At 42.2% G+C, this 106,525-nt stretch carries 104 protein-coding genes, 1 other RNA gene, 1 pseudogene, 1 riboswitch and 5 other annotated features; of the genes and pseudogenes, 90 read left to right on the top strand and 16 right to left on the bottom strand.

The genetic code is table 11. The features are described 5' to 3' along the window. The 7 genes and pseudogenes from V7L95_RS00875 to V7L95_RS00845 all read left to right on the top strand — a co-directional run. Nucleotides 1-464, top strand: a pseudogene (locus V7L95_RS00875) (DUF1668 domain-containing protein); the annotation flags it as partial. 252 nt (nt 465-716) lie between these two features. Further along, nucleotides 717-866, top strand: a complete 150-nt coding sequence (locus V7L95_RS00870) for a teichoic acid D-Ala incorporation-associated protein DltX (RefSeq protein ID WP_024427820.1) — start codon at nt 717-719, stop codon at nt 864-866. Nucleotides 867-880: 14 nt separating this feature from the next. Next, entirely contained in the window at nt 881-2,386 is a 1,506-nt protein-coding gene (gene dltA / locus V7L95_RS00865; protein WP_205184321.1) for a D-alanine--poly(phosphoribitol) ligase subunit DltA, read from the top strand. Further along, on the top strand, nt 2,383-3,567 hold the full coding sequence (gene dltB, locus V7L95_RS00860) for a D-alanyl-lipoteichoic acid biosynthesis protein DltB (RefSeq protein WP_095409222.1): 1,185 nt from the start codon (nt 2,383-2,385) through the stop codon (nt 3,565-3,567). Before dltA ends, dltB begins: the two co-directional genes overlap by 4 nt. A gap of 21 nt (nt 3,568-3,588) precedes the next feature. Beyond that, nucleotides 3,589-3,825: a D-alanine--poly(phosphoribitol) ligase subunit 2 gene (gene dltC, locus V7L95_RS00855; protein ID WP_003216498.1), complete on the top strand. Its 237-nt coding sequence runs from the start codon at nt 3,589-3,591 to the stop codon at nt 3,823-3,825. Next, nucleotides 3,825-4,991 carry a D-alanyl-lipoteichoic acid biosynthesis protein DltD gene (gene dltD / locus V7L95_RS00850; RefSeq protein ID WP_052320423.1) on the top strand — a complete coding sequence of 389 codons (1,167 nt, stop codon included), beginning with the start codon at nt 3,825-3,827 and terminating at the stop codon, nt 4,989-4,991. Before dltC ends, dltD begins: the two co-directional genes overlap by 1 nt. Nucleotides 4,992-5,086: 95 nt before the next feature. After that, the gene (locus V7L95_RS00845) at nt 5,087-5,506 is read left to right on the top strand and encodes a YkvA family protein (RefSeq protein WP_008342863.1); all 420 of its coding nucleotides are present in this window, start codon (nt 5,087-5,089) and stop codon (nt 5,504-5,506) included. A 195-nt stretch (nt 5,507-5,701) separates the two neighbouring features. Here V7L95_RS00845 and V7L95_RS00840 read toward each other — a convergent pair whose 3' ends face one another. Further along, nucleotides 5,702-6,745, bottom strand: coding sequence for a lactonase family protein (locus tag V7L95_RS00840; protein WP_046527132.1), 1,044 nt, complete (start codon nt 6,743-6,745; stop codon nt 5,702-5,704). 432 nt (nt 6,746-7,177) lie between these two features. On the opposite strand from V7L95_RS00840, the gene ilvE reads away from it, so the two are divergent. The 14 genes from ilvE (at nt 7,178) to yihA (ending at nt 25,528) form a co-directional block, all read left to right on the top strand. After that, nucleotides 7,178-8,092 (top strand): branched-chain-amino-acid transaminase, encoded by a 915-nt coding sequence (ilvE, locus tag V7L95_RS00835; RefSeq protein WP_008342856.1) that lies wholly within the window; start codon nt 7,178-7,180, stop codon nt 8,090-8,092. A gap of 8 nt (nt 8,093-8,100) precedes the next feature. Further along, nucleotides 8,101-8,348 (top strand) — a binding site (T-box leader). 122 nt (nt 8,349-8,470) lie between these two features. Continuing rightward, entirely contained in the window at nt 8,471-10,195 is a 1,725-nt protein-coding gene (ilvB, locus tag V7L95_RS00830; protein WP_008342854.1) for an acetolactate synthase large subunit, read from the top strand. Continuing rightward, nucleotides 10,192-10,710 (top strand): acetolactate synthase small subunit, encoded by a 519-nt coding sequence (ilvN, locus tag V7L95_RS00825; RefSeq protein ID WP_007501584.1) that lies wholly within the window; start codon nt 10,192-10,194, stop codon nt 10,708-10,710. Before ilvB ends, ilvN begins: the two co-directional genes overlap by 4 nt. Nucleotides 10,711-10,728: 18 nt before the next feature. Further along, complete coding sequence (gene ilvC, locus V7L95_RS00820) at nt 10,729-11,757, top strand: ketol-acid reductoisomerase (protein ID WP_007501581.1); 1,029 nt, start codon at nt 10,729-10,731, stop codon at nt 11,755-11,757. Further along, nucleotides 11,744-13,297: a 2-isopropylmalate synthase gene (locus V7L95_RS00815; RefSeq protein ID WP_008342850.1), complete on the top strand. Its 1,554-nt coding sequence runs from the start codon at nt 11,744-11,746 to the stop codon at nt 13,295-13,297. Before ilvC ends, V7L95_RS00815 begins: the two co-directional genes overlap by 14 nt. A gap of 18 nt (nt 13,298-13,315) precedes the next feature. Beyond that, the gene (leuB, locus tag V7L95_RS00810) at nt 13,316-14,413 is read left to right on the top strand and encodes a 3-isopropylmalate dehydrogenase (protein WP_171465636.1); all 1,098 of its coding nucleotides are present in this window, start codon (nt 13,316-13,318) and stop codon (nt 14,411-14,413) included. A 41-nt stretch (nt 14,414-14,454) separates the two neighbouring features. Next, on the top strand, nt 14,455-15,870 hold the full coding sequence (gene leuC, locus V7L95_RS00805; protein ID WP_007501575.1) for a 3-isopropylmalate dehydratase large subunit: 1,416 nt from the start codon (nt 14,455-14,457) through the stop codon (nt 15,868-15,870). Nucleotides 15,871-15,885: 15 nt separating this feature from the next. Next, complete coding sequence (gene leuD / locus V7L95_RS00800) at nt 15,886-16,485, top strand: 3-isopropylmalate dehydratase small subunit (RefSeq protein ID WP_060781249.1); 600 nt, start codon at nt 15,886-15,888, stop codon at nt 16,483-16,485. Nucleotides 16,486-16,608: 123 nt separating this feature from the next. After that, nucleotides 16,609-17,616, top strand: a complete 1,008-nt coding sequence (ddcA, locus tag V7L95_RS00795; RefSeq protein WP_008342841.1) for a DNA damage checkpoint antagonist DdcA — start codon at nt 16,609-16,611, stop codon at nt 17,614-17,616. 240 nt (nt 17,617-17,856) lie between these two features. Beyond that, a complete protein-coding gene (tig, locus tag V7L95_RS00790) occupies nt 17,857-19,131 on the top strand; it encodes a trigger factor (protein WP_017358146.1) in 1,275 nt (424 codons plus the stop codon). A gap of 251 nt (nt 19,132-19,382) precedes the next feature. Continuing rightward, nucleotides 19,383-20,648, top strand: a complete 1,266-nt coding sequence (gene clpX, locus V7L95_RS00785; RefSeq protein ID WP_017358145.1) for an ATP-dependent protease ATP-binding subunit ClpX — start codon at nt 19,383-19,385, stop codon at nt 20,646-20,648. Nucleotides 20,649-20,786: 138 nt separating this feature from the next. Further along, a complete protein-coding gene (gene lonB / locus V7L95_RS00780) occupies nt 20,787-22,448 on the top strand; it encodes an ATP-dependent protease LonB (protein WP_007501566.1) in 1,662 nt (553 codons plus the stop codon). Nucleotides 22,449-22,619: 171 nt separating this feature from the next. Then, a complete protein-coding gene (gene lon, locus V7L95_RS00775) occupies nt 22,620-24,944 on the top strand; it encodes an endopeptidase La (RefSeq protein WP_007501564.1) in 2,325 nt (774 codons plus the stop codon). Then, entirely contained in the window at nt 24,941-25,528 is a 588-nt protein-coding gene (gene yihA, locus V7L95_RS00770) for a ribosome biogenesis GTP-binding protein YihA/YsxC (RefSeq protein WP_007501562.1), read from the top strand. Before lon ends, yihA begins: the two co-directional genes overlap by 4 nt. Before the next feature lie 43 nt (nt 25,529-25,571). On the opposite strand, the gene V7L95_RS00765 is transcribed toward yihA, so the two are convergent. Next, entirely contained in the window at nt 25,572-26,057 is a 486-nt protein-coding gene (locus tag V7L95_RS00765; RefSeq protein WP_007501561.1) for a hypothetical protein, read from the bottom strand. A 240-nt stretch (nt 26,058-26,297) separates the two neighbouring features. Here V7L95_RS00765 and hemA point away from each other — a divergent pair, with 240 nt between their 5' ends. The 8 genes from hemA (at nt 26,298) to ysxE (ending at nt 34,974) form a co-directional block, all read left to right on the top strand. Continuing rightward, nucleotides 26,298-27,665 (top strand): glutamyl-tRNA reductase, encoded by a 1,368-nt coding sequence (hemA, locus tag V7L95_RS00760; protein ID WP_008342832.1) that lies wholly within the window; start codon nt 26,298-26,300, stop codon nt 27,663-27,665. Nucleotides 27,666-27,672: 7 nt separating this feature from the next. Then, nucleotides 27,673-28,503 (top strand): cytochrome c biogenesis protein, encoded by an 831-nt coding sequence (locus tag V7L95_RS00755; protein WP_008342830.1) that lies wholly within the window; start codon nt 27,673-27,675, stop codon nt 28,501-28,503. Between the two features lie 37 nt (nt 28,504-28,540). Then, a complete protein-coding gene (gene hemC, locus V7L95_RS00750) occupies nt 28,541-29,476 on the top strand; it encodes a hydroxymethylbilane synthase (protein ID WP_340967810.1) in 936 nt (311 codons plus the stop codon). Then, on the top strand, nt 29,473-30,264 hold the full coding sequence (locus V7L95_RS00745; RefSeq protein ID WP_108611474.1) for a uroporphyrinogen-III synthase: 792 nt from the start codon (nt 29,473-29,475) through the stop codon (nt 30,262-30,264). Before hemC ends, V7L95_RS00745 begins: the two co-directional genes overlap by 4 nt. Next, entirely contained in the window at nt 30,261-31,232 is a 972-nt protein-coding gene (gene hemB, locus V7L95_RS00740; protein WP_025207726.1) for a porphobilinogen synthase, read from the top strand. Before V7L95_RS00745 ends, hemB begins: the two co-directional genes overlap by 4 nt. Nucleotides 31,233-31,259: 27 nt before the next feature. Beyond that, nucleotides 31,260-32,552: a glutamate-1-semialdehyde 2,1-aminomutase gene (hemL, locus tag V7L95_RS00735; protein ID WP_072367473.1), complete on the top strand. Its 1,293-nt coding sequence runs from the start codon at nt 31,260-31,262 to the stop codon at nt 32,550-32,552. 132 nt (nt 32,553-32,684) lie between these two features. Next, nucleotides 32,685-33,905, top strand: a complete 1,221-nt coding sequence (locus V7L95_RS00730; RefSeq protein ID WP_057079245.1) for a LysM peptidoglycan-binding domain-containing protein — start codon at nt 32,685-32,687, stop codon at nt 33,903-33,905. Between the two features lie 37 nt (nt 33,906-33,942). Beyond that, entirely contained in the window at nt 33,943-34,974 is a 1,032-nt protein-coding gene (ysxE, locus tag V7L95_RS00725) for a spore coat protein YsxE (RefSeq protein ID WP_148943546.1), read from the top strand. A gap of 82 nt (nt 34,975-35,056) precedes the next feature. Here ysxE and V7L95_RS00720 read toward each other — a convergent pair whose 3' ends face one another. Further along, complete coding sequence (locus V7L95_RS00720; protein WP_024718406.1) at nt 35,057-35,248, bottom strand: hypothetical protein; 192 nt, start codon at nt 35,246-35,248, stop codon at nt 35,057-35,059. Nucleotides 35,249-35,414: 166 nt separating this feature from the next. Next, nucleotides 35,415-35,644: a binding site (T-box leader), on the top strand. Nucleotides 35,645-35,703: 59 nt separating this feature from the next. On the opposite strand from V7L95_RS00720, the gene V7L95_RS00715 reads away from it, so the two are divergent. The 20 genes from V7L95_RS00715 to pheA all read left to right on the top strand — a co-directional run bounded on the left by V7L95_RS00715 (nt 35,704) and on the right by pheA (nt 53,786). Further along, nucleotides 35,704-38,346, top strand: a complete 2,643-nt coding sequence (locus V7L95_RS00715; protein WP_072367476.1) for a valine--tRNA ligase — start codon at nt 35,704-35,706, stop codon at nt 38,344-38,346. A 65-nt stretch (nt 38,347-38,411) separates the two neighbouring features. Beyond that, entirely contained in the window at nt 38,412-39,716 is a 1,305-nt protein-coding gene (locus tag V7L95_RS00710; protein ID WP_340967808.1) for a folylpolyglutamate synthase/dihydrofolate synthase family protein, read from the top strand. A gap of 149 nt (nt 39,717-39,865) precedes the next feature. Then, on the top strand, nt 39,866-40,597 hold the full coding sequence (locus V7L95_RS00705) for an A24 family peptidase (protein WP_076822355.1): 732 nt from the start codon (nt 39,866-39,868) through the stop codon (nt 40,595-40,597). A gap of 157 nt (nt 40,598-40,754) precedes the next feature. After that, nucleotides 40,755-41,771 carry an SPOR domain-containing protein gene (locus V7L95_RS00700; RefSeq protein WP_076822503.1) on the top strand — a complete coding sequence of 339 codons (1,017 nt, stop codon included), beginning with the start codon at nt 40,755-40,757 and terminating at the stop codon, nt 41,769-41,771. A 177-nt stretch (nt 41,772-41,948) separates the two neighbouring features. After that, a complete protein-coding gene (locus tag V7L95_RS00695) occupies nt 41,949-42,518 on the top strand; it encodes a Maf family protein (RefSeq protein ID WP_017358136.1) in 570 nt (189 codons plus the stop codon). A 48-nt stretch (nt 42,519-42,566) separates the two neighbouring features. Then, nucleotides 42,567-43,241, top strand: a complete 675-nt coding sequence (gene radC, locus V7L95_RS00690; protein ID WP_026050121.1) for a DNA repair protein RadC — start codon at nt 42,567-42,569, stop codon at nt 43,239-43,241. 90 nt (nt 43,242-43,331) lie between these two features. Beyond that, nucleotides 43,332-44,351, top strand: coding sequence for a rod shape-determining protein (locus V7L95_RS00685; RefSeq protein ID WP_007501538.1), 1,020 nt, complete (start codon nt 43,332-43,334; stop codon nt 44,349-44,351). Between the two features lie 27 nt (nt 44,352-44,378). Beyond that, nucleotides 44,379-45,278, top strand: a complete 900-nt coding sequence (gene mreC, locus V7L95_RS00680) for a rod shape-determining protein MreC (RefSeq protein WP_007501536.1) — start codon at nt 44,379-44,381, stop codon at nt 45,276-45,278. Further along, entirely contained in the window at nt 45,275-45,793 is a 519-nt protein-coding gene (mreD, locus tag V7L95_RS00675) for a rod shape-determining protein MreD (RefSeq protein WP_017358135.1), read from the top strand. The genes mreC and mreD overlap by 4 nt, the downstream gene beginning before the upstream one ends. Before the next feature lie 54 nt (nt 45,794-45,847). Beyond that, nucleotides 45,848-46,531 carry a septum site-determining protein MinC gene (gene minC, locus V7L95_RS00670; RefSeq protein WP_007501533.1) on the top strand — a complete coding sequence of 228 codons (684 nt, stop codon included), beginning with the start codon at nt 45,848-45,850 and terminating at the stop codon, nt 46,529-46,531. 2 nt (nt 46,532-46,533) lie between these two features. After that, entirely contained in the window at nt 46,534-47,337 is an 804-nt protein-coding gene (gene minD, locus V7L95_RS00665; protein ID WP_017358134.1) for a septum site-determining protein MinD, read from the top strand. Between the two features lie 109 nt (nt 47,338-47,446). Further along, a complete protein-coding gene (locus tag V7L95_RS00660) occupies nt 47,447-48,238 on the top strand; it encodes a M23 family metallopeptidase (protein WP_050827517.1) in 792 nt (263 codons plus the stop codon). Then, a complete protein-coding gene (locus V7L95_RS00655; RefSeq protein WP_058213885.1) occupies nt 48,231-49,100 on the top strand; it encodes a M50 family metallopeptidase in 870 nt (289 codons plus the stop codon). Before V7L95_RS00660 ends, V7L95_RS00655 begins: the two co-directional genes overlap by 8 nt. Nucleotides 49,101-49,166: 66 nt before the next feature. Continuing rightward, nucleotides 49,167-49,240, top strand: a sequence feature (ribosomal protein L21 leader region). Nucleotides 49,241-49,252: 12 nt separating this feature from the next. Further along, the gene (gene rplU, locus V7L95_RS00650; RefSeq protein WP_003216781.1) at nt 49,253-49,561 is read left to right on the top strand and encodes a 50S ribosomal protein L21; all 309 of its coding nucleotides are present in this window, start codon (nt 49,253-49,255) and stop codon (nt 49,559-49,561) included. 14 nt (nt 49,562-49,575) lie between these two features. Next, entirely contained in the window at nt 49,576-49,914 is a 339-nt protein-coding gene (locus tag V7L95_RS00645; RefSeq protein WP_007501524.1) for a ribosomal-processing cysteine protease Prp, read from the top strand. Between the two features lie 12 nt (nt 49,915-49,926). Further along, complete coding sequence (rpmA, locus tag V7L95_RS00640; RefSeq protein ID WP_003216586.1) at nt 49,927-50,211, top strand: 50S ribosomal protein L27; 285 nt, start codon at nt 49,927-49,929, stop codon at nt 50,209-50,211. A 277-nt stretch (nt 50,212-50,488) separates the two neighbouring features. Continuing rightward, nucleotides 50,489-51,082, top strand: coding sequence for a sporulation initiation phosphotransferase B (locus V7L95_RS00635; RefSeq protein WP_007501522.1), 594 nt, complete (start codon nt 50,489-50,491; stop codon nt 51,080-51,082). Between the two features lie 21 nt (nt 51,083-51,103). Then, nucleotides 51,104-52,390 (top strand): GTPase ObgE, encoded by a 1,287-nt coding sequence (gene obgE, locus V7L95_RS00630; RefSeq protein ID WP_007501521.1) that lies wholly within the window; start codon nt 51,104-51,106, stop codon nt 52,388-52,390. Between the two features lie 55 nt (nt 52,391-52,445). Further along, nucleotides 52,446-52,889, top strand: a complete 444-nt coding sequence (locus V7L95_RS00625; RefSeq protein WP_008342790.1) for an ACT domain-containing protein — start codon at nt 52,446-52,448, stop codon at nt 52,887-52,889. An 18-nt stretch (nt 52,890-52,907) separates the two neighbouring features. Then, nucleotides 52,908-53,786, top strand: a complete 879-nt coding sequence (pheA, locus tag V7L95_RS00620; protein WP_099496649.1) for a prephenate dehydratase — start codon at nt 52,908-52,910, stop codon at nt 53,784-53,786. Between the two features lie 24 nt (nt 53,787-53,810). Here pheA and V7L95_RS00615 read toward each other — a convergent pair whose 3' ends face one another. Next, nucleotides 53,811-54,350: a transcription repressor NadR gene (locus V7L95_RS00615; RefSeq protein ID WP_017358132.1), complete on the bottom strand. Its 540-nt coding sequence runs from the start codon at nt 54,348-54,350 to the stop codon at nt 53,811-53,813. A gap of 3 nt (nt 54,351-54,353) precedes the next feature. Further along, complete coding sequence (locus tag V7L95_RS00610; protein WP_340967804.1) at nt 54,354-55,502, bottom strand: IscS subfamily cysteine desulfurase; 1,149 nt, start codon at nt 55,500-55,502, stop codon at nt 54,354-54,356. A gap of 92 nt (nt 55,503-55,594) precedes the next feature. Here V7L95_RS00610 and nadB point away from each other — a divergent pair, with 92 nt between their 5' ends. The 5 genes from nadB to V7L95_RS00585 all read left to right on the top strand — a co-directional run bounded on the left by nadB (nt 55,595) and on the right by V7L95_RS00585 (nt 61,189). Continuing rightward, nucleotides 55,595-57,166, top strand: a complete 1,572-nt coding sequence (gene nadB / locus V7L95_RS00605; protein WP_138826178.1) for an L-aspartate oxidase — start codon at nt 55,595-55,597, stop codon at nt 57,164-57,166. Beyond that, complete coding sequence (gene nadC, locus V7L95_RS00600) at nt 57,148-58,011, top strand: carboxylating nicotinate-nucleotide diphosphorylase (protein WP_024718392.1); 864 nt, start codon at nt 57,148-57,150, stop codon at nt 58,009-58,011. Before nadB ends, nadC begins: the two co-directional genes overlap by 19 nt. Then, nucleotides 57,998-59,107, top strand: coding sequence for a quinolinate synthase NadA (nadA, locus tag V7L95_RS00595; protein WP_138826176.1), 1,110 nt, complete (start codon nt 57,998-58,000; stop codon nt 59,105-59,107). Before nadC ends, nadA begins: the two co-directional genes overlap by 14 nt. A gap of 131 nt (nt 59,108-59,238) precedes the next feature. Further along, a complete protein-coding gene (gene safA, locus V7L95_RS00590) occupies nt 59,239-60,435 on the top strand; it encodes a SafA/ExsA family spore coat assembly protein (protein WP_340967803.1) in 1,197 nt (398 codons plus the stop codon). A 133-nt stretch (nt 60,436-60,568) separates the two neighbouring features. Beyond that, nucleotides 60,569-61,189 (top strand): YhcN/YlaJ family sporulation lipoprotein, encoded by a 621-nt coding sequence (locus V7L95_RS00585; protein ID WP_017367717.1) that lies wholly within the window; start codon nt 60,569-60,571, stop codon nt 61,187-61,189. Nucleotides 61,190-61,235: 46 nt separating this feature from the next. Here the strand turns inward: V7L95_RS00585 and V7L95_RS00580 are convergent, their stop codons facing one another. Next, nucleotides 61,236-61,868 carry a LysE family transporter gene (locus V7L95_RS00580; RefSeq protein ID WP_254000695.1) on the bottom strand — a complete coding sequence of 211 codons (633 nt, stop codon included), beginning with the start codon at nt 61,866-61,868 and terminating at the stop codon, nt 61,236-61,238. 238 nt (nt 61,869-62,106) lie between these two features. Further along, a riboswitch (TPP riboswitch) is annotated at nt 62,107-62,216 on the top strand. Between the two features lie 126 nt (nt 62,217-62,342). Between V7L95_RS00580 and thiC the strand changes: the two genes are divergently transcribed. Then, nucleotides 62,343-64,103 carry a phosphomethylpyrimidine synthase ThiC gene (gene thiC / locus V7L95_RS00575; protein ID WP_144667308.1) on the top strand — a complete coding sequence of 587 codons (1,761 nt, stop codon included), beginning with the start codon at nt 62,343-62,345 and terminating at the stop codon, nt 64,101-64,103. Nucleotides 64,104-64,134: 31 nt separating this feature from the next. Here the strand turns inward: thiC and V7L95_RS00570 are convergent, their stop codons facing one another. Then, nucleotides 64,135-64,284 carry a hypothetical protein gene (locus V7L95_RS00570; RefSeq protein ID WP_164071366.1) on the bottom strand — a complete coding sequence of 50 codons (150 nt, stop codon included), beginning with the start codon at nt 64,282-64,284 and terminating at the stop codon, nt 64,135-64,137. A 192-nt stretch (nt 64,285-64,476) separates the two neighbouring features. On the opposite strand from V7L95_RS00570, the gene V7L95_RS00565 reads away from it, so the two are divergent. Further along, nucleotides 64,477-64,659, top strand: a complete 183-nt coding sequence (locus tag V7L95_RS00565; protein WP_008342761.1) for a hypothetical protein — start codon at nt 64,477-64,479, stop codon at nt 64,657-64,659. Between the two features lie 32 nt (nt 64,660-64,691). Here V7L95_RS00565 and V7L95_RS00560 read toward each other — a convergent pair whose 3' ends face one another. Further along, the gene (locus V7L95_RS00560; protein ID WP_048001811.1) at nt 64,692-65,336 is read right to left on the bottom strand and encodes a serine/threonine protein kinase; all 645 of its coding nucleotides are present in this window, start codon (nt 65,334-65,336) and stop codon (nt 64,692-64,694) included. Between the two features lie 238 nt (nt 65,337-65,574). Here V7L95_RS00560 and V7L95_RS00555 point away from each other — a divergent pair, with 238 nt between their 5' ends. The 7 genes from V7L95_RS00555 to yajC all read left to right on the top strand — a co-directional run bounded on the left by V7L95_RS00555 (nt 65,575) and on the right by yajC (nt 70,591). Continuing rightward, nucleotides 65,575-66,075: an intercompartmental signaling factor BofC gene (locus tag V7L95_RS00555; protein ID WP_269430751.1), complete on the top strand. Its 501-nt coding sequence runs from the start codon at nt 65,575-65,577 to the stop codon at nt 66,073-66,075. A 147-nt stretch (nt 66,076-66,222) separates the two neighbouring features. After that, nucleotides 66,223-66,828 (top strand): Holliday junction branch migration protein RuvA, encoded by a 606-nt coding sequence (ruvA, locus tag V7L95_RS00550; protein ID WP_017358123.1) that lies wholly within the window; start codon nt 66,223-66,225, stop codon nt 66,826-66,828. 11 nt (nt 66,829-66,839) lie between these two features. After that, nucleotides 66,840-67,844, top strand: a complete 1,005-nt coding sequence (ruvB, locus tag V7L95_RS00545; protein ID WP_007501501.1) for a Holliday junction branch migration DNA helicase RuvB — start codon at nt 66,840-66,842, stop codon at nt 67,842-67,844. Next, entirely contained in the window at nt 67,837-68,037 is a 201-nt protein-coding gene (locus V7L95_RS00540) for a DUF2905 domain-containing protein (protein WP_008342752.1), read from the top strand. Before ruvB ends, V7L95_RS00540 begins: the two co-directional genes overlap by 8 nt. A 34-nt stretch (nt 68,038-68,071) precedes the next feature. Beyond that, a complete protein-coding gene (gene queA, locus V7L95_RS00535) occupies nt 68,072-69,100 on the top strand; it encodes a tRNA preQ1(34) S-adenosylmethionine ribosyltransferase-isomerase QueA (RefSeq protein WP_007501498.1) in 1,029 nt (342 codons plus the stop codon). Between the two features lie 31 nt (nt 69,101-69,131). Further along, the gene (gene tgt, locus V7L95_RS00530; RefSeq protein ID WP_017358121.1) at nt 69,132-70,277 is read left to right on the top strand and encodes a tRNA guanosine(34) transglycosylase Tgt; all 1,146 of its coding nucleotides are present in this window, start codon (nt 69,132-69,134) and stop codon (nt 70,275-70,277) included. Nucleotides 70,278-70,324: 47 nt separating this feature from the next. After that, complete coding sequence (yajC, locus tag V7L95_RS00525) at nt 70,325-70,591, top strand: preprotein translocase subunit YajC (protein ID WP_003216659.1); 267 nt, start codon at nt 70,325-70,327, stop codon at nt 70,589-70,591. Nucleotides 70,592-70,640: 49 nt separating this feature from the next. Here yajC and V7L95_RS00520 read toward each other — a convergent pair whose 3' ends face one another. After that, nucleotides 70,641-71,018, bottom strand: coding sequence for a TIGR04086 family membrane protein (locus tag V7L95_RS00520; RefSeq protein WP_007501492.1), 378 nt, complete (start codon nt 71,016-71,018; stop codon nt 70,641-70,643). Between the two features lie 165 nt (nt 71,019-71,183). On the opposite strand from V7L95_RS00520, the gene V7L95_RS00515 reads away from it, so the two are divergent. After that, on the top strand, nt 71,184-71,846 hold the full coding sequence (locus tag V7L95_RS00515) for a DUF421 domain-containing protein (RefSeq protein WP_056705838.1): 663 nt from the start codon (nt 71,184-71,186) through the stop codon (nt 71,844-71,846). A 1-nt stretch (nt 71,847) separates the two neighbouring features. Here the strand turns inward: V7L95_RS00515 and spoVB are convergent, their stop codons facing one another. Then, nucleotides 71,848-73,398 (bottom strand): stage V sporulation protein B, encoded by a 1,551-nt coding sequence (gene spoVB / locus V7L95_RS00510; protein WP_056705836.1) that lies wholly within the window; start codon nt 73,396-73,398, stop codon nt 71,848-71,850. A gap of 116 nt (nt 73,399-73,514) precedes the next feature. Between spoVB and V7L95_RS00505 the strand changes: the two genes are divergently transcribed. The 8 genes from V7L95_RS00505 to dtd all read left to right on the top strand — a co-directional run bounded on the left by V7L95_RS00505 (nt 73,515) and on the right by dtd (nt 82,992). Beyond that, on the top strand, nt 73,515-73,811 hold the full coding sequence (locus V7L95_RS00505) for a post-transcriptional regulator (RefSeq protein ID WP_003216788.1): 297 nt from the start codon (nt 73,515-73,517) through the stop codon (nt 73,809-73,811). A gap of 41 nt (nt 73,812-73,852) precedes the next feature. After that, entirely contained in the window at nt 73,853-76,081 is a 2,229-nt protein-coding gene (secDF, locus tag V7L95_RS00500) for a protein translocase subunit SecDF (RefSeq protein WP_017358118.1), read from the top strand. Nucleotides 76,082-76,281: 200 nt separating this feature from the next. Continuing rightward, nucleotides 76,282-76,770 carry a cation:proton antiporter regulatory subunit gene (locus V7L95_RS00495; protein WP_008342734.1) on the top strand — a complete coding sequence of 163 codons (489 nt, stop codon included), beginning with the start codon at nt 76,282-76,284 and terminating at the stop codon, nt 76,768-76,770. A 99-nt stretch (nt 76,771-76,869) separates the two neighbouring features. Further along, the gene (locus tag V7L95_RS00490; protein ID WP_017367707.1) at nt 76,870-77,226 is read left to right on the top strand and encodes a lipopolysaccharide assembly LapA domain-containing protein; all 357 of its coding nucleotides are present in this window, start codon (nt 76,870-76,872) and stop codon (nt 77,224-77,226) included. Nucleotides 77,227-77,307: 81 nt separating this feature from the next. Then, nucleotides 77,308-79,641, top strand: coding sequence for a single-stranded-DNA-specific exonuclease RecJ (recJ, locus tag V7L95_RS00485; RefSeq protein WP_206113999.1), 2,334 nt, complete (start codon nt 77,308-77,310; stop codon nt 79,639-79,641). A gap of 23 nt (nt 79,642-79,664) precedes the next feature. After that, a complete protein-coding gene (locus V7L95_RS00480; RefSeq protein ID WP_008342729.1) occupies nt 79,665-80,177 on the top strand; it encodes an adenine phosphoribosyltransferase in 513 nt (170 codons plus the stop codon). Nucleotides 80,178-80,319: 142 nt separating this feature from the next. Beyond that, complete coding sequence (locus V7L95_RS00475) at nt 80,320-82,530, top strand: bifunctional (p)ppGpp synthetase/guanosine-3',5'-bis(diphosphate) 3'-pyrophosphohydrolase (RefSeq protein ID WP_008342726.1); 2,211 nt, start codon at nt 80,320-80,322, stop codon at nt 82,528-82,530. A gap of 18 nt (nt 82,531-82,548) precedes the next feature. Next, nucleotides 82,549-82,992: a D-aminoacyl-tRNA deacylase gene (dtd, locus tag V7L95_RS00470; RefSeq protein WP_007501479.1), complete on the top strand. Its 444-nt coding sequence runs from the start codon at nt 82,549-82,551 to the stop codon at nt 82,990-82,992. A 97-nt stretch (nt 82,993-83,089) separates the two neighbouring features. On the opposite strand, the gene V7L95_RS00465 is transcribed toward dtd, so the two are convergent. After that, nucleotides 83,090-84,670 carry an SH3 domain-containing protein gene (locus V7L95_RS00465; RefSeq protein ID WP_048003400.1) on the bottom strand — a complete coding sequence of 527 codons (1,581 nt, stop codon included), beginning with the start codon at nt 84,668-84,670 and terminating at the stop codon, nt 83,090-83,092. A 137-nt stretch (nt 84,671-84,807) separates the two neighbouring features. Between V7L95_RS00465 and V7L95_RS00460 the strand changes: the two genes are divergently transcribed. From V7L95_RS00460 to V7L95_RS00440, 5 genes are all read left to right on the top strand, one after another. Next, nucleotides 84,808-84,978 (top strand): YrzK family protein, encoded by a 171-nt coding sequence (locus V7L95_RS00460; protein ID WP_003216250.1) that lies wholly within the window; start codon nt 84,808-84,810, stop codon nt 84,976-84,978. Nucleotides 84,979-85,036: 58 nt separating this feature from the next. Further along, nucleotides 85,037-85,276, top strand: a binding site (T-box leader). A gap of 73 nt (nt 85,277-85,349) precedes the next feature. Further along, nucleotides 85,350-86,624 carry a histidine--tRNA ligase gene (gene hisS / locus V7L95_RS00455; protein ID WP_008342721.1) on the top strand — a complete coding sequence of 425 codons (1,275 nt, stop codon included), beginning with the start codon at nt 85,350-85,352 and terminating at the stop codon, nt 86,622-86,624. Nucleotides 86,625-86,642: 18 nt separating this feature from the next. Then, nucleotides 86,643-88,421 (top strand): aspartate--tRNA ligase, encoded by a 1,779-nt coding sequence (aspS, locus tag V7L95_RS00450; protein ID WP_026050119.1) that lies wholly within the window; start codon nt 86,643-86,645, stop codon nt 88,419-88,421. A gap of 77 nt (nt 88,422-88,498) precedes the next feature. Then, nucleotides 88,499-88,679: non-coding RNA, 6S RNA (gene ssrS, locus V7L95_RS00445), on the top strand. 92 nt (nt 88,680-88,771) lie between these two features. Further along, nucleotides 88,772-89,536: a tRNA threonylcarbamoyladenosine dehydratase gene (locus V7L95_RS00440; RefSeq protein WP_008342718.1), complete on the top strand. Its 765-nt coding sequence runs from the start codon at nt 88,772-88,774 to the stop codon at nt 89,534-89,536. Between the two features lie 32 nt (nt 89,537-89,568). Here the strand turns inward: V7L95_RS00440 and V7L95_RS00435 are convergent, their stop codons facing one another. Further along, nucleotides 89,569-90,834 (bottom strand): replication-associated recombination protein A, encoded by a 1,266-nt coding sequence (locus V7L95_RS00435; protein ID WP_046527116.1) that lies wholly within the window; start codon nt 90,832-90,834, stop codon nt 89,569-89,571. A gap of 207 nt (nt 90,835-91,041) precedes the next feature. On the opposite strand from V7L95_RS00435, the gene V7L95_RS00430 reads away from it, so the two are divergent. From V7L95_RS00430 to V7L95_RS00395, 8 genes are all read left to right on the top strand, one after another. Continuing rightward, the gene (locus V7L95_RS00430) at nt 91,042-91,461 is read left to right on the top strand and encodes an Rrf2 family transcriptional regulator (protein WP_008342713.1); all 420 of its coding nucleotides are present in this window, start codon (nt 91,042-91,044) and stop codon (nt 91,459-91,461) included. Nucleotides 91,462-91,479: 18 nt separating this feature from the next. Continuing rightward, nucleotides 91,480-92,622, top strand: coding sequence for a cysteine desulfurase family protein (locus tag V7L95_RS00425; protein WP_035701708.1), 1,143 nt, complete (start codon nt 91,480-91,482; stop codon nt 92,620-92,622). 94 nt (nt 92,623-92,716) lie between these two features. Continuing rightward, nucleotides 92,717-93,835 (top strand): tRNA 2-thiouridine(34) synthase MnmA, encoded by a 1,119-nt coding sequence (mnmA, locus tag V7L95_RS00420; RefSeq protein WP_046527114.1) that lies wholly within the window; start codon nt 92,717-92,719, stop codon nt 93,833-93,835. 61 nt (nt 93,836-93,896) lie between these two features. Then, a complete protein-coding gene (locus V7L95_RS00415) occupies nt 93,897-94,550 on the top strand; it encodes a tetratricopeptide repeat protein (protein WP_081114281.1) in 654 nt (217 codons plus the stop codon). Nucleotides 94,551-94,569: 19 nt separating this feature from the next. Next, entirely contained in the window at nt 94,570-96,954 is a 2,385-nt protein-coding gene (locus V7L95_RS00410) for an ATP-dependent RecD-like DNA helicase (protein ID WP_017358107.1), read from the top strand. 285 nt (nt 96,955-97,239) lie between these two features. Further along, nucleotides 97,240-97,698: a PRC-barrel domain-containing protein gene (locus V7L95_RS00405; protein WP_129547742.1), complete on the top strand. Its 459-nt coding sequence runs from the start codon at nt 97,240-97,242 to the stop codon at nt 97,696-97,698. A 13-nt stretch (nt 97,699-97,711) separates the two neighbouring features. Then, nucleotides 97,712-97,903, top strand: coding sequence for a hypothetical protein (locus tag V7L95_RS00400; RefSeq protein WP_003216308.1), 192 nt, complete (start codon nt 97,712-97,714; stop codon nt 97,901-97,903). Nucleotides 97,904-97,923: 20 nt separating this feature from the next. After that, complete coding sequence (locus tag V7L95_RS00395) at nt 97,924-98,055, top strand: YrzQ family protein (protein ID WP_008342695.1); 132 nt, start codon at nt 97,924-97,926, stop codon at nt 98,053-98,055. Between the two features lie 38 nt (nt 98,056-98,093). Here V7L95_RS00395 and V7L95_RS00390 read toward each other — a convergent pair whose 3' ends face one another. The 4 genes from V7L95_RS00390 to V7L95_RS00375 all read right to left on the bottom strand — a co-directional run bounded on the left by V7L95_RS00390 (nt 98,094) and on the right by V7L95_RS00375 (nt 101,046). After that, nucleotides 98,094-98,744: an amino acid ABC transporter permease gene (locus V7L95_RS00390; RefSeq protein ID WP_008342693.1), complete on the bottom strand. Its 651-nt coding sequence runs from the start codon at nt 98,742-98,744 to the stop codon at nt 98,094-98,096. Nucleotides 98,745-98,759: 15 nt separating this feature from the next. Continuing rightward, nucleotides 98,760-99,413: an amino acid ABC transporter permease gene (locus V7L95_RS00385; protein WP_008342691.1), complete on the bottom strand. Its 654-nt coding sequence runs from the start codon at nt 99,411-99,413 to the stop codon at nt 98,760-98,762. A gap of 80 nt (nt 99,414-99,493) precedes the next feature. Beyond that, nucleotides 99,494-100,303, bottom strand: a complete 810-nt coding sequence (locus V7L95_RS00380; protein ID WP_008342689.1) for a transporter substrate-binding domain-containing protein — start codon at nt 100,301-100,303, stop codon at nt 99,494-99,496. Between the two features lie 14 nt (nt 100,304-100,317). Then, nucleotides 100,318-101,046 (bottom strand): amino acid ABC transporter ATP-binding protein, encoded by a 729-nt coding sequence (locus tag V7L95_RS00375; protein ID WP_050827499.1) that lies wholly within the window; start codon nt 101,044-101,046, stop codon nt 100,318-100,320. 225 nt (nt 101,047-101,271) lie between these two features. On the opposite strand from V7L95_RS00375, the gene V7L95_RS00370 reads away from it, so the two are divergent. The 5 genes from V7L95_RS00370 (at nt 101,272) to V7L95_RS00350 (ending at nt 106,377) form a co-directional block, all read left to right on the top strand. After that, nucleotides 101,272-102,336 carry an AI-2E family transporter gene (locus V7L95_RS00370; protein ID WP_017358104.1) on the top strand — a complete coding sequence of 355 codons (1,065 nt, stop codon included), beginning with the start codon at nt 101,272-101,274 and terminating at the stop codon, nt 102,334-102,336. A 43-nt stretch (nt 102,337-102,379) separates the two neighbouring features. After that, nucleotides 102,380-102,587: a binding site (T-box leader), on the top strand. A gap of 78 nt (nt 102,588-102,665) precedes the next feature. Next, the gene (alaS, locus tag V7L95_RS00365; protein ID WP_017358103.1) at nt 102,666-105,302 is read left to right on the top strand and encodes an alanine--tRNA ligase; all 2,637 of its coding nucleotides are present in this window, start codon (nt 102,666-102,668) and stop codon (nt 105,300-105,302) included. Between the two features lie 88 nt (nt 105,303-105,390). Next, nucleotides 105,391-105,657 carry an IreB family regulatory phosphoprotein gene (locus V7L95_RS00360; RefSeq protein ID WP_024718370.1) on the top strand — a complete coding sequence of 89 codons (267 nt, stop codon included), beginning with the start codon at nt 105,391-105,393 and terminating at the stop codon, nt 105,655-105,657. A gap of 3 nt (nt 105,658-105,660) precedes the next feature. Then, nucleotides 105,661-106,077 (top strand): Holliday junction resolvase RuvX, encoded by a 417-nt coding sequence (ruvX, locus tag V7L95_RS00355; protein WP_003216519.1) that lies wholly within the window; start codon nt 105,661-105,663, stop codon nt 106,075-106,077. A gap of 15 nt (nt 106,078-106,092) precedes the next feature. Next, the gene (locus tag V7L95_RS00350; RefSeq protein ID WP_017358102.1) at nt 106,093-106,377 is read left to right on the top strand and encodes a DUF1292 domain-containing protein; all 285 of its coding nucleotides are present in this window, start codon (nt 106,093-106,095) and stop codon (nt 106,375-106,377) included. Nucleotides 106,378-106,525: the final 148 nt, after the last annotated feature.

Raw genomic sequence — 106,525 nt, 5'->3', positions numbered from 1 at the left:
ATGTAATTGGAGGTATTCCACAGAGTAATGATGCTCCTAACTACGCTAGGGACGATTTCAAATCTAATTTATCTATTTCACTAAAAAGTCTTAAAAACAGTGACACTACAGCTCCTCCAGGAGACAAAGATCCAGATACAGCAACACCACCAAAAGATGGTTCGACAAATCCAGGAGACAAAGACCAAGAACCAACCACACCGCCTAAAGACGATACAACAAATGAAGACGGCGATGCCCTTCTCATCATCACAATGGTCAATGGCTTACAGAAAGAGTATGACCTTTCAATGAAAGAAGTCAACGCATTCCTCTCTTGGTACAAAAAGCGTGATGCAGGTGAAGGCCCAGGGTTTTATGAAATTGACGAACATGACAACAATAAAGGTCCTTTTGAAAGTAAAAAGGACTATGTGGTATTCAACAACATTCTCATGTTCGAAGTCAATAAATATAAGAAGTAATTGAAATCAAAGCCATCTAGTCCAACTAGGTGGCTTTTGCGTTAGTTCGACAGCTTTCAGCAATTTTAAGGCAAATTTAAGCTCGGATTTTATTTCAAATGTATTAAATCTTTGTTACAATAAGACAGCTTTGCTCAAAAGAGACGTTCCAAGGTTCGACATTTTTTTAGCATCTTTTAAAAAATTTATGGTTTGATATGAAACTCTTTTGATGATCCATGCGTCTCTATAAGTGTCAAAAGAAAAGAGGTTATCAATATGCTATTCAAAAAGCTATCAGAAAATAAGTCTGTAAAATGGATAGGATATACAAGCTTTTACTTACTTATTTTGCTATTATTGTTCTTTATTTACGGATTCCACACAGCAAATACGGGATCATTCATTTACAACGATTTTTAATTGGAGATTAGATTATGAAACTATTACAAACGATTCATGAATACCAGCAAACGAAACCAACACAGCCAGCATTTGTTTCTCAACATGCGTCGATCACATATGATGAGCTTTGGCTTTTATCAGACCAAATGGCTGGTGCGATCGATGCAATCGCAACTGGCAGTGAACCTGTCATTGTATACGGTCATATGGAGCCAGAGATGCTGATTTCTTTCTTAGGAAGTGTGAAATCAGGCAGACCGTATATTCCGGTCGATATCTCAATACCTGTCGAGCGCATCATCTCAATTATTGAAAGCTCAAAAGCCAGTCTATTGATTTGTGCAAATGAGCATAATGTATTAGATGTAGAAGAGCACATTGAAGTGAAGAGTGCGGCATCGCTTTTAGCACTTGAAAAAGAAGCACCGCCATCCACGCAGTGGGTTCAACAAGATGATGTTTTTTACATTATTTATACGTCTGGCAGTACCGGAAAACCGAAAGGCGTTCAGGTAACAGCCAATAATTTAGAAAGCTTTACAGAGTGGATGTGCCGTGACTTCCCAATTGGTGAGGGACGTACATTCTTAAATCAAGCACCATTTTCTTTTGACTTATCAGTGATGGATCTCTATCCAGCGCTTCAATCAGGCGGCACGCTTTACTGTTTAGTAAAAGATCTCGTCAATAAGCCAAAGGATATGTTTGCAGCACTTGGTCAATCTGACGTTGAAGTGTGGACATCAACACCTTCTTTTGTGCAAATGTGCTTAATGGACCCTTCCTTTACAGGGGAGCTTTTACCAGAGCTGAAAGTTTTCTTGTTCTGCGGTGAGGCGCTTCCTGTAGCTGTAGCAAGTGCACTTCTGGAGCGTTTTCCAAAGGCGCAGGTCTTTAATACGTATGGTCCAACTGAAGCAACTGTCGCGATCACATCAATTGAAGTGACGCAGGAGATTCTTGATCAGCACGATTCTTTACCAGTCGGCTATGCCAAACCTGATACAGACATCGTCATTTTAGATGAAGAAGGCAAGACACTTCCTGATGGTGAAAAAGGGGAAATTGTCATCGTGGGGCCAAGCGTCACGAGAGGCTACTTAGGTGAACAAGCCTTGACAGATAAAGTGTTCTTTGAATACGAAGGACGTCCTGCTTACCGTACAGGTGACGCAGGTGTGGCGCATGATGGATTAATTACGTGCCATGGCCGTCTCGACTATCAAATTAAGCTTCATGGATACCGGATGGAGCTTGAAGAAATTGAATATCATGTAAGCGAGACAACCTATGTCAATGCTTGTGTGATTGTACCATTCCAGCCAAACGGTCATGTCGAGTACTTGATTGCAGCGATTGTCCCAGCAGCTCATTCATTTGAAAAAGAATATCAGCTGACAAGTGCGATTAAGAAAGAAATGGCGGATTCACTGCCAGCGTACATGATTCCAAGAAAGTTTGTCTATCTTGAGCAGCTGTACATGACGCCAAACGGGAAGGTTGACCGTAAGAGAATCGCGAAAGAGGTTCTTCTATGATTCCGTTTAGTTCATTCTTTTTCTTCATTCTAATTGGTATTCTTCTTTTGCCGACGATCATTCTTGGTCTGCGCGGCAAAAGAATGCAGGGCTACAACATGTTTGCAACGGTTGTGGCGCTGGCGCTTATTTTCTCAAAGGATGCGCATGGCGCGCTGCTGCTCTTCTTGTTCACGGTATGGCAAGTCCTAATCATCCGCCTGTACCTTGCATACCGGTTAAAGGCGAATCAGGCATCCGTTTTCTATACAGCAGTGGTGGCATCTATTTTACCGCTTGTGCTGTCAAAGATTTTACCGTTCTTTTTAACTCATCAGCCGCATCAACCGCCGCCAATGAACTGGCTGAGCTTTTTGGGGATCTCGTACTTAACATTTAAAGGTGTTCAGTTAATTATTGAGACAAGAGACGGCTTGATTAAAAAGAAAATTCCGATTCACCGTTTGGTCTATTTCATTGTCTTTTTCCCGACGATTTCATCAGGTCCGATTGATCGTTACCGCCGATTTGAAAAGGATATGGATACACCGCCTGAAAAGGAAGCATACAGTGATCTTCTATATGCCGGTATTCATAAAATTTTTATTGGCTTCTTATATAAGTTCATTATAGGCTATCTGATTCACACATATATTCTGATGAATATTCATCACATTAGCAGCAGTCACTTTGTTCAGCAGTTAACGTATATGTATGCTTACAGCATGTACTTGTTCTTTGACTTTGCTGGATATACAGCATTTGCTGTAGGTGTGAGTTATATTATGGGCATTAAATCACCAGAGAACTTTAATAAACCATTTATCAGCCGAAACATTAAAGACTTCTGGAATCGCTGGCACATGTCCCTGTCCTTTTGGTTCAGAGACTACGTGTTTATGAGATTTGTGTTCTTTATGACCAAAAAGAAGTGGATCAAGAACCGTATGGCTGTTTCAAATATTGGGTACTTTATCCTCTTTCTATTGATGGGTGCTTGGCATGGTCTTGCCCTTCAATATATTATTTACGGACTATATCATGCAGTTGTCATGTCCGGTTACAATTTATTTGAGAAATGGAATAAAAAGCACAAGTGGTGGCCGGATAATAAGGTCACAATGGTTGTGTCGATCATTATTACATTCCATGTGATTTGTTTCGGATTTTATATTTTTTCAGGAAAACCATTTCATCATTAATGATTAAGGGAGTAGAAAATTATGGAATTTAAAAATCAAGTATACGGTATTATTGCAGAGGTTTGTCAGGATGACGTTGTGAAAGAAAATCCAGAGATTGCAATTTTTGACGAAGGTCTTCTAGATTCATTTGGTACAGTAGAACTACTTATGGCAATTGAAAGTCAACTTGGAATTACTGTTCCGATTACAGAGTTTGATCGTGATGTGTGGGATACACCGAATCACATTGCTGAGCAGCTGGCAGAGATGAAGTAATGAAAAAGCGTTTTTTTGGGCCGCTTATTTTAGCGGCTGTTCTATTCATTGGTGTTCTTCTTGTACCAAATGCATGGCTCTCACATCTGATCCCAAAAGACAAATTACAAAAGTCAGCCACAGAATTAGATCCGGGGATGTTTCAAGGGCTTTATTTACAAGATGAAATGCTAAAAGATCCAACTTATTTGCCGATCTATGGATCTTCTGAACTATCACGTTTTGATCCATATCACCCTACGAATTTCTTTCATGAAAATCCTCAAGGGTTTACACCTTATCTTGTGGGAAAAGGTGGATCGCAATCATTAATTCATGCCATGAACTTTGCAGCGCATATGGATGAGTTAAAAGGGAAAAAGCTTGTGTTTATCGTGTCCCCGCAGTGGTTTGTCAAAGGGGGATCAGACGAGAATCACTTTGCTCCTAACTATTCAGCGCTTCAGGCGCTTGATCTCGCTTATAATAAAGAAATTGATCCAGCTGTGAAAAAAGAGCTTATCAAAAGAATCATGAAGTTTAAGGCAGTAAAGAACGACATGGTCATCACAGAGCTTTTTAAAGCAGAGCTTTCTGGGAACAAATTCGCTTATGGCGCGATTTCTCCTATTGCAAAAATGTATTATGGCATGCTTCAAAAGAAAGACATGTACTATACGATCGGGTCTGGGCATGAGCGCAAGCATCGTCCGTCTCCTTCAGTGAAAGGGAAAACATGGACTGAGCTTGAAAAAGAAGCAAGCGTCTTAGGATCTGAAAAAGCAGGGGACAACCCGTTTTATATTGATCAGAGATTGTTTGATCGAAAGCTGAAGCCGATCATGAAAAAGATGAAGGATTCTCGTCGTGACAATTCTTATGCAGCATCACCTGAATATAAAGATTTCCAGATCATGCTGGATATTTTAAAACAGGCAGGGGCGAAGCCTTTATTCGTGACGATTCCCGTCAACGGAAAATGGTATGATTACACTGGTTTTCCGAAAGAGGGACGTACAGATTATTATCAAAAAATCAATCGTCAAATTCGAGATAATGGGTATGAAGTCGCAGATTTGACTTCTCATGAGTATGACCCATATTTCTTTAAGGATACGATTCATGTGTCGTATAAAGGATGGGTATATATCGATAAGGCGATCGAAAAATTTTACAAAGAGCAGTAGAACGCAGCAGCTTTCTGCTGCTTTTTGTTTGTCGAATGAGTGGATTTCTTGTATAAATAAGGTGGAAGGGCTATGCTGAATATGGAGGCGATACGATGAATCGTTCTGAGAAAAAAGAACTATTAAAGCGTTCAAAGAAGCATTTTAATGATCATGCCTTTTGGGAAAAGTTAAAAAAGACGGCACAAAAAGCTGGAGTTTCTCTTGTCTATGCTGTGTTATTACTTTATTATACATTGCAAAAACCCGAAGTACCGGTTAAAGCGAAAACCCTCATCATTGGGGCGCTAGGGTACTTTATCCTTCCGATTGATCTGATCCCTGATACATTGGTGGGGATCGGCTACACAGATGATCTAGGCGCCATCACATTTGCTCTGCTTCAAGTGGCAATGTACATTGATGACGATGTCAAAGGAAAAGCGAAAGACAGGCTGGGAAAATGGTTCGGTGAAAAAAGCGATACGTCTTTCATTGATCAAAAGCTTGAAGATGGCGGTATGCCGTCTGCTTAAAGAAAAGCCTCTTAAACGGAGGCTTCAGCGTGTAGACAAACCCTCGCATTCTTTGTCAGTCCTGCGCTCCGGTGCTCGTTCTTCCTAGACTTCAAGGGTTTTCAACTACGCTGAAAAAAAGACAAAGGGCTAAAATAAAGTTCATTTTAGCCCTTTGTCAACAATCTATTGCCTCCTAAACGGAGGCTTTTTTCATTATCCTAAAAATTTCACACAAACCGGATGCGGAACGGTGATGTCTGATTGTAAGACAGTGAGTCGACCGGTTTCTTTGTCACGTTTGTATAACACAAGGTTGCTAGATTCTTGGTTTGAGCCGACGAGAAATTCTTCTGTTGGATCAAGGACAAAGTCTCTAGGCCAATTTCCTTCAGATGAAGCAATGTCAACGAGGCTTAGTTTGCCGTCATCATCTGCTTTGAAAATGGCAATGCTGTCATGTCCACGATTTCCTGCATACACAAATTGACCGTCAGAAGACACATGAATGGCGCTGCCTTGATTATTCTCTGTGAAGTCATTAGGAATGGTTGCGATCGTTTGGATCTCTTCGAAATGACCATCTTCAAAGTAACGAAGTACAATGACCTCTGAGCTGAGCTCTGTCATGACATAGGCCACAGGTTTCGTTGGGTGGAATGTGATATGACGAGGGCCGCTGCCTGGTTTTGTTTCAAATGTATGGGCAAGCTCAAGTTTGCCGTTTTCTTTCTTATACGTATAAATTCCGTCTGTGCCAAGGTCAACAGCTACTGCAAATTGTTCATCAGGTGTCAAACCCATAAAGTGAGTGTGCGGTTTTTCTTGACGGTCTTCGTTTGGTCCAGTGCCTTCATGTTGCGCCTGTGACAGCGTGCGGATCACTGAGCCGTTTTCAGCATCAATTTCGTACATCTCTGCTGTTCCTTTATGATAGTTTGCCGTAAACGCCGTTTTCGTTTGGCTATCCACGCTGACGTGACAAGGAGAAGCCCCATCGGCAAGCTCTTGGTTGATGAAACGAAGTGCGCCGGTGTCGGCATCAATTTGATACGCAGCAAGACCGCCCTGTGCTCCTTCTTTCACAACAGCATACACAAACTTTTGAGAATCTGAGACAGTTAAATATGTAGGATTTTCAAGTTCTGCAGCCACTTCTACTTGTTCAATCTGCTGCTTGTCCGTATTTAAAGTAAAAGAATAGATTCCTTTGCTGTCTCCCTTTGTATACGTTCCGATATAACCTCTGATGTTAGCCATGTATTGCCCTCCTTCTATTAGATGCTCTCATTCTATCACAAATTCATAGGAAAACGCTTTAGAAAGGCATGCTGAAGGAAAAAACAAACGCAATGAAATCTCACAATATTCTTCAAAAACCGTGTGAAAAAATATTACAAAAGCTTGTTCAAAAGAAAACCGTTCATGTAGAGTAAATAAATTGAAGAAAAAATACAAAAAATTTTAAGTTTTTTCATTCCTTGTCTAGCAAAGGTGTAAGCGTATACATTTTATTTTGATTAGTCTAAATTGTCTAATAATTTTAAAAATGCTGTTGACACTGTATGGAAAGCGGCGTAAGATGGGTTCAACAAAAGCAAACAGACACGCAGAGTAAGCGTGAGACACTTCAATATAAAGTGTCTGAAAATTCAACTACTTTTTGTTTGAAAGAGAGGGTGCTCACTGAAGATGGAAGACCAAAAGGAACAGTGGATCTTTTTAAACGATGAACTCGTGAAAAAAGAGGATGCGAAAATTTCAGTTTATGATCATGGCTTCTTATATGGTGACGGTGTGTTCGAAGGAATACGTGTATATAACGGAAATATCTTTCGAATGAAAGAACACTTAGATCGCCTGTATGATTCCGCTAGATCCATTATGCTGAACATTCCATATTCACTTGAGGAGCTCACTGAAAAAATGATTCATACAGTTGAAAGGAACGGCCTAAAAGATGCCTATATCCGCCTTGTTGTCTCAAGAGGAGCCGGTGATCTTGGCTTAGATCCAAACAACTGCGGGAGAGCCAACACAGTGATCATTGTAGAGCCGCTGGCCATCTTTCCAAAGCACCTATATGAAACAGGTATTGATATTGTGACAGTACCGACAAGGCGAAATCGTCCTGACGTACTAAGTCCAAAAGTGAAATCATTAAACTATTTGAATAACATTCTTGTCCGAATCGAAGCCCATATGGCCGGTGTGAGTGAAGCGCTGATGCTGAACGATCAAGGGTACGTGGCAGAAGGTTCTGCAGACAATGTGTTTATTTATAAAAAAGGTAAGCTCTATACACCGCCAGGTTATATCGGCGCTCTTGAAGGCATCACAAGAAATGCCATCATGGAGATTGCAGAAGACTTAGGCTACGAAGTGAAAGAAGAACCTTTCACAAGACATGATGTGTATACAGCTGAAGAAGTCTTCCTGACAGGAACCGCTGCCGAAGTCATCGCTGTTGTAAAAGTTGACGGCCGTATCATTGGCGAAGGAAAGCCAGGGTTCCACACAAACAAACTTCTTGAACAATTCCGCAAGCGAGTCGTTGAAGAAGGAGAAAAAGTAGTCTTTACCGATGAGAACATTCACGCAAGCTAAATAGATATCGATAAACGTTGAAGAGGACTAGTAGCTTTAGAGTCAGTATCTACAGAGAGCCGGTGCTAGCTGGAAACCGGTGTTACTTTCTAAAGTGAACTCACCTCTGAGTGTCTGCTTGAAATGATAGTAGGGCAGACCGAGTGACATTGCATCACTCGTTACCAAAATGGATGAAAGATGTCCATGAGACGGCAGCATGATTTGCCGTGAACAAGGGTGGTACCGCGAAAAACAAAGCTTTTTCGCCCCTTTGACCTAGTGAAAAGTAGTGTCATTGTGGGGTGAGAAGGCTTTTTTATATGGTCTCATATCTCTATCTTGAATGGAAAAGGGTGAAAGGACTTGACTGAAGCAAGACAAAGAGGAGGAAATCAAATGGGGACAAATGTACAAATGGAGACGGAAAAATCAAATGCACCACAAACGATGAACGGTGCACTCATGTTAATTGAAGCACTCAAAAGAGAAAAAGTAGAAGTCATTTTTGGTTATCCTGGCGGAGCCGTTTTACCAATCTACGATAAAATTTACGATTCTGGTTTATTTCATGTTCTGCCAAGACATGAGCAAGGAGCGATTCACGCAGCGGAGGGATACGCAAGAGTATCTGGTAAACCAGGCGTTGTTATTGCCACATCAGGACCGGGGGCAACAAACCTAGTCACAGGAATTGCAGATGCGATGATTGATTCACTACCTATGGTTATCTTCACTGGACAGGTGGCAACCTCAGTCATTGGATCAGATGCATTCCAAGAAGCAGATGTACTTGGTATCACAATGCCAATCACAAAACACAGCTATCAAGTGAGACGTCCAGAAGAGTTACCGGGTGTCATTAAAGAGGCATTTCACATCGCAACAACCGGCAGACCTGGTCCAGTCTTGATTGATATTCCAAAAGATGTCGCTGGTATTGAAGGGACATTTGAATACGATCAGCCAATCGATTTGCCTGGTTATCAGCCGAAAATTGAGCCGAATTATTTGCAAATTCGCAAGTTAGTAGAAGCTGTAAGCAGAGCAAAGAAACCAGTTATTCTAGCAGGAGCTGGCGTTCTTCATGGCAAAGCGTCGGAAGAATTAAGGCAATATGTAGAGCAGCAGCAAATCCCTGTCGCCCATACATTGCTTGGGCTTGGTGGATTCCCGGCAAAGCATCCTCTATTCCTAGGAATGGCGGGTATGCACGGCACATATGCAGCGAACATGGCACTACATCAATGTGACTTACTCATTTCAATCGGAGCGAGATTTGATGACAGGGTAACCGGCAACCTCAATCATTTTGCAAAGCATGCGAAGGTGGCTCATATTGATATCGACCCAGCGGAAATTGGTAAAAACATTCACACCCATATCCCAGTTGTTGGTGACAGTAAGCTAGTGCTTCAAGAACTGATCAAGCAGGACGGGAAACAAGGTGAATCAGACGAGTGGAAGAGCCAGCTAAATCAGTGGAAGGAAGAATATCCACTCTGGTACGTTGAAAACGAAGCTGAAGGTTTTAAACCTCAAAAGCTGATCGAATACATTCATCAATTTACAAAAGGTGAAGCCATTGTGGCAACTGATGTCGGACAGCACCAAATGTGGGCTGCACAGTTCTATCCATTTGAAAATGCCGATAAGTGGGTGACATCTGGTGGGCTTGGCACAATGGGATTTGGTTTACCGGCAGCGATTGGCGCGCAGCTAGCTGATCAAGAGGCAACGGTTGTGGCGATTTTAGGAGACGGAGGTTTTCAAATGACCCTGCAAGAACTTGCCGTTATCCGTGAGCTGAACCTTCCAGTGAAAGTGATTGTTCTGAATAATCACAGTCTTGGAATGGTAAGACAATGGCAAGAAATTTTTTACGAAGAACGCTACTCACATTCTAAATTTTCAGAGCAGCCAGACTTCGTGAAATTATCTGAAGCTTATGGCATTAAAGGGATCAGAATCTCATCAGACGAAGAGGCGCAAGAAAAACTCGAAGAAGCCTTAACCTCTAGAGAGCCTGTTTTCATCGATGTCAATGTAGCGAGAGATGAGAAAGTATTCCCGATGGTAGCACCGGGGAAAGGACTTCATGAGATGGTGGGGGTGAAACCTTGAAAAGAATTATTGTGTTGACTGTATTAAATCGATCAGGCGTACTGAACAGAATCACAGGCCTTTTTACGAAAAGACACTACAATATTGAAAGCATTACGGTCGGCCATTCTGAGATTCAAGATGTATCACGCATCACGTTCGTCGTCCATGTAGACCAGGAGAAAGACATCGAACAGCTGACAAAACAGCTGAACAAACAAATCGATGTCCTCAAAGTAACGGATATTACAAACCAATCAATCGTTCAGCGAGAGCTGGCTTTGATAAAAGTCGTATCTGCACCAGCATCTAGAATGGAAATCACAGGGGTCATTGAACCTTTTAGAGCTTCTATTGTAGATGTGAGCAGAGAGAGTGTCGTCATTCAGGTGACAGGTGAGTCTTCAAAAATTGAAGCACTCATTGAATTACTTAAGCCATACGGCATTAAAGAAGTCGCCAGAACTGGCACCACGGCCTTTGCGAGAGATAATCAGCAAAAGCCGCAAACAAATAAAACAATTTCAATTGTCTAAACAAAAGGAGAGAGTCAAATGGTAAAAGTATATTATAACGGTGATATTCAAGAAAACGTATTAAATGGTCAAAAGGTAGCTATCATTGGTTACGGATCACAAGGTCATGCACATGCATTGAACTTAAAAGAGAGCGGCGTAGATGTGATTGTCGGTGTGAGAAAAGGCGGATCTTATACAAAAGCACAAGAAGACGGCCATCAAGTATTCACAGTAAAAGAAGCAGCAGCACAAGCAGATGTCGTCATGGTATTACTTCCAGATGAGCAGCAAAAGAAAGTATATGATGAAGAAATCAAAGATCAATTAGAAGCAGGTAATTCACTTGTATTCGCACACGGATTCAACGTTCACTTCCATCAAATTGTTCCTCCAAGTGACGTAGATGTGTATCTTGTGGCTCCAAAAGGTCCAGGACATCTTGTAAGAAGAACATATGAGCAAGGCGCTGGTGTACCTGCACTATTTGCTATCTATCAAGATGTATCAGGTCAAGCGAAAGACAAAGCACTTGCTTATGCAAAAGCAATCGGCGGAGCAAGAGCGGGCGTTCTTGAAACAACATTTAAAGAAGAAACAGAAACGGATCTATTCGGTGAGCAGGCAGTTCTTTGTGGAGGTCTTACTTCATTAGTAAAAGCAGGTTTTGAAACATTAACAGAAGCTGGTTATCAGCCAGAGCTTGCATACTTCGAGTGTCTGCATGAACTGAAATTGATCGTTGACCTTATGTATGAAGAAGGATTAGAAGGTATGAGATATTCAATCTCTGATACAGCGCAATGGGGTGACTTCGTATCAGGACCACGCGTTGTGGATGCAAAAGTAAAAGAATCAATGAAAGCAGTCTTGACTGACATCCAAAACGGAACATTCGCAAAAGAATGGATTGTTGAAAACCAAGTGAATCGTCCACGTTTCAATGCGATCAATGCAAATGAAAATGAGCACCAAATTGAAATCGTCGGAAGAAAGCTTCGTGAAATGATGCCTTTCGTTAAACAAGGAAAGAAAAAGGAAGCGGTGAGCGTCGGTGCGAAAAATTAATTTTTTTGACACAACACTTCGAGATGGAGAGCAATCACCAGGAGTGAACTTAAATGCACAAGAAAAGCTAATCATTGCTAAGCAGCTTGAGCGCCTTGGGGTTAATATCATTGAAGCGGGTTTTCCCGCTTCATCCCGAGGGGATTTCTTAGGCGTACAAGAAATTGCAAGAACGATTAAGAACTGTTCAGTTGCAGGACTTGCACGATGTGTGAAAGGTGACATCGATGCTGCATGGGACGCATTAAAAGATGGAGCTCAACCAAGAATACACGTCTTTATTGCGACTTCTGACATTCACCTCAAGCATAAACTAAAGAAAACACGTGAAGAAGTGGTTGAACAAGCTGTTTCAATGGTGAAATATGCGAAAGAGCGCTTCCCAGTTGTTCAGTGGTCAGCAGAAGATGCATGCCGGACAGATCTTTCTTTCCTAGCAGAAATTGTAGAAAAAGTGATCGACGCAGGCGCAAGTGTCATTAACTTGCCTGACACTGTTGGATACCTAGCACCAAAAGAGTACGGAAATATCTTTAAATATATGAAGGAACACGTTCCAAATATCGATCAAGTCATCTTGTCAGCACACTGTCATGATGATTTAGGAATGGCTGTAGCGAACTCACTTGCTGCCATTGAAAATGGAGCAGATCAAATTGAAACGGCTGTCAACGGTATTGGAGAGCGCGCAGGGAATGCTGCTTTAGAAGAAATTGCAGTTGCCCTTCATATTCGCAAAGACTTTTACCAAGTCGAATCAACCATTCAGTTGAATGAAATTAAGCGTACAAGTGATGTAGTGAGCAAATACTCAGGTATGATTGTACCGCGTAATAAAGCAGTCGTTGGAAACAATGCATTTGCTCATGAATCAGGTATTCACCAAGATGGATTCCTCAAAGAAAAAACAACCTATGAAATTATCTCTCCAGAGCTTGTAGGCGTCACAACAGATGTGCTTGTCCTTGGTAAACACTCCGGAAGACACGCGTTTAAAGACCGCTTAAAAACACTCGGCTTTAAATTGACTGAAGAAGAAATCAATAAGTTCTTCGAAACGTTTAAGAACTTAACAGAGAAGAAGAAAGAAATCACAGATGATGATTTGATCTCTATTATATTAGAAGAAAAAGTAGCAGACCGTAAAATCGGCTATGAATTTGAAAGTCTTCAAGTTCACTATGGGACAGAGCAAATGCCGACAGCAACAGTCTCTCTTAAAAATCAAGAAACGCAGGAAGTCATTCAAGAAGCAGCTACAGGTGCAGGCAGTGTAGAAGCTGTGTACAACACGCTTGAGCGCTGTATGGAGGAAAGAATTCATTTGCTAGATTATCGTATTCAATCCAATGGAAAAGGCAGAGACGCACTAGCAGAAGTATATGTCACTGTTTCAATAGAAGGAAAAGAAACAGCAGGACGCGGTGTAGCGCAAGATGTGCTGGAAGCATCGGCTAAAGCTTACGTCAATGCAGTGAATAGACATTTAATCTTTAAATCAAACCTAATAGAAATTGAGAAACATCACGCCATCTCATAAGAAAGGAGGAAGGGACTCATGAAAAAGAAAATTGCACTTTTGCCCGGCGATGGAATCGGACCGGAAGTCGTCACATCAGCCGTCGCTGTTCTGAAAGAGACAGCGGATCAATTTCAACACGAATTTGAATTCGAAACAGCTCTCATTGGCGGTATAGCGATAGATGAAAAAAATAATCCGCTCCCTAAAGAAACAGTAGAAGTGTGCAAAAGCGCAGATGCGATTTTATTAGGAGCCGTTGGCGGACCAAAGTGGGATCAAAACCCACCAGAGCTTCGCCCAGAAAAAGGATTGCTCTCCATTCGCAAGCAGCTGGACTTATTTGCGAACATCCGCCCTGTCAAAGTATTTGATAGTTTGAGTGAGGCTTCACCGTTAAAACAAGATCACATTAGCGGAGTAGATTTTGTCATCGTTCGTGAATTAACTGGAGGCCTCTACTTTGGCGAACCAAGTGAGCGCTACACGGATGATGAAGGAAAAGAAGCTGCGGTTGATACACTTCTTTATACAAAGGAAGAAATTGTTCGTGTATTAAAAGAAGCGTTCGACATGGCGTTAACGAGACGGAAAAAAGTAACGTCTGTGGATAAAGCGAATGTTCTCGCTTCAAGTAAATTATGGCGGGATGCGGTAGAAGAAGTTGCATCCCAATATCCAGATGTCGCATATGAGCACATGCTCGTCGATAATGCCGCGATGCAACTTATTTATAAGCCCGCTCAATTTGATGTCATCGTGACAGAGAATATGTTTGGTGACATTTTAAGTGACGAAGCATCTATGATTACTGGCTCACTCGGCATGCTGCCATCTGCTAGTTTATCAAGCACCGGCCTTCATTTATATGAGCCGATTCATGGTTCAGCACCCGATATTGCGGGGCAAAATGTCGCAAACCCTCTGGCTACTATATTGTCAGCAGCCAGCTTGCTTAGAACATCCTTTGCTCTAGAAGAAGAAGCGGCTGCAATTGAAGCAGCTGTGGAAGCCGTTCTTGCCTCTGGCAAACGAACAAAGGACCTAGCATCAAAAGAGGGAACGTATGAAACGACTGATGATATCACGAAAGCCGTTGTAGATGCACTCAAACAACGTACGAAAACCATTGTATAAATAGAAATCTTGTTGAATTAGGTAGAGGGAGGAAAAGGGTTATGCCTCGAACAATCATCGAAAAAATATGGGATCAGCATGTTGTCAAAAATGGCGAGGGAAAACCAGACCTTTTATATATTGATCTGCACTTGGTGCATGAGGTGACGTCACCTCAAGCATTTGAAGGATTAAGACAAAAAGGGCGCAAGGTGCGAAGACCACAAAACACATTTGCGACGATGGATCACAACATTCCGACTGTGAATCGATTTGTGATCAAAGATGAGATTGCGAAGAAGCAAGTCAGTGCTCTAGAGCGCAACTGTGCTGAATTCGGGGTCCGTCTAGCTGACCTTCACAGTGTAGACCAAGGAATCGTTCATGTCGTTGGACCAGAGCTTGGTTTAACACTTCCGGGGAAAACAATCGTGTGTGGAGATAGTCATACATCTACTCATGGCGCATTTGGTGCACTTGCCTTTGGGATTGGCACAAGTGAGGTTGAGCATGTACTTTCCACACAAACACTTTGGCAGCAGCGTCCGAAGACACTAGAAATTAGAGTAGACGGAACGCTTCAAAAAGGGGTAACAGCCAAAGATGTCATTTTGGCAGTCATTGGCGCACACGGCGTGAAGTTCGGTTCAGGTTATGTCATTGAATACACTGGGGAAGTATTCAGAAACATGTCAATGGATGAGCGGATGACCGTTTGTAATATGTCAATTGAAGCAGGCGCAAGAGCAGGATTGATCGCACCTGATGAAGTGACCTTTGAATATTGCCGCGGACGCAAATACGCACCGCAGGGTGAAGATTTTGAAGCAGCGATCAAAGAATGGAAAGAACTAAGAACAGATCCGGGTGCGACCTATGATAAAACCATTGTTTTAGATGGAAATCATATTTCACCAATGGTCACGTGGGGAATTAACCCAGGAATGGTGCTCCCTGTGGATGCAGCCATTCCAGGACCTGAAGACTTTGCACAAGAAGATGACCAAAAAGAAGCAAAGCGTGCTTATGAATACATGGGGGTTCACCCGCATCAGCGTATTGAAGATATTACGATTGAGCATGTGTTTATTGGCTCATGTACGAACTCAAGAATGACTGATTTACGCCAAGCCGCTTCTATGATTGAAGGCCAAAAAGTAGCCGATCATGTCAGAGCGATTGTGGTTCCTGGCTCACAAAGTGTCAAACTGCAAGCAGAAGAAGAAGGTCTTCATGAAATTTTCCTAGAAGCAGGATTTGAATGGAGAGAATCTGGCTGTAGTATGTGCCTCAGCATGAATAACGATGTGGTGCCAGAAGGTGAACGTTGTGCATCTACATCAAACCGTAACTTTGAGGGACGTCAAGGGAAGGGTGCAAGGACGCATCTTGTCAGCCCGGCAATGGCTGCAATGGCTGCCATACATGGCCGATTTGTCGATGTCAGGAAGTTTAATCAAGAGAAAACAGTCGTGTAAGGAGTTGTGTCATAGATGGAGCCTTTAGTCACTCATAAAGGAAAAGCCGCTGTGCTTAACCGTATAAATGTAGATACAGATCAAATCATTCCGAAACAGTTTTTGAAAAGAATCGAACGAACAGGATATGGCCGATTTGCCTTCTTCGACTGGCGATATTTAGCAGATGGCAGTCCGAATCCAGATTTTGAACTCAATCAGCCGATTTATGAAGGAGCCTCTATTTTGATCGCAGGCGAAAACTTTGGCTGCGGATCATCAAGGGAACATGCGCCTTGGGCACTTGATGATTATGGCTTCAAAATTGTCATTGCCCCATCTTTCGCCGATATTTTCCATCAAAACTGTTTTAAAAACGGGATGCTTCCGATCCGCCTTGATTATGATGTGTGGAAAACGTTTGCTGCATCATATGAAAACAAAGGATATGAAATGACAGTTGATCTGGAAAAACAACAGATTCAAGACCATGAAGGGAATGTTACTCCTTTCGATGTAGATCCACACTGGAGAGAAATGCTCCTGAATGGCTATGATGAGATTTCATTAACATTGTTACTAGAAGATGAGATTCAGGCATTTGAAGAGAAACGTAGCAACTGGCTGCGTGCATAAACAACGAGAAGCCGTCCCCGTGGTGTGACGGCTTCTTTTTTGCATGAAAACCTCTCGTTACTTGTGTTTACTAACCTTCGTTGGTAAACTGATAAAAAATATGCGCCCGAAAGGAACGTAAGCATGAAACATGACAAGAAGAAAGATAATGTCATTTTGTTTCCTGGTCTGAAAGAAAGACTGATTGAAAAAGGAATGGCAGCATTAAAAGATAAACAGTATCAAGAGGCGCTTCACTTATTTTCAGAAGCGAAATCGTATGATGACGATGAAGAATCCGATATTCATCTCGGTATGGCGATTTGTTTTCTAGAGCTTGGTGAGCTGCAGGATGCAAAGCGAGTATGTGAAAAGATGCTACATGAAGGATATGGACACTATTTCACTGTGCTTCAAGTGTATATGACCATCTTAATTCAGCTGAAAGAGTACGAGGAAGTCAAACAAACAATTGAGGCTGTCCTTGAAGAAAATCACCTTCCAGCAGAAAGCGCGGAGCATTTTTATAAACTGCTTGAATTTAGCAGAAAGATGATTGAATCACCAGAAGAGATTTTAGACGAAGACGAGGAAGGCAGCGGAGAAATCAATATAGATGAAATGCTCGAGCGGCCAGAAGAGCAGGTGCAGTTCATCCATTCGCTGAAAGACCGAAACATCACGCCACATATGGGTCTATTAAATACGATCCTACAAAAGCCTGATGGAAACCCTTTGGTCAAATCATTGATCCTGCAACTTCTGTCAGATCATGATGTGGCAAAGCCGGTTCATGTGACGAAGTTCGGTGATTCTTTAACGCTTGTTCCTTCTGAGGCTGTCAAGCCAGAGCAAATGCCACTGCTTCAGCAAGTCCTTCGAAAGCTCGATGACACACTCGGCAATGAGAACCCAACCCTTTACCAAGGAGTTGAAGAGTTATGGCGCCGGCACTTATTTGTGCTATATCCATTTCTTCCTAAATATACGGATCCGAATCTTTGGGCTGCGGCACTTCATAAAGTCGGCTATGAAATGCATGGAATCGAGATTGACCTAGAAGAATTGCATTTATTGTATGATTTTAACGAACGAGAGCTGAGAGAAGCTTGTACAATGCTGAAAGATATTGAAGAAATTTCTTATTTGTAATTTGTCGATTTAGTTGAAAGACGGACTTGTTATGTTATAATATAATGGTTGTATTTGTGCATATATCGTGCGGTTGTAAGATTCCAACGGTTGAAAGACGTTATGTATAATCAAGTCAAATGTTGTATACATAAGACCGCTTCTTTAGCGGAGTGCGTGGTTTTTGATTGGACGAAGTCTTTATGATGCTTTAGAATGTAACAACGCACAATCTGAATAGATTTTTGGAGGGAAACACACATGTCAGTAAAATGGGAAAAACAAGAAGGTAACGAAGGTGTCTTAACAGTAGAAGTTGACGCTGAAACATTTAACAAAGCACTTGATGATGCATTTAAGAAAGTAGTTAAGCAAGTATCAATCCCTGGATTCCGTAAAGGGAAAGTACCACGTGGTCTTTTCGAGCAGCGTTTTGGAGTAGAATCTCTTTATCAAGATGCACTAGATATTCTTCTTCCAGTTGAATATCCGAAAGCAATCGACGAAGCTGGTATCGAGCCGGTTGACCGCCCTGAAATCGATGTTGAGAAAATCGAAAAAGGCGAAAGCTTAATCTTCACTGCAAAAGTAACAGTGAAGCCAGAAGTAAAACTTGGTGACTACAAAGGTCTTAACGTAGAAAAAGACGACACATCTGTATCTGATGAAGATGTCCAAGAAGAGTTAAAAGCTATGCAAAACCGTCAAGCTGAGCTTGTTGTCAAAGAAGAAGGCGCAATCGAAAACGGCGATACAGTTGTTCTAGATTTCGAAGGATTCGTTGATGGAGAAGCATTCGAAGGCGGAAAAGCTGAGAACTACTCTCTTGAAGTAGGTTCTGGTTCATTCATCCCTGGTTTCGAAGAGCAATTGGTTGGTCTTGAAGCAGGTGCAGAAAAAGATGTTGAAGTGACATTCCCAGAAGAATATCATGCTGAAGACCTTGCAGGTAAACCAGCTGTATTCAAAGTGAAAATTCATGAAATCAAAGCAAAAGAACTTCCAGCACTTGACGATGAGTTCGCTAAAGATGTTGATGAAGAAGTTGAAACGATTGCTGAATTAACTGAAAAAACGAAGAAACGTCTTGAAGAAGCAAAAGAAAACGAAGCAGAAGGCAAACTTCGTGAAGAGCTAGTAGCAAAAGCTTCTGAAAATGCGGAAGTTGACGTTCCTCAAGCGATGGTTGACACTGAGTTAGACCGCATGATGAAAGAATTCGAACAACGTCTTCAAATGCAAGGGATGAACCTTGAGCTTTACTTCCAGTTCTCTGGACAAGATGAAGATGCGCTAAAAGAGCAAATGAAAGAAGATGCTGCTAAACGCGTAAAATCTAATCTTACTCTTGAAGCAATTGCTGCTGCAGAAGACCTACAAGTGTCTGATGAAGAAGTGGAAGAAGAACTTTCAAAAATGGCTGAAGCATACAACATGCCAGTTGAAAATATCAAACAAGCGATCGGTTCTACTGAAGCAATGAAAGAAGATTTAAAAGTTCGTAAAGCAATTGATTTTCTTGTAGAAAACCGTTAATATGGTGCATAATAATAAAACAGGGCGCGAGTGACTCGTGCCTTGTTTTGTACAATTTTTGACTTATCATCGCTTCTTTTGGAAACGATAGTGTAAGTCGCATCTTTCTGTCATACATATCTCAATGTGCAGTGTTACAAACACATCATTACCGTCTTTTAGGAAAGTATGGTAAAATGCATACATACTGGACCCAGAAGGGTAGCTGACTGTTAGCTACAGGCAAGTGAAGAAGAATAAGGGGTGAAAGAATGTTTAAATTCAACGAGGAAAAAGGTCAATTAAAATGCTCGTTTTGCGGAAAAACGCAAGATCAAGTGCGTAAACTGGTCGCAGGACCTGGCGTATATATATGTGATGAATGTATCGAGCTTTGCACGGAAATAGTTGAAGAAGAGCTCGGTACTGAGGAAGAAGTTGAATTCAAGGATGTTCCGAAACCTCATGAAATCCGGGAAATTCTTGATGAATATGTCATCGGACAAGAGAATGCGAAGAAATCCTTAGCTGTAGCGGTTTATAACCATTACAAGCGGATTAATTCCAACAGTAAGATTGATGATGTTGAGCTTTCGAAAAGTAACATTTCTATGATTGGACCTACAGGAAGCGGTAAAACATTACTTGCTCAAACGCTTGCACGTATTTTAAATGTTCCATTTGCGATTGCAGATGCGACGTCTTTAACAGAAGCAGGTTACGTTGGGGAAGACGTAGAGAATATTTTACTAAAGCTGATCCAAGCAGCAGATTATGATGTAGAAAAAGCTGAAAAAGGCATTATCTACATCGATGAGATCGATAAAGTAGCAAGAAAATCAGAAAACCCTTCTATCACTCGTGATGTATCTGGGGAAGGTGTACAGCAAGCCCTTTTGAAAATTCTTGAAGGAACAGTCGCTAGTGTACCGCCTCAAGGTGGACGTAAGCATCCTCATCAAGAATTCATTCAAATTGATACAACAAATATCCTCTTCATTTGTGGTGGAGCCTTTGACGGCATTGAGCAAATCATCAAACGCCGCCTAGGTCAAAAAGTCATTGGATTCGGTGCGGAAAATAAAATTGAAGATCTTGAAAAAGAAGTCCTTCTATCAAAAGTTCTGCCAGAAGACTTACTTCGCTTCGGTTTAATCCCAGAATTCATCGGTCGTCTTCCGGTTATTGCAAGCCTAGAGCCGTTAGATGAAAAAGCACTTGTAGAAATCTTGACGAAGCCTAAAAATGCGCTCGTTAAGCAATATACAAAAATGCTTGAGCTTGATGATGTTGAGCTTGAGTTTGAAGAAGATGCTCTTAGCGAAATTGCGAAAAAAGCAATTGAGCGTAAAACAGGAGCTCGTGGTCTTCGCTCCATCATTGAAGGCATCATGCTTGATGTGATGTTTGATCTTCCATCTCGTGATGATATTGAGAAATGTGTCATTACTGGTGAAACGGTTGCTGATGGTGAGCCGCCTCGTCTTGTCTTAAAAGACGGTACAGTCGTGAATAAAGATACAAAAACATCGGCATAAGCCCGTTTGATGACTCCTGAATCGTTTGATTCAGGAGTTTTTTATTTATCGTGGAAGTTGTGTTTATTCCGTCCAGCTCTAGGAAATACTAGCAGACAGAAACCAATACATAACGATAGATGAAGGAGGGAGCACCGATTGAGCTGGACAGGAATCGTATTATTCATACAACTGTTCTTTGGTATCGTCATCGGGTTGTACTTTTGGAACTTACTGAAAAATCAGCGCACACAAAAGGTGACGATCGATAAAGAATCAAAAAAAGAAATGGAAGCACTCAGAAAGATGCGATCCATTAAACTGAGTGAACCTTTATCAGAGAGAGTCCGGCCAAAGGGGTTTCAAGATATTGTAGGGCAGGAAGACGGTATACGTGCACTTAAAGCAGCCCTGTGTGGACCGAACCCGCAACATGTCATCGTCTACGGGCCGCCTGGTGTTGGAAAAACAGCTGCTGCCCGTCTAGTGATGGAAGAGGCGAAGCGTCACGCTGATTCACCATTTAAAAAAGATGCAGTATTTGTTGAGCTTGATGCCACAACGGCAAGATTTGATGAACGAGGCATCGCAGACCCCTTGATTGGTTCTGTACATGATCCCATTTATCAAGGAGCAGGGGCCATGGGACAGGCCGGCATTCCGCAGCCGAAACAAGGAGCCGTCACACATGCTCATGGCGGCGTTCTCTTTATCGATGAAATTGGAGAACTGCATCCGATTCAAATGAACAAAATGCTCAAAGTGCTAGAAGATCGAAAAGTGTTTTTAGACAGTGCTTATTACAGTGAAGAAAATACGCAAATCCCGAATCACATCCATGATATTTTTCAAAATGGGTTACCCGCTGATTTTCGACTGATTGGCGCCACGACAAGAACACCAGACGAAATTCCGCCGGCTATTCGATCAAGATGTTTGGAGATTTTCTTCAAGGATTTGGATCAGCATGAGCTGAAAATTGTTGCAGCTAAAGCAGTCGAGAAAATACAGAAGGAATTAAGTGACGAAGGACTGAACCTGCTAACATCCTATGTGAAAAATGGACGTGAAGCGGTCAACATGGTACAGATTGCCGCAGGTATGGCTGTCACTGAAAACCGAAAGGATATTACGATCGCCGATGTAGAATGGGTCATTCATTCAAGCCAGCTGACACCAAGATATGAACAAAAAGTACCGGAAAAGCCAAAGGTAGGAGTAGTAAATGGTCTTGCCGTGTATGGACCGAACAGCGGGGCTCTGCTTGAAATTGAAGTGAACATTTGTAAAGCGCTTGAAAAAGGCAGTATCAATATTACTGGTATTGCGGAAGAAGAAAGCATCGGCAATCAGTCGAAATCGATCAGACGGAAAAGTATGGCGAAGGGCTCAGTTGAAAATGTCTTAACCGTGCTTCGAAACTTAGGCATACGAACAAATGAATATGATATCCACATTAATTTTCCGGCTGGTGCCCCGATTGATGGGCCGTCTGCTGGAATTGCGATGGCCACAGCCATTTTCTCAGCCATTCATCAAATCCCGATTGATCATTTAACGGCGATGACCGGTGAGATTGGATTACAAGGTCAGGTGAAGCCGATTGGCGGTGTCATACCAAAAATCAAGGCAGCCAAACAAGCGGGTGTCAAAACAGTGATCATCCCTTATGACAATCAGCAGTCGATCTTAAAAGAGATTGAAGGGGTGACAATTGTGCCTGTGAAGCACTTCCAAGAAGTGCTGGATCAGTGTTTGGTCAATCCGCCAGATGAGAAGAAAGATGGACTAGAAGAAGAAATGAAAAGGAAATCTGTTTAATCCCCATCTCATATGGGGATTTTTTAGTGAAATAGATCTTTTTTTCTTTTTCAAGATAAAAAGAAAGGGTATACTACGGTAAGATCATCATTTCTCAAGTCTTTTACATTGTACAAGACTGAAACAGGTATATTATAATGATTCATACTAGTGACGGAGGTGTCTATCAACATGGCAGATGAAATCAAAAAGAATGTTCCGCTCCTTCCACTGCGAGGCTTGCTTGTTTATCCAACAATGGTCTTGCATTTGGACGTTGGGCGCGAAAAGTCTGTTCAAGCATTAGAACAGGCCATGATGAACGATCATATGATTTTTCTAGCAACACAGCGGGAAATTTCAATAGATGAACCAGGTGAAGAGGAAATTTTCAAAGTCGGCACCTACACAAAAATTAAACAAATGCTGAAGCTGCCAAATGGAACGATCCGTGTGCTCGTCGAAGGCTTAAATCGAGCGCAGATCGAATCCTACATGGAGCTAGAAGACTATACGTCAGTCGATATTAAAGAGTTGACAGAAGAAGAATTAAAGGACGCAGAAGCAGAAGCACTCATGCGCACTTTGTTAGATCACTTTGATCAGTACATAAAAATTTCAAAAAAAATCTCAGCTGAAACATATGCAACGGTGACGGATATTGAAGAACCTGGAAGAATGGCGGATATCGTCGCTTCCCACCTTCCTTTGAAATTAAAAGACAAGCAAGAAGTGCTGGAAACAGTCGATGTCAAAAAACGGTTGAATCGGGTCATCAGTCTCATTCACAATGAAAAAGAAGTGCTAGAGATTGAAAAGAAAATTGGCCAGCGTGTCAAACGTTCAATGGAGCGAACGCAAAAAGAATATTATTTGCGCGAACAAATGAAAGCTATTCAAAAAGAGCTTGGAGACAAAGAGGGGAAAACAGGCGAAGTCAGTACGCTTATGGCTAAAATTGAAGAGTCCGGCATGCCAGATTCCGTTCGTGAAACGGCTTTAAAAGAACTGAACCGTTATGAAAAAATCCCTTCAAGCTCTGCTGAGAGTTCTGTCATTCGCAATTATATTGATTGGCTGATCAATCTGCCGTGGGGCACTTATACAGAAGATCGTCTAGATTTAAAGCTTGCAAGCGAAATTTTAGATGACGAGCACCACGGGCTTGAAAAAGTAAAAGAGCGGGTACTCGAATATCTTGCTGTTCAAAAACTAACAAATTCATTAAAGGGACCGATTCTTTGCTTGGCAGGACCTCCTGGGGTAGGGAAGACGTCACTTGCAAAATCCATTGCTAAATCACTTGATCGAAAGTTTATCCGTATCTCTCTTGGCGGTGTACGTGATGAATCTGAGATCCGTGGTCATCGAAGAACCTATGTAGGTGCGATGCCGGGCCGTATCATTCGCGGGATGAGCAAGGCGGGCACAATGAATCCGGTCTTTCTTTTAGATGAAATTGATAAAATGTCTTCTGACTTTAGAGGAGATCCGTCTTCTGCGATGCTTGAAGTGTTAGATCCAGAGCAAAATCATAACTTTAGCGATCATTATATTGAAGAGACATTTGATTTGTCTCAAGTGTTATTTATCGCAACTGCCAACAATTTAGCAACCATTCCGGGTCCACTTCGTGATAGAATGGAGATTATCACGATTGCAGGGTATACGGAAGTTGAAAAAGCAGAAATTGTGAAAGATCACCTTCTGCCGAAGCAGCTAAAGGAGCACGGATTAAAGAAAGGGAACTTGCAGCTTCGTGAAGCAGCGATTTACGATATGATTCGCTATTACACGAGAGAAGCAGGAGTCCGCGGGTTAGAGCGTCAGCTAGCGGCGATTTGCCGAAAAGCGGCAAGAGCAATTGTGGCTGAAGACCGCAAACGCATCACAGTGACGGAAAAGAACTTATCTGAATTCCTCGGAAAAAGACTTTACCGTTATGGTCAGGCGGAAACGACCGATCAGGTCGGCGTTGTCACAGGCCTTGCATATACCACAGTTGGCGGAGACACCTTGTCCATCGAGGTCTCACTCTCGCCTGGTAAAGGCAAGCTTTTGCTAACAGGTAAGCTCGGTGATGTCATGAGAGAATCTGCGCAGGCGGCATTCAGTTATATCCGTTCAAAAGCAGATGAACTGAACATTGATCCTCAATTTAATGAAAAGCACGATATTCATATCCATGTTCCAGAGGGTGCGGTTCCAAAGGACGGGCCATCAGCTGGTATTACCATTGCGACGGCTCTTGTATCAGCACTCACAGGACGTCCTGTTTCAAAAGAGGTTGGCATGACAGGAGAAATTACGTTAAGAGGAAGAGTGCTTCCGATTGGCGGATTAAAAGAAAAAGCATTAGGCGCACATCGTGCAGGACTGAAAACGATTATTCTTCCAAAGGACAATGAGAAGGATATTGATGATATTCCTGAAAGTGTGAGAGAAGGATTAACTTTTATTCCGGTTTCACATTTAGATGAGGTGCTTGAGAAAGCGTTAGTAGGAGAGGGAAGATGAAAGTAACAAAATCAGATATCGTCATTAGTGCGGTGAAACCAGAGCAGTACCCGAGCGGGGGACTGCCTGAGATCGCACTTGCTGGACGATCAAATGTTGGAAAGTCCTCGTTCATTAACTCATTGATTAATCGGAAAAATTTAGCGCGTACGTCTTCTAAACCAGGAAAGACCCAGACGCTTAATTTTTACATTATTAATGATATGCTCCATTTTGTGGACGTCCCCGGTTATGGCTTTGCGAAAGTATCAAAAACAGAGCGCGAAGCATGGGGGAGAATGATCGAAACGTATATTACAATGCGTGAAGAGTTAAAAGCAGTCGTCCAAATTGTGGATCTGCGTCATAAGCCATCCGCAGATGATGTGAACATGTATGAATTCCTTAAATATTATGGAGTTCCTGTGATTATTATTGCGACAAAGGCCGATAAAATTCCAAAAGGCAAATGGGAAAAGCATGCGAAAGTCGTCAAACAGACACTCGACATCGACCCATCAGATGAATTAATCCTTTTCTCTTCTGAAACAAAAAAGGGAAAAGATGAAGCCTGGAATGCGATCCTTGCGAAGATTAACAGCTAAAAAAAGGCATCTGCTATATGCAGATGCCTTTTTATTGTATAAGTTATTTCCTTTTTAAAAATAATAAGAGGAGACTGACGGCAATCAATACATATGGCCAGTACAATTCAAAACCGGAAGTAGGGATCGAAAGTGTGCTAAGTTGCTTCGTAATTTGTTGAAAGAAATAAAGGAATAGACCGAGTGCAATGAGAACAATACTTTCTATTCGATATTCCTTTTTCTGTGATGACTTCATCAAAAGTGCGAGGCCGACGATGAACACAATCATCGTAAATGTATCTGGCCAGTGTTCTAATTTCGGCTGAAGGATAAAGTGTAGCGCAAGGCCTGTCATGAGCATACCGATAAACACATGAGAGGTTTCCTGTTCCTTCTTTCCTTGATATAAGAAAGCAAGGCCAAAAAGCAGTACAAGTGTATACCATTTCTCCTGATCTTTCCAAATGTCAAATTGATCTCCTGAGAGAATGGCATATAGTGCTACAGCCAGCAAAGTGAGCGGCAGCAAAATAGATTTCTTCTTCAAAGATGTCACCTTCTTATAAGCAGATCATTTGTCCGCACGCGCCAAATCTGGTAAATTGCTTGAAGTGATGATATGGCATTCGATGTCGAACATTTTTCTACTATATCACAACATTTTTGAAATCTGTTCACAATTTTTATCCAGTTAAAAATGAATATATGTTATAATCATTATAAATAATAAATTCTATATTGTAATTATTATAAATTAGACAGGGCGTTGGGGGTGCAAGCTGAAGTTATGCATATTCTTGTTGTGGGTTTAGATTATAAAACAGCCCCTGTTGAGATACGGGAACAGCTGAGCTTTGAACCGAGCGAGCTCGGAACAGCGATGTCCAAGCTTAAAGAAGAAAAAAGCATTCTAGAGAATATCGTCATCTCAACATGTAATCGAACAGAGATCTACGCAGTTGTAGATCAGCTTCATACTGGTCGGTTTTATATAAAAAGATTTTTAGCAGATTGGTTCGGTTTAGAAAAAGAAGATGTCTCTCCATATTTGAAGTTTTATGAAAATGATGGAGCAGTTGAGCATTTATTCCGGGTTGCCTGTGGACTTGATTCTATGGTCATTGGTGAAACACAAATACTCGGTCAAGTGCGCTCAAGCTTTAAAGTCGCTCAAGAGGAGAAGACCATTGGTACCGTTTTCAATTATTTATTTAAGCAGGCGGTAACAGTTGCGAAGCGCTCTCATGCGGAAACAGATATTGCGTCTAATGCTGTATCTGTCAGCTATGCGGCAGTGGAACTTGCCAAAAAAATCTTTGGACGTCTTTCTGATAAGCATGTCCTTATTCTTGGTGCGGGTAAAATGGGCGAGCTGGCGGCTCAAAACCTTCAAGGTCAAGGGATTGGCCAGGTAACAGTCATCAATCGAACGTTTGAAAAGGCCAAAGAACTTGCCGGTCGTTTTTCAGGAGAGCCTAAGAGCTTGAATCAATTAGAAAAAACTTTATCTGAAGCGGATATTTTAATTAGCTCTACTGGGGCTAAACAATTTGTGATCACAAAGGAAATGGTCGAAAAAGCGAACAAACAGAGAAAAGGCAGACCTCTATTCATGGTGGATATTGCAGTACCACGTGATTTAGATCCAGCTATTTCTGAAGTAGAAGGTGCTTTTTTGTATGACATTGATGACCTTGAGGGCATTGTGGCAGCTAACCTGAAAGAGCGCCGTGCAGTAGCTGAAGAGGTGGAGCTTCTCATCGAAGCTGAAATTGTGGAATTTAAGCAATGGCTTAATACGCTCGGAGTGGTTCCTGTGATTTCTGCTTTAAGAGAAAAAGCACTCTCGATTCAAGCGGATACGATGCAAAGCATCGAACGAAAGCTTCCAAACCTCACAAATCGTGAAATGAAGCTGTTAAATAAACATACGAAAAGCATCATCAATCAAATGCTGAAAGATCCTATCTTAAAGGCTAAAGAAATTGCCGGGGAGCCGAATGCAGAGGAAAAACTTTTACTCTTTAAAGAAATCTTTGATTTACAGGTTGAAGATGAAGAGCAAAAGGCAGAGCCGATGCAGGTGGAGCAAGGGGCATTTCAACTGTTCAAATCAAATATGGCACAAGGCCTTGCTACAGTTGCCAGTGAGTGATTAGGCGATGATGGAATCCATTGTAGCGAGACTAGGCGAAGCGACGATCTTGATCTATGCACTCAGTGTCTTGTTCTATTTCATAGATTTTCTTCAACACAACCGGAAGGCTGGAAAAATGGCTTTCTGGTTGCTTTCTATTGTCTGGCTGCTGCAAACAGTCTACATGTTTTATATTATGATGGAAACAGACCGATTCCCTGTGTTGAATGTAGCAGAGGGGTTATATTTTTATACGTGGGTGCTTGTGACATTGTCACTCGTTTTGACAAAAGTATTACGCGTTGAATTTATTGTCTTTTTTACAAATGTAATTGGTTTTTCCATGATGGCGATTCACACCTTTACACCATCCGATCTTCATTCTGCCGAACTGACGGGAAAGCTGACGAGTGAGCTGCTCGTCATTCATATTACGATGGCCATTTTATCATATGGCGCTTTTTCACTTTCATTTGCTTTTTCACTACTCTATCTATTTCAATATCGTTTGCTGAAAAAGAAAAAATGGGGAAAATGGCTTTTGAGAATTGAAGACTTATCAAAGCTTGATCATATGGCGTATGTCTTAAATATTATTGGCGTGCCGATGCTCTTGCTTAGTTTAATTCTTGGCATTATATGGGCATATATTTCGTATGATACGTTGTACTGGACAGATGCAAAGGTGCTCGGTTCGTTTATTATGCTGTTTTTATATGGCTTTTACTTATACATTAGACTGGTGAGAAATATGCAAGGCAAAATCGTGGCGCGTTGGAATGTCGCTTCATTTCTTGTGCTGATGATCAATTATTTTCTGCTTGGTAGCTTATCAACCTTTCATTGGTTTCAATAATGATGAGTCTTAAGGGCATTGTCGGGAGGAAGACGTAATGCGAACAATTAAAGTAGGTTCTAGACGAAGCAAACTTGCGATTACACAAACAAAATGGGTCATTCAAAAGTTGTCTGAACTAAACCCTTCTTATTCTTTTGAAATTAAAGAGATTGTGACAAAGGGTGATCAAATTTTAGATGTGACCTTATCAAAGGTTGGCGGAAAAGGTCTGTTTGTTAAAGAGATTGAACAGGCAATGCTGAACCATGACATCGATATGGCAGTACACAGCATGAAAGATATGCCGGCTTCTCTTCCAGAAGGTTTAGTCATCGGCTGTATTCCTGAGCGTGAAGATGTGCGGGATGCATTGATTTCAAAGGATCATCTCCGTCTTCATGAACTACCAAAGGGAGCGATTGTGGGAACGAGCAGCTTACGGCGCAGTGCTCAGCTTCTTCAGGAGAGACCAGATCTTGAGATTAAATGGATCCGTGGAAACATTGATACGAGACTCGAAAAACTGAAAAATGAAGAATATGATGCGATTATTCTAGCGGCTGCCGGATTGTCTAGAATGGGTTGGAGTCAAGAAGTCGTGTCGGAATTTTTATCTCCTGATACTTGCCTTCCTGCTGTGGGGCAGGGCGCATTGTCGATAGAATGCCGCGGAGATGACGAAGAGCTCTTGCAGCTGTTAGCTCAATTCACAAATGAGTATACAAAGAAAACGGTCCTTGCTGAAAGAGCCTTCCTTAAGCAAATGGATGGAAGCTGTCAAGTGCCGATCGCTGGTTACGCAACGATGAATGAGCGTGATGAAATTGAATTGACAGGTCTTGTGGCATCTGCGGATGGGCATACGATTATTCGAGAAACCGTAACAGGTACTGACCCTGATGCAATCGGAACAGCATGTGCGAAGCAGATGGCTGATAAGGGAGCAAAGGATTTGATCGACAAGGTGAAAAAGGATCTGTCTTCCCAATGACGATAGCCAAATCGCTTTACGGACAGACGGTGCTTGTCACTCGAAATGAACGTCAAGCGGGTGCGTTTCAGCAGAAAATTGAAGCGCTGAACGGCCATGCTGTTTTAACCTCTCTTATCAGGTTTGAACCAACGCTTACAAAAGTAAAAGCGAAGGCATTTTTAGAAGACTTAGAAGCAAGCCATTGGCTTGTGTTTACAAGTGTAAATGGTGCGTCTTTTTTTCTCAGTTATATAGAGAAGCATCAATTACATCAAAGCCTATCCCACTTGAAAGTGGCGGCTGTAGGTGAAAAAACATCTGCCTATCTAATGCAGCACGGCTTAAAAGTGGATGTGGTTCCAGAGCGATTTATAGCAGAAGAACTGGCAGATGCTTTAATTGAACATGTACACCCAGAAGAATGTGTCTTTGTAGCAAAAGGCCACCTGTCACGAGATGTGGTGAAGAATACCCTCGTTCCGCTTGGCATTGACGTAAAAGAGTGGATTATATATGAAACAGTGAAGGATGAGGACGGAATTATCGCACTCAAGTCGGCAATGATGGAGCAATCATTTGATTTTATTACATTTACAAGCTCCTCCACTGTTCATTCTTTTATGCACGCCATGGAGGCTGATATCGATAGATTAGCTGCATCAGACACATGTTTTGTGAGCATCGGTCCTCTTACACAAGAGGCACTGCTTCAATACGGGATTTCTTCTGAAACCCCAGATACTTATACGATAGACGGGATGCTTGATTTAATGTGCCGTTTATCTGAAAGGAAGTTGAACCAATGATGAAATTTAACAGACACCGCAGATTGCGTACAAGCGCAGGAATGAGAGAATTGGTGAGAGAAACATTTTTAAGACCCTCTGATTTCATTTATCCCATCTTTTTTGTAGAGGGAGAGAATGTCCGGAAAGAAGTCCCTTCAATGCCGGGTGTCTATCACATTTCAGTTGATCTTGTGAAAGAAGAAGTCCAAGAGCTTGTTGACCTTGGGATTAAATCTATCATTGTTTTTGGGGTACCAGACCATAAAGACCATGTAGGCAGTGAAGCTTATCACGATCATGGGATCGTTCAAAAAGCAACGCTTGAAATCAAAAAGCATTTCCCAGAGCTTGTGGTCATTGCTGATACTTGCTTATGCCAATATACAGATCACGGACATTGCGGAATCGTTGAAGATGGAGAAATTTTAAATGATGAATCTCTTCAGCTCTTAGCGAAAACCGCTGTCAGTCAGGCTCGTGCAGGTGCAGATATCATTGCTCCATCAAATATGATGGATGGCTTTGTGCTTGCAATTCGTGAGGCGCTTGATGAGGCCGGCTTTGTTCATGTGCCTGTCATGTCATATGCTGTGAAATATGCAAGTGCTTTTTACGGTCCGTTTCGTGATGCGGCGCATAGCACACCGCAGTTTGGAGATCGTAAAACGTATCAAATGGACCCTGCAAACCGCTTAGAAGCACTGAGAGAAGCGCAGTCTGATGTAGAAGAAGGCGCTGACTTCCTGATTGTGAAGCCGTCACTTTCATACTTAGATATCATGCGTGATGTGAAAAATGAATTTACACTTCCTGTTGTTGCTTACAATGTGAGCGGAGAGTATGCAATGGTCAAAGCAGCAGCTCAAAATGGGTGGATTTCTGAAAAAGAGCTTGTTCTTGAAATGCTGACTAGCATGAAACGTGCAGGCGCAGAATTAATCATTACGTATCATGCAAAAGATGCAGCAAAATGGCTCTCAGAATAAAGAACGGATAGACAGGAGGACGTTGAAATGGGACGTAGCTATGAAAAGTCAAAGCAAGCATTTAAAGAAGCGCAGCAGTTAATGCCGGGTGGTGTGAACAGCCCTGTACGCGCATTTAAATCAGTCAATACAGACCCGATTTTTATGGAACGAGGCAAAGGCGCAAAAATATACGATATTGACGGAAATGAATATATTGATTACGTCTTATCATGGGGACCGCTTATTTTAGGGCATACAAATGACCGTGTGGTTGAAAGTATTCAGCGAGTAGCTGAACATGGTACAAGCTTCGGTGCTTCTACTTTAGTTGAAAATGAATTAGCTAAGCTTGTATCAGAACGAGTTCCTTCTATTGAGGTCATTCGTATGGTCAGCTCTGGAACAGAGGCGACGATGAGTGCGCTTCGTCTAGCACGTGGTTTTACAGGCAGAAACAAAATTGTGAAATTTGAAGGCTGTTATCATGGCCACGGTGATTCTTTGCTTATTAAAGCTGGTTCGGGTGTGGCAACGCTTGGACTTCCGGATAGCCCTGGTGTCCCTGAAGGTACAGCAAGCAATACGATCACCGTTCCATACAATGATTTAGAAAGCATCAAAGTCGCTTTTGAAGAATTTGGAGACGACATTGCAGGTGTCATTGTAGAACCAGTTGCAGGAAATATGGGTGTTGTCCCTCCGCAGGAAGGTTTCTTGCAAGGATTGAGAGACATCACTGAGCAATATGGCTCTTTACTCATTTTTGATGAGGTCATGACAGGCTTCCGTGTGGATTATCATTGTGCACAAGGCTATTTTGGCATTACGCCTGATCTGACATGTCTTGGTAAAGTCATCGGAGGCGGTCTGCCAGTTGGTGCCTATGGCGGTAGAGCGGACATTATGAGACAAATTGCGCCAAGCGGCCCGATTTATCAAGCAGGAACGTTATCCGGTAACCCGCTTGCGATGACAGCAGGTCTTGAAACATTAAAACAGCTGACACCTGAGTCTTATGAAGAGTTTAGACGCAAAGGAGATCGTTTGGAAGAAGGTATTTCAAGAGCGGCGAAAGCACATGGGATTCCATTAACATTTAACCGTGCAGGTTCCATGATTGGATTCTTCTTTACAAACGAACAAGTCGTCAATTACGATACAGCGAAAACAGCTGACCTCGCTTTATTCGCTGAATTCTACAAGGAAATGGCTGATCACGGTATCTTCCTTCCACCTTCACAATTCGAAGGGCTGTTCCTATCAACTGCTCATACGGATGAAGACATCGAGTATACGATTGAGACAGTTGAAAAGGTATTTCAAAAATTAGCTCAGTAACCAAAAGCCGATATGGAGACATATCGGCTTTTTGCTTTGCATAAAACCAATCATATTTTCACCGCCTCTTTCATACACCTGTATTGACATCTAATTTTATTTTGAAGGATTAGATGAAAGGAGGACACCGACTTGTCTCAAAACAATCGATTACAGTTTTCGGTAGAAGAGTCCATTTATTTCAAAAACGGACAGGAAGTCAGTGAGCTGCTGTCAATTTCTCTCGATCCTGACATTCTCGTTCAAGAAGTGAATGATTATGTTTCCATTAGAGGTTCACTCGAGCTAACAGGAGAATACAACATAAATCAAGAGGAGCTAATGGGTGAATCCAGTTCCTATGCATCATACAGGCAGGCTGATGAGGTGAAGGTAAGAGAGGACGGAACGGCTGAGCTGCTGCATCAATTTCCGGTGGATATCACGATCCCCAAGAACAAAATTAGTCATTTAAATGATGTATTTGTGTTTATTGATGCATTTGATTACCAGCTGACAGAAAGTCGTTTGCTCACGATTCAGGCTGATTTGGCCATTGAAGGTCTGTTAGATGAAGGAACGCCTGAACCGCTTGTAGGAGAGCCATATGAATTTGTCCATCGTGCTGAAGAGGAATATGGCGATGTCACTTATGAATATCAGGCGCAGTCTGAATATGAAGAGCATGAAGAAAATGCAGAACAGCAGGCCGCTTTGCAACATGAAGCGCGAACTGAACAAGAAGAGGATGAAATAGACATCGAGACGGTGATGGTGGAAGAAACAGAAGAAGAGGAGGAAAATGAGGAAGAAGAAGCCGTGGCGCTTGGGTATCGTTCCTTCCCAGAAGCTCAAGTTCAAGAGCCGCCATTCTTTGACCCGCCTAAGCTGTTAGAAGAAGAGGAGCGGGATGATACGTTCTTTGAGGTGGAAGTGAGGAAAGACCCTGAAGCAGAGAGCAAGGAAGAAGAAGAGCCGCCAGCTTATCCAGCCTTTGAATCACCTGCTTATCAGATGGAACAGACACAGGAAGAGCGGGATGACAGCTATCAGTTCGAACGATTATATGAACGTGAAGCACCAAAGGTGTATGAATCAGCTCAAGAAGCTGAGGAGTTTGAACATGACCAGAGAGAAGCGTCTGGCAGTGAGAATTCTCTTTATTTAACGAAGCTGTTCGCTAAGCAGGAGGAGGAAGATTTTTCTCGCATGAAAATATGTATAGTTCAGCAAGAAGATACGGTCGATCGTATTTGTGAGCGATATCAGTTGAATGTGCAGCAGCTCCTTCGAACGAATTCATTGTCGGTGGATGCAGAGCTTGAAGAAGGGCAGATTCTTTATATTCCTGAATATCAAAAAAGCAATGCATAGTATGAGATGATGGACCGAGAAAATGTGGTGAGAGAACGTGGATGAAATCCAATCTGTCCTATACGAATATGGGCTTGAGGCTGAATATATCGAACCTGTCAGTCCAGCTGTCGTTAGAGTGTATACAAAGCAGGGCGTATTTGCACTAAAGCGAGTAAAACCCCATCGACACATGCAGTTTACAGAGCAAATGCTTGAACTAGAATCAAAAGGCTATCGCTCCTTTGTGCCGATTTATCGCACGAAGAGCGGTTCCTTTTTCTCAAATCAACGAGAAAGCCAGTACACGTATTACCTTATGCCATGGCTGACGAATGAAAAGAGAGAAGAGCAGGACGATAAACATGAATATTTATTTCAAGAGATTGCAAGACTTCATAAACGAACAGAAGTCATGATGGACATTACTGAGCAGGAAATAGAAGCTCACTACACCCAAATGAAAAGCAAATGGGAAACAGAGAAAGACATGTATGAACGATTTATCGAGCGGGCAGAACAAACATGGTATATGTCGCCATTTGAGCTGGCTGCTGCTATGTATTTTTCAGAAGCGATGTCTGCAAGTGAATTTGCACTTGAACGTTTAGAGGATTGGCATGAGGAAATGAAAGACCAAGAGACGACACGTATTGTGTTAAACCATGGGCAATTGTCGATCCATCACTTTTTGTACAATGATGTAGGTACAGGACATTTCACCAATTTTGAGCGGTCCAAAAAGGCTGCCCCCATTTATGACCTTTTGACCTTTTACTATCGTACATTCAAAACCTACCCTACTCCTTGTCCTGAATGCACATCCTTGTTTTATACGTATCAAAAGGGAAATAAACTTCGTGAGGAAGAGATTCATTTGTTCTTGAGCTACCTCGCTTATCCGCAGGGTTTGTTTGATACGGTGAAAGCCTATGAAGCAGGCGGACAGGATGAGATGGAAAGTTGTCAGGAGCTGTTAAGGGCGTATTGGCAAATGAAAAATTCTGAGCCGACCGTCATGAAAATACACGAAATTGAGCAGGCTAGACGCCTTGAAGAAGAGCAAAATGCCTCGTCATCAGAAGAGTGACGAGGTTGTTTGCTGTTGCGCTATGAAATGTCTAACGAGGGATGACCTATACATAAGAGTGAGCCTGCAACATTCAGCTCTCTTAAAACCAATCAAGATGAAAGGCACAGGCGAGAAATATGAGAATTCCTAAGATGAGGACGTCAAATGTTGTGGGAAAAATGATCGTACGAAAGCCTTGAAATATGGCAATCGGGAGAACGACTTGGGAGGCAACTGCCCGAATTTGTCTAAGCCATGGGGGGAGTGTGTAAGGATTGATCTTTTTCAAAATAAAACGCCCTCCTTCTTTATTTTGTTATTATCATATGGGCAAAGAGGCAAAGGGTGCCTGCCCAATTTGTATAAAGAAGAAGAAAAGCGGAAAAGATGATTGACGAAAACAAAAGGCATTTAGTAATATTAATAAAAGATGAGTATAAGCTGATGAACGTGATATATCGTAAGCGTGGATCAGGAAGAGTACGAGCAAGACCCTAAAGAGAGGGAAACCAATAGCTGAAAGGTTTTCTAGGATGCACTTGTTTGGAAGGTCGCCTGTGAGCTTAATTTCTTGAAACATGTAGTAGAGAAATTCGGGAGATCCCCGTTATCCTTTAGAGAGTACGGAACACGTCTAAGTGTCTCGTGAAAAAAGGTGGTACCGCGAAAAAGCTTTTTCGTCCTTTTATAAGGATGAGAAGGCTTTTTTTATGTTTCATCAGCCGAAAAAATGTGGAGGTAACACAAATGGAAACAAATAATCAAGAAATGCCAACAAAGTACGATCCAAATGCGATTGAAAAAGACCGCTATACGTACTGGCTTGAAGGGAAATTCTTCGAAGCACAAAATGACAAAACGAAAGATCCATATACAGTCGTCATTCCTCCACCAAACGTGACAGGAAAATTACACTTAGGGCATGCTTGGGATTCAACCCTTCAAGACATCGTGACTCGTATGAAACGGATGCAGGGCTATGATGTTTTATGGCTGCCAGGAATGGACCATGCGGGTATTGCAACACAAGCCAAGGTAGAGGCGAAGCTTCGCGAAGAAGGTGTGAGCCGCTATGATCTCGGACGTGAAAAATTTGTAGAAGAAACGTGGAAGTGGAAAGAAGAGTATGCCGATTTTATTCGCAGCCAGTGGGCGAAAATGGGTCTAGGTCTAGACTATTCGCGTGAGCGTTTCACATTAGATGAAGGCTTGAATAAAGCAGTCCGCCAAGTGTTTGTTCAATTGTATGAAAAAGGATTGATCTATCGCGGAGAATACATCATTAACTGGGACCCAGCAACAAAAACGGCCCTTTCTGATATTGAAGTCATCTACAAGGATGTACAAGGTGCGTTTTATCACTTGAGATATCCGCTTGCAGATGGATCAGGTTCGATTGAAATTGCGACAACAAGACCTGAAACGATGCTGGGAGATACGGCAGTCGCTGTACATCCTGAAGATGAACGCTATCAGCATTTGATTGGGAAAACAGTTGTTTTACCAATTACAGGCCGAGAGATTCCAATCGTCGGGGATGACTATGTCGATATGGAATTTGGATCAGGAGCTGTAAAAATTACGCCGGCTCATGACCCGAATGACTTCGAGCTTGGAAACCGTCATAACCTAGAGCGCATTCTTGTGATGAATGAAGATGGCACAATGAATGGAAACGCACTTCAATACAAAGGAATGGACCGCTTCGAATGTCGTAAACAGCTTGTGAAAGATCTTCAAGAAGAAGGCATTTTGTTCAAAATTGAGGACCACATGCATTCAGTTGGTCACAGTGAGCGCAGTGGCGCTGTAGTGGAGCCATATTTATCAACACAATGGTTTGTGAAAATGCAGCCGCTTGCAGATGAAGCCATCAATCTGCAAAAAGGTGATGAGCAAGTTCAATTTGTTCCAGACCGATTTGAAAAGACGTATTTACACTGGATGGAAAATATCCGTGACTGGTGTATTTCTCGTCAGCTATGGTGGGGACACCGCATTCCAGCTTGGTACCATAAAGAAACGAAAGAGGTATACGTTGGACTAGAAGCGCCAGAAGATATAGAGAACTGGGAACAGGATAACGATGTGCTTGATACATGGTTTAGTTCAGCGCTTTGGCCTTTCTCTACAATGGGCTGGCCGGATGCAGATAGTGAAGACTTCAAGCGCTACTATCCAACAAACCTGCTTGTTACAGGCTATGACATCATCTTCTTCTGGGTATCCCGTATGATCTTCCAAGGTCTTGAATTCACAGGAGAAAAACCATTTAAAGATGTCCTCATTCACGGTCTTATTCGCGATGAACAAGGGCGTAAAATGAGTAAGTCACTTGGCAACGGAATTGATCCAATGGAGGTCATCGACAAGTACGGAGCGGATTCATTGAGATATTTCTTAGCGACTGGAAGCTCTCCGGGTCAAGATTTACGTTTTAGCTTTGAAAAGGTTGAATCCACTTGGAACTTTGCGAACAAAATTTGGAACGCATCCCGTTTTGCTCTCATGAATATGGATGGTTTAACGTACGATGAGCTTGATTTAACAGGAGAAAAATCAGTTGCTGATCAATGGATTTTAACACGCTTAAATGAAACAATTGAAAGTGTCACACAGCTTGCTGATAAGTATGAATTTGGTGAAGTGGGCAGACATTTATACAACTTCATTTGGGATGATTTCTGTGATTGGTACATTGAAATGGCGAAACTTCCGCTTTATGGAGAAGATGAAGCGGCGAAGAAAACGACTCGTTCGATCCTTGCGTATGTATTAGATCAAACGATGAGACTTCTACATCCGTTTATGCCGTTCTTAACAGAAGAAATCTGGCAGCATCTGCCTCACGAAGGTGAGTCTATTACGGTTGCGAAATGGCCTGAAGTGAAGCCTGAGCTTTCAAACGAACAGGCTTCTGCTGACATGAAGCTGCTTGTTGAACTGATTCGTTCTGTTCGTAACATTCGCAGTGAAGTCAACACACCAATGAGCAAACAAGTCGAGCTATATATCAAAGCATCCACATCTGATGTACAGGAACGTTTAGAGAAGAACCGTTCATATATTGAGCGCTTCACGAATCCAAGTGTGCTTGAAATTGGCACGGATGTTCCTGCTAGTGATAAAGCGATGACAGCAGTTATTTCTGGAGCAGAGCTCATTCTTCCGCTTGAAGGTTTAATCAATTTAGACGAAGAAATTGCCCGTCTGCAAAAAGAGCTTGATAAGCTGACAAAAGAAGTTGAACGCGTACAGAAAAAACTTGGCAATGAAGGCTTTATGAAAAAAGCGCCTGAAAGTGTCGTAGAAGAAGAGCGTGCGAAAGAACGTGATTATGTCGCAAAACGCGAAGCTGTTCAAAAGCGTATTGAAGAGCTGAAAGCATAAGAGTGAAAAGACGGCTCCTAATGAATTGGAGTCGTCTTTTTTGAAAATTTCGTATGAAATGAGAGATGACATTGTTTACAACCTATCATGAAGCCATTGAATGGATTCATAGCAGACTCGCTTTCGGTGTCAAACCGGGACTTGAACGAATGAAATGGCTGATGGACAGACTAGACCATCCTGAACAAAAAATAAAAGCGGTGCATGTAGCTGGAACAAATGGAAAAGGATCAACGATTGCATTTACTCGATCCATTTTACAGTCAGCGGGCTATTCAGTTGGAACCTTCACCTCACCATTTATTTTAACGTTCAATGAACGAATTAGTGTTAATGGGGAGCCGATTTTGGACGAAGAGTGGCTGAGTTTGGTGAACGACATCAAGCCTTTAGTTGATGAATTAGATGATACAGAGCTTGGTGCAGCAACAGAGTTTGAGATCATTACAGCATGTGCGTTTGCTTATTTTGCCCATGTGCACCAAGTAGACTTTGTCCTCTTGGAAACAGGGCTTGGCGGAAGACTTGATTCTACAAATGTGGCAGCGCCCATCTTAACAGCAATTACGTCGATTGGTCACGATCATATGGCCATTTTAGGCGACACACTTGATCAGATTGCAGCAGAAAAAGCTGGCATTATTAAAACTGGGATTCCGATGATCACGGCCGTTCATCAAGCGGAAGCTCTTACTGTGATTCAACACAAAGCCGAGGAAAAGAATGCGCCGTTTATCTCGTTACATGATACTTGTACCTTTAAGGACCAGCAGCCGACAGAAACAGGTGAACGTTTCACATTCACTACCCCAAAAAGGGAGTACTCGCAGCTAGAGACAGGGTTAATCGGAACGCATCAAAGGCAGAACGCCTCCCTTGCCGTTCTAATGATCGAATGGCTGGAGCAAGAAGGATATATCCATGTGCTAGATGAGCAAGTGTATGAAGGAATTCGGCAAGCGGTGTGGGCTGGAAGATTTGAAAAGATCCAAGATGAGCCTCTTGTTTATTTAGATGGTGCTCATAACGAAGAAGGAATGGACCGTTTAATCGAAACTGTACAAGCTCATTTTTCTAGTAAACAGGTTCATGTATGTTTTAGTGCGTTAAAAGATAAACCTTACAAACAAATGATCGAGAAGCTTGAAAGGATTAGTTCATCGATTCATTTTGTTTCCTTTGACTTTCCAAGAGCTGAGTCAGCGGAAAAGCTTTATGATTGCAGTCATTTAGAAGCAAAATCGTTTGATGAAGACCCTCGTGCAGTGCTTGACTTCATTCAGAAGAAAAGAGATGACCCTTCAGCAATGATTCTGGTGACAGGTTCCCTTTATTTTATCTCAGATGTACGAAGTCGTATTTTACAGTAAGGAAAAGACGCACATTGCTTCTATGCAGTGTGCGTCTTTTTTCTTTTGATATGTAGGAGAGGGGGAAAATCACTTTTTCGCAAGGTGATCAAAGGTGAATCGCTATGGTACAATCCGGTCTATTCTATTTACGGAAGGAGTCACCTAATTTGATTGATTTTTTTATGTTTTTCACAGGCATGGTCATGGGGTCATTTTTTCATCTAGTTGGTGAGAGGCTTCCAATGAAGCGGTCTATTCTTTTTCCTCGTTCACACTGCGGAGCTTGTAAAGAGCCGCTTTCTTTTCACGACATGCTCCCGCTTGTTTCTTATATTGTATTGAAAGGGTCATGTAAGCATTGTGGAACCCGGCTCTCTTTGCTTTATCCACTGGTTGAGCTGTTGACAGGCGGCCTTTTTTTCCTCGTTTATAGACATGCTGGTTTCTCTTTTGAGGGCCTTTTTCTTGTGAGTCTATGTAGTTTATTCGTGATTGCTGTCGTGAGCGATCTTTTTTATATGAGAGTACCCAACGAGCTCTTTCTCTTCTTTTTTCCTCTTTTCGCCATATACCGCACGCTAGAACCGCTTTTTATTTGGTGGGAAGGAGCGGCATCTCTTCTTATTTGTCTTCTTTTGTTTTATAGTTTTGAACATTTCAAGCCAAATAGTATGGGGGGAGCGGATGTCAAACTATTTGGTGTGCTTGCATTTTGCTTCGGATTTAAGCCGTTTCTGACCATTCTTTTTCTTTCGTCTGTCACTGGAATGGTTTACGCAAAGGTGTTTTCTTACAAGGCAAATGAACCCTTTCCTTTTGTTCCTGCCATCGCTTGTTCTTTCTGGCTTTATCTTTTTTGTGGTGATCTGTTAAACCCAATTCGCGATTTTTTTGGATGAGAAAATTGGCGAACACTTTTTGAACCTGCCGACAAAAGTCTTGTTCTTTTTTTTATTGGCTATGTTAAAGTGTGAAACAGAAAGAAGGACGGGTTACATTCGCGCTATTTCATTGGACAGAAAGGTCTTTCTTACAAACAATGTCAGAAAGCGGGGAATGACAGTGAAAAAAAGGCAGGCAAAAAAACAAGGGTTAAAGGTCAATATTAATGGCAAGGAAGAAATGCTGCATGGAGAAGAGCATCAACCTCAAAAACAGCAAGAGGATCAAGTGACGTTTTCGAACTGGGAGGAAAAGAGGCAGTCGGAACAGGAGACAGCCGCTTCCGAGGAGGAACCGTCCAAACCGAAAGAAGAAGATTTTCAATGGGACGATGCAGCTGATCACATTTACCATTCGGATCCAAAGGTCGTCACACCTTATCAAAAGAAAAAAGGTTCTTTTGACCAGAAGTTCAGTAAAAATCGCGGTCCCTTCAAACGAGTGATGACTACGATTGTGTTTGCAGTCGTTCTAGGGACAGGCCTCGGTGTATTTGCATTAAGTTTAAGTAAAGATGGGTCTGCCAATCCATCAGGAGGCGATCATATCAGCGTCTCAGCATCTGGAAGCGGACCTTCGGCGAAAGCTGGGGGAGATGCGCCACCGGCTGATCTTGCAGATACGTCAAAGGACAATGAAGGTGAAAAAAGTGCATCAGGTCATTTTTCAACCTTTGTGGTGCAGGCTGGAAAGTTTTCTTCTGAAAAAGGAGCAGATGACTTAGTGGACAGTTTAAAAGAGGCAGGATATGCAGGTAAAAAGGTATCAATGGATGATGGATATTATGTGATTGCCGGACTTGCCACAGAACAAGGGATGACAAGTGCCGTTGGGAAAAAATTGATCGATCAGCACTTTGAAGCATGGGGAGGAAAAGAGCTCTCGTTTCAAGTGCCGGATGAGCTGACAGGTTTAATAGAGAAGGCATCTGTCTTATCCTCTAAGATGATTGCAGGAGATGATGTGGATCAAAAAGAAGTCACTCAGCTGATTTCTGAACTCGAAAATGCCAAAACAACCGATGCACCAGCTAAAAGCAGTTTGCTGAAAGCTGTACAGCTTTTAAATGACCCATCTGCTGAAAATGGCTGGAAATCTCAGCAAGCGCTATTAGATCAACTAAATACGTAAAATCATGTTTTTAACAGCCAAACTAGTCAAAAAATGACTAGTTTTTTTCTTTTGCTTCCAACATAATGATGTAGGAACATGAAAATGGCATTTTCGTCAATTGTCGGTAAGATGTTCATTTGATAGGATGAATGGGTATCTTACTTCTTAGGCTAAACCCTGAAAGGATGAACAAACATGAACCAGTTAATACTCGCATCTCAATCACCTAGAAGAAAAGAATTGCTTGATTTAGCAGGGTTTTCTTATGACATTCAGGCAAGTGATTTAAAAGAAGAAATAAATCGAAACCTTTCTCCTGCTGAGAACGTCCAATGGTTGGCAGAACAAAAAGCAAATGATATTCAAAAAATACATCCCAAAGCTGTGATCATTGGTGCAGATACAATTGTTGCAATTGATGGCAAATGTCTTGGAAAGCCAAAAGACAAGAAAGATGCAGCCTCAATGCTTCAATTATTGTCAGGTAAGACACATCAAGTCTTGACTGGTGTCACGATTCAATCAGAGAATAGAAAAGAAACATTTTATGAACAGACAGACGTGACATTTTGGCCGCTTACACAAGATGAAATAGACCGCTATATTGAAACCAGTGAGCCTCTTGATAAAGCTGGAAGCTATGGCATTCAAGGAAAAGGTGCCCTGTTTGTACAAAAAATAGACGGTGATTATTTTTCCGTTGTAGGACTCCCTATTGCTAAAACAGTCAGAGTGCTTGAAACATTTGGTATCACCCCTTTTTGATGACGGGAAGGAATCAAAAAAGGAGTGTAGATCTTGAATCATTTCCCTATGCTGCTAAAGCATTTTCCTCATGATGAAAAGCCGCGCGAACGATTTGTCAAATATGGCCCAAGCAGCTTATCAAACCATGAACTTGTCGCGATTCTTTTGAGAACAGGTACAAAAAAGGAATCAGTTCTTCAAGTGTCCGCAAGACTTTTACAAACATTTGGTGGTCTTCGTTCTGTGAAGGAAGCTTCGATTGAAGAATTGTCAAAGATTCGAGGAGTTGGAAAAGCGAAGGCGATCTCTCTTTTAGCTGCTTTAGAACTCGGCACTAGATTACACCATCAAACGACGGACAATCGTTATGTGATCCGCACGCCGGAGGATGGTGCGAATTTTGTGATGGAAGATATGAGATTTTTGACGCAGGAGAATTTCGTTTGTCTTTATCTCAATACCAAAAATCAAGTTCTTCATAAACATACTGTGTTTATCGGAAGTCTAAATTCGTCGATTGTTCACCCGCGCGAAATTTTTAAAGAGGCCTTTAAACGTTCGGCCGCTTCATTTATATGTGTGCACAACCATCCATCTGGAGATCCGACGCCCAGCAGGGAAGATATTGAAGTCACACAGCGACTTTTTGAATGTGGGAAGCTGATTGGAATACAGCTGCTTGATCATCTAGTGATCGGTGATCAAAAATTTGTGAGTTTGAAGGAAAAAGGGTATTTGTAACACTTTTTTTTTCAATGTTTTACGATATAATAGAGTTTATGAGTTTTTCCCTAAAGGGAATTTTGGTTTAAGAAAGGAAGATACATACATATGTTTGGAATTGGTACAAAAGACCTTGGAATAGATCTTGGAACAGCGAATACGCTTGTTTTTATTAAAGGAAAAGGCATTGTTGTGAGAGAACCTTCGGTCGTAGCTTTGGAAACTGATACGAAGTCTATAGTGGCGGTTGGAAATGACGCTAGAAACATGATCGGTCGTACACCTGGTAATGTTGTGGCACTGCGCCCAATGAAAGACGGAGTCATTGCAGACTACGAGACGACAGCAACAATGATGAAATATTACATTAATCAAGCATTAAAAGGTAAAGGGCTTTTTGCTCGTAAACCTTACGTGATGGTGTGTGTACCATCTGGTATTACAGCAGTAGAAGAGCGTGCAGTCATTGATGCAACAAGACAAGCTGGTGCTCGTGACGCATACCCTATTGAAGAGCCATTTGCTGCGGCAATCGGTGCTAACCTTCCTGTATGGGAGCCAACTGGAAGCATGGTTGTAGATATTGGCGGCGGTACAACAGAAGTAGCCATTATTTCACTTGGCGGTATTGTGACATCTCAATCGATCCGTGTTGCAGGAGACGAAATGGATGATGCGATCAGCAGCTACATTCGTAAAACGTATAATCTTATGATTGGTGATCGCACGTCAGAAGCGATTAAAATGGAAATCGGTTCTGCGCAGCCTGACGTACATGATGAGATGGACATTCGCGGCCGTGACCTTTTAACAGGTCTGCCAAAAACGATCTCTATTACGGCAGAAGAAATTGCAAAAGCGCTTCGCGATACGGTGGAAACAATTGTCGATGCGGTCAAAATGACACTTGAAAAAACGCCACCTGAGCTAGCAGCAGATATTATGGACCGTGGAATTGTGTTAACAGGCGGCGGTGCATTGCTACGTAATCTTGACAAAGTCATTAGTGATGAAACAAAAATGCCGGTCATTATTGCTGAAGATCCGCTTGACTGTGTGGCGATCGGAACAGGGAAAGCACTAGAACATATTCACTTGTTCAAAGGAAAATCTAAAGATAATCGATAATTGGGCGTAAATAAAGAGGTGTAAGACATGCCGCAGTTTTTTATGAATAAAAGATTAATGTTGCTCCTTGTCTGTGTCATCGTACTGGTGGCCATGATTGGTTTTTCAGTGAAAAGCGGCAGAGGTGCTTCATGGCCGGAAAAATTAGTGGGGGATACGACAGGCTTTTTTCAAGGTGTCTTTCATAAACCATCACAATTTATTGCCGGTATTTATGGGAACGTACAAGATTTAAAGAACACATATGATGAAAACGAGCGACTTCGAAAAAAACTTGATGGACAAACCCAATATGAGGCGAAACTTCAAGAACTAGAAGATGAGAACAAAAAGCTTCGCAAGCAGCTCGGATATGTGAACTCTATTCGTGACTACACGCCCATTCTTTCAACAGTCATTGCGAGAAACCCGTCCCTTTGGGATAGTTTTGTCATGATTGATAAAGGGAAAAAACAAGGCGTTGAAAAAGATATGGCGGTCACAAATGAGAGTGGTGCGTTAATTGGGAAAATTGAAAGTGATAAGCTCAACAATTTTACGTCGACTGTAAGGTTGCTAAGCTCTACAGATCAAAATAATAGAATTTCAACGAAAATTTTTGCGAAAAAGGGCAAAGAAGAACTCAATGGAATCATTAACGGTTATGACAGCAAGAAAAAAATGCTGACAATGAACATTTTAAAATCCGATGCTGATGGGGATGTCAAAAAAGGAGATCTTGTTGAAACATCTGGAGCAGGGGGCGTATTCCCGCAGGGCTTGACGATTGGAAAGGTAAGCGAAATTGAGCCGGACCATTACGGACTGACAAAAATTATTTATGTAGAACCAGCTGCTGAACTCAATAATTTAGACCGTGTGATTGTTGTGAATCGCAGCACAAGTACGGCAGACGCATCTCAATTAACGAAGGAGGAAGGCTCGTGAAACGTGTCCTTCTTGCTTTCGTCATGTTGTTTATTTTCGTATTTGACAGTATTTTTGTCGATTTAGTGAAGCTCCCATTTGTTTCAGACAATCAAATTTTAGCGCCTCATTTCATCTTACTCGCACTTGTATTTATGACAGCTTTTGTGAATCAAAAATATGGTGTGATTTATGGATTTATCTTTGGACTTTTATATGATATTTCGTATACAGGTATTCTTGGTGTTCATATGTTTGGCTTTGGTGCGCTCTGCTATTTGTTAGCAAAAGCCTTCAAAGTCCTCCAAACGAATATGTTAGTCGTTGTCTTTCTGTCGGTGATTGCTGTTGCAGTGATGGAGTTTTATGTGTACGGTGTTCAAGCGACGATTCAACCAGATATTATGCCTTTTAATACGTATGTCATCGAACGCTTTATTCCAACGATTCTTTTAAATACTGCTGCGTCTCTCATACTTGTTGTGCCGCTTAGGCTCTTTTTCATCAATGTGAAACAAGGACTGATCGACGAATAAAAGCAGGAGTTTGTCCAATTACGGCGAAATGAGTATGTTGTTGAGGTGAGCATCTTGAAAACTCAAAAACAGCAGTATGTGACAATAAAAGGTACAAAAAACGGATTAACATTACAGTTAAATGATGACTGTTCGTTTGAAGACCTTCTTTCTGGCTTGCGAGAGGTTCTTTTACTTGAGCAATATACAGACGGAAGAGAAGGACATAAAGTCAATGTGCATATTAAACTTGGTTTTCGATATTTAACAGAGGATCAAGAGGCGCGTTTAACTGAAGCGGTGTCTGAAAATGAACATCTTGTCATTCACTCTATTGAAAGTGACGTCATGTCAACTGAAGAGGCGAGACGTTTAAAAGCAGAGGCTGAGATTACTTCTGTAGCAAAAATTGTACGCTCTGGACAGGTGCTTTATGTCGAAGGGGATCTCTTATTAATAGGAGATGTCAACCCTGGCGGAACCATTCGTGCAGGGGGGAATATTTTTGTGCTCGGTGCGTTAAAAGGTGTAGCGCATGCTGGATGTAATGGAAACAAGCAAGCTGTGATTGCAGCATCTCATATGATTCCAACCCAGCTTCGCATCGCACAGGTGTTTAACCGTGCACCGGATCAAAAAGAAGATGGAAATGAAATGGAATGTGCTTATTTAGATATAGATGGCAATATGATCATTGAACGCCTGCAGCAATTGGCTCATATAAGACCTAATCTGACAAGGCTTGAGGGAGGAATGTGAAATTGGGCGAGGCTATTGTGATTACCTCAGGAAAAGGCGGCGTTGGCAAAACAACAACATCTGCAAACTTAGGCACAGCACTAGCAATTCAAGGGAAAAAAGTGTGTCTAGTTGATACCGACATCGGCCTTCGGAATTTAGATGTCGTGATGGGGCTTGAAAACCGCATTATTTATGATCTAGTCGATGTAGTAGAAGGAAGATGCAAGATTCACCAAGCGCTTGTGAAGGATAAGCGGTTCGAGGATCTGTTGTATCTTTTACCTGCTGCTCAAACAAGCGATAAAACGGCGGTAGAGCCGGAGCAGATCAAAGAATTAATTCAATCATTGAAACAAGACTTTGATTATGTTGTCATTGATTGCCCTGCTGGAATTGAGCAAGGCTTTAAAAATGCTGTATCAGGTGCTGACAAAGCGATTGTGGTCACGACACCTGAAATCTCAGCTGTGAGAGATGCAGACCGAATTATCGGCTTGCTGGAACAAGAGGATATTGAACCGCCTCGTTTGATTGTGAACCGCATTCGTACACACATGGCGAAAAATGGCGATTCGATGGATGTGGATGAAGTTGTTCATCATTTATCAATTGATCTTCTCGGCATTGTAGCCGATGATGATGATGTCATTAAGGCTTCAAACAATGGTGAACCGATTGTCATGGATGCTAAAAATAAAGTTTCCATTGCGTATCGCAATATTGCTCGCCGCGTACTAGGTGAATCTGTTCCTCTTCAATCCTTTGAAGAAGAAAACAAAGGGATGTTTGCAAAGCTGAAAGCATTTTTCGGTGTAAGAGCATAATGATTCACGTGAGATGAGACCGATTCGATGAGAATCGGTCTTTTTGTTGCATATCATATGAGGTCGCCACATAAAATGTACAAACTGTTTGTATGTAAAGGGTGATCTTATGAAAAGAGTGGACGAGTATCGAAAGAAAATAGCGCAGCGCCGCAAAATGAAGCAGCCAGCTGCTGCCCCTAAGAAGGCAGCTTTCAAGAAGAAAGATGATATTCCGCCATGGGTCATGTTAACAGAAGAAGAAAAGCATTCTGGCTCGGCTTCCTACGAGTCAACGTCTCACCAAACGAAAAAATTTCGCCATCCGTTATTTCATTCAAATACGTTTGTGCTTAAATGTTTACTTTCTGCCTCTCTTGTACTGATTGCCGCTATTTCATTTAAAGGGCAGGCGGGGCCTTTTCAGCAGCTGAAGCCGATGATCAGTCAAACCTTTGAACAAGATTTTCAATTTGCCGCCGCCAACCGGTGGTTTGAGAAAACTGTCGGAAACCCACTTGCCTTTTTAACCGATAGAAAAGAAGGGCAAAAGGACGTACAAGCCAATCAAGAACTGGCTGTCCCTGCCTCTGGAAAAGTACAGGAATCCTTCACGCAAAATGGTGCCGGAGTCAAAGTTGAAACATCTGCTGAAGCCATCGATAGTATGAAAGAAGGCTATGTCGTAGAAGTGAAAAAGAAAAGTGATACAGGGCTCACAGTCGTGGTGCAGCATGCAGATAACAGCTACAGCTGGTACGGCCAACTAAAAGAAGCCGATGTGGCTTTATACGATTTTGTCGATAAGGGGGAAAAAATTGGTCAAATTGCGCTTGATGAACAAGGGAAGGGGACATATTACTTCGCCATTAAGCAAAATGAACAGTTTATTGATCCCATTCAGGTGATGACCTTTGAATAGATGGCTGCTCATGCTGACAAAGGTCCATGTTCACCCGCTCCTTTGGATAGTCATGGCATTTGCCTTGCTATCAGGTCAAATTAAGCCGCTGCTTTGTCTGCTCATCATCGTCTGTGTCCATGAGCTTGGACATGCAGCGGCTGCTTGTTATTATCACTGGCGGATTCGGCGGATTTTTTTACTGCCATTTGGCGGGGCGGTAGAAGTAGAAGAGCATGGCAACCGTCCGCTAAAAGAAGAACTGGCGGTCATTTTATGCGGACCGATTCAGCATGTCCCGCTCCAGCTCGTCGCCTGGCTTCTCATGGAAGCCTCACTTATTTCATATGACGTCTTTACGATGTTTACTTTTTATAATATAGCGATTTTTCTAGTGAACCTTTTGCCCATTTGGCCGCTTGATGGCGGAAAATTATTCTTTTTGCTCTTATCTGTTTTTTACCCTTTCCAACAGGCACATGCCCTTGCAATAAAAGGCTCACTCATTTTTTTCGGTCTTTTGACAGCAGGGTTACTCTGTTTTGCTCCGCTGCAATTCAACGGCTGGATCCTGCTCACTTTTTTAGCCTACTCGCTTGTGATGGAGCACCGGCAGCGGCATTATATCAGGGTACGTTTTTTACTAGAACGTTATTACGGTAAAAAAGAGCAAAAGGTAGAGAAACTCATTCCGCTGAGAGCCAGTGCTGAGGAGAAAATATATGAAGTGATGGCGCGATTCCAAAGGGGCTGTAAGCATCCCATTATTATCGAACGGAATGGTGTGAAAATGAGCCAGCTCGATGAAAATGAATTGCTCCATGCTTATTTTTCAGATCGAAGAACCACCTCTTCCATGGAAGATCTTCTTTTGCCGTACTAATGGTGAAAATACATTGACATTCAGCGTCTAATTTGATATATTTTTTAATGTTATGGATATGTAGCACCCGTGCTACAACCGCGCGGAGCAGGTGTAAAGTGCCTATTGGCCCCCTGTATTCGGCGAGTCTGAGTTTATTAGGAGGTGCAGAGATGTACGCAATTATCGAAACTGGTGGCAAACAAGTAAAAGTTGAAGAAGGTCAAACTGTTTATGTTGAAAAACTAGCTGCTGAAGCAGGTGAAACAGTTACTTTCGAAAACGTATTGTTTGTCGGCGGAGACACTGTCAAAGTGGGTAACCCTTCAGTTGCTGGAGCAACAGTAACGGCTAAAGTTGAAAAACAAGGTCGCGGTAAAAAAATTACTGTGTTCAAGTACAAACCGAAGAAAAACAACCACAAGAAACAAGGTCATCGTCAACCTTACACTAAAGTTGTTATCGAAAAAATCAACGCTTAAGGCGTGTGAGTGATATGATCAAAGCAACCATTACTCGGTCGCCAGCAGATGAAAGCATTACGTCTTTTCAGATGACTGGACATGCCGAGTTTGCTGAAAAAGGTCAGGATCTCGTTTGTGCAGGTGTATCTGCTGTTGTTTTCGGGTCAGTCAATTCAATTATTGCACTGACAGGAATGGATCCACTGCTTGATATTGGAGATGAAGGCGGGTATTTCTCTTTTGAACTGCCAGCTGATACAGATCCAGTCACCTTTGAAAAAGCCCAGTTGCTTTTAGAAGGCATGGTCGTTTCCTTAGAAACAATTGAACGAGATTATCACGATTATGTGAGAATATCTACAAAAAAATAGGAGGTGAACTTCATGCTTAGATTAGATCTTCAATTTTTCGCATCTAAAAAAGGGGTAGGTTCTACAAAGAACGGACGTGACTCTGAGTCTAAACGTTTAGGCGCTAAACGTGCTGATGGTCAATTCGTAACTGGTGGTTCTATCCTTTATCGTCAACGTGGAACGAAAATCTATCCAGGTGAAAACGTTGGACGCGGAGGCGACGACACTCTTTTCGCTAAAATCGACGGAACAGTTAAATTCGAACGTTTCGGTCGTGACCGTAAAAAAGTGAGCGTATATCCTGCGGCACAATAATTGCTAAAAACTCCGGTCATTGACTGGAGTTTTTTTCACTATTCAGGGAGCTTTTGCGCTTTTTACAAGTAGTACCGAAGATGATAAAAGAAGATGCACTCCATAAATATCAAAGAATGTTTGCTGACTTTGCCTCATTTTCTCCTATACGATCAGAAAAAACAACCTTTCCTCACATAACTAGTGTTTTTCTAAGCTGTCTTCTCTGTTATAATTCAGGGAGACATATTGATGATAAGACTCCTAAAAGAGAGACCAAACGATTGGGAGTGCGATAATGGAAGAGATACCAAGTAAACAAAACGAAAAATTAACTCACGTTGCATTAACGAATGAATTGATCCATCTGCTTAGTCGTTCAAGACACGACTGGATGAATAAATTGCAGTTAATCAAAGGCAACTTGACATTAGAAAAATATGACCGAGTGTTCGAAATAATAGAAGAAATGGTCATTGAAGCACAGCATGAATCCAAACTCTCAAATTTAAAAATTCCCCAATTGGCCTATTACTTTCTAACCTTTAATTGGGAGTCGCATTTTATCACCCTAGAATATGAAGTGCTTGGTGAAACCCGAGACTTATCAGCATATGAATCGCAGCTGCTAACGGTATCACGGGAGTTGTTTTCGATATTCGATCAATCAGTTTGCCAAAAAACTGAAAATCATTTAACGGTCACTTTCCAAACGGATCATGAAGAGAATGATGTGATCTTATATTTTGATTTCAAAGGAAAATTAACAAGTTTGGATGCGTTAAATGCGTTTCATGACGCAAACTATCCATGTATGAGTATAACGCAATTTCATGTGACGAATCACGAGTCCATGATTGAGCTTTGTTTGAGGCAAGAACGAGATATGTGATGCAGAGAAACGGAGGAAGTTATGTTTGTAGATCAGGTTAAAGTGTATGTTAAAGGCGGTGACGGCGGAAACGGTATGGTGGCGTTCCGTCGTGAAAAATATGTGCCAAAAGGCGGGCCAGCTGGCGGCGACGGCGGAAATGGTGCAGATGTAGTTTTTGAAGTAGACGAAGGACTCAGAACGTTAATGGACTTTCGTTATAAGCGTCATTTCAAGGCGGACCGCGGTGAGCATGGAATGAGTAAAAACCAGCATGGCCGAAATGCGGAAGAAATGATTGTTAAAGTTCCGCCGGGTACAGTTGTGACAGATGCTGAGACGGAACAAGTACTAGCTGACTTGACAGAGCATGGACAGCGGGCTGTGATTGCCAAAGGTGGACGTGGCGGACGTGGAAATTCACGCTTCGCAACACCAGCAAACCCTGCACCACAGCTGTCTGAAAACGGTGAGCCAGGTAAAGAACGTGACGTCATCTTAGAATTAAAAGTACTTGCAGATGTTGGACTTGTTGGTTTCCCAAGTGTCGGGAAGTCAACGCTGCTTTCGATTGTCTCTTCTGCGAAACCAAAAATTGCGGATTATCATTTTACAACGCTTGTGCCAAACCTCGGAGTTGTTGAAACAGACGATAACCGAAGCTTTGTCATGGCGGATCTGCCAGGACTGATCGAAGGAGCGCACGAAGGTGTTGGCTTAGGTCATCAATTTTTACGCCACATTGAACGTACACGTGTCATTGTCCATGTCATTGATATGTCTGGACTTGAAGGGCGTGACCCATACGAAGATTACGTGACGATTAACGAAGAGCTTGAGCAATACAATATGAGATTGACAGAGCGTCCGCAAATCATTGTAGCGAACAAAATGGACATGCCGGATGCAGCTGACAATCTAGCGGCATTTAAAGAAAAATTAACAGATGACTATAAAGTGTTCCCAATTAGTGCGATCACAAGAGAAGGGCTTCGTGAGCTCTTATTTGAAATCGCCAATCAGCTTGAAACAACACCGGAATTCCCGCTCTACAATGAAGAAGAGCTCTCTGATAACCGTGTGATGTACAAGTTTGATGAAGGAGAAGCAGCATTTGAGATCTCAAGAGATCCTGATGGTACGTTTGTCTTAACTGGTAAAGCACTTGAGCGACTGTTTAAGATGACAGATTTCTCAAGAGACGAGTCAGTGAAACGATTCTCTAGACAGCTGCGCGGAATGGGCGTTGATGATGCCCTGCGTGAACGTGGTGCAAAAGATGGAGACATCATTCGTCTGCTTGAATTTGAATTTGAATTTATCGATTGATCAAAAGGAGGGTCCAGTTCATGGGCTCTCCCGTTTTTAAAAGGGGAGAAAACAGGTGAAAGAAGAAACGTTCTATTTAGTAAGAGAGGATGTACTTCCGGATGCGATGCGAAAAACGCTTGAAGTCAAAAAGCTTCTCGATCGCAAAAAAGCGGATTCAGTTGCCGATGCTGTTCAAAAAGCGGATTTAAGCCGCAGTGCTTTTTATAAATATCGAGATGCTGTTTTTCCATTTTATACAATGGTCAAGGAGCAGATCATCACATTGTTTTTCCACCTGGAGGATCGGTCTGGGGCTTTGTCTAGGCTGCTGCAAATTGTGGCTGACTCTGGCTGTAATGTGTTATCCATTCACCAAACGATTCCGCTGCAAGGAAGAGCGAATGTCACCCTGTCGATCAGTACGGCCGGCATGGCAGATGATATCAATACAGTCATGAATCAATTAAGAAAACTTGAATTTGTCGAAAAAGTTGAAATTCTAGGTTCTGGGGCGTAAAAGGAGAGATCATAGCAGATGAAGCAATTAACGGTAGGTTACTTTGGACCAGAGGCCACATTTACTCATTTGGCTGTCTGTTCTTGTTTTCCAAAAGATGCAGAGCAGCGGGCTTATGCAACCATTCCGCAATGTATGGATGCAGTGTCAAAGGGAGAAGTAGATTTGGCGGTCGTTCCACTTGAAAATGCACTCGAAGGATCTGTGAACTTAACGATTGATTATTTAATTCATGAGGACGCTTTGTCCATTGTGGGCGAAATGACAGCACCGATTCGCCAGCACCTGCTTGTCCATCCATCGAGAGCGGAGAGCTGGGAGACATTAGATGTGATTCAGTCACATCCGCACGCCATTGCGCAGTGTCATCAATTTTTGAAGAGGCAGTTCCCTGATATTCCGCATCGGCCAGTGGAATCAACAGGCTATGCAGCAAAATACATCAGTGAGCATCCAAATGAAGCTGTTGGTGCGATTGCAAATGAAATCGCCGCAAAAACGTACGGATTGACGATTGCGAAAAAAGACATTCATGATTATCCGCACAATCATACACGCTTTGTTATTTTACATAAAGAGGCGAAGGCGTCGTTCCCAATGAATTCTGGTTTTTCTTCAAAGCCAAAAACGACCATTGTTGTCAGCCTGCCAAAGGATGATCAGTCAGGTGCATTGCACCGTGTGTTATCAGCTTTTTCATGGCGGAATCTCAATTTGTCCAAAATTGAATCGCGTCCGACAAAAACAGGCCTTGGACACTATTTATTTATCATTGATATCGAAAAAGAGATGGATGATGTACTTGTCCCTGGCGCCATTCAAGAATTAGAAGCGATTGGCTGTGAAGTGAAACTACTCGGCAGCTATCAAACATATGAATTAACGAATGAAAAATAGTGTCCTCTTGGGGACACTATTTTTTTAGTCTTTAATGAGAAATCCAGCGTCATCAAGCGCTTGAATGGCTTGGTCAAGCTGCTTTTGGCTGTATGAAGTAAGGGTATGTAAGTGTACGCCGTCTGTCAGCTCTGATAAGTAGGAGGCGCCCGTATTAGAAATATGATGAACGAAGTCAGCCACTTGTTTGCGCGTACTCACTCGAATAGAGGCCGTCAGCTCCCCGTAGACAGGGTGCTCAATGATCACGTCTTTCACCGTTACACCGTAGTCTACAATCAGTGTCAGCTCCTCTTCTGTACGATGAGGATCGTGCTTGCAAGCGATAATCTGTTCAATTTCAGTTTCCGGTGTATGCTGTGCCATATACACATAGCCTTGGCTTGTAGCAATAATGGGTTCGTTTTTTGCTTTTAGTAATGAAATATCTTGTACAATGACTTGTCGTGAGACAGCGGCTTTTTTAGCTAAAAAACTTCCGGTGAGTGGTGTATCAGTCTCTTGTAGCCACTTTAAAATGGCGTTTCTTCTTTCTTCGCCAATGAGTTTTCTCTCTTGTTCCACGTTTTATGCTCCTTTCTTCTCCTTTTGCAAGCTTTCAAATGTATGCAAAAGCTGATCGATGTCATCCTTTGATGATCCTCGTCCAAATGATAGTCGAATGAATTGAAGGGCATCACGATCTGATACATGTAATGCCTTCACAGCAGGGGAAGGGTGGTGATAACCAGAAGCGCACGCACTTCCTGTGGATATACAAATCCCATGCCGGTTACAAGCTAACATTACATATTGTCCTTCAAACTCTTCAAAAAAACAACCAATAATATGAGACAGCATGCGGCGCTGGTCACTTTCTTGCAGCATGCGGACAGGCAGCTTCCGTTTTTTTAGCTGCTGAAGAAAATAATCACGAAGCTGAATATCCAGCTGCTGCTGTTGATCTATTTTCAACATGATTTGCTCGCTCGCGGCAACAAAAGCACCGATGCATGGAACGTTCACTGTCCCTGGGCGTAGACCATTTTCCTGTACAGTATCTTGATATATAGGCTTCCAAGGGACATGTGCCCCCATATAGACAGCACCGGCGCCCTTAGGTGCATACACTTTATGACTCGAAATGGAGAGGGCATCAACCCCAAGTTCTTTAATCGACACATGCATTTTTCCGAATGTCTGCACTGCATCTGTATGAAAAAGAATATCTCTTTCTTTTAAGAGCGTTGCTAATTCAGCTAATGGCTGAATAATCCCAGTTTCTGAGTTGGCATGCTGGATGGATACTAGTCCGGTTTCAGGCAATAGAGCCTGTTTGAGAATCTCCTTTGTGATGATTCCTTCTTGATTCGGTTCTATGAACGTCACCTTCACACCGAGACGCTGCAAGGCATTGACCGCATGATGAACGGAAGGGTGCTCTACTGTTGTGGTAATGACATGCTGTTTATGTGGAGGTAGCCCATTTATGATCGATTGAATCGCAAGGATATTGGAATCAGTTCCGCCACTTGTAAAGTAAATACCATCAGGTTCGCCTCCAAGAATCGCTGCAAGTGATTGTCTGCTGTAAGCCAAGATTTCATTTGCTCTTCCTCCTGCATCATGCAGGCTGCTCGCATTTCCGTAACATTCTTTGCTCAACTGCTGAAATACATGCAGTGATTCCTCAGAAACAGGTGTAGAAGCTGCATAATCTAAATAAATCAAATCCATCCATCTCCTGTGTGAAAATTTTTTCTTGTATTTATTGTAGTGTTATGTAATGATATGTGTCAAGACAGGTGTAAATGACAGGAGGGGCGATTGTGTCATCTATCAAAAAAGTCATTGTGGTGGGGTCGGGCATTGCGGCTCTTTCATTTGTGAATACGATCTCAGAGAACTGCCAAGTCATCATGATGACAAAAAAACAATTTTCCTCTAGTAATTCCATGCTTGCACAAGGGGGAATCGCTGCAGCCTTTTCCGTACATGATTCTGTCGATCAGCATGTGCAAGACACTTTAGCTGCGGGGTGTGGTCACAATGATGACAAAACTGTACAGGAGATCGTCCGTCATGGAAAAGATCTTGTAAAGAAGCTCGTAGAAGAGGGCTGCCCATTTGATCGAGATGAAACGGGAATCCCGCAGTTAGGTAAAGAGGGAGCCCATACGACCCATCGTATTCTGCATGCAGGAGGAGATCAAACGGGAAAAACCCTCGTGCAGTTTTTGAAAGGGAAGCTCGGCTCACACATTCATGTATACGAAAACCATCATGTCATGGATCTATTAGTTCATGAAGGGATATGTACCGGTGTTGTGTGGAAAGACGAGAAAGGTCATGTACATACAATGACCGCGGATGCAGTTGTATTATCCACTGGCGGCTGTGGATCCTTATATGAAACAAACACAAATGATCCGTCTGTGACAGGAGATGGTCTGATGATGGCCTATCGCGCAGGGGCACAGCTAGTAGATCTCGAATTTGTGCAATTCCATCCGACCCTTTTGACCACTTCAGGTAAAGCGATCGGTCTCGTATCAGAGGCAGTCAGGGGAGAGGGCGCCTATTTAGAAGATGAATCAGGCAGACGGATCATGAAAGGAATCCACCCGCAGAGCGATTTAGCGCCTAGAGATGTGGTGGCAAGGACTATTTTCCATGAGCAGCAACTCGGTCATTCCATTTATCTGAACATCCGTGACATTCCGCATTTTTCTGCACGTTTTCCTGCGATTGCTTCGATGTGTCAGCGTGCGGGAGTTGATATGGCAAGCGGAAGGCTGCCAGTTTCACCCGGTATGCACTTTTTAATGGGTGGAATTAAGGTGAATGAACATGGAGAAACAACAGTTCCATCACTTTTTGCCATTGGTGAAGCAGCTTGTACAGGTTTACACGGCGCCAATCGACTGGCAAGTAATTCGCTCTTAGAAGGTCTCGTTTTAGGAAACAACGCAGCACGGTATATTGAGCGGTTGCAAGCCCGGCAAGATAAAAACCTTGCTCCTTCCATTCAAGAAGTATGGTCTGTCCCAACGGTGTCACTGGCTCAGCTCAGAAAATGGATGACAGCATATGCCGCAATTGTGAGAGATGAGAAAGGCTTACAGACTTTGCTCGATCATTTAGAACAAGTCTCTTTTCAGCAAATCAATGTGAAGAATATCACAAATGAACAGATCGAAATAACGAATCAATGGGCTTTAGCCATATGCCTTGTCAAATCTGCATTACTCCGAACAGAAAGCAGGGGCGGTCATTATCGCACAGATTATCCTAATCGGCATGATGCTTCGTGGCGAGCAAAACAGATTGTACATGAACAGGGCCATATTTATATCGTAAAAAATGAAAGGATTGGTGCCAAATGGAACGTTTACAGTTAAAGCAAATGCTCACTCATTTTTTAAAAGAAGATATTGGGTTTGGAGATGTATCCGCTGATGCCATCTTTGGAGACAAGAAAGGAACAGCTTACATCATGGCGAAACAATCAGGCGTATTGGCCGGGACGCAAGTCATTGATATGGGATACAAACTGCTGAATGAACAAGTTCAAACTGAGCTGTTTTTCCAGGAAGGTGATTGGATTCAGGAAGGGGCTGTACTGGCACAAATAACAGGCCCCGTCAACGACTTGCTGAAAGGGGAGCGGGTGGTGTTGAATATCCTGCAAAGAATGACAGGGATTGCTACACTAACGCATGAAGCAGTAGAGCGATTAGCTGATCCATCTATTACGATTTGTGATACGAGAAAGACGACACCCGGTTTGCGCATGCTGGAGAAGTACGCAGTAAAAGTCGGAGGCGGAAAGAATCATCGTTTCGGCTTATCCGATGGGGTGATGATTAAAGATAATCATATTGCGGCTTGTGGTTCTATCAGGGAAGCTGTGGAGAAAGCAAGAGCATACGCCGGTCATATGGTGAAAATTGAAGTGGAAATTGAATCAGAAGCACAGCTGATGGAAGCCATTGATGCCAAAGCAGATGTCATCATGTTTGACAACTGCTCTCCAGACGAAGTGAAGCGCTTTAAACAAATGACCCCTGAAACCATATTGACAGAGGCATCAGGCGGTATCACGTTGGAGAATGTGGCTAACTACCGGGGGACAGGTGTAGACCTTATTTCACTTGGATTCCTCACACATTCTGCTCCATCATTCGATTTTAGTATGAATATGGAATTCAGCCATAAAGGGGGAACGACTCATGTCCATGCTTGATGTGTTAGCAGCGCAGCATACAGCCATGATGCCAGATGAATATAAACAGCGCTCTTATGATGAAATGATAGAGAGAGTATTAGAGATTAAACGCGCCTTTGGATCAAAGCTTTTTATACCGGGTCATCATTATCAAAAAGATGAAGTCATCCAATTTGCTGATGTGACAGGTGATTCATTGCAGCTTGCACAAATTGCTGCTGACAATCACGAAGCAGAATACATTGTATTTTGCGGGGTTCATTTTATGGCAGAAACGGCCGATATGCTATCAAAAAAGAATCAGCACGTCTTTTTGCCAGATATGAGAGCAGGTTGTTCAATGGCAGATATGGCGAATATGAAACAAACAGACAGGGCGTGGGATCAGCTCACTGAGCTGTTTGGAGATACGATCCTTCCGCTGACTTATGTAAACTCAACGGCTGATATTAAAGCATTTGTCGGCAAACATGGCGGATCGACTGTCACATCTTCAAACGCTAAAAAAGTATTGGAGTGGGCGCTGACCCAAAAAGAGCGGATTCTTTTTCTACCTGATCAGCATTTAGGGCGTAACACGGCCTATGATTTAGGGATTCCGCTAGAGGAAATGGCTGTCTGGGATCAAATAGAAGAAAAGCTCATCACCGATCAACCGCTTCATCGAATTAAAATGATTTTATGGAAAGGTCATTGCTCTGTTCATGAGAAATTTACCATTGAGAATATTGAACAAACGAGAAAACGAGACCGTGACATACAGATTCTTGTTCATCCAGAGTGTACGCATGAAGTCGTAAAGGCATCTGATCTAGCTGGTTCAACGAAATTTATTATTGATACGATCAAGCAGGCACCAGCAGGAAGCAAGTGGGCCATTGGAACAGAAATGAATTTAGTGAAACGCATCATTGACCAGCACCCTGACAAACAAATCGAATCCCTCAATCCAGATATGTGTCCATGTTTGACAATGAACCGTATTGATCTGCCTCATCTACTATGGTCACTTGAAAGCATTGAAAAAGGGGAGCCGGTCGGTTTGATTCAAGTGAATGAAGAGACGACAAAAGAGGCATTGCTCGCTTTAAATAAGATGCTGACCATTAAATAATGAAGTGTCCCCTCCTATCAGAAAACAAGTTTTTATCATATCGGCTTGTAAATAGGCATAAATTTATGTTGAAACATATTGTACTTCTGACATAACCGCTACGTTCACGTTTTGCATAGGAGGGGAAAACGTTGAAAATTCATATTGTGCAAAAAGGAGACTCCCTTTGGAAAATTTCAAAGAAGTACGGAGTCGACTTTCAAGAATTGAAAAAATTAAATTCGCAGCTCAGTAATCCAGATTTGATTATGCCAGGAATGAAAATCAAAATTCCATCTAGTGGTGTTCCTGTCAAAACCGATCATCACAAAGCAAAAGAAATGCCAAAAGCAAAAGAACACCCGTATGTAAAAGAAAAGCCAAAGGATGTCGTGCAAGTTCAAGATACGAAGCCGAAGGAAAAGCCGAATGAACCGGTACCTTATGTGCCACCAGTACCAAAGATTGAACAGCCAGTTTTTCCACAAGTTGATGTAAACTATTATCAGACGAATCTCTACCAGCCATTCACGCCTCCTCCCAAAAAAGAACATCATGAGAAAAAAGATCACGTTCATGATAAGAAAGATCATGTTCATGAGAAAAAGGATCATAAAGATCACAAGGACCATTTTCATCATGAAAATAAGGATCATTTCAAAGATGAAGTGGCAAAGGGATATGATCCATTCATTCATATCCCACATCAAAAAGAGGAGGGAAAAGAAATGGAGCATAGTAATTACCCAAACCTTCCTAATTTCCCGCAAATGCCGAATGTTGGAGGGACAGCAGTAGGGGGCATGGCTGAAAATAAAGAGCATCACCACCATCATCAAGAGTCATATGATCCTTATTATGGTTATGGTCATTACATGCCAGCAATGTATCCATATCCGCAGCAAATGGTACCCGCTTCTCCTATTTTACCGGGATCAGGCCTTTGTTATCCGGTACAGCCGTATTATCACCATCACATGATGCCGTACCCTTACCCGGCGGCTCAGCCGTATTATCCTGCGTATCAAGCACCGGCTTATTATGGTGAAAATCATGAGCATCATGCAAACGACGGGCATCACTGGCACCACCATATGCATCCAAATGCAGGCGCGAATGTGAATGCCAATGTCAATCAAGGCTTTTATCCAAACGCTCCAAATGAAGCATATGGCAAGGAAGACTGCGGATGCGATGATGGTATGAAGCATCATCAACCATGGCCTGGACATTATCCAAACCCTGTTCCATATGGTCAAATGGGTGCTTATCCAGCACAGCCTTATATGCAGCAGCCTTATCAAAACCCATCTGTTTTTGCAAGACCAGAAGAAGACGAAGAAGATTAATGACACAAGGGACGATCTCAATCGTTCCTTTTTTTGTTTATAACTGACAGCTTGTTTTTGTCCTCAACTGTACATGCTAAAACAGAGCCTGTTTTGCGCTCATGAGATTCAATTTGTACAGGGGGTTTTTCGTTTGAGACAAAAATGGCAAAAAACAATCGCCTTAGTGCTTCTACCTATTGGATTAACGGCATGTGGTACAAATAACAATGCGGGTGTAGATACACGTCATAATCAATCAGGCCAGCCAGTTGGATACCACTCCAATCAACAGGCAACAGACAACAACCAAGATCATCAAGGACCGGTTTCTGAGCTTATGGAGGGAATGAACGGAAGAAATACAACGAATGTTGATTATCGTTCACGCCCTACACAGGATCAAGTGAGAATGCCACTTACTGGTGGAGATGGACGCTACAGTCATGGAGATATGAACTATCATAACCAAATGTCGTTCTCTGGCTACGATAAACAAGAGAACATCCAGCGTTCAAGAAAAATCGCCAACCGAGTGAACAAAATGAACCATGTGACAGACTCACAAGTCATGGTGACGGATGAAAATGTGTATATTGCTCTTAAAACAGATGGGCGCTTGACATCAGAGGGTGTATCACAAGTAGAAGAAGCAGCGACTCGTTATGCAGATGGAAGAGCTGTCCAAGTCATTAAAGACGAAGGCGCATTTACACGCTTCAGAGATATGAGAAAAACGCAATTTGAAACAGGTCAGACAGGCATGACCCGATAGGCTGGAATAAAAAAGGCTAAAGTTCATAACGAACTTTAGCCTTTCTTTAAAAATAAACTTTGATCCCGATATAAAATTCATAAAAGAAATAACAGCCAAATCCAAGTAATAAAATACCGGCAATAATGGAAGTCCACTTAATCATTGTTCGATTCATCACTTTTCTTGTTAGGGAAACAATCGTGAGAAGACCGATGTCATGAAGAAGAATCCCTGCCAAAATACCCGCAGCAGCCAATATAAATTCAGATGAATTTGTATTCGTATAAGCATCTGCCAGTACAGCACCAAACACAGATATCCAGAACACAAGGTTTCCAGGGGATACTGCGACGAGCAGCCCATTTCGGTATGTTTTAGCGAATGATTTATTCACTTTTTCTCCTGCTAAATGGATGTCTTGATCCGCATTTTTAATCGAATCGTAGGCAAGAATCATTAAAAAGATGGCACCGATCAGCCAGAGCGGAATTTGGATAAAGGGCAAAGATAAAAATTGAGCAAATCCAGCATATAAAGCCAAGATGAGCAATATATCGATGGTCATACCACCAGCGCCTACAGTTAATCCATGAAAGAATCCGTTTTTTAATCCCTGCTTTGTCATTTCAACCGTGATCGCTCCAACAGGTAGAGCAATTGAGAATCCAACGACGATAAATGTAAGAAATGTTTGCAATCGACTAGAACTTCCTTTGAATCATGTTTGTATAAAAATTCTCCGTTTAGATTAATTATACATACTAGGAGAAAAGGATCAATGATTATTTCTGATTTAATCGAAATGAGAGAGATAAATCGTGTATAGAAAGATGTATATCGTGAAGATCGTGTATTCATTGTAGGGGAAAGGAACTATTTTCCTGAAACTTCTTTTTTTCATTTCTCAGCTATGCTACACTGTTGTGGAAATCAATATAAGTGACTAGGGGTGCCCGGAAATGCGGGCTGAGAGAGAAGACAAGCTTCTTAACCCTTTGGACCTGATCTGGCTCGTACCAGCGTGGGGAAGTTGAAGACGATACATGTGCCATATGAATGGCATACATGTTTTTTTCTGACGACGAAACCAGGTTCTTTACATAGAATCTGGTTTTTTGCTGGTGCTGATTCCATCCTGACCGGTCACACGAAAAGAAGGAGTGAACAGCAAATGAATGAAAAGACAAATGTTCCATCAACGCAATCTTTATTATCAAACTTTGAAGGTAGTCGAAAGGTATATGAACAAGGCTCAAGACCTGACATTTTGGTGCCAAAAAGAGAAATCGTGCTCACAAATACAGTGACACAAGCAGGTGATATCCAAAATGAACCGATTCGTGTGTACGATACAAGTGGACCGTATACAGATGAGGAGGCTCATATTGATGTCACAAAGGGATTAAAGCGCCTGAGATCAAAATGGATTAAAGAAAGAGAAGATACTGAAAGTTATGAAGGGCGTCAAGTAAAGCCAGAAGATAATGGATATCGCTTGAATGGGAAAGAATCCTATCAAGCGGCCCATACAGATTTTCATCATGTGCCGCTCCGCGGGAAACAAGGTGCTTGTGTGACGCAAATGCATTATGCAAAAAAGGGGATCATTACGCCTGAAATGGAGTTTATCGCTTTGAGAGAACAGCTAAGTCCTGAGTTTGTTAGAGAGGAAGTGGCTAGTGGGAGAGCGGTCATTCCAGCGAATATCAACCACCCTGAAAGTGAGCCAATGATCATCGGAAAGAATTTTCACGTGAAAATTAATGCGAATATTGGCAATTCAGCTGTGACGTCGTCCATTGAAGAAGAGGTGGAGAAGATGACATGGGCAATTAGATGGGGGGCAGATACGATGATGGACCTGTCTACAGGAAAGGACATTCATACAACGAGAGAATGGATTATCCGCAATTGCCCAGTCCCAGTAGGAACTGTCCCAATTTATCAGGCACTTGAAAAAGTGAATGGAATCGCAGAAAATTTGACGTGGGAAGTATACCGAGACACATTAATTGAACAGGCAGAGCAAGGGGTTGACTACTTCACCATTCATGCGGGCGTCCTGTTAAGGTATATTCCGCTCACAGTCGACCGTGTCACAGGAATTGTTTCAAGAGGCGGAGCCATTATGGCAAGATGGTGTCTCGCTCATCATCAAGAGAACTTTCTGTATACCCATTTTGAAGAAATTTGTGAAATCATGAAAACATATGACATTGCCTTTTCGCTTGGGGACGGGCTCAGACCTGGATCCATTGCGGACGCAAATGACGAAGCGCAGTTTGCAGAGCTGGAAACGTTAGGGGAATTGACAGAGATCGCTTGGAAACATGATGTACAGGTCATGATTGAAGGACCTGGTCATGTTCCTATGGATAAAATCAAAGAGAATGTCGATAAGCAGATGGAGATATGCAAAGAGGCACCTTTTTATACGTTAGGCCCTCTAACAACAGATATTGCACCGGGATATGATCATATTACATCCGCGATCGGTGCGGCGATGATCGGCTGGTACGGAACAGCCATGCTGTGCTATGTGACACCAAAAGAGCATTTAGGTCTGCCGAACAAAGAAGATGTAAGAGAAGGTGTCATCGCCTATAAAATCGCCGCACATGCAGCTGATGTAGCAAAAGGACATCCTGCTGCTCAAAAGCGTGATGATGCCTTATCAAAAGCGAGATTTGAATTCAGATGGCGGGATCAATTTCATCTGTCACTTGACCCAGAACGAGCGCTGGCATTCCATGATGAAACATTGCCTGCTGAAGGTGCTAAAACCGCTCATTTCTGTTCCATGTGTGGACCAAAGTTTTGCAGTATGAAAATATCCCATGACATCCGCAACCAATCAGAAGAAGTGAAAAGAGAGATGGAGAAGAAGGCAAAAGAGTTTATCAATCAAGGCAGCCAAATCTATCAATCCTAAAAAAAACCTCGCACTCCTCTAGTGCGGGGTTTTATAAAACGGCTGAAATGGCTTTTCTCACGAGGTGGAAAAATGCTTTTACTGCAATCGCCATCGTTTCAACACTTGGGATGAGGGCATCTGTTAAATGAAATAGAACTGTTTGTCTCTCTGGAGATGTTCGTTTTTTCTTTTGTTTCATAAAGACAGCCTCCTTTTCATTCAATATACTTCTTTTGAAGCGTATCTAGATAGATATGTTGTGCGAATTTAAACAAAATTTAAACTTCTTGTGTTTAGAAGGAAAGAAGCAGGGGAAACGGATTGAATAGAGAATGAATGAAAAGAGCTGACCGATTCGGTTAGTGAACAAGACAGAGTGGAAGGTGATCTTATGATGAAAGTATTTAAGGTAACATTTCATATGAACAATGGGGAAGTGCTCGATTTCGAGCTGAAACGTCCAGCTACCTATGATGTGTATAAAAAAATTGAGGAAGCCAATCATTGGTTTAAGCTGAATAATGAAATCATTAACCTATTAAATGTGAATAGTATCCATGTAGAAACAGAATAAAACAGAAAGCCGCTCGAAAAGAGCGGCTTTCATTATGCAGTAAAATCATTTCGATTGTTCAGCTGACTTCGAGACAGCCAGTTTTTCTTATACAAATAGGCAATCACTTCAAGCCATAGACGCGGCGCTTTTTTAGGGAAAAAAGGTTTTTGATAATAGGTGTATGCAGCTTTTAAATCATCCCATTGATGACATGTTTTCGTTTGCGTGAAGCGGGCGACGTCAATGACCCTGACGCGGCCATCCTTTGTTAAAATTAAATTTCGCAGATGAATATCAGAAGGATTTAAACCTTTCGCGCGTGCTTCTTCTAGCGCATCATCTACTTGTTCAATCATTTGTTTTTTGATCGGAATTCCTTTTGTCAGGCATTCATAGAAAGTATAACCTTTAATATATTCCATTAAAATATATTGATCTCCAGACTCGTAAATTTCAGGATAATAGGAGGAGCCGGAAAGTTTTTCATAAATTGCAGCCTCTTTGCGGGCGATGTTTCGATAAGAAGGAAAAAAGACTTTTAACGCCATTTTTTTGCCGTCTTTTTTGTATGAAAATACATAGGCACTTCTTCCTTTGCCGCACAGCTCAAGCTCAGCCGGTTTAAAGACGAGCTTATTAAAACGCTTTTCTTCTTGATACTGAATCGATTCGGCTAATCTTTTGACATCTGACATTGACTTCACCTTCTTTGGTTTCAGTTTATGCGGCTGAAAAACGAATGATGAAAAAACCATGTGATTCGGTAGAGCAATGGATTGTATAAAACATAACATTTACGCACGAAGGATACAACGAAAGACGCTCAATATGTGTCAAGACATCGATTTGGTTAATGTTTAGCAAAATGGGTCAAACTACATATGTCATGCATCGATCTTATGTTCTAAAGAGGTGTAAATAGTGAAAGTGAAGATGAAATATTTCGTTACAGGACTTATCATGACAAGTGTACTCTTTTTCGCTGTTGATATGGAAGCAGCAGAACACTTGCAAAAAGAGTCAAAAACCATCAACGTTCAGCTTGAAAAGGTCTATCTAGACGGCGATGTAAGTATTGAAAGACAGCGGGCATCATTAGAAGACAAAGACACATTTTGGGCCCAGTATAAGGGCTGGACATTGGTAGAACAGCGAGAGGATTTTGCCCTTTTTAGAAAGCAAATTGACGATATATCGCCTTTGAGTAAAGCAAATGGATATATCGGATTATCAGAAGACGGCGTGATTTCTACGTTTCATGGAAGGCCTGACGGGTGGGCGGAGCCTATTCATCTCTTTTTTCAAATTGATACGTCCCGCTTGGAAAGTCATGTAGAGCAGCAGCTTGCACAAGGCATTCCGTTTCGAACAAAAGATGAATTTGAGCATGTGCTTGAAGTCATGAAACCTTACCGAAATGAACAATCGTTTTAATCGTATGACAGCTTGCTGGTGTGAAGACCGCAAGCTCTTTTTCATGGGTTGACGATGAAAAAAGGCTGAGCGAACGTATGTTAACTTTTATTACGGTTTTCTCTTCGATTTATGTTACAATGGAGAACAGTCAAAGAGGTGAAAACGGTGATAGAGTTTGTAAAAGGGACCATTGATTATGTGTGCCCGCAATATGTTGTCATTGAAAACGGCGGAGTGGGATATCAAGTCTATACCCCAAATCCGTTTATCTATCGAGTAACAAAACAAGAAACGATTTATACGTATCATTACATAAAGGAAGACGCTTTTTCGTTATATGGATTCCAAACACGAGAAGAAAAAGCGTTGTTCACAAAACTGTTAAATGTCACAGGGATTGGACCGAAGGGTGCGCTTGCGATTCTTGCTTCCGGTGATCCTGGCGCTGTCATTTCAGCGATCGAACGAGAGGATGAAGCTTTCCTCATTAAATTCCCGGGTGTTGGCAAAAAAACAGCACGACAGATCATTCTAGATCTGAAAGGGAAGCTCGCAGATGTGGTGCCTGAAATGATAGGAAACTTATTTAACCACGAGGATCATATCCAGATTGAAACGCAGCAAAGCGCTTTAGATGAAGCGGTTGAAGCCTTAAGTGTCCTTGGGTATGGTGATCGTGAAATCAAAAAGGTTCTTCCTTTATTAAAAGAAGAGAAGAATCTTACAACCGATCAATATGTGAAAAAAGCTTTACAAAAAATGTTGAAATAGGGTGATGTCTCATGGATGAACGGCTCGTCTCAACTGAAGCAGACAACCATGAATCAGCCATTGAGCAAAGTCTGCGTCCACAGACGCTTAGTCAATATATTGGCCAGCAGAAAGTAAAGGATAATCTCAGCGTATTTATTGAAGCTGCCCGAATGAGGCAGGAAACACTGGATCACGTCCTTTTATATGGGCCGCCGGGACTTGGGAAAACAACGCTTGCGTCGATCATTGCCAATGAAATGAATGTTCAGCTGCGTACAACGTCTGGACCAGCGATTGAACGCCCTGGCGACTTGGCGGCGATCTTAACATCTCTTGAACCTGGCGATGTTCTGTTTATTGATGAAATTCATCGCTTGCAACGTTCAATAGAGGAAGTGCTATATCCAGCGATGGAGGATTTTTGTCTAGATATCGTGATTGGAAAAGGAGATACAGCACGCTCTGTGCGGCTTGATTTACCGCCATTTACGCTTGTAGGTGCTACAACCCGTGTTGGGCTTTTAACAGCGCCGCTTCGTGATAGGTTTGGGGTTCATGCAAGATTGGAATACTATGAGCAAAGAGATTTGGCTCACATTGTAGCAAGAACAGCCGAGCTGTTTGAGATTGGGATCGACATTCGTTCAGCTGAAGAGATTGCAAGAAGATCTAGAGGTACACCGAGGGTCGCCAATCGTCTGCTCAGAAGAGTAAGAGATTTTGCGCAGGTGCTTGGAAATCATGCGATCACGCAAGACATTGCAGAAGATGCTCTTGAGCGTCTGCAAGTTGACAGACTCGGACTTGATCATATCGATCATAAACTGCTTTTAAGTATGATTGAAAAATTTAGAGGCGGTCCTGTTGGACTTGATACGATCTCAGCGACAATTGGAGAAGAATCACATACGATTGAAGATGTGTACGAACCGTATTTACTGCAAATTGGTTTTCTGCAAAGAACACCAAGAGGGCGGGTCGTCACAAGAGAAGCGTATGAACATTTTCATATGGAGGTTCCGATTCGTGACTGAATTCCCTAAAATGTTGATGATTTTAGGTGGTGTCCTTTTTGCCGCAGGTTTAGTGTTTCAATTGGTTGGGAAACTTCCAGGCGATATTTTCGTGAAAAAAGGGAACGTAACGTTCTTTTTTCCTGTGATTACATGCATTGTCATTAGCATCGTCCTAACCATTTTACTCAATGTCTTCGGACGGATGAAATAACGTTAACTAGTTAACTACAGAATAGGTGAAGGAAATGAAGTTAGAACTATTTGATTTTGATTTACCAGAAAGATTGATTGCACAAGTGCCGCTTGAAAAACGAGATGCATCAAGACTGATGGTCTTAAATAAACAAACAGGTGACATCACACATGATACATTCTCGCAAATCACAGATTACTTTCAAAAGGGTGATTGTCTCGTTTTAAACAATACACGTGTATTACCTGCACGTCTGTTTGGAACGAAAGAGGATACGGGTGCTAAAGTGGAGCTGCTTCTTTTGAAACAAGAAGAAGGAGACAAATGGGAAACGCTCGTGAAACCAGCAAAACGTGTGAAAAACGGAACAGTCATTACATTTGGTGATGGACGATTAAAAGCGGTATGTACAGAAGAACTGGAACATGGCGGAAGAAAAGTTGAGTTTCAGTATACAGGCATTTTTTATGAAGTACTTGAATCCTTAGGTGAAATGCCGCTGCCTCCGTACATTAAAGAGCAGCTTGACGATCGTGAGCGTTATCAAACCGTCTATTCCAAAGAAGTTGGTTCCGCTGCTGCGCCTACTGCCGGTCTTCACTTTACAAATGAACTGCTAGATGCTCTTAAAGCAAAAGGAGTGCATATTGCGTTTATTACGCTCCATGTAGGGCTTGGCACATTTCGACCGGTCAGTGCTGAACGCATTGAAGAACATGAAATGCACGCAGAGTTTTACGAAATGAATGAAGAAACGGCAGAAGAACTTAATCGCGTGCGCAAAGAAGGCGGACGGATTATTTCAGTCGGAACAACTTCGACAAGAACGCTTGAAACCATTGCAAGTGCTTATGATGGTGAATTCAAAGCGTCAAGCGGCTGGACGTCGATTTTTATTTATCCAGGCTACACATTTAAGGCAATTGATGGCATGATCACGAATTTCCACTTGCCAAAATCGTCTTTAATTATGCTTGTCAGTGCATTAGCTGGACGAGAACACGTCCTAAAAGCGTACAATGAGGCTGTAAAAGAGGAATACCGATTCTTCAGTTTTGGCGATGCCATGCTGATTCAATAACATCATACAACAAAGACAGGAGGGCTCATTTTTGTCGCAATTACCGATACGTTATGAGTTCATTAAATCATGCAAACAAACAGGTGCACGTCTTGGACGCGTTCATACACCGCACGGCTCCTTTGAAACACCTGTATTTATGCCAGTTGGTACACTGGCTACAGTGAAAACAATGGCGCCTGAAGAGTTAAAAGCAATGGAAGCAGGCATCATTTTAAGCAATACGTATCATCTATGGCTGCGCCCGGGGCATGACATTGTCAAAGAAGCAGGCGGCCTGCACAAATTTATGAACTGGGATCGAGCGATTCTAACAGATTCAGGCGGTTTCCAAGTGTTTTCTTTAAGTGAATTTAGAAAAATTGAAGAAGAAGGCGTTCACTTCCGTAATCACTTAAATGGAGATAAGTTGTTCCTTTCTCCTGAAAAAGCGATGGAGATTCAAAATGCGCTCGGCTCAGATATTATGATGGCATTTGACGAATGCCCTCCGTATCCAGCAGAGTACGATTATATGAAACGTTCTGTAGAGCGGACAAGCAGATGGGCAGAGCGCTGCTTAACAGCGCACCAGCGTCCAGAGGATCAAGGGCTGTTTGGCATTGTACAGGGCGGAGAATACGAAGAGCTTCGTAAACAAAGTGCAAAAGACCTTGTTTCACTTGATTTCCCAGGATACGCCATTGGAGGTTTATCTGTTGGTGAACCAAAAGATGTGATGAACCGTGTGCTGGAGTTTACAACGCCATTTTTACCGGCAGACAAGCCAAGGTACTTAATGGGTGTCGGCTCGCCAGATTCATTAATTGACGGTGCGATTCGAGGTGTCGATATGTTTGACTGTGTACTGCCGACGCGAATTGCAAGAAACGGTACGCTGATGACAAGTGAAGGACGCCTTGTTGTGAAAAATGCTAAATATGAGCGTGATTTCAGACCAATCGATGAAAACTGTGACTGCTACACATGTAAAAACTACACACGTGCTTATATTAGACATTTAATCCGTACAAATGAGACGTTCGGAATTCGATTAACAACTTATCATAATCTTCATTTTCTGTTAAAATTAATGGAGCAAGTGAGAGAAGCTATCCGTGAGGATCGTTTAGGTGATTTTAGAGAAGAGTTTTTTGAGCGTTATGGCTTTAACAAACCGAATGCGAAAAACTTTTAACGCATAAACGAAAAGCTTTACAATGCTTTAGAAAGGGGTGAGATAGAATGGATGGTGGTATGGGTTCAATCATTATGATTGTTGTCATGTTTGCTGTGCTTTACTTCTTGTTAATCCGTCCACAGCAAAAGCAACAAAAAGCTGTGCGTCAGATGCAGCAATCTTTATCAAAAGGCGATAAAATTGTCACAATCGGTGGTTTACACGGTGAAATCGACTACATTGATGAATCAAAAGTGGTCATCAAAACAAGCGAAAACAACCGTTTAACTTTTGACCGACGTGCTATTAGAGAATTAGCTGACAAAGGTTAATCCTCCAATACATAGCGATAAAAAAAGAGCGATATCATTCGCTCTTTTTTTATTTGCCCCGAAGATTAACGCCAATCATTCCCCCTAGCATACAAATTCCCAAAAAGGCTGCATGATAGATGAATTGTTCTGGTGAAAAGGTTTCTCCAAACCCTAAATATTGAAATAAAAAAACAGTGAGTGAAAAGATAAAAGAGGTCATGGCGCCAATGAGCCAGCCTCGTTCCTTTGCTTTCCCTCCAGAAATCATTCCTCCTAGAAAAAGTGCCGCAAAGGACAAGATCATGATCATCCATTTAAACGATGATTCCTGCATACTTGTGAAGGTAAGCATCAGTGATACAAGTAAGCTTGTGACAATCATCACGACAAAAATAGCAATTAAGCCAGATAAAATGCCTTTTCCTATTTGTTTCGTTTCCTGCATGTGATTCGTCTCCTCTCCAATTGACCGAAGCTTGTCTTTTACTAAAATGTATTCACGGAGAAGAAAAAATAGACATGTTTCTCGTGATAAAAACCGAGGCTTTCTTTTCTACATAAATAAAGTGTTTTGACACAAGCTATGGTGGAGAAGGAGGGTTTACATCATATGCAGGACATCTTAATTATCTCCATGAGAACGATCATTTTATATTTTCTCATTTGGTTTATTTTTCGTTTAATGGGCAAAAGGGAGATTGGGGAACTGAGTATTTTAGATCTTGTTATTTTTATGATGATCGCTGAAATTGCGGTGCTCGCCATAGAAGAAGTTGAGGATCACATGTTACATACAGTATGGCCGATCCTGCTGTTAACCTTCATTCAAATCACCCTTGCCTATTTGTCATTAAAATTTCAAGGTGTCCGTCGTTTTCTCGACGGTAAGCCGGCCCTGCTCATCATCAACGGAAAAATAGACGAGGGTGCGATGAGAAAACAGCGATACAATTTTGATGATTTGCTGATTCAATTAAGAGAAAATAACATCGATAGTATCCAGGATGTCTCATATGCCATCTTAGAGCCTTCAGGAAAGCTCGCCGTTGTTGAAAAAGAAAACAAGCGCAAACATGCAGCGCTTGAGCTCCCGCTTATTGCAGACGGTGTGGTTCAGCATGATCATCTCAAGCAGATCAACCATGATGAACAGTGGCTGATAAAGGAGCTTGTCAAAAGAGGCTATCATGACATCGAGCAAATCTCTTACTGCAGCTTTAATCAGAAGGATTTTTATATTGATTTGAAAGATGAAGTGATCAAGAAAGAATGAGCTAAAGCAGCTTCCCAATAAACGGGATGCGGCGTAGCTCTTCTCGTTTCACTAGCCCAAGACAGATTAATAGAATGACATACAGCATGCACGTCAAAAAGATCATCATGACAAGCTCTAAAGGTGCGGAAAAGAGTCCGCTCGCTTGATGTTTCATCCATAAGCTGACCGCCCCAGTACCGATGATCACAAGGACGCAAAGTCCATATTCTTTTAATGGTAAATGAATAGGCAGTACTTTACCGACAGTTGCCGCATGGAGCAACGTGACAAGAACGATGCCGATGAGGATCGCAAGCGCTGCGCCCATAATGCCAAAGCTTGGCTGTGAAGCAAGAACAAAGATCATACCTGTTTTCACAACAGCTCCTATCAAACTGTTGGTCATCGCTGCCCCCGCTAAATTTAATGCTTGAAGGACAGCCTGCAGCGGCCCTTGAAAGTAATAGAGCAAAAAGAAGGGGGCCATGAATTTTACATAGACAGCGGCATGAGATGAACCATACATGAAGAGGGTTAAATTTTCTGCATACACGAAAAGGATAATACATGAAATGCCCCCGCTTAATAAACAAAGGCGCATCGCCTGCTTGAGCCGGTATTCGACCGTTTTGCGTTTGTTCTGTTCCATCCCCTCACTAATCGCTGGAACTAGTGCGGTGGAGAGAGAATACGTGATAAAACTAGGAAGTGTCAAAAGGGTGAGCGCAAGTCCTGTCAATTCTCCGTACTGCCTTGTTGCTTCCACAGCTGCATAACCGGCAATCGCAAGGCTTTGCGCGACGACAATCGGTTCTAAAAACCACGAGATATTGCCGATGAAACGGCTGCCTGTCGTTGGCAGGGCAATACTCATGAGCTGTTTAAACGTATCCTTCCCATCATGAATTGCCTTGAAAAAACGTTTTCGGATACGGATGGTCTTTTTATAACGAAAGGCAATCAGTAAGTAAGCAAGTGAAATCATTTCCCCGATGACAGATGAAATCATGGCGCCTGCTGCTGCATATTCAATTCCATAAGGCAGGAACGCTGTTGTACATACTGCCACGAGTGAAATTCTTGCGACCTGTTCTAGTACTTGTGACATCGCAAGCGGGCTCATTTGCTGTCTTCCTTGGAAATAGCCCCTTAACACACTAGAGATCGCAATAACGGGTACGACTGGTGTAATGGCAAGCAGAGGATAGACCGTTCTAGGATCTGTCAGCATATTTTCCGCCATAATAGGGGCAAACCATAAAAAGAGCGGCGTGAAAATCAGGCTGAGTGTTCCTGTTATCGCAAGGGACATCACTAGAATGCGTTTTGTTTTCTGTTTGTCACCACGGGCTTCTGCTTCTGCGACTAGCTTACTAATCGCAACAGGAAGTCCGAATTGTGTCAGCGTCACGGCGAGAAAAAAGGTAGGCGCTGCCATCATATAAAGCCCTACGCCTTCTTCACCAATGAACCTTGCAATCACAATTCGATTGACAAAACCCAATATTCTTGTAATAAAACCTGCTAAAATTAAAATAATCGTCCCTTTTAAAAACGTTTGCTTCGTCAAATCACAGATCACCTGCCTTCTCAAACGACATAGAATCATATACAATAAGATATGCGTGTATATCGTCCAAGCATGACAAGTCTCTCGATAAAAAACTGAAAAGGGGGAGCCTCACATTGACACAACATCCGGCTGCTATATACAAAGACCATTTAAAGCCTTTTCTGTTCAGTAAGCTTGAAGAATTCATCGTTTTGGGCTATAAAGATGTAGATTTAGAGGAATTATGGTCATACTTAGAGAATAAGAAGTGGAAGAAAAAACAAGAGTATCCGATTCATGAAATGGTTGCAGATATTTTATCTGTGAAAATTGGCGAATTTATGAACTATGCAACCGTTCAGTCGTTTAAAACGTCTGCTTTTTTGGACAGTGAAGATGGCAAGAATATGCTGGACGAACTGTTGAAATAAGCCATCTAAATGGATTCAGGTGTTTAAGGAGGAAATACATAATGAAAAAAGGGCGCATACTTGCGTTTTTCTTAGTGGTTCTGTTAATCGGAACTGGTGTGGGCTTATTAACGAAGCCCGTTGCGAAAGATATGACGCTAGGGCTGGACTTACAGGGTGGATTTGAAGTTCTGTATGATGTACACCCAGTGAAAAAAGAAGACAAGATCACAAATGGTGTTCTCGTCAGTACAGTAGAGGCTTTAAACCGAAGAGCCAACGTGCTTGGGGTCAGTGAGCCGAACATTTCGATTGAAGGAAACAACCGTATCCGCGTACAGCTTGCGGGTGTAAAAGATCAAAACAGAGCACGGGAGATTCTATCGACTGAAGCACAGCTTTCCTTCAGAGATACGAATGACAAAGAGCTTCTAAACGGATCTGATCTTGTTGAAAATGGTGCAAAACAAACATTCAATCAAACGAATGAGCCGATCGTGACGGTCAAACTAAAGGATGCGAAAAAGTTTGGTGACGTGACAAAAAAAGTAGCGGCGATGGCACCAAACAATCAGCTTGTCATTTGGCTTGATTATCATAAGGGAGATTCCTTCAAAAAAGAAGTCTCTAAATCAAATCATAAGTATGTATCTGCGCCGAATGTAAACCAAGAAATTAACAGCAGTGACGTACAAATCGAAGGAAACTTTACGGTTCAAGAGGCAAAAGACCTTGCGAGCATTTTAAATGCCGGCGCATTGCCAGTAAAATTAACCGAAAAATATTCAACATCTGTGAGTGCACAGTTTGGTGAGCAAGCACTAAACGAAACAGTCTTCGCAGGAATTGTAGGAATCGCATTTATCTTCTTATTCATGCTGTTTTATTACCGATTACCAGGTCTTGTTGCTGTCATTACACTGTCAGCTTATATCTATATCACACTGCAAGTCTTTGACTGGATGGGTGCGGTCATGACACTGCCTGGAATCGCTGCATTGATTCTTGGGGTAGGGATGGCTGTCGATGCCAACATTATTACGTATGAGCGGATTAAAGAAGAGCTCAAGCTCGGTAAATCTGTCCGTTCTGCTTTCAGATCGGGTAACCGCAGATCATTTGCCACGATCTTTGATGCAAACTTAACAAGTATTATTGCCGGAGGGGTTCTGTTCTTCTTTGGAACAAGCTCTGTCAAAGGATTTGCAACTATGCTTATCCTATCGATTTTGACAAGCTTTATCACGGCTGTCTTCCTATCAAGATTCCTTCTTGGATTACTTGTAGAAAGCCGTTATCTCGACCGCAGAAAAGGTTGGTTTGGGGTTCGTCAGAAAGACATTATTGATATTCATGAAACAACTGAAAATACTGAACCGAAAACACCATTTGATAAATGGGATTTCGTCAGCAAACGTAAAGGCTTTATGATTTTCTCAGCAGCCATTACCATTGCTGGAATCATTGTGCTGTCGATCTTCAAGCTCAATGCAGGTATTGACTTTGCAAGTGGTACTAGAGTTGATATTCAAAGTGACCATAAACTGTCAACAGAACAGGTGGAGCAAGATTTTAAAAAGCTAGACCTTGAGACAGACAGTGTTGTGTTATCGGGTCAAAAAGAAAATCAAGCAGCAGCTCGATTTGTCGGTGTTCCGAATAAAGAAAAAATCGCTGAAGTGAAAGATTACTTCAAAGATAAATATGGAACGGAGCCTAACGTAAGTACAGTGTCTCCGACGGTTGGAAAAGAGCTTGCGCGTAACGCATTATACGCTGTCATCATTGCTTCTATCGGGATTATCTTATATGTATCCGTCCGATTTGAGTATAAAATGGCGATTGCAGCCATTGTCTCTCTGCTTTACGATGCATTCTTTATCGTTGCCTTCTTTAGTATTACGCGTTTAGAGGTGGATGTCACCTTCATTGCAGCGATACTCACGGTCATCGGGTACTCAATCAATGACACGATTGTCACCTTCGACAGGGTGCGTGAGCAAATGAAGAAACGCAAACCGAAAACGATCGAAGATTTATCGTACATTGTGAATTTAAGTTTACAGCAAACCTTTACGCGTTCTGTGAACACTGTGCTTACCGTACTTGTAGTGGTGATTGCACTTCTCATTTTCGGTTCAGCATCTATTACAAACTTCTCCATCGCCTTACTTGTCGGCCTATTAACAGGGGTGTATTCATCCCTTTACATTGCGGCACAAATTTGGCTGATATGGAAAGGTCGTGAGCTGAAAAAGCCGGCTAAAATCGACACAGAACAAGATATTTAAACAAGAAAGACTGCCAGCTTGGCAGTCTTTTTTTCATGCATCATACTTGTCATCGTCACAGCAATAAGATGATATGTAAAAACATTTCGGGTTTCATTGATCTTGAAATGGTCTTTTGCTATAATGACATACGTTTAGATCAGTATAGAAAGCAAGTGTCCGTTTGGGGCATTTGGCTTTTATTTATTGGAGGGGCTGTTATGAAGGTTCGGGAAACTGAACTGCCAGGTATCGGTCACAAAGCCGAAATGATCACAAGAAATAATGAGAAACTTGCCATTATCACACATGATGACGGCAGAAGAGAGATGTATCATTTTCAAGAAGATGATCACGAAGAATGTATTTCTGGTATCTTGCTTAGCGATGAAGAAGCAAGACAAATCTCGGCTATTTTAGGCGGCATGGTCTATAAACCAAAAGCGCTTGAGACAGTGGAGGTGGCCATTGATGAACTCATCATTGAATGGTTTAAGATTGAAAAGAACGCACCGGCTGTTAACCAGACGATCGGAGACCTGAGTGTTCGCCAAAACTATCAAGTAACAGTCATCGCCATTGTGAGAAAATCACATGAGAAAATTTTAAATCCAGGACCAGATACGGTGATTGAAGAAGGAGACACCCTTGTCATCTCTGGAGAAAGAAAAGAATTAAAGAGCCTCATTAAAGAAAAACTCAGCAGCTAAGCGCCCATGCTGATAGAAAACCTTCCGCCATGTTCTTTCTGTGTTTAAAAAGGACAAGAAAGAGGGAAGAATAAAAGAAAAAGCTTGGGGGATTTGTAGATGAATAAACAACAATGGACCATCATACTCGCATTTATTTTCGTATTAATTGTCTCAGTATTTGCTGTTATTAACGTGCGGCCTGTACAGGTAGACTACTTATTTGGAACGGCTGAATGGCCGCTGATCCTTGTCATTATCGGTTCTGTTCTTATGGGCGGACTCATTGTGGCTTTTGCGGGGATTTTCCAAATTGTGAAACTAAAACGTGAATTAAAAACATTAAAAGCTGAACACGCAGCCGCTAAAGCAAGCCCTGCTTCTTCTCATAAAAAGGCGGACAAAGACGTTCAAAAGAAAACGAATGTCACACCTTTAAAAGAACAGCCAGCGTCTTTTGACCGGAAGGAAAAATAATCTTCCAGTACAATTTCATAAAATAAAAATTGAAACCCCTCAGTCCACTCTAGTATAATAGTGTGGTTGAGGGGTGAATTTATGTTATTATCCAAAATGCGTTGGGAATATGAACATCCTAGCGAAGAAAAAGTGAAATCACTCTCTGAAAATCTGAATATTTCAGCGCTGACTGCATCACTTCTTGTACAAAGAGGGCTCGAAGAAGTAGAAGAAGCGAGGTCTTTTTTATTTGATCAAAAAGCCGAATTTCATGATCCATTCTTATTAAAAGGAATGAAAGAAGCAGTAGAGCGCATCAACAAAGCGATCGAAGAGCAGGAATCGATTGTGATCTTCGGAGATTATGATGCAGATGGTGTGACAAGTACGTCTGTACTTTTACATACACTTAAAGAACGATCTGCGAAGGTAGACTTTTATATTCCAGATCGATTTAAAGAAGGATATGGGCCAAACGAACAGGCTTTCCGATATATCAAAGAGCAAGGAGCATCGCTTGTCATCACTGTGGATACAGGGATCGCTGCTGTAAATGAAGCACGTATTGCAAAAGAAATAGGATTAGACCTGATCATCACAGATCACCATGAACCAAGCGAGGAACTGCCTGAGGCACTTGCAATTGTACATCCTAAGCAGCCTGGGTGTGAGTATCCGTTTAAAGAGCTGGCGGGTGTCGGTGTTGCGTTTAAAGTGGCACATGCACTCCTTGGTAAACTCCCAGTAGAATTATTAGATCTTGCTGCAATTGGTACAATTGCGGATCTTGTCCCGCTGCATGATGAAAATAGATGGCTTGCAAAAAAAGGTCTTCTGCAGCTTCGTCAATCTAGACGGCCTGGGTTAAAAGCGTTATTAAAAGAAGCAGGCGCCACTCTTGAAGAAGCAAATGAGGAAACGGTCGGCTTTCAAATTGCCCCAAGGCTGAATGCTGTTGGACGAATTGAGCAGGCAGATCCGGCTGTTCATCTTCTCATGACTGAGGATATGGATGAAGCGGAAGAACTCGCTCGTTTTGTACAAGAGTTGAACAAAGAACGGCAGAAAATTGTGAGTACGATCACGGAAGAAGCCATTCAAATGGTCGAAGAGACAGGTGCGGACCAGTCTGCTATCGTCGTAGCAAAAGCTGGCTGGAATCCAGGCGTTGTCGGCATTGTTGCCTCAAAATTGACAGATACATTTTCTCGTCCGGCGATTGTGCTTGGAATAGATGCAGAAACGCAGATGGCGAAAGGGTCAGCTCGAAGTATTCCTGGCTTTGATTTATTTTTCCATTTGAGCAAGTGCCGTGACATCCTGCCGCATTTCGGTGGACACCCGATGGCAGCAGGAATGACACTTCAAGCGGATGATGTTCCTTTACTTAGGGAAAGATTGAATCAATATGCAAATGAAACATTGACAGAAGAAGATTTCATTCCAATTCAACGGGTCGATGCAGTATGTAAAGTGGACGAAATGACGGTGCAAGCCATTGAAGAAGTGGGACTGCTGTCCCCGTTTGGCATGCAGAATCCTAAGCCGTTCATTATGATTGAAGACGCCAAGCTTGAAGACATCCGAACGATCGGGGCCAATCAAAATCACATTAAAATGTCACTAAAAGACGAAGACAAGCTGCTCGACTGTGTCGGTTTTCACCAAGGCAAACTAAAAGAAGAACTTGTTCCGGGGAGTCTAATTTCTGTCGTTGGCGAGGTCTCGATTAATGAATGGAATAACCGAAAGAAACCTCAGCTCATGCTAAAAGACGCTAGAGTAGATGAATGGCAGCTGTTTGATTTGCGCGGGAAAAAAGATTGGGAAAAGAAAGTATCAACACTTGATCCAGCAAAAACGATGGTCTTCTGTTTTGACGAAGAAACAAAAAGGCAATCGGAGCTAGTGGATATTCCGATTCATCTTATTGATGCAGAAAATGTATCCACGTTTGATGTGCAGGAAAAGTATGTGATCTTTGCCGATGTTCCTGCCGATGAACACTTGCTCAAGCTGCTTTTAGAAAACCAACAACCAGCAAGAATTTATACGGTGTTTCAGCGGAAAGAAGATCACTTTATGTCCTCATTCCCGAGCCGTGATCAATTCAAATGGTTTTATGGGTTCTTGTTCAAACGGGGAAGTTTTCCTATTAAAGAACAAGGCATGGAGCTTGCCAAACATAGAGGTTGGACAAAAGATACAATCATTTTTATGACAAAGGTGTTTTTTGAACTCGGTTTTGTTAAAATAGAGAATGGTGTGCTGTCAATAGTGCGTGATGCCCCTAAAAAAGATTTAACCGCATCATCGTCTTATACAGCAAAACAACGATTGATGGAACTCGATCAAACACTAACATATTCCTCAGCCAAAGAGCTGAAGGAATGGCTGAATAGCATGATGAGCGAAGTCTCACCTGTGCTTTGACGTACGAGGAGGAAAAGGAAAAGATGGATTTAAAACAATATGTGACAGTTGTACCTGACTACCCAAAGGAAGGTGTACAATTTAAAGATATTACAACGTTAATGGATAAAGGCGAAGTGTACCGTTATGCAACGGATCAAATCGTTGAATACGCGAAGGAAAGAGACATTGATCTGATTGTTGGACCTGAAGCGCGTGGATTCATTATTGGCTGCCCTGTAGCATACGCACTTGGTGTAGGTTTTGCCCCAGTTCGTAAAGAAGGAAAGCTTCCTCGTGAAGTCATCAAAGTCGATTACGGTTTGGAATACGGTAAAGATGTATTAACGATTCATAAAGATGCAATTCGTCCTGGTCAGCGTGTACTGATCACAGATGATTTGCTTGCGACAGGTGGAACGATTGAAGCGTCCATCAAGCTGGTTGAGGAATTAGGCGGCGTTGTGGCAGGGATTGCATTTTTAATTGAGCTGACGTATCTTGATGGTAGAAAGAAGCTTGACGGTTACGACATCTTGACGTTAATGCAATACTAATGGAGTTTTACGCAAAAAGCACTCAGTAAGAAGGGTGCTTTTTTCCTATCAAAAATCTTTTAGCGGACTTCTTCTCTTTACATCTATCGAATTTTTCTTGATAATAAACTACAATACAGTTTTCATTTAAAAAGGTGATTCCATGGCGAACGAACAAGTTTTAACGGCGCAGCAGGTCATTGATAAGGCAAGAGAATACCTGTCCGCTGAACATATTCAATTTATAGAGCGTGCATACGAATATGCTGAAAATGCTCACAAGGAACAATACCGGAAATCCGGTGAGCCCTATATTATCCATCCTATTCAAGTGGCGGGAATTCTTGTTGATCTTGAAATGGACCCTTCGACCATTGCAGGCGGCTTCTTGCATGATGTTGTCGAAGACACGGATGTGACATTAGAAGATTTAAAAGAGCATTTTAACGAAGAAGTGGCCATGCTTGTTGATGGTGTGACAAAGCTCGGAAAGATTAAATATAAATCACAAGAAGAACAACAGGCTGAAAACCATCGTAAAATGTTTGTTGCAATGGCGCAGGATATTCGCGTCATCTTAATTAAGCTGGCAGACCGTCTTCACAATATGAGAACACTCAAACACCTTCCGCAGGAAAAGCAGCGAAGAATTTCAAATGAAACCCTTGAGATCTTTGCACCGCTTGCGCACAGATTAGGGATTTCAAAGATTAAGTGGGAGCTTGAAGATACAGCCCTCCGCTATTTAAATCCGCAGCAATACTACCGGATTGTGAATCTCATGAAGCGTAAACGAGCGGAACGTGAGGAATACTTGGACGAGGTTGTTAATGAAGTAAAAGACCGCGTGTCTGAGGTGAACATTAAGGCTGAATTCTCCGGCAGACCGAAACATATTTATAGTATTTATCGCAAAATGGTCATGCAAAATAAGCAATTTAATGAAATATATGATTTGCTGGCTGTACGTATTTTGGTTGACAGCATTAAAGACTGCTATGCGGTACTTGGTATTATTCATACATGCTGGAAGCCGATGCCAGGCAGATTTAAGGATTATATTGCGATGCCAAAGCCGAACATGTATCAGTCTCTTCATACAACGGTGATTGGTCCAAAAGGGGACCCGCTTGAAGTTCAGATTCGTACAGTGGAAATGCACGAAATTGCTGAATACGGAATTGCCGCACACTGGGCGTATAAAGAAGGCAAAGAATCAGCAGAATCGACGGAAGAAGCCGTTTTCCAGAAGAAGCTGTCTTGGTTTAGAGAAATCCTTGAATTCCAAAATGAATCCACAGATGCGGAAGAATTTATGGAATCGTTAAAAATTGATCTTTTCTCTGATATGGTGTTTGTATTTACACCAAAAGGTGACGTCATCGAGCTACCGTCTGGTTCCGTACCAATTGATTTCTCATACCGGATTCATTCGGAAATTGGGAATAAAACAATCGGAGCCAAGGTCAACGGTAAAATGGTCACACTTGATCATAAGTTAAAAACAGGTGACATTATTGAAATTCTGACATCTAAGCATAGCTATGGACCAAGCCAGGATTGGGTCAAACTTGCCCAAACCTCCCAAGCGAAGCACAAGATCAGACAGTTTTTCAAGAAACAGCGCCGTGAAGAAAATGTCGAAAAAGGCCGAGAACTTGTGGAGAAAGAAATCAAAAACCTTGAGTTCGATGTCAAAGACATTTTGACCGCTGAAAATCTGCAAAAAGTGGCTGATAAATTTAATTTCTCAAATGAAGAGGACATGTATGCAGCCGTTGGTTATAACGGAATTACGGCACTCCAAGTGGCGAATCGTTTAACGGAAAAAGAAAGAAAACAAAGAGATCAGGAAGAACAAGAGAAAACCGTTCAAGAAGTGTCTGTAGAGTCAAAACCATATCACGGGAAAAAACGGGAAGCTGGCGTGCGAGTGAAAGGCATTGATAACTTGCTTGTCCGTTTATCTAAGTGTTGTAATCCTGTTCCTGGTGATAGCATTGTTGGCTTTATTACAAAAGGACGTGGCGTATCTGTTCACCGTGATGACTGTCCGAACGTGAAGACAGGAGAAGCGCAGGAACGGTTAATCCCGGTTGAGTGGGAGCATGAACAGCCTGCTCGAAACCGTAAAGAATACAATGTGGAAATTGAGATATTAGGATATGACAGACGCGGCTTACTTAATGAGGTGCTTCAAGCAGTCAACGAAACCAAAACGAACATCTCGTCGGTTTCTGGTAAGTCTGATCGTAACAAAGTGGCGACGATCCATATGGCGATCTTTATCCAAAATATTAACCATTTGCACAAAGTGGTAGAACGCATCAAACAAATCAAAGACATTTACTCTGTTCGCCGATTTATGAATTAGAAAGGAAGTATATCGTCTATGAGGCTTGTTGTTCAGCGTGTGACGAGTGCATCTGTGAAAGTAGGAGAAGAGATCACAGGTGCCATCAATGAAGGCTATATGGTGCTCGTTGGGGTTACACATGAAGACACAGAAGAAGATGTGCATTACTTAGCTGAAAAGCTCGCACACTTGCGTATTTTTGAAGATGAAAACGGGAAAATGAATCATTCTTTGTTAGATGTAAAAGGAAGTGTACTGTCTGTATCTCAATTTACTCTTTATGGTGATACGAGGAAAGGCAGACGGCCGAACTTTATGAAAGCTGCCAAACCGGATGTGGCGAATTCACTTTACGAATGCTTCAATGAAACGCTTAGAGAAAAGGGCATCCATGTTGAAACTGGACGTTTTGGGGCGATGATGGACGTCTCATTGACCAATTCGGGGCCAGTCACCATGTTGATGGACAGCAAAGAATAGAAAGACATTAGACTGTAGATAAACTCTTGCTGAGAGTTTGTTTAGAGTCTTTTTCTTTTGCGATCAAACAAAAAAGAGGCGCAGCGGCCTCTTTTTTCTATCGGAAATATTGTTTTAATCCTTCTGTCATTCCTTCTGTCACTCGTTCTTGGTAAGAGGCGCTATAAATGATCGCTTCTTCTTGAGGATTGCTTAAATAGCCGAGTTCATATAAAAGGGAAGGGCGCTTGTTTTCTCTTAAAACAAAATAATCTCCAAATTTGACTCCTTTATCAGGGATCTGTGATCGTTTTGCGACTTCCGTATGAACGCTTGTCGCCAGGCTTTGATCTTTGGATGCCTGATAATAATATGCGGTGCTCCCTCTGATACTTGGGTCCATAAAACTATCATAATGAAGACTAATAAATGCATCTGCATTTCGGTAATGTGAAGTGGCAACCCTCGATTGAAGGCTGATGAATGTATCATCACTTCGTGTTAAATAGACATTTGCTCCAGAAGCTCTTAACTTACCCGCCAGCAAATGAGCGGTTTTGATCGTGATATTCTTTTCAAATGCACCGTCTGCGCCGATCGTGCCGCTGTCTTTTCCACCATGCCCAGGATCAAGAACAATTGTTTTGCCTTTTAAAGATCCAGTGCCAGACGATGAATCCTGCTGAGGTCTTGGTGCTTCGCTGCTATTTTTCTTTGTTTGAACGACCCAGCTCGCCACGTAGCCTGTTCCGCCGTTTGATAATGTCACCTCGTACCAGTCACCTTGTGTACGAACAATTTGATAAGCAGCTCCTTTTGTTGCTCTTTCTGCAATTCCAGCAGAGGTAGAAGCGCTTTTTCTAATATTCGTTCCATCATAAACGATGTACGCTTTCTGATGAGATGACGAAGAGGAAGAATTCTTTTCAGGTGCTGCACTTGTTCCTTGGTTTGAGACAATATAATAACTTGCAACCCAGCCTTTAACGCCTTTTGCTTCGATTTCATACCAGCCATTTTGCTCCCGTAAAATGGTGACTTGAGTGTTGCGGGAAAGTGAAGCGGCCACTTGTGCGTTTGGTGCCGCCGATTTTCGAACATTCAAGCTTGATACGCCAACTGTGCCGGACTGTTTAGAACGAGCGGGCTCAGCTGAACTGGATGAAGAAGCGTTTTGTCCGCCAGAAATATAATCAGAGTGGACCCAGCCTTCCGCTTGTTTGTACGATATTTTTGTCCATTCGCCGCTTGTGTCCAGCTTTTTAGCGGAAGCGCCCTGCGGAAAAGTGCCAATGACTTGATAGGAAGTCCCTGGGCCTATCCGAATGCGAAGGTCGGAGGCTGTTGACGTAATCGAACTGCTTCCTTGCGTACTTTGACCTTGCGTCTTTTGCTTAGCAGGCTTTTGTGCATCAGATGACTTAGTAATCAGCCATGAGACGACCCAGCCTTTTTGTCCGTTCGATAGCCCGATCTGTACCCATTCTCCTTGTTCAGTGAGAATCGGGTAGCTTTCTCCTCGTTTCACAACTGCTGCGATCCCGTAGCTTAAACCAGGTCCGGTTCGCACATTGATTTCATCTGTTGCAACGACAGCTTGATCTGTTTGAGCCGTCGCATGTGTCATTGGCCAAGTGCTGGCAATGAGGACAAAACAGGTGAGCAGCAACATCATGTGATGGTGTGTTTTCAGATTCAAAACGGTGTTTTCCCCTCCCTTGTAAAACCGATGAATGTTAATTCGTTATGTAATGGATGAATTCCTTGCGGTTTCCCTAATAAAAATGAATCAATCTGTTTATACTAGATAAAAATGTGATAAAAGGATGTACAAACATGAGATTAAGCAGAAAATTAGGACGAGTGCAATATAATGGACATCGTGATATCGATCGCTGGCAGCACGACGAAATGGATCAACCAGGCTTCCTTGAAGAAACGGCATCTGAATACGGATGCACGTCAAAAGAAGAGCTGGAAAAGAAAAAGAGACACGGCAAGGGTTGACAGAGTGGCAGCACCGACCTTATTATAATATAAATCAACACACTTGAAAATTTAAAATGTGGAACTGATGATAGAGAATAGTAGGGTAAATTGCGTGAGCAGAGAGGAATCGCCTTAGGCTGAAAGCGAATCCGCATGGCATTTATCACGAAAGAACACTCTGTAGGTTTCCTGCTGAACACTCAAAAAATGAGTCATTAGGCGGAGAACGTGAATCTGCGTTAAGGATTTGAGCGGGAACATGGCTAGATCATGTTCCAACTAGGGTGGCACCACGGGTATAACTCTCGTCCCTACTATACACATAGTAGAGGCGGGGGTTTTTTATATGTCCACATAAAAAATGAATGATGGTCGTAGGAGGACGAAAAATGAGTTTTAATATTCCAAGAGGCACACAGGATATTTTACCGGGAGAATCAGAACGCTGGCAGTATGTTGAACAAATTGCGAGAGATACATGTGCAGCCTTTCAATACAAAGAAATCCGCACACCGATTTTTGAGCATACGGAACTGTTTGCACGAGGAGTAGGCGAGTCAACAGATATCGTTCAAAAAGAGATGTACACATTTGAAGACAAAAAAGGACGTAGCATCACACTTCGCCCAGAAGGAACAGCTTCAACTGTCCGTTCTTATGTTGAAAATAAACTGTTTGCACAGCCTGCACAGCCTACAAAGCTGTACTACATTGGACCAATGTTCCGCTATGAGCGTCCGCAAACGGGAAGATATCGTCAATTTTATCAATTCGGAATTGAAGCGATCGGTTCAAAAGATCCTGCCATTGATGCAGAGGTCATTTCATTAGCGATGAGTGTGTATGAGAAAGCGGGTCTTTCCAACTTAAAACTCGTCATTAACAGCCTTGGTGACAAAGAAAGCCGTGCAGATTACCGTCAAGCACTTGTCGAGCATTTTGAACCAAGAATTGATGAATTCTGTCACGACTGCCAAATTCGCTTGCATCAAAATCCATTGCGTATTCTTGATTGTAAAAAGGACCGCGACCACGAACTGATGGCAACGGCACCATCCATTCAAGATTACTTAAATGAAGAATCACGGACTTATTTTGAAAAAGTAAAACAATATTTAACCGATCTAGGCATTGAATATGTCGTCGATCCGAACTTAGTGCGTGGTCTTGATTATTACAATCACACTGCCTTTGAGATTATGAGTAATGCAGAAGGCTTTGGCGCGATCACAACATTAGCCGGCGGCGGCCGTTATGATGGACTCGTTGAAGGAATTGGCGGTCCTGAATCACCAGGTATCGGCTTTGCGATGAGTATTGAACGTTTCCTATCAGCGATTGATGCAGAGAAGATTGAGCTTCCTGTTCAAGACGGCATTGATTTATACATTGCGGCATTAGGAGATCAAGCAAAAGATTATGCTGTTGGCTTATTGAATCGCCTAAGAAAAGAAGGCATTTCAAGTGAAATGGACTATACAGGGAAAAAGCTAAAAGCACAATTTAAAGCGGCAGACCGCTTGAAAGCCAAGTTTATTGCAGTTCTTGGTGAAGATGAGTTGGCGCAGCAAATTGTAAACGTAAAAGATACGACAACGGGTGAACAAATTGAAGTGAAGCTTGATGAGCTGATTCAAATGATGAAAGCCCACCAGAAAGCGTAAAGAAGGAGTGGAATGTTTGTGTTTGGTAGAACTTTTTATTGTGGAGAAGTAACAGAAGACCAAATCGGTCAAACCGTTGTATTAAAAGGATGGGTACAAAAACGTCGTGACCTTGGCGGATTAATCTTTATTGACCTGCGTGATCGTACAGGCATTGTGCAAGTTGTCTTTCATCCAGACCAATCAAAAGAGGCTCTTGAGACAGCAGAATCGATTCGTAATGAATATGTCCTTGATATTAAAGGGACAGTGGTCGCAAGAGAAGAAGCCACGATCAACCCAAATTTAAAAACAGGCAAAATTGAAATTCAAGTCGACACGGTCACTGTTTTAAATGAAGCCAAGACGCCTCCATTTGTGATTTCTGATCAAGCAGATGAGGTATCAGAAGATGTGCGCTTAAAATACCGCTACCTAGATCTTCGCCGTCCTGCGATGTTTGAAACGATGAAAATGCGACATGAAGTCACAAAAGCATTCCGCCATTTCTTAGATGATCACGGCTTTCTAGACATTGAAACGCCAATTTTAACAAAAAGTACGCCAGAAGGTGCACGTGACTATCTTGTGCCAAGCCGTGTACACGAAGGAGAATTCTATGCGCTGCCGCAGTCTCCGCAATTATTTAAGCAATTGCTCATGGTGTCTGGGATGGACCGCTACTATCAAATCGCTCGCTGCTTTAGAGATGAAGACTTACGTGCTGACCGTCAGCCGGAATTTACACAAGTCGATATTGAAATGTCCTTTATGAGTCAAGAAGACATCATGACGCTTGCTGAAGAGATGATGGCAAAGGTGATGAAAGATGTCAAAGGTGTTGACCTGACATTGCCATTACCTCGTATGACGTATGATGAAGCGATGAATTCCTATGGTTCTGACAAGCCAGATACCCGATTTGACATGAAGCTTGTCAACATTTCAGACACGGTAAAAGACTCAGATTTCAAAGTCTTCAGCGGTGCTGTAAACAATGGCGGAGCTGTCAAAGCGATTAATGTCAAAGGGGCTGCAGCAAACTACTCAAGAAAAGACATCGATGCACTTGGTGCATTTGCAGCGAACTATGGTGCAAAAGGTCTTGCTTGGCTAAAAGCTGAAGGGACAGAGTTAAAAGGACCAATCGCTAAATTCTTTGATGAGTCAAAACAAGCAGAATTAAAAGAACAGCTTCAAGTTGAAGAAGGCGACCTTTTACTCTTTGTTGCAGATAAGACGTCTGTTGTCCATGATGCGCTTGGCGCACTTCGCTTAAAACTTGGCAAAGAGCTTAAACTCATCGATGAATCTGTCTTCAATTTCTTATGGGTTGTCGATTGGCCGCTGCTTGAAAAAGATGAAGAAGAAGGCCGCTTCTATGCTGCCCACCATCCTTTCACAATGCCAGTTCGGGATGATCTTGAATTAATTGAAACAAGTCCAGAAGATATGAAAGCTCAAGCGTATGATCTTGTGCTGAACGGCTATGAGCTTGGCGGAGGTTCTATTCGTATTTTTGAAAAGGACATTCAAGAGAAAATGTTTGGTTTACTTGGCTTTTCTAAAGAAGAAGCGTACGATCAGTTCGGCTTCCTTCTTGATGCATTTGAGCATGGGGTGCCTCCGCACGGCGGAATTGCGCTTGGACTTGACCGCCTAGTGATGCTGCTTGCCGGCCGATCTAACCTAAGAGATACCATTGCGTTCCCGAAAACGGCAAGTGCAAGCTGTGTTCTCACAGATGCTCCTGGCACTGTAAGCGCAGCGCAGCTAGATGAACTGAGTTTGGCGATTAAAACAAAAGTAAAACAGTAAAATAGGCGCATGTTTATAGGCATGTAAACGCTTGAAAAAGGGACATGCCTATGATATGCTTTCATCAACCAATAAATAAAGTCCTGATACGTACGGTGGTTACCTAGTTTTGACCGAACATTTTTTTCTACGGGAGCTTGCCTTTCCTTTCTGCATAAATGCCTCTTCTGAGGACTTATAAAGTGAGGAAGAAAGCACCCACCTGCATGGTGCGGGGTTCAAAACGAAGGAAAAGCTGGCGGCGTGATCGGGACTTTTTTGTGTTTTTTTCTATTTGAGAAGGATGACGGAGAACGCTGAATATGATATGATTCTTTCGATTCATTTTAAATAAAGGTGGAGTGAGGCACTTGTTACATCAGTTTTCAAGAAACGAGCTTGCCATTGGCAAGGAAGGCTTAAATATATTAAAAAACAGTACAGTTGCAGTGCTTGGAGTAGGCGGCGTAGGTTCTTTTGCAGTAGAAGCCCTTGCTCGTTCAGGTGTTGGCCGTATTGTTCTTGTTGATAAAGATGATATTGATATTACAAATGTAAATAGGCAGCTGCCAGCTTTGCTATCAACGGTTGGTCAGCCTAAAGTTGACTTAATGCAGGCAAGAATTGCTGACATTAACCCAGAATGTGAAGTTGTTGCGCTCAAAATGTTCTATACAGAAGAAACATATGAACAATTCTTTGAGTATCCACTTGATTATGTCATTGATGCATCAGATACAATTCATTATAAAATTCATTTAATGAAAGAGTGCCTGAAACGCGATGTGAACATTATTTCGAGTATGGGTGCTGCAAATAAAACAGATCCGACACGTTTTAAAATTGATGACATCTCGAAAACACATACAGACCCAATTGCGAAAGTCGTCAGAACACGCCTGCGGAAGGAAGGCATTCGTAAGGGAATTGAAGTTATTTTCTCTGATGAAAGTCCGATTGTCATTCGTGAAGATGTGAGAAAAGAAGTTGGAAATGATGAAGCGAAAATTCGTAAGGCACAAATGCCGCCGTCATCCAATGCTTTTGTTCCATCTGTGGCTGGACTGATCATGGGTGGTCATGTCATTATGAAACTGTTAAAAGATATTCCGATTACACGTGTGAAAGATAAATAAACAGCCCGCCTGCTTAGAGCAGGGGGCTTTTTTTATTTTTGCCGTCTTAAATTTTCGTACACTTGCTTTAGTGCACCTTCAAATTTTCCAGTTTGCTTTGGTTCATAATATTGCTTGTTTTTCAGCGGGTCAGGTAAATATTGCTGCTTCACCCAGCCATTTTCATAATCGTGCGGATATAAGTAATCGGCGCCCCTTCCAAGTGCAGCTGCCCCTTTATAGTGGGCATCTTTTAAATGAACGGGAACTTCACCCATTTTCCCCGTGCGAATATCATGCAGTGCCGCATCAATCGCTTGGTAAGCGGAGTTTGACTTTGGAGAAAGACACAGTTCAATCACGGCATTAGCGAGTGGAATTCGTGCTTCTGGGAAACCAACTCTCTCAGCTGTTTGAACAGCGCTTAACACACGCGGCCCTGCCTGCGGGCTGGCTAGGCCAATATCTTCATAAGCCATCACAAGTAATCGTCTCGAAATGCTTTCGAGATCTCCCGCTTCAATCAGTCTTGCAAGGTAATGAAGCGCAGCATCTGCGTCAGATCCTCTAATGGATTTTTGAAAAGCCGAGAGGACATCATAATGGGCATCACCGTTTTTATCATGCGAGAAGCTCTTTTTTTGTAAACATTCTTCTGCTGCAGCTAGAGTGATCGTGATCTGTCCAGAATCATCCGCTTTTGTCGATAAGACGGCTAGTTCAAGCGCATTTAAAGCGGAACGCACATCTCCTCCGCATCCATTTGCAAAATGATTCATTGCCTCCTCATCAACTTTGACCGAATAACCGCCAAGCCCGCGATGTTCATCCTGTAAAGCTCGAGATAATGCAGCTTTGATTTGCTCTGTTTCCAGCGGCTTCAGCTCAAATATTTGTGTCCGGCTACGGATGGCTGGGTTAATCGCATGATACGGATTAGCTGTTGTCGCGCCAATTAAAATAATCATGCCATTTTCTAAATACGGAAGAAGGAAATCCTGCTTCCCTTTATCGAGTCTGTGGACTTCGTCTAAAATCAAGATGACCTGACCACTCATTTTCGCTTCAGCGGCGACAGCTTCCATATCTTTTTTGTTATGAATCACCGCATTCAATGTACGGAAGGCAATGCTTGTACTGCCAGCGATTGCAGTTGCAATGGATGTTTTGCCGATTCCCGGCGGCCCGTATAAAATCATCGAGGACAAATGTTTCGCCTCGACCATTCGTCTAATAATTTGACCTTCTCCAACGAGATGCTCCTGCCCAATAATGTCTCCAATATGACTTGGGCGCATTCGATACGCTAAAGGTTTCATGATTATCTCTCCTAAAGCAATGTCTTGTTTGTATAGAGTACCGAAATTTCTTCAAATAGAAAAGGGATGCGTCCTCGTTTTGAGCTCAGAACCCGCAAATGAAAGTTGGCTAAAAGTATGATATAATTGCTTTTGGTCTATATAAGCGTATATGAAATCAGAAAAATAATTGATGACATAGAAATAGAAAACGCAGAGGTGTTTAACTTGAAAATTTCTACTAAAGGCAGATATGGTCTGACGATCATGATCGAATTAGCCAAAAAACATGGCGAAGGCCCTACATCATTAAAATCAATCGCTCAAAACAATGATTTGTCTGAGCATTATTTAGAGCAGCTTGTATCACCACTTCGCAATGCACGTCTTGTGAAAAGTATCCGTGGAGCGTATGGCGGCTATGTGCTTGCCCATGAGCCAAACGAGATTACAGCCGGTGATATTATTCGAGTATTAGAAGGACCTATTAGTCCTGTTGAAGTGATCGAAAACGAAGAGCCAGCAAAGCGTGCACTTTGGATTCGTATTCGTGATGCAGTAAAAGACGTACTAGACAATACAACTCTTGAAGACTTAGCAAGCTATAAAGATGATGAGGATCAAGAGGCGTATATGTTCTATATTTAGATCAGAGGTGTACCGGAAATGGAACGTATCTATTTAGATCATGCAGCCACAACGCCGATGGATCAGCGAATTGTGGACAAGATGATGCCTTACTTTACAGAGATATTTGGCAATCCCTCTAGTATTCATTCATATGGGCGCGAGGCAAGAAAGTGGCTCGATGAAGCAAGGGAAGTCATTGCAGGAGAATTACACTGTAAGCAGCAGGAGATCATCCTCACAAGCGGGGGAACAGAGGCAGACAACTTGGCCATTACAGGTGTGGCAATGGCAAGGCAGCATGAAGGAAAACATATCATCACAACAAAAACTGAGCATCATGCAGTGCTGCATACATGCGAACGCTTAGAGAAGCTTGGTTTTGATGTGACGTATTTAGATGTGGATCACACTGGATTGATTCATCTTGATCAATTAAAACAAGCATTAAGAGACGATACAATTCTTGTGACCATCATGTACGGCAATAATGAAACGGGTGTGATCCAGCCAATCAAAGAAATTGGTCAACTTTTGCATGATCACGCTGCTCATTTTCATACAGACGCTGTACAGGCATTTGGGACAATATCAATTGATGTCACAGAACTTCATATCGACCTCTTATCTGCGTCCGGTCATAAACTAAATGGCCCGATGGGAACAGGCTTTTTATACGTCAATGAGCGTGTAAAACTTTCTCCGCAGCTATTCGGAGGAGAACAAGAGAGAAAACGCCGTGCTGGCACTGAAAATGTGGCGGGAATCATTGGACTTGCAGAAGCAGTTCAATTAACAAAGCAAAATAGAAGAGAAAAAGCAGTGCATTATGGTAAGCTCAAAGAAGCGATGCTGCAAGTATTCGAAGAGGAATCACTCAATTTCTCTATCAATGGACATCCGAAAGAGACATTGCCGCATATTTTAAATGTCCACTTCCCGGGCGTTTCTATTGAATCGTTACTTGTGAACTTAGATATGGAAGGGATTGCTGTTTCAAGCGGGTCAGCATGTACGGCTGGATCTGTCCTTCCTTCGCACGTATTAAGCGCCATGTATGGTGAAGAAGCAAAAGAACTGACATCCTCAGTCAGAATTAGCTTCGGTCTTGGAAATGAAGAGGAACATGTGAAGCAGGCGGCGCATAAGATAGCGGCTGTCGTCAAACGCCTAGCCAAATAAATGCTCCCCTTTTGTTCGTGTGTGAAAAATGAAACAGCAGGCACCTGAAGAACGAAACGCGCACGTTGTTTCATTGAAATTGGAGTTGATGAAGATGACAAAAAGACCTGAAGACACAAGAGTTGTGGTCGGCATGTCCGGAGGCGTCGATTCATCAGTTGCTGCGCTCATGTTAAAGGAGCAAGGCTATGATGTGATCGGCATATTTATGAAAAACTGGGATGACACAGATGAAAATGGTGTATGTACAGCAACGGAGGACTATGAGGATGTCATTCGTGTTTGTAACCAGATTGGAATCCCATATTATGCAGTGAATTTCGAGAAACAGTATTGGGACAAAGTGTTTCAATATTTTCTTGATGAATATAAAGCAGGCAGAACGCCGAACCCAGATGTCATGTGTAACAAAGAAATTAAGTTCAAAGCATTTCTTGAGCATGCATTGTCGCTTGGAGCGGATTATTTGGCAACAGGCCACTATGCCCGTGTCGACAGAACCGGCGATGAAGTCAAAATGCTAAGAGGTCTTGATACAAACAAAGACCAAACTTATTTCTTGAATCAGCTGACTCAAGAACAGCTTGATAAAGTGTTGTTCCCAATCGGCGATTTAGAGAAAAAAAGAGTGCGTGAATTAGCGAAAGAAGCAGAGCTCGCAACAGCAACGAAAAAAGATTCTACGGGCATCTGCTTTATTGGGGAAAGAAACTTTAAAACGTTCCTTAGCCAATATTTGCCTGCACAGCCCGGTGTGATGCAGACAATGGACGGAGAAGTAAAAGGTGAACATGATGGACTGATGTATTACACGATCGGTCAGCGCCAAGGACTTGGCATTGGCGGAAGCGGTGATCCGTGGTTCGTTGTTGGGAAGGACTTAGAGAAAAATATCTTATTTGTTGAACAAGGCTTCCACAATCCGCTTTTATACTCTGAAAGTATTTCAGCTGTTAACATCAGCTGGACTCGTCCTCATATTGTCGGCGAAAACGGTGAACTCACATGCACAGCAAAATTCCGATACCGTCAAGAAGACCATCATGTAAAAGTCAAACTGACAGGTGAGCAGGAAGCAATGGTGATCTTTGATGAACCCGTTCGTGCTGTCACTCCAGGACAAGCTGTTGTTTTTTATGATGGCGAAGAATGTCTTGGCGGCGGAACCATTGACGATGTCTTTAAAGATGGCCAAAAGCTGTCGTATGTGTAACATGTGTTAAAAACCTCAACGTCGCTGTTGAGGTTTTTTAATGAAAGGATGAAGAGAGCGAATGAATCATAACGAAATCGGTATTGAAGCTTTAAATCAAGGGAACATCGAACAGGCAGCTGAAGCTTTTACGAAAGCCATTGAAGAAAGCCCAAAGGACCCGGTTCCATATATTAACTTTGCGAATTTACTTTCAAGTGTTCATGAATTTGAACGTGCTTTGAACTTCTTTCAAAAAGCCATTGAACTTGATCATACAGCAGCTGCAGCCTATTACGGAGCAGGAAATGTCTATACGATGAAAGAAGACTTTATGAAAGCGAAAGACTATTTTGAGCAAGCGCTACAAGCTGGAATGGAAAACAGTGATTTGTTTTATATGTTAGGGCAGACACTGATGAAATTAGAGCAGCCGAAGCTTGCGATGCCTTATCTTCAGCGTGCAGTTGAGCTAAACGAAGAAGACAACGAAGCAAGATTTCAATTTGGCATGTGCTTAGCGAATGAACATCTGCTGGAGGAAGCGGTCGCAGTCTTTGCTGAAGTGATTACGCGAGATCCGCAGCATGCAGACGCTTTTTATAATGCGGGCGTTGCGTATGCGTATTTGGAGAAAAAGGACGAAGCGCTTGAAATGCTAGGAAAAGCCATTGACGTGCAGCCTGATCATATGCTTGCATTGCATGCGCAAAAGCTGATTCAAGAGGCAGAATAACCGGAAGGAGGGAAGACCTGTGCAGGAACATCCAGATCAAATGAAGCTTGAAGACGAACCGTTTTTAAAAGGGACGGTTCAAGCCGTTATTTTCCATAACGAAAGTAATTTATACTCGGTGTTAAAAGTAAAAGTCATTGAAACATCAGAGAATTTAGAGGAAAAAACAGCATCTGTCACAGGGTACTTCCCAGCGCTTCATGAGGAGGAAACCTACACCTTCTATGGCAAGGTCACAAGTCATCCGAAGTTTGGCGAGCAGTTTCAAGCCACTCATTTTCAAAAGGAAGTCCCTACAACAAAACAAGGCATTATTCATTATCTTTCTAGTGACTTGTTTGAAGGGATTGGGAAAAAGACGGCGGAAGAAATCGTCGGCAAGTTAGGCAATCAGACGCTTCATCAAATTATGCGTGATCCGTCTGTTTTGTATGACGTCCCTCGCCTGTCAAAAAAGAAGGCAGATAAGCTGGCTGCCGCACTTCAGGAGCATCAAGGGCTTGAGCAAATCATGATCAGCCTGAATCAATATGGCTTTGGTCCTCAGCTTAGCATGAAAATTTACCAAGCGTACGAGAGTGAAACGTTGCAGAAAATTGAAGAAAACCCTTATCAGCTCGTCAAAGACGTAGAGGGGATTGGATTTATTAAAGCAGATGAACTCGGCGCTAGAACAGGGATATCTGGAAATGATCCAGAACGCATTCGTGCAGCCCTTTTGTATACCGTTGAGACAGCAAGCCTGCAAGACGGTCATACGTACATACAAACGAAAGATCTGATCATCGAAACCCGTAAATTGCTGAATCAAACAGGCAATGACTACAAAGTGACTGAAATGGACGTTGCCAATCAGATCATTGCACTTGGTGAAGGGAAAGACATGATCATTGAAGATGATCGCTGTTACCATCCTTCGCTCTTTTATGCGGAACAAAGTGTGGCAAAACGCATTCAAAAAATTGTCTCTCAAACAGAATATGCAGATCAATTTCCTGAATCAGAATTTCTGCTCGCACTTGGTGAATTGGAGGAGCGGCTGGGTGTCCAGTATGCACCGACCCAAAAAGAAGCCATTCAAAAGGCACTCATGTCCCCGATGCTGCTCTTAACAGGCGGGCCGGGTACAGGGAAAACGACGGTCATTAAAGGGATTGTCGAGCTTTACAGCGATCTTCACGGCGTATCTCTTGACCCGGGTGATTATAAAAAAGATGAAGCATTTCCGTTCGTACTTGCCGCACCAACTGGACGTGCTGCGAAACGAATGACAGAATCCACTGGACTTCCTGCTGTGACCATTCACCGGCTGCTAGGCTGGAATGGATCAGAAGGCTTCTCACATGATGAAGACCAGCCGATTGAAGGAAAGCTTGTCATCATTGATGAATCGAGTATGCTGGATATTTGGCTGGCGAACCATTTGTTTAAGGCGATCCCAGATCATATTCAAGTCATTATGGTTGGAGACGAACATCAACTTCCATCTGTCGGACCTGGTCAAGTGTTAAGAGACCTGCTTGCGTCACAAGCTATACCGGCAGTTACACTAACTGATATTTACCGGCAGGCAGACGGTTCAACAATTGTTGAGCTTGCGCATGATATGAAAAATGGTGTTTTGCCAAAGGATATTACTGCACGCTCGAAGGATCGATCCTTTATTCAATGCTCTAGTGACCAAATGAAAGAAGTCATCGAGAAAGTGGTCAGCAATGCTGCTCAAAAGGGGTATTCAGCAAAGGACATTCAAGTACTTGCCCCGATGTATAAAGGAAAAGCAGGCATTAATGAACTGAATAAAATGCTTCAGCAAATTTTGAATCCTAAAAAGCCAAAAGGAAGAGAAATTCCTTTTGGTGATGTCGTCTACCGGACAGGTGATAAGGTACTTCAGCTTGTCAATCAGCCCGAGAATAACATTTTTAATGGAGATATTGGCGAAATTGTCTCGATCTTTTATGCGAAAGAAAACACAGAAAAAGAAGATATGGCGGTCATCTCCTTTGATGGAAATGAAATCACGTTTACGAAAAAAGATTTTCATCAATTTACACACGCTTATTGTTGCTCGATTCATAAATCCCAGGGCAGTGAATTCCCAATCGTGGTGCTGCCAGTCGTGAGAAGTTATTATCGAATGCTTCGAAGAAATTTGCTTTACACGGCCATTACACGAAGTAAAAAGTTTTTAATTTTGTGCGGCGAGGAATCAGCATTAGAGTGGGGCGTGAAAAATAATGAAGACTCCCTCAGACAAACGTCTTTAACCATGCGTCTTACTGAAACGGAAGAAATCATGGACGCTGAGCTAGCAGCCCTCCAAAAAGAACTTCCTTTCAGCGTACACGATGCCAATATTGGCATGGAGGGAATCACTCCGTTTGATTTTATGCAAGAGTAAATGGCTTCCATGGAAGCCATCATATTGTTAAACAAAGGGCTAAAATGAACTTGATTTTAGCCCTTTGTTTTTTTCAGCGTGAAAGAAAACCTTTGCAGCCCTAGGAAGGACGAGTACTGGCGCGGAACGAATTTGACATTCGTGAGCACCAGCACGCAGGACTGACAAAGAATGCGAGGGTTTGTCTACACGCTGATGGCTTCCTTCATGGAAGCCATTTCTTCGTATGAGTCATAGAGGAAACGCACACGATAAGACTGTTCCGAAAAGGTGGTTGATCACATTTTGAGAACATGTCGAGAGCTTGAAGGACTGACGATCTATACAGACGAGCTGTCTCATTCACTTGGGGCGATCAAAGATATTTGCTTTTTAGCCGGCGGCAGCTGCGGGGGATATGTTTTAGATGGGAAAAAGAAAGACTGTGCTTTCATTCCATTCTCAGCTGGCGACAAACTGACAGACAAAGGTCTATATGTGAGCTACCAGAAGGGCATCGAGATAGATACCTCCGCCCCATCCTTCTTCTTTTCGAAATTAAAAAAGAAAATGATCCGTACGCCAGATGGTGAAACATTAGGTGTTTTGGAAGATGTATACTTTTGCATGAATTCGGGCACAATCGTAGCATATGAACTCTCGGACGGCTTCTTTACAGAGCTATCAGGGATTCGAAAGCAGCTGCATGCTGCCGGAACCTTGATGGATGTTCAAAAGGAAGCACTTGTTCTAAACCGAACGTAAAGAGGTGCTGAATATGCTCATTTGCCCAAATTGCAAATGTAAAGACATCGGAAAAATTGGGGTCAATCAATATTATTGCTGGGGCTGTTTTATTGAATTGACACTGTCAAAAGGCAAAATATCTACTCACCAAGTGGAGGAAGACGGTACACTAAGCAGTTTAGACGACCTGTTTAGTGACGATGAACGTTCAATTCAACTATAAGTGTTAAGGGGGAATTTCGAATGGGCAAAATGACTTCTTCACTATTAACGCTTGGTGCAGGTGCACTCGCATATCACTTTGCAAGTCGATATGATATGCCATCTAAGCGGGATATGAAAAAGATGAGAAAACGAGTTATGCGAATGCTTTAAACAAAAAGGGACATCCACCATGAGCGGATGTCCTTTTTTTATGCCTGCCTGTACTCTAATCTCCGTGCAAGTATAGACAAGCTGAAGTTGACAACAAAGTACATCATGGCCGCCAAGAGGAAAATAGGAAGTAAATAAGATTGGCTTTGACCATTTAAAATCTGCGCGTGATGCAATAACTCTGGAAGGGCAATTACAACGGCGAGCGATGTATCTTTTAAAAGAGAAATAAATTGACTGACAATCGGCGGTACCATTCGGCGTAACGCCTGTGGCATGATAATCATTTTTAATGTTTGAATATAGGTTAAACCAGAGGATCTGGCCGCCTCGATTTGTCCTTTATCAATTGATTTTAATCCGCTGCGAATGATTTCTGACAGCATAGCGGATTCAAACACGGTTAAAGCCGCAATGGCAGAGGCCGTGATGCTCAGCTTAATGCCAATTTCAGGCAGGGCGAAATACGTAAAAAAGATGATCAGCAAAAGCGGTAGGTTCCGAACGGTTTCAACAATGACCGCAAGCACCTTTGATAAAATAGGGATTTGTGCGAACCTCAATGTGCCAACGACTAATCCGATGATAAAGCTTAAAATGATGGAGATAAAAGCCACTTTTAAGGTGACAGCAAATCCTTCAAGTAAAAAGGCGAGATGATCGGGCTGGTAGGCACCTATAAAATCCATTGTGTTTCCTCCTTTCTAGTGGCTTCGGGCTAATCTTTTTTCTAAATAACCAACGCCTAGACTAAGTGGAATGGTCAATAGAAGATAGAACATGGCAACAAAAATGTATACATCAAATGTCACAAACGTTCTCGAAGCGATAAGGTCTCCTTGGTACATCAGATCAAACCCTGCAATGACACCTAAAATAGACGAGTTTTTCACAAGGTTGATAAATTGATTCCCAAGTGGTGGAATGACAATTTTGATGGCCTGCGGCAGAATAATATATCGCATCGTTCCGCCATATGTCAGACCAGAAGCTCTAGCTGCTTCCATTTGTCCAAGCGGTACAGCTTGTATACCTGCACGAATGGCTTCAGCGATAAAAGCAGACGTATAAATGGAGAGGGCAATGGTTCCTGCTGTAAAGCCATCTGCCACAATGCCAAGTACCGGTAAACCAAAAAAGAACACAAAGGTGATCAATAATAACGGAATATTCCGAATAAATTCCACGTAAGCCGTCCCTAACCAGTTGAGCGGCCTTAGTGGCGCAATTCTCATAATGGCAATGAGTGTACCGATGAAAAAGCTTCCAATCAACGCAATGACACTTGCACCAATCGTATATTTAAACCCTTCTAAATAAAGATGGAAGTTCTCAGTTAAAATGGAAAACCGCAGCAATCAGTTCACTTCCTTCCTAATCAACAGAGGAGCCGGCAAGCGGCTCTCCTGAGGGTGTTGAGATTGATCGAGTCAATTGATTATTCTTTGATCCATTTTTTATGAATCTTGTCATACTCTCCATTGTCTTTTAATGCCTTTAACGCTTTATTAATGGCTTCTGTCAATTCTTCATCGCCTTTTTTCACAGCGATACCATAAGGCTCATCGGTAAATGTTCCGCCAACGACTTCATAATTTGAATCTTCGTCTGCCATGCCAAATAAAATTGCATTATCAGTTGTCAGAACTTGCCCTTGATTTGATTTTAAGGCTGTAAAGGCTTCTTGGTAATTTTCAAATTCTAAAACGGATGCTTCTGGTGCCTTTTCGCGAATGTTTTGAGAAGAAGTGGACCCTTTCACTGCAAGCACCTTCGTACCTTTTTTAAGATCATCAATCGATTGAATGTCGCTGCCTTTTTTCACAAGCAGTGATTGTCCTGCTTCAAAGTATACGTCTGAGAAATTGACCTCTTTTTTACGCTCTTCTGTGATCGTCATTGTGGCAACAATGGCATGAATATCTCCTTTTTGCAGTAAAGGAATTCTTGTTTTAGATGTCACTTCTTTGAATTCTGCTTTTCCTTCATCACCGAGCATTTCTTTAGTGATCGCTTTTGCGATATCAATATCAAACCCTTCAATATCCCCGCTACTAGGATTTTTTAGACCAAATAAACGAGTATCGTTTTTCACACCGAAAACGATTTTTTTGTCTTTCTTAATGGCTTCTAATGAGCTACCTTGTTTTGCATCGGTTGAGCCTTTCTCGGCAGAGCCGCAGGCAGCGAGAGCGATCATACAGCAAGTCATCAACAGTAATAGGCCAAAGCGTTTCATTTTTTTCATCAAATTCATTCCCCCTAGTGATTTAAAATACGGCTTAAAAAGAGCTGAGCGCGTTTCTCGCGCGGTTTTTCATAAAAGGCAGCTGGTGTTGATTCTTCAAGAATTCTTCCTTCATCAATAAACACAATGCGGTCTGCGACTTCACGGGCAAACCCCATCTCGTGCGTGACAACGACCATTGTCATTCCTTCCCTTGCCAGCTGTTTCATCACATCTAGCACCTCACCGATCATCTCTGGATCAAGAGCTGATGTTGGTTCATCGAAAAGCATGACCTCAGGTTTCATTGCAAGTCCCCTTGCGATTGCCACACGCTGCTGCTGTCCTCCTGAGAGTCTAGAAGGGTAGGTGTCTGCTTTTTCAGGAATGCCAACTTTATTTAAATAAAATTCAGCTGTTTCCTTTGCTTCTTCTTTGCTCACTTTTTTAACCTTCATCGGCGCAAGCATAATGTTTTCAAGCACCGTCTTATGCGGATAAAGATGGAAGTGCTGAAACACCATCCCGATATTTTGCCTGATGAGATTGATGTTGGTTTTCGGATGCTGAACAGACACTTGATTGACAAGGACTTTTCCTTCATCAATGCTTTCAAGACGATTGATACACCTGAGGATCGTGCTTTTTCCAGACCCTGAAGGACCGATGATCACAACAACCTCACCTTTTTGAATATGTAGGTTAATGTCCTTAAGTACATGGAACTGGCCGTAATGCTTGTTGACTTCTTCGAATGTGATCATGAAGAACCTCCTCTTCTAATGATTGAGCTAAAGCGGATTCTAGCATAAATGAGGTGAAAATAAGAAAATAATGGAATATTTTCTAACGAGATTTTTACAGCAAACAGTGACTTTGGATGGAGCCGTATGTTTCATGTGTATTCATTTTTAACAAAGTTAGGACAAATTTTATTTACATGGATAATTGCAGAAGTTGGTTAAACAATAAGAAGAGAGGTGAAAAAGGTGAAGAAACGTCCGATCGAGTTTCTAATATATGCTGCAGGTGTACTGCTTGTCCTTGCGTCTTTACTCATTTTGGTTCAGCTCGACGAGCTATGGATGCCTATTTTTTTATTGCTCAAAGCGGTTTTGATCCCGCTTCTTATCGCTATTTTTATTTCTTATCTTCTTTATCCAATTGTTGAAAGACTACATAAGCGAGGTTTGCCAAGGACGGTCAGTCTTTTATTAATATATGTGCTGTTTTTTGGCGGCATTGGTTTGGCTGTGTATAAAGGGGCACCGGTTTTAATCGCTCAGTTAAATGAATTGTCGGAGCAAATTCCCATGCTTGCCGAAACGTATAATGGTGCTTTATCACATGTTCATCGTCATACAAGCCACTGGCCTGATGGACTACATGAACGGCTGGATCGTTTTATTGTCCAATCTGAGACGTATGCCGCAAATGGGGCAGAGCGGATGATTCTAAGCTGTAAAGTATTGCTTGATTACGCCTTAGTTGCTGCACTTATTCCTTTTCTTGTCTTTTATATGGTGAAAGATATGAACACGATGAAGCGGGCAGCATGGTATTTAACCCCGCCAAGCTTTCGAAAAAGGGGACATGCCTTTGTGAAAGCAGTGGATGACTCACTTGGGGATTATATTAGAGGGCAATTGCTTGTCTGTTCTTTAATTGGAGGTGCTGCTGCCATTGTTCTTTGGCTGTTTCATATTCCATATCCGCTTGTACTAGGTATGTTAATCGGTGCAACGAATGTCATTCCGTATTTTGGCCCGATTATTGGAGCGATCCCAGCTGTCTTTATCGCTTTTACCATCTCAGTGAAGTCAGTGATCATTGTGCTAATTACAGTAGCCGTGCTTCAATTTTTAGAAAGCAATGTACTGAGTCCGATCATTGTCGGGAGAAGCCTGCATATGCATCCTGTCGTGATCATGCTGGTGTTACTCGCTGGAGGGGAGCTGTTTGGCTTGATTGGAATGATTTTAGCCGTACCGTCCGCAGCCATTATGAGGGTCATTATTGTGCAATATATTCACATGAGACGAAGCGTTCATTGACAAGACGAGCCGAGTTGTCTATAATAATTTCGATTCATACATATTGAATTCAATGACGGACCCGAGTACGTTAAAAAGCTGTTGCAGAGAGAGGCTTTGTTTGCTGAGAAAAGCCTTATCAGACCTTTAACGGAAGCTAGTCCCGAGTGCAGATAAACACTGCCGCTCTCTTCCGGCGTTATCGGATGTGAAGGTGATAGACGCATATGTCTATAATCAGGGTGGTACCGCGAGAGCATCTCGTCCCTGTGTAAGTAGTTTTTTGCTTGCATAGGGCGGGATGTTTTTTCGTTTGTGTGAAGATTGAGAATAAAAAGGGAGGATTTATGATGAAAACTTTAACTTCAGCTCAAGTACGTCAAATGTTTTTAGATTTTTTTAAAGAAAAAGGACATGCTGTCGAACCGAGTGCGTCCCTCGTACCGCATGACGATCCAACACTTTTATGGATTAACAGCGGGGTGGCAACATTAAAGAAATACTTCGATGGCCGCGTCGTGCCTGAGAATCCACGTATTTGCAACGCACAAAAATCAATTCGTACAAATGACATTGAAAATGTAGGGAAAACAGCACGCCATCATACGTTTTTTGAAATGCTGGGCAACTTCTCTATTGGAGACTATTTCAAAGAAGAGGCAATCGAATGGGCTTGGGAATTCCTCACAAGTGACGAGTGGATTGGCTTTGATCCGAATCTGTTATCTGTAACGGTACATCCAGAGGATGAAGAAGCATATGTTCTTTGGAGAGATAAAATGGGTGTCCCTGAGGAACGAATTATTCGTCTAGAGGGCAACTTCTGGGATATTGGCGAGGGGCCAAGTGGTCCGAATACAGAAATTTTCTATGATCGCGGCGAAGCATATGGCAACGACATGAACGACCCTGAATTATATCCAGGCGGAGAAAATGAACGTTATCTAGAAGTATGGAATCTTGTTTTTTCTGAATTTAACCATAATCCAGATGGTACATATACACCGCTTCCGAAGAAAAACATTGATACAGGAATGGGTCTTGAGCGTATGGTCTCTGTGATTCAAAACGTACCGACGAACTTTGATACAGACCTGTTCATGCCGATTATTCGTGCAGTAGAAACGATTTCTGGAGAAAGCTATGGGGAGTCAAAAGAAAAAGACACAGCATTTAAAGTCATTGCTGACCATATTCGTACTGTTGCCTTTGCCGTCAGTGACGGAGCGCTTCCTTCTAATGAAGGCCGAGGTTATGTGTTAAGACGTTTGCTGCGCCGTGCTGTGCGTTATGCAAAAACGATCCATATCCACCGTCCATTCATGTATGATCTAGTTCCAGTTGTTGCGGAGATCATGAAGGATTTCTATCCAGATGTTCAAGCAAAAGAAGAATTTATTGCAAAAGTGATCAAAAATGAAGAAGAGCGTTTCCATGAGACACTGAATGAAGGGTTAGCCATTTTATCAGAAGTGATCAAAAAAGAACGAGACAATGGCAGCTCACAAATTTCCGGTAAAGATGTGTTTAAGCTTTATGACACATATGGATTCCCGGTCGAACTCACAGAAGAATATGCTGAAGATGAGAACATGACAGTCGATCGTGAAGGCTTCCAGCTAGAAATGGAGAAGCAGCGTGAACGTGCAAGAAATGCCAGACAAGATGTGGGCAGTATGCAGGTTCAAGGCGGGGCTTTAGGCGATATAAAAGCAGAAAGTACGTTTGTTGGCTACGAAAATTTAACTGCAGATGCTCGTATTATCGAATTGCTTCAAAACGGTGAAATTGTCACAGAAGCACACGAAGGGGAAACGGTGCAAATTTTATTAGATGAAACACCTTTCTATGCGGAAAGCGGCGGACAAGTGGCGGATAAAGGAACGTTAAAAAGTGCCGAAGCGATCATTGATATCAAAGATGTGAAAAAGGCGCCAAACGGCCAGCATGTCCACGAAGGAGTCGTCGTAAGTGGTACGGTTCAAAAAGGCATTGAAGTCACTGCAGAAGTCGAATCAGCGCTTCGAAAAGGCATTGTGAAAAATCACACAGCGACACATCTTTTGCACCAAGCGCTAAAAGATGTATTGGGCAGCCACGTTAACCAAGCGGGTTCACTTGTGAATGAAAACAGACTTCGCTTTGACTTTTCTCACTTTGGACAAGTAACAAAAGAAGAATTGTCACAAATTGAAAAAATCGTCAACGAAAAGATTTGGGAAGGCATTTCGGTTGCCATTGACCTGAAACCAATTGCTGAAGCAAAAGAAATGGGCGCAATGGCGCTGTTTGGCGAGAAGTATGGCGATATTGTCCGTGTTGTGCAAGTGGGTGATTACAGCATCGAGTTATGCGGAGGCTGTCACGTTCAAAACACTGCGGAGATCGGATTGTTTAAAATTGCATCTGAATCGGGTATTGGTGCTGGAACACGCCGTATTGAGGCTGTAACAGGTAAAGGTGCTTATGAAGAATTAAATGATCAGCTAGCGATTTTAGAAAAGGCAGCTAATGAACTGAAATCAAATACAAAAGATGTACCAAAACGCATCGCTTCCTTGCAGGCTGATTTAAAAGAAGTTCAAAGAGAAAACGAATCACTTCTTGCGAAATTAAGTCAAGCAGAAGCTGGCTCTATTTTAGAAAAAGTCATCGAAGTTGGCGGAGTGAACGTGTTAACTGAAAAAGTAAACGCCAAAGACATGAACCATTTAAGAACGATGGTTGATGACTTAAAAGCGAAATTAGGTTCAGCTGTCATCGTACTTGGTGCCGTTCAAAATGGAAAAGTCAACATTTCAGCCGGTGTGACGAAAGACGTCATTGAAAAAGGTCTTCATGCAGGAAAACTTGTGAAGCAGGCAGCTGAAATTTGCGGCGGAGGCGGAGGCGGACGCCCAGATATGGCACAAGCAGGCGGGAAACAGCCAGAAAAGCTTGAAGAAGCACTGGCAACTGTCGAAGAATCTGTCAAATCCGTTTTATAATCAGTCAATGTAGTGTAGAATAATGGTATTAGATGAGCGGTTAGAAAAAGCTTGCTAGTAGAATGTTGGAAGAGAGGTGCAAGAAGCAGTGAGTTCATTTGATAAGACAATGAAGTTTAACTTCTCTGATGATTCAGCTGAAACCAATGTGAATGAAGTGCTCATAACAGTCTATGACGCACTCCAAGAAAAAGGATACAACCCGATCAATCAAATTGTCGGATACTTGCTGTCAGGCGACCCTGCTTATATTCCAAGACATCAGGATGCACGCAACCTAATTCGTAAACTAGAACGAGACGAATTAATTGAGGAATTGGTTAAATCGTACTTAGAGACACATAAAGAGGCGTAAAACATGAGAATTTTGGGCTTAGATTTAGGCACGAAAACCCTTGGTGTGGCTATCAGTGATGAAATGGGATGGACAGCTCAAGGGATTGAAACCATTAAAATCGATGAAGCAGGCGGAGACTTTGGTCTCAGCCGCCTGTCTGAGATCGTCTCGCAATATGGAACGGATAAAATTGTCCTTGGTTTTCCAAAAAATATGAACGGTACGGTCGGTCCAAGAGGCGAGGCCAGCCAATCATTTGCGAAAGTGTTAGAAAACACGTACAATGTTCCTGTTGTGCTTTGGGACGAGCGTCTGTCAACGATGGCAGCAGAAAAAATGCTCATCTCTGCAGATGTGAGCAGACAAAAGCGTAAAAAAGTCATTGATAAAATGGCGGCTGTTATGATCCTTCAAGGGTACTTAGACAGCTTAAATTAAAATGAGGTGAATCAAATGGAACACGGAGAAAAGCAAATTACAATCGTTGATGATAATGGAAATGAGCAGCTTTGCGAAGTACTATTTACTTTTGAAAGCGACCATTTTAACAAATCATATGTTCTTTACTACCCAATTTCTGAACAAGATAACGAAGAAATTGAAATTCATGCATCAAGCTTCACGCCAAACGAAGACGGTGAAGATGGCGAATTAGAGCCAATTGAAACGGATGAAGAGTGGGACATGATTGAAGAAACGTTAAATACGTTCTTAGATCAAGAAGACGAAGAAGAATAGAACGAACAAAAGGCCTGTGAAGCAGATGAGAGTTATCTGCATGATCACAGGCCTTTTTATTTATGGAAGCTTTGAAGTGATGGTTAACTTTTGATTATTTCGTTGTGCATTTTGAAAGTTAAGTAAATAAAGACCATGATCAAATGTT

The sequence above is a fragment of the Bacillus sp. PPSBB_11 genome, from assembly GCF_038023285.1.
GTDB lineage: Bacteria > Bacillota > Bacilli > Bacillales > Bacillaceae > Bacillus > Bacillus altitudinis.
The sequence above is the reverse complement of the archived record's forward strand: the minus strand, read 5'-3'. Positions and strand labels throughout refer to the sequence as shown.

Coding starts and splice junctions, on each gene's coding strand:
- dltA (WP_205184321.1), top strand. CDS start 881: ATGAAACTATTACAAACGATTCATGAATACCAGCAAACGAAACCAACA.
- dltB (WP_095409222.1), top strand. CDS start 2,383: ATGATTCCGTTTAGTTCATTCTTTTTCTTCATTCTAATTGGTATTCTT.
- dltC (WP_003216498.1), top strand. CDS start 3,589: ATGGAATTTAAAAATCAAGTATACGGTATTATTGCAGAGGTTTGTCAG.
- dltD (WP_052320423.1), top strand. CDS start 3,825: ATGAAAAAGCGTTTTTTTGGGCCGCTTATTTTAGCGGCTGTTCTATTC.
- V7L95_RS00845 (WP_008342863.1), top strand. CDS start 5,087: ATGAATCGTTCTGAGAAAAAAGAACTATTAAAGCGTTCAAAGAAGCAT.
- V7L95_RS00840 (WP_046527132.1), bottom strand. CDS start 6,745: ATGGCTAACATCAGAGGTTATATCGGAACGTATACAAAGGGAGACAGC.
- ilvE (WP_008342856.1), top strand. CDS start 7,178: ATGGAAGACCAAAAGGAACAGTGGATCTTTTTAAACGATGAACTCGTG.
- ilvB (WP_008342854.1), top strand. CDS start 8,471: ATGGGGACAAATGTACAAATGGAGACGGAAAAATCAAATGCACCACAA.
- ilvC (WP_007501581.1), top strand. CDS start 10,729: ATGGTAAAAGTATATTATAACGGTGATATTCAAGAAAACGTATTAAAT.
- leuB (WP_171465636.1), top strand. CDS start 13,316: ATGAAAAAGAAAATTGCACTTTTGCCCGGCGATGGAATCGGACCGGAA.
- leuC (WP_007501575.1), top strand. CDS start 14,455: ATGCCTCGAACAATCATCGAAAAAATATGGGATCAGCATGTTGTCAAA.
- leuD (WP_060781249.1), top strand. CDS start 15,886: ATGGAGCCTTTAGTCACTCATAAAGGAAAAGCCGCTGTGCTTAACCGT.
- ddcA (WP_008342841.1), top strand. CDS start 16,609: ATGAAACATGACAAGAAGAAAGATAATGTCATTTTGTTTCCTGGTCTG.
- tig (WP_017358146.1), top strand. CDS start 17,857: ATGTCAGTAAAATGGGAAAAACAAGAAGGTAACGAAGGTGTCTTAACA.
- clpX (WP_017358145.1), top strand. CDS start 19,383: ATGTTTAAATTCAACGAGGAAAAAGGTCAATTAAAATGCTCGTTTTGC.
- lon (WP_007501564.1), top strand. CDS start 22,620: ATGGCAGATGAAATCAAAAAGAATGTTCCGCTCCTTCCACTGCGAGGC.
- yihA (WP_007501562.1), top strand. CDS start 24,941: ATGAAAGTAACAAAATCAGATATCGTCATTAGTGCGGTGAAACCAGAG.
- hemA (WP_008342832.1), top strand. CDS start 26,298: ATGCATATTCTTGTTGTGGGTTTAGATTATAAAACAGCCCCTGTTGAG.
- V7L95_RS00755 (WP_008342830.1), top strand. CDS start 27,673: ATGATGGAATCCATTGTAGCGAGACTAGGCGAAGCGACGATCTTGATC.
- hemC (WP_340967810.1), top strand. CDS start 28,541: ATGCGAACAATTAAAGTAGGTTCTAGACGAAGCAAACTTGCGATTACA.
- V7L95_RS00745 (WP_108611474.1), top strand. CDS start 29,473: ATGACGATAGCCAAATCGCTTTACGGACAGACGGTGCTTGTCACTCGA.
- hemB (WP_025207726.1), top strand. CDS start 30,261: ATGATGAAATTTAACAGACACCGCAGATTGCGTACAAGCGCAGGAATG.
- hemL (WP_072367473.1), top strand. CDS start 31,260: ATGGGACGTAGCTATGAAAAGTCAAAGCAAGCATTTAAAGAAGCGCAG.
- V7L95_RS00715 (WP_072367476.1), top strand. CDS start 35,704: ATGGAAACAAATAATCAAGAAATGCCAACAAAGTACGATCCAAATGCG.
- V7L95_RS00710 (WP_340967808.1), top strand. CDS start 38,412: ATGACATTGTTTACAACCTATCATGAAGCCATTGAATGGATTCATAGC.
- V7L95_RS00700 (WP_076822503.1), top strand. CDS start 40,755: ATGACAGTGAAAAAAAGGCAGGCAAAAAAACAAGGGTTAAAGGTCAAT.
- V7L95_RS00695 (WP_017358136.1), top strand. CDS start 41,949: ATGAACCAGTTAATACTCGCATCTCAATCACCTAGAAGAAAAGAATTG.
- radC (WP_026050121.1), top strand. CDS start 42,567: ATGCTGCTAAAGCATTTTCCTCATGATGAAAAGCCGCGCGAACGATTT.
- V7L95_RS00685 (WP_007501538.1), top strand. CDS start 43,332: ATGTTTGGAATTGGTACAAAAGACCTTGGAATAGATCTTGGAACAGCG.
- mreC (WP_007501536.1), top strand. CDS start 44,379: ATGCCGCAGTTTTTTATGAATAAAAGATTAATGTTGCTCCTTGTCTGT.
- V7L95_RS00660 (WP_050827517.1), top strand. CDS start 47,447: ATGAAAAGAGTGGACGAGTATCGAAAGAAAATAGCGCAGCGCCGCAAA.
- rplU (WP_003216781.1), top strand. CDS start 49,253: ATGTACGCAATTATCGAAACTGGTGGCAAACAAGTAAAAGTTGAAGAA.
- V7L95_RS00645 (WP_007501524.1), top strand. CDS start 49,576: ATGATCAAAGCAACCATTACTCGGTCGCCAGCAGATGAAAGCATTACG.
- rpmA (WP_003216586.1), top strand. CDS start 49,927: ATGCTTAGATTAGATCTTCAATTTTTCGCATCTAAAAAAGGGGTAGGT.
- V7L95_RS00635 (WP_007501522.1), top strand. CDS start 50,489: ATGGAAGAGATACCAAGTAAACAAAACGAAAAATTAACTCACGTTGCA.
- obgE (WP_007501521.1), top strand. CDS start 51,104: ATGTTTGTAGATCAGGTTAAAGTGTATGTTAAAGGCGGTGACGGCGGA.
- pheA (WP_099496649.1), top strand. CDS start 52,908: ATGAAGCAATTAACGGTAGGTTACTTTGGACCAGAGGCCACATTTACT.
- V7L95_RS00610 (WP_340967804.1), bottom strand. CDS start 55,502: ATGGATTTGATTTATTTAGATTATGCAGCTTCTACACCTGTTTCTGAG.
- nadC (WP_024718392.1), top strand. CDS start 57,148: ATGGAACGTTTACAGTTAAAGCAAATGCTCACTCATTTTTTAAAAGAA.
- nadA (WP_138826176.1), top strand. CDS start 57,998: ATGTCCATGCTTGATGTGTTAGCAGCGCAGCATACAGCCATGATGCCA.
- thiC (WP_144667308.1), top strand. CDS start 62,343: ATGAATGAAAAGACAAATGTTCCATCAACGCAATCTTTATTATCAAAC.
- V7L95_RS00570 (WP_164071366.1), bottom strand. CDS start 64,284: ATGAAACAAAAGAAAAAACGAACATCTCCAGAGAGACAAACAGTTCTA.
- V7L95_RS00565 (WP_008342761.1), top strand. CDS start 64,477: ATGATGAAAGTATTTAAGGTAACATTTCATATGAACAATGGGGAAGTG.
- V7L95_RS00560 (WP_048001811.1), bottom strand. CDS start 65,336: ATGTCAGATGTCAAAAGATTAGCCGAATCGATTCAGTATCAAGAAGAA.
- V7L95_RS00555 (WP_269430751.1), top strand. CDS start 65,575: ATGAAATATTTCGTTACAGGACTTATCATGACAAGTGTACTCTTTTTC.
- ruvB (WP_007501501.1), top strand. CDS start 66,840: ATGGATGAACGGCTCGTCTCAACTGAAGCAGACAACCATGAATCAGCC.
- queA (WP_007501498.1), top strand. CDS start 68,072: ATGAAGTTAGAACTATTTGATTTTGATTTACCAGAAAGATTGATTGCA.
- yajC (WP_003216659.1), top strand. CDS start 70,325: ATGGATGGTGGTATGGGTTCAATCATTATGATTGTTGTCATGTTTGCT.
- V7L95_RS00520 (WP_007501492.1), bottom strand. CDS start 71,018: ATGCAGGAAACGAAACAAATAGGAAAAGGCATTTTATCTGGCTTAATT.
- V7L95_RS00515 (WP_056705838.1), top strand. CDS start 71,184: ATGCAGGACATCTTAATTATCTCCATGAGAACGATCATTTTATATTTT.
- secDF (WP_017358118.1), top strand. CDS start 73,853: ATGAAAAAAGGGCGCATACTTGCGTTTTTCTTAGTGGTTCTGTTAATC.
- V7L95_RS00495 (WP_008342734.1), top strand. CDS start 76,282: ATGAAGGTTCGGGAAACTGAACTGCCAGGTATCGGTCACAAAGCCGAA.
- V7L95_RS00490 (WP_017367707.1), top strand. CDS start 76,870: ATGAATAAACAACAATGGACCATCATACTCGCATTTATTTTCGTATTA.
- recJ (WP_206113999.1), top strand. CDS start 77,308: ATGTTATTATCCAAAATGCGTTGGGAATATGAACATCCTAGCGAAGAA.
- V7L95_RS00480 (WP_008342729.1), top strand. CDS start 79,665: ATGGATTTAAAACAATATGTGACAGTTGTACCTGACTACCCAAAGGAA.
- V7L95_RS00475 (WP_008342726.1), top strand. CDS start 80,320: ATGGCGAACGAACAAGTTTTAACGGCGCAGCAGGTCATTGATAAGGCA.
- dtd (WP_007501479.1), top strand. CDS start 82,549: ATGAGGCTTGTTGTTCAGCGTGTGACGAGTGCATCTGTGAAAGTAGGA.
- V7L95_RS00460 (WP_003216250.1), top strand. CDS start 84,808: ATGAGATTAAGCAGAAAATTAGGACGAGTGCAATATAATGGACATCGT.
- hisS (WP_008342721.1), top strand. CDS start 85,350: ATGAGTTTTAATATTCCAAGAGGCACACAGGATATTTTACCGGGAGAA.
- V7L95_RS00435 (WP_046527116.1), bottom strand. CDS start 90,834: ATGAAACCTTTAGCGTATCGAATGCGCCCAAGTCATATTGGAGACATT.
- V7L95_RS00425 (WP_035701708.1), top strand. CDS start 91,480: ATGGAACGTATCTATTTAGATCATGCAGCCACAACGCCGATGGATCAG.
- mnmA (WP_046527114.1), top strand. CDS start 92,717: ATGACAAAAAGACCTGAAGACACAAGAGTTGTGGTCGGCATGTCCGGA.
- V7L95_RS00415 (WP_081114281.1), top strand. CDS start 93,897: ATGAATCATAACGAAATCGGTATTGAAGCTTTAAATCAAGGGAACATC.
- V7L95_RS00400 (WP_003216308.1), top strand. CDS start 97,712: ATGCTCATTTGCCCAAATTGCAAATGTAAAGACATCGGAAAAATTGGG.
- V7L95_RS00395 (WP_008342695.1), top strand. CDS start 97,924: ATGGGCAAAATGACTTCTTCACTATTAACGCTTGGTGCAGGTGCACTC.
- V7L95_RS00390 (WP_008342693.1), bottom strand. CDS start 98,744: ATGGATTTTATAGGTGCCTACCAGCCCGATCATCTCGCCTTTTTACTT.
- V7L95_RS00380 (WP_008342689.1), bottom strand. CDS start 100,303: ATGAAAAAAATGAAACGCTTTGGCCTATTACTGTTGATGACTTGCTGT.
- V7L95_RS00375 (WP_050827499.1), bottom strand. CDS start 101,046: ATGATCACATTCGAAGAAGTCAACAAGCATTACGGCCAGTTCCATGTA.
- alaS (WP_017358103.1), top strand. CDS start 102,666: ATGAAAACTTTAACTTCAGCTCAAGTACGTCAAATGTTTTTAGATTTT.
- ruvX (WP_003216519.1), top strand. CDS start 105,661: ATGAGAATTTTGGGCTTAGATTTAGGCACGAAAACCCTTGGTGTGGCT.
- V7L95_RS00350 (WP_017358102.1), top strand. CDS start 106,093: ATGGAACACGGAGAAAAGCAAATTACAATCGTTGATGATAATGGAAAT.